This window comes from Paracoccus sp. P2, from assembly GCF_046335115.1.
Lineage (GTDB): Bacteria > Pseudomonadota > Alphaproteobacteria > Rhodobacterales > Rhodobacteraceae > Paracoccus > Paracoccus pantotrophus.
In genome coordinates, this window is record NZ_JBGOSN010000005.1 from 1 (window position 1) to 108,169 (window position 108,169).

At 69.0% G+C, this 108,169-nt stretch carries 110 protein-coding genes, 1 tRNA gene, 1 pseudogene and 2 riboswitches (1 of these 114 cut by a window edge); of the genes and pseudogenes, 38 read left to right on the forward strand and 74 right to left on the reverse strand.

Annotation, left to right across the window (positions count from 1 at the left end; genetic code table 11):
* From ACDP63_RS04625 to ACDP63_RS04640, 4 genes and pseudogenes are all read right to left on the reverse strand, one after another.
* Window positions 1–364, reverse strand: a pseudogene (locus ACDP63_RS04625) (electron transfer flavoprotein subunit beta/FixA family protein); the annotation flags it as partial.
* 120 nt (window positions 365–484) lie between these two features.
* Window positions 485–1,057, reverse strand: coding sequence for a cob(I)yrinic acid a,c-diamide adenosyltransferase (locus ACDP63_RS04630; RefSeq protein WP_024843071.1), 573 nt, complete (start codon window positions 1,055–1,057; stop codon window positions 485–487).
* Window positions 1,058–1,060: 3 nt separating this feature from the next.
* Window positions 1,061–1,258 (reverse strand): twin transmembrane helix small protein, encoded by a 198-nt coding sequence (locus ACDP63_RS04635; protein WP_024843070.1) that lies wholly within the window; start codon window positions 1,256–1,258, stop codon window positions 1,061–1,063.
* A 24-nt stretch (window positions 1,259–1,282) separates the two neighbouring features.
* Window positions 1,283–2,101 carry an SDR family NAD(P)-dependent oxidoreductase gene (locus ACDP63_RS04640; RefSeq protein WP_028709887.1) on the reverse strand — a complete coding sequence of 273 codons (819 nt, stop codon included), beginning with the start codon at window positions 2,099–2,101 and terminating at the stop codon, window positions 1,283–1,285.
* A gap of 100 nt (window positions 2,102–2,201) precedes the next feature.
* Here ACDP63_RS04640 and parC point away from each other — a divergent pair, with 100 nt between their 5' ends.
* Window positions 2,202–4,445: a DNA topoisomerase IV subunit A gene (gene parC / locus ACDP63_RS04645; protein WP_024843068.1), complete on the forward strand. Its 2,244-nt coding sequence runs from the start codon at window positions 2,202–2,204 to the stop codon at window positions 4,443–4,445.
* Window positions 4,446–4,475: 30 nt separating this feature from the next.
* Here parC and ACDP63_RS04650 read toward each other — a convergent pair whose 3' ends face one another.
* The 9 genes from ACDP63_RS04650 to cbiE form a co-directional block, all read right to left on the reverse strand.
* The gene (locus tag ACDP63_RS04650; protein ID WP_170160870.1) at window positions 4,476–4,631 is read right to left on the reverse strand and encodes a hypothetical protein; all 156 of its coding nucleotides are present in this window, start codon (window positions 4,629–4,631) and stop codon (window positions 4,476–4,478) included.
* A gap of 101 nt (window positions 4,632–4,732) precedes the next feature.
* Entirely contained in the window at window positions 4,733–5,314 is a 582-nt protein-coding gene (locus tag ACDP63_RS04655) for a cytochrome b/b6 domain-containing protein (protein ID WP_024843067.1), read from the reverse strand.
* Window positions 5,314–5,769 carry a c-type cytochrome gene (locus ACDP63_RS04660; protein WP_024843066.1) on the reverse strand — a complete coding sequence of 152 codons (456 nt, stop codon included), beginning with the start codon at window positions 5,767–5,769 and terminating at the stop codon, window positions 5,314–5,316. The genes ACDP63_RS04655 and ACDP63_RS04660 overlap by 1 nt, the downstream gene beginning before the upstream one ends.
* Before the next feature lie 367 nt (window positions 5,770–6,136).
* Window positions 6,137–6,457 carry a DUF1636 family protein gene (locus tag ACDP63_RS04665; RefSeq protein WP_024843065.1) on the reverse strand — a complete coding sequence of 107 codons (321 nt, stop codon included), beginning with the start codon at window positions 6,455–6,457 and terminating at the stop codon, window positions 6,137–6,139.
* Window positions 6,442–7,191: a precorrin-6A synthase (deacetylating) gene (cobF, locus tag ACDP63_RS04670; RefSeq protein ID WP_024843064.1), complete on the reverse strand. Its 750-nt coding sequence runs from the start codon at window positions 7,189–7,191 to the stop codon at window positions 6,442–6,444. Before cobF ends, ACDP63_RS04665 begins: the two co-directional genes overlap by 16 nt.
* Window positions 7,188–8,477 carry a cobyrinate a,c-diamide synthase gene (locus ACDP63_RS04675; RefSeq protein WP_024843063.1) on the reverse strand — a complete coding sequence of 430 codons (1,290 nt, stop codon included), beginning with the start codon at window positions 8,475–8,477 and terminating at the stop codon, window positions 7,188–7,190. The genes cobF and ACDP63_RS04675 overlap by 4 nt, the downstream gene beginning before the upstream one ends.
* On the reverse strand, window positions 8,474–9,247 hold the full coding sequence (cobM, locus tag ACDP63_RS04680) for a precorrin-4 C(11)-methyltransferase (protein WP_024843062.1): 774 nt from the start codon (window positions 9,245–9,247) through the stop codon (window positions 8,474–8,476). Before cobM ends, ACDP63_RS04675 begins: the two co-directional genes overlap by 4 nt.
* Entirely contained in the window at window positions 9,244–9,594 is a 351-nt protein-coding gene (locus ACDP63_RS04685) for a cobalamin biosynthesis protein (RefSeq protein WP_024843061.1), read from the reverse strand. Before ACDP63_RS04685 ends, cobM begins: the two co-directional genes overlap by 4 nt.
* Window positions 9,591–10,763, reverse strand: a complete 1,173-nt coding sequence (gene cbiE, locus ACDP63_RS04690) for a precorrin-6y C5,15-methyltransferase (decarboxylating) subunit CbiE (protein ID WP_024843060.1) — start codon at window positions 10,761–10,763, stop codon at window positions 9,591–9,593. Before cbiE ends, ACDP63_RS04685 begins: the two co-directional genes overlap by 4 nt.
* Before the next feature lies 1 nt (window position 10,764).
* On the opposite strand from cbiE, the gene ACDP63_RS04695 reads away from it, so the two are divergent.
* The gene (locus ACDP63_RS04695) at window positions 10,765–11,499 is read left to right on the forward strand and encodes a cobalt-precorrin-6A reductase (RefSeq protein ID WP_028709888.1); all 735 of its coding nucleotides are present in this window, start codon (window positions 10,765–10,767) and stop codon (window positions 11,497–11,499) included.
* Here the strand turns inward: ACDP63_RS04695 and cobJ are convergent.
* From cobJ to ACDP63_RS04730, 7 genes are read right to left on the reverse strand one after another with little or no spacing between them, the layout of a single operon-like run.
* A complete protein-coding gene (gene cobJ / locus ACDP63_RS04700) occupies window positions 11,475–12,203 on the reverse strand; it encodes a precorrin-3B C(17)-methyltransferase (RefSeq protein ID WP_024843058.1) in 729 nt (242 codons plus the stop codon). The genes ACDP63_RS04695 and cobJ overlap by 25 nt on opposite strands.
* On the reverse strand, window positions 12,200–12,961 hold the full coding sequence (locus ACDP63_RS04705) for a precorrin-2 C(20)-methyltransferase (RefSeq protein ID WP_024843057.1): 762 nt from the start codon (window positions 12,959–12,961) through the stop codon (window positions 12,200–12,202). The genes cobJ and ACDP63_RS04705 overlap by 4 nt, the downstream gene beginning before the upstream one ends.
* A gap of 2 nt (window positions 12,962–12,963) precedes the next feature.
* A complete protein-coding gene (locus ACDP63_RS04710) occupies window positions 12,964–13,593 on the reverse strand; it encodes a precorrin-8X methylmutase (protein ID WP_028709889.1) in 630 nt (209 codons plus the stop codon).
* Window positions 13,594–13,647: 54 nt separating this feature from the next.
* The gene (locus tag ACDP63_RS04715; RefSeq protein WP_024843055.1) at window positions 13,648–14,811 is read right to left on the reverse strand and encodes a precorrin-3B synthase; all 1,164 of its coding nucleotides are present in this window, start codon (window positions 14,809–14,811) and stop codon (window positions 13,648–13,650) included.
* Window positions 14,808–17,960, reverse strand: a complete 3,153-nt coding sequence (gene cobN / locus ACDP63_RS04720) for a cobaltochelatase subunit CobN (protein ID WP_024843054.1) — start codon at window positions 17,958–17,960, stop codon at window positions 14,808–14,810. Before cobN ends, ACDP63_RS04715 begins: the two co-directional genes overlap by 4 nt.
* A gap of 3 nt (window positions 17,961–17,963) precedes the next feature.
* Entirely contained in the window at window positions 17,964–18,998 is a 1,035-nt protein-coding gene (cobW, locus tag ACDP63_RS04725; protein WP_024843053.1) for a cobalamin biosynthesis protein CobW, read from the reverse strand.
* 3 nt (window positions 18,999–19,001) lie between these two features.
* Complete coding sequence (locus tag ACDP63_RS04730; protein ID WP_024843052.1) at window positions 19,002–19,355, reverse strand: DUF1636 family protein; 354 nt, start codon at window positions 19,353–19,355, stop codon at window positions 19,002–19,004.
* Window positions 19,356–19,430: 75 nt separating this feature from the next.
* A riboswitch (cobalamin riboswitch) is annotated at window positions 19,431–19,632 on the reverse strand.
* Window positions 19,633–19,669: 37 nt separating this feature from the next.
* Here ACDP63_RS04730 and cobO point away from each other — a divergent pair.
* Both cobO and ACDP63_RS04740 read left to right on the forward strand, forming a co-directional pair.
* On the forward strand, window positions 19,670–20,281 hold the full coding sequence (gene cobO / locus ACDP63_RS04735; RefSeq protein WP_024843051.1) for a cob(I)yrinic acid a,c-diamide adenosyltransferase: 612 nt from the start codon (window positions 19,670–19,672) through the stop codon (window positions 20,279–20,281).
* A 61-nt stretch (window positions 20,282–20,342) separates the two neighbouring features.
* Window positions 20,343–21,842 carry a hypothetical protein gene (locus ACDP63_RS04740; protein WP_024843050.1) on the forward strand — a complete coding sequence of 500 codons (1,500 nt, stop codon included), beginning with the start codon at window positions 20,343–20,345 and terminating at the stop codon, window positions 21,840–21,842.
* 33 nt (window positions 21,843–21,875) lie between these two features.
* Here ACDP63_RS04740 and bluB read toward each other — a convergent pair whose 3' ends face one another.
* From bluB to leuD, 6 genes are all read right to left on the reverse strand, one after another.
* Window positions 21,876–22,499 carry a 5,6-dimethylbenzimidazole synthase gene (gene bluB / locus ACDP63_RS04745; protein ID WP_024843049.1) on the reverse strand — a complete coding sequence of 208 codons (624 nt, stop codon included), beginning with the start codon at window positions 22,497–22,499 and terminating at the stop codon, window positions 21,876–21,878.
* Window positions 22,499–23,032, reverse strand: coding sequence for a hypothetical protein (locus ACDP63_RS04750; RefSeq protein ID WP_024843048.1), 534 nt, complete (start codon window positions 23,030–23,032; stop codon window positions 22,499–22,501). The genes bluB and ACDP63_RS04750 overlap by 1 nt, the downstream gene beginning before the upstream one ends.
* Window positions 23,033–23,101: 69 nt before the next feature.
* Window positions 23,102–23,800 carry a CbtA family protein gene (locus ACDP63_RS04755; RefSeq protein WP_024843047.1) on the reverse strand — a complete coding sequence of 233 codons (699 nt, stop codon included), beginning with the start codon at window positions 23,798–23,800 and terminating at the stop codon, window positions 23,102–23,104.
* Window positions 23,800–23,976, reverse strand: coding sequence for a CbtB domain-containing protein (locus tag ACDP63_RS04760; RefSeq protein WP_024843046.1), 177 nt, complete (start codon window positions 23,974–23,976; stop codon window positions 23,800–23,802). The genes ACDP63_RS04755 and ACDP63_RS04760 overlap by 1 nt, the downstream gene beginning before the upstream one ends.
* A gap of 36 nt (window positions 23,977–24,012) precedes the next feature.
* Window positions 24,013–24,217: riboswitch (cobalamin riboswitch) on the reverse strand.
* Between the two features lie 167 nt (window positions 24,218–24,384).
* Window positions 24,385–25,437 (reverse strand): endonuclease/exonuclease/phosphatase family protein, encoded by a 1,053-nt coding sequence (locus ACDP63_RS04765; RefSeq protein WP_024843045.1) that lies wholly within the window; start codon window positions 25,435–25,437, stop codon window positions 24,385–24,387.
* Window positions 25,428–26,033, reverse strand: a complete 606-nt coding sequence (gene leuD / locus ACDP63_RS04770; RefSeq protein ID WP_024843044.1) for a 3-isopropylmalate dehydratase small subunit — start codon at window positions 26,031–26,033, stop codon at window positions 25,428–25,430. The genes ACDP63_RS04765 and leuD overlap by 10 nt, the downstream gene beginning before the upstream one ends.
* A gap of 89 nt (window positions 26,034–26,122) precedes the next feature.
* On the opposite strand from leuD, the gene ACDP63_RS04775 reads away from it, so the two are divergent.
* A complete protein-coding gene (locus tag ACDP63_RS04775; RefSeq protein ID WP_409927842.1) occupies window positions 26,123–26,704 on the forward strand; it encodes a hypothetical protein in 582 nt (193 codons plus the stop codon).
* A gap of 17 nt (window positions 26,705–26,721) precedes the next feature.
* On the opposite strand, the gene leuC is transcribed toward ACDP63_RS04775, so the two are convergent.
* Window positions 26,722–28,158 (reverse strand): 3-isopropylmalate dehydratase large subunit, encoded by a 1,437-nt coding sequence (gene leuC / locus ACDP63_RS04780; RefSeq protein WP_024843042.1) that lies wholly within the window; start codon window positions 28,156–28,158, stop codon window positions 26,722–26,724.
* Between the two features lie 296 nt (window positions 28,159–28,454).
* Between leuC and ACDP63_RS04785 the strand changes: the two genes are divergently transcribed.
* The 4 genes from ACDP63_RS04785 (at window position 28,455) to ACDP63_RS04800 (ending at window position 30,333) form a co-directional block, all read left to right on the forward strand.
* Window positions 28,455–28,688: a hypothetical protein gene (locus ACDP63_RS04785; protein ID WP_024843041.1), complete on the forward strand. Its 234-nt coding sequence runs from the start codon at window positions 28,455–28,457 to the stop codon at window positions 28,686–28,688.
* A gap of 132 nt (window positions 28,689–28,820) precedes the next feature.
* On the forward strand, window positions 28,821–29,219 hold the full coding sequence (rsfS, locus tag ACDP63_RS04790; RefSeq protein WP_028709891.1) for a ribosome silencing factor: 399 nt from the start codon (window positions 28,821–28,823) through the stop codon (window positions 29,217–29,219).
* Between the two features lie 3 nt (window positions 29,220–29,222).
* Window positions 29,223–29,690, forward strand: a complete 468-nt coding sequence (gene rlmH / locus ACDP63_RS04795; protein ID WP_024843039.1) for a 23S rRNA (pseudouridine(1915)-N(3))-methyltransferase RlmH — start codon at window positions 29,223–29,225, stop codon at window positions 29,688–29,690.
* A gap of 112 nt (window positions 29,691–29,802) precedes the next feature.
* Window positions 29,803–30,333, forward strand: a complete 531-nt coding sequence (locus ACDP63_RS04800) for a hypothetical protein (protein ID WP_024843038.1) — start codon at window positions 29,803–29,805, stop codon at window positions 30,331–30,333.
* Between the two features lie 428 nt (window positions 30,334–30,761).
* Here ACDP63_RS04800 and ACDP63_RS04805 read toward each other — a convergent pair whose 3' ends face one another.
* The gene (locus ACDP63_RS04805) at window positions 30,762–31,589 is read right to left on the reverse strand and encodes an LOG family protein (protein ID WP_024843037.1); all 828 of its coding nucleotides are present in this window, start codon (window positions 31,587–31,589) and stop codon (window positions 30,762–30,764) included.
* A gap of 92 nt (window positions 31,590–31,681) precedes the next feature.
* Here ACDP63_RS04805 and dapD point away from each other — a divergent pair, with 92 nt between their 5' ends.
* Together dapD and ACDP63_RS04815 are read left to right on the forward strand one after the other, a co-directional pair.
* Window positions 31,682–32,506 carry a 2,3,4,5-tetrahydropyridine-2,6-dicarboxylate N-succinyltransferase gene (gene dapD / locus ACDP63_RS04810; protein WP_024843036.1) on the forward strand — a complete coding sequence of 275 codons (825 nt, stop codon included), beginning with the start codon at window positions 31,682–31,684 and terminating at the stop codon, window positions 32,504–32,506.
* Between the two features lie 106 nt (window positions 32,507–32,612).
* On the forward strand, window positions 32,613–32,864 hold the full coding sequence (locus ACDP63_RS04815) for a GlsB/YeaQ/YmgE family stress response membrane protein (protein WP_024843035.1): 252 nt from the start codon (window positions 32,613–32,615) through the stop codon (window positions 32,862–32,864).
* Between the two features lie 36 nt (window positions 32,865–32,900).
* On the opposite strand, the gene ACDP63_RS04820 is transcribed toward ACDP63_RS04815, so the two are convergent.
* A complete protein-coding gene (locus ACDP63_RS04820) occupies window positions 32,901–33,371 on the reverse strand; it encodes a YbaK/EbsC family protein (RefSeq protein ID WP_024843034.1) in 471 nt (156 codons plus the stop codon).
* 56 nt (window positions 33,372–33,427) lie between these two features.
* Here ACDP63_RS04820 and ACDP63_RS04825 point away from each other — a divergent pair, with 56 nt between their 5' ends.
* Both ACDP63_RS04825 and ACDP63_RS04830 read left to right on the forward strand, forming a co-directional pair.
* Window positions 33,428–33,742 carry a hypothetical protein gene (locus ACDP63_RS04825; RefSeq protein ID WP_081750452.1) on the forward strand — a complete coding sequence of 105 codons (315 nt, stop codon included), beginning with the start codon at window positions 33,428–33,430 and terminating at the stop codon, window positions 33,740–33,742.
* An 85-nt stretch (window positions 33,743–33,827) separates the two neighbouring features.
* Window positions 33,828–35,081: a lytic murein transglycosylase gene (locus ACDP63_RS04830; protein ID WP_024843032.1), complete on the forward strand. Its 1,254-nt coding sequence runs from the start codon at window positions 33,828–33,830 to the stop codon at window positions 35,079–35,081.
* Window positions 35,082–35,173: 92 nt separating this feature from the next.
* Here the strand turns inward: ACDP63_RS04830 and ACDP63_RS04835 are convergent, their stop codons facing one another.
* From ACDP63_RS04835 to ACDP63_RS04860, 6 genes are all read right to left on the reverse strand, one after another.
* Entirely contained in the window at window positions 35,174–35,665 is a 492-nt protein-coding gene (locus tag ACDP63_RS04835) for an RNA pyrophosphohydrolase (protein ID WP_024843031.1), read from the reverse strand.
* Window positions 35,662–37,077, reverse strand: coding sequence for a S41 family peptidase (locus ACDP63_RS04840; RefSeq protein ID WP_024843030.1), 1,416 nt, complete (start codon window positions 37,075–37,077; stop codon window positions 35,662–35,664). The genes ACDP63_RS04835 and ACDP63_RS04840 overlap by 4 nt, the downstream gene beginning before the upstream one ends.
* Window positions 37,074–38,309 carry a murein hydrolase activator EnvC family protein gene (locus ACDP63_RS04845; protein ID WP_028709893.1) on the reverse strand — a complete coding sequence of 412 codons (1,236 nt, stop codon included), beginning with the start codon at window positions 38,307–38,309 and terminating at the stop codon, window positions 37,074–37,076. The genes ACDP63_RS04840 and ACDP63_RS04845 overlap by 4 nt, the downstream gene beginning before the upstream one ends.
* On the reverse strand, window positions 38,306–39,829 hold the full coding sequence (gene gpmI, locus ACDP63_RS04850) for a 2,3-bisphosphoglycerate-independent phosphoglycerate mutase (protein WP_024843028.1): 1,524 nt from the start codon (window positions 39,827–39,829) through the stop codon (window positions 38,306–38,308). Before gpmI ends, ACDP63_RS04845 begins: the two co-directional genes overlap by 4 nt.
* A 211-nt stretch (window positions 39,830–40,040) precedes the next feature.
* A complete protein-coding gene (gene rlmN / locus ACDP63_RS04855; protein WP_024843027.1) occupies window positions 40,041–41,237 on the reverse strand; it encodes a 23S rRNA (adenine(2503)-C(2))-methyltransferase RlmN in 1,197 nt (398 codons plus the stop codon).
* Between the two features lie 109 nt (window positions 41,238–41,346).
* The gene (locus tag ACDP63_RS04860; RefSeq protein WP_024843026.1) at window positions 41,347–41,874 is read right to left on the reverse strand and encodes an invasion associated locus B family protein; all 528 of its coding nucleotides are present in this window, start codon (window positions 41,872–41,874) and stop codon (window positions 41,347–41,349) included.
* A gap of 151 nt (window positions 41,875–42,025) precedes the next feature.
* Here ACDP63_RS04860 and ACDP63_RS04865 point away from each other — a divergent pair, with 151 nt between their 5' ends.
* Window positions 42,026–43,012, forward strand: coding sequence for an asparaginase (locus ACDP63_RS04865; protein ID WP_024843025.1), 987 nt, complete (start codon window positions 42,026–42,028; stop codon window positions 43,010–43,012).
* Window positions 43,013–43,193: 181 nt separating this feature from the next.
* Here the strand turns inward: ACDP63_RS04865 and ACDP63_RS04870 are convergent, their stop codons facing one another.
* The 4 genes from ACDP63_RS04870 to fsa form a co-directional block, all read right to left on the reverse strand.
* A complete protein-coding gene (locus tag ACDP63_RS04870; protein WP_024843024.1) occupies window positions 43,194–43,952 on the reverse strand; it encodes a TSUP family transporter in 759 nt (252 codons plus the stop codon).
* Window positions 43,953–44,107: 155 nt separating this feature from the next.
* Window positions 44,108–45,046 carry a tyrosine recombinase XerC gene (locus ACDP63_RS04875; RefSeq protein WP_024843023.1) on the reverse strand — a complete coding sequence of 313 codons (939 nt, stop codon included), beginning with the start codon at window positions 45,044–45,046 and terminating at the stop codon, window positions 44,108–44,110.
* Entirely contained in the window at window positions 45,043–45,753 is a 711-nt protein-coding gene (locus ACDP63_RS04880; RefSeq protein ID WP_024843022.1) for a DUF484 family protein, read from the reverse strand. Before ACDP63_RS04880 ends, ACDP63_RS04875 begins: the two co-directional genes overlap by 4 nt.
* Window positions 45,753–46,406 carry a fructose-6-phosphate aldolase gene (fsa, locus tag ACDP63_RS04885; RefSeq protein WP_024843021.1) on the reverse strand — a complete coding sequence of 218 codons (654 nt, stop codon included), beginning with the start codon at window positions 46,404–46,406 and terminating at the stop codon, window positions 45,753–45,755. Before fsa ends, ACDP63_RS04880 begins: the two co-directional genes overlap by 1 nt.
* 289 nt (window positions 46,407–46,695) lie before the next feature.
* On the opposite strand from fsa, the gene ACDP63_RS04890 reads away from it, so the two are divergent.
* On the forward strand, window positions 46,696–48,897 hold the full coding sequence (locus ACDP63_RS04890) for a primosomal protein N' (protein ID WP_024843020.1): 2,202 nt from the start codon (window positions 46,696–46,698) through the stop codon (window positions 48,895–48,897).
* Between the two features lie 336 nt (window positions 48,898–49,233).
* Here ACDP63_RS04890 and katG read toward each other — a convergent pair whose 3' ends face one another.
* From katG to ACDP63_RS04945, 11 genes are all read right to left on the reverse strand, one after another.
* Window positions 49,234–51,408, reverse strand: coding sequence for a catalase/peroxidase HPI (katG, locus tag ACDP63_RS04895; protein WP_024843019.1), 2,175 nt, complete (start codon window positions 51,406–51,408; stop codon window positions 49,234–49,236).
* A gap of 254 nt (window positions 51,409–51,662) precedes the next feature.
* On the reverse strand, window positions 51,663–51,929 hold the full coding sequence (locus ACDP63_RS04900; RefSeq protein WP_024843018.1) for a hypothetical protein: 267 nt from the start codon (window positions 51,927–51,929) through the stop codon (window positions 51,663–51,665).
* On the reverse strand, window positions 51,886–53,340 hold the full coding sequence (locus ACDP63_RS04905) for a nitrite reductase (RefSeq protein ID WP_024843017.1): 1,455 nt from the start codon (window positions 53,338–53,340) through the stop codon (window positions 51,886–51,888). Before ACDP63_RS04905 ends, ACDP63_RS04900 begins: the two co-directional genes overlap by 44 nt.
* A complete protein-coding gene (gene nirJ / locus ACDP63_RS04910; protein WP_024843016.1) occupies window positions 53,315–54,538 on the reverse strand; it encodes a heme d1 biosynthesis radical SAM protein NirJ in 1,224 nt (407 codons plus the stop codon). Before nirJ ends, ACDP63_RS04905 begins: the two co-directional genes overlap by 26 nt.
* Before the next feature lie 13 nt (window positions 54,539–54,551).
* On the reverse strand, window positions 54,552–55,034 hold the full coding sequence (locus ACDP63_RS04915) for an AsnC family transcriptional regulator (RefSeq protein ID WP_024843015.1): 483 nt from the start codon (window positions 55,032–55,034) through the stop codon (window positions 54,552–54,554).
* Window positions 55,031–55,504, reverse strand: a complete 474-nt coding sequence (locus tag ACDP63_RS04920) for an Lrp/AsnC family transcriptional regulator (protein WP_024843014.1) — start codon at window positions 55,502–55,504, stop codon at window positions 55,031–55,033. The genes ACDP63_RS04915 and ACDP63_RS04920 overlap by 4 nt, the downstream gene beginning before the upstream one ends.
* Window positions 55,501–56,475, reverse strand: coding sequence for an AsnC family transcriptional regulator (locus ACDP63_RS04925; RefSeq protein WP_024843013.1), 975 nt, complete (start codon window positions 56,473–56,475; stop codon window positions 55,501–55,503). The genes ACDP63_RS04920 and ACDP63_RS04925 overlap by 4 nt, the downstream gene beginning before the upstream one ends.
* Window position 56,476: 1 nt before the next feature.
* Window positions 56,477–57,631 (reverse strand): cytochrome D1 domain-containing protein, encoded by a 1,155-nt coding sequence (locus ACDP63_RS04930; protein WP_024843012.1) that lies wholly within the window; start codon window positions 57,629–57,631, stop codon window positions 56,477–56,479.
* The gene (locus ACDP63_RS04935; protein ID WP_024843011.1) at window positions 57,628–57,939 is read right to left on the reverse strand and encodes a c-type cytochrome; all 312 of its coding nucleotides are present in this window, start codon (window positions 57,937–57,939) and stop codon (window positions 57,628–57,630) included. The genes ACDP63_RS04930 and ACDP63_RS04935 overlap by 4 nt, the downstream gene beginning before the upstream one ends.
* On the reverse strand, window positions 57,932–58,792 hold the full coding sequence (gene cobA, locus ACDP63_RS04940; protein ID WP_024843010.1) for a uroporphyrinogen-III C-methyltransferase: 861 nt from the start codon (window positions 58,790–58,792) through the stop codon (window positions 57,932–57,934). The genes ACDP63_RS04935 and cobA overlap by 8 nt, the downstream gene beginning before the upstream one ends.
* 64 nt (window positions 58,793–58,856) lie before the next feature.
* Complete coding sequence (locus ACDP63_RS04945; RefSeq protein WP_024843009.1) at window positions 58,857–60,647, reverse strand: nitrite reductase; 1,791 nt, start codon at window positions 60,645–60,647, stop codon at window positions 58,857–58,859.
* A 126-nt stretch (window positions 60,648–60,773) separates the two neighbouring features.
* Here ACDP63_RS04945 and ACDP63_RS04950 point away from each other — a divergent pair, with 126 nt between their 5' ends.
* The 8 genes from ACDP63_RS04950 to ACDP63_RS04985 all read left to right on the forward strand — a co-directional run bounded on the left by ACDP63_RS04950 (window position 60,774) and on the right by ACDP63_RS04985 (window position 69,182).
* The gene (locus ACDP63_RS04950) at window positions 60,774–62,822 is read left to right on the forward strand and encodes a NosR/NirI family protein (RefSeq protein WP_024843008.1); all 2,049 of its coding nucleotides are present in this window, start codon (window positions 60,774–60,776) and stop codon (window positions 62,820–62,822) included.
* Window positions 62,819–63,736: an FAD:protein FMN transferase gene (locus tag ACDP63_RS04955; RefSeq protein WP_024843007.1), complete on the forward strand. Its 918-nt coding sequence runs from the start codon at window positions 62,819–62,821 to the stop codon at window positions 63,734–63,736. The genes ACDP63_RS04950 and ACDP63_RS04955 overlap by 4 nt, the downstream gene beginning before the upstream one ends.
* Window positions 63,737–63,810: 74 nt before the next feature.
* Entirely contained in the window at window positions 63,811–64,263 is a 453-nt protein-coding gene (locus ACDP63_RS04960) for a c-type cytochrome (protein WP_024843006.1), read from the forward strand.
* A 13-nt stretch (window positions 64,264–64,276) separates the two neighbouring features.
* A complete protein-coding gene (locus ACDP63_RS04965) occupies window positions 64,277–65,665 on the forward strand; it encodes a cbb3-type cytochrome c oxidase subunit I (protein WP_024843005.1) in 1,389 nt (462 codons plus the stop codon).
* A gap of 3 nt (window positions 65,666–65,668) precedes the next feature.
* Window positions 65,669–66,481: a CbbQ/NirQ/NorQ/GpvN family protein gene (locus ACDP63_RS04970; protein ID WP_024843004.1), complete on the forward strand. Its 813-nt coding sequence runs from the start codon at window positions 65,669–65,671 to the stop codon at window positions 66,479–66,481.
* An 11-nt stretch (window positions 66,482–66,492) separates the two neighbouring features.
* Window positions 66,493–68,409 (forward strand): nitric oxide reductase activation protein NorD, encoded by a 1,917-nt coding sequence (locus ACDP63_RS04975; RefSeq protein ID WP_024843003.1) that lies wholly within the window; start codon window positions 66,493–66,495, stop codon window positions 68,407–68,409.
* The gene (locus ACDP63_RS04980; RefSeq protein ID WP_024843002.1) at window positions 68,409–68,945 is read left to right on the forward strand and encodes a cytochrome c oxidase subunit 3; all 537 of its coding nucleotides are present in this window, start codon (window positions 68,409–68,411) and stop codon (window positions 68,943–68,945) included. The genes ACDP63_RS04975 and ACDP63_RS04980 overlap by 1 nt, the downstream gene beginning before the upstream one ends.
* A gap of 3 nt (window positions 68,946–68,948) precedes the next feature.
* Entirely contained in the window at window positions 68,949–69,182 is a 234-nt protein-coding gene (locus ACDP63_RS04985) for a cytochrome C oxidase subunit IV family protein (RefSeq protein ID WP_024843001.1), read from the forward strand.
* 12 nt (window positions 69,183–69,194) lie between these two features.
* Here ACDP63_RS04985 and ACDP63_RS04990 read toward each other — a convergent pair whose 3' ends face one another.
* The 7 genes from ACDP63_RS04990 to ACDP63_RS05020 all read right to left on the reverse strand — a co-directional run bounded on the left by ACDP63_RS04990 (window position 69,195) and on the right by ACDP63_RS05020 (window position 75,861).
* A complete protein-coding gene (locus ACDP63_RS04990; RefSeq protein ID WP_024843000.1) occupies window positions 69,195–70,322 on the reverse strand; it encodes a helix-turn-helix transcriptional regulator in 1,128 nt (375 codons plus the stop codon).
* 133 nt (window positions 70,323–70,455) lie between these two features.
* On the reverse strand, window positions 70,456–71,115 hold the full coding sequence (locus ACDP63_RS04995) for a hypothetical protein (RefSeq protein ID WP_409927843.1): 660 nt from the start codon (window positions 71,113–71,115) through the stop codon (window positions 70,456–70,458).
* 33 nt (window positions 71,116–71,148) lie between these two features.
* Entirely contained in the window at window positions 71,149–72,018 is an 870-nt protein-coding gene (locus tag ACDP63_RS05000) for a Crp/Fnr family transcriptional regulator (RefSeq protein WP_409927844.1), read from the reverse strand.
* A 93-nt stretch (window positions 72,019–72,111) separates the two neighbouring features.
* Window positions 72,112–73,236 (reverse strand): N-acetylglucosamine-6-phosphate deacetylase, encoded by a 1,125-nt coding sequence (nagA, locus tag ACDP63_RS05005; protein WP_024842997.1) that lies wholly within the window; start codon window positions 73,234–73,236, stop codon window positions 72,112–72,114.
* Window positions 73,236–74,261, reverse strand: coding sequence for an SIS domain-containing protein (locus ACDP63_RS05010; RefSeq protein WP_024842996.1), 1,026 nt, complete (start codon window positions 74,259–74,261; stop codon window positions 73,236–73,238). The genes nagA and ACDP63_RS05010 overlap by 1 nt, the downstream gene beginning before the upstream one ends.
* Window positions 74,261–75,028, reverse strand: a complete 768-nt coding sequence (locus ACDP63_RS05015; RefSeq protein WP_024842995.1) for a GntR family transcriptional regulator — start codon at window positions 75,026–75,028, stop codon at window positions 74,261–74,263. The genes ACDP63_RS05010 and ACDP63_RS05015 overlap by 1 nt, the downstream gene beginning before the upstream one ends.
* Window positions 75,028–75,861, reverse strand: a complete 834-nt coding sequence (locus ACDP63_RS05020) for a BadF/BadG/BcrA/BcrD ATPase family protein (RefSeq protein ID WP_024842994.1) — start codon at window positions 75,859–75,861, stop codon at window positions 75,028–75,030. The genes ACDP63_RS05015 and ACDP63_RS05020 overlap by 1 nt, the downstream gene beginning before the upstream one ends.
* A gap of 153 nt (window positions 75,862–76,014) precedes the next feature.
* Between ACDP63_RS05020 and ACDP63_RS05025 the strand changes: the two genes are divergently transcribed.
* The 5 genes from ACDP63_RS05025 to ACDP63_RS05045 all read left to right on the forward strand — a co-directional run bounded on the left by ACDP63_RS05025 (window position 76,015) and on the right by ACDP63_RS05045 (window position 81,080).
* Window positions 76,015–76,893, forward strand: coding sequence for an N-acetylmuramic acid 6-phosphate etherase (locus ACDP63_RS05025; RefSeq protein ID WP_024842993.1), 879 nt, complete (start codon window positions 76,015–76,017; stop codon window positions 76,891–76,893).
* A 48-nt stretch (window positions 76,894–76,941) separates the two neighbouring features.
* Window positions 76,942–78,201, forward strand: a complete 1,260-nt coding sequence (locus ACDP63_RS05030) for an ABC transporter substrate-binding protein (RefSeq protein WP_024842992.1) — start codon at window positions 76,942–76,944, stop codon at window positions 78,199–78,201.
* Window positions 78,202–78,294: 93 nt separating this feature from the next.
* Entirely contained in the window at window positions 78,295–79,212 is a 918-nt protein-coding gene (locus ACDP63_RS05035) for a carbohydrate ABC transporter permease (RefSeq protein WP_024842991.1), read from the forward strand.
* Window positions 79,213–79,222: 10 nt separating this feature from the next.
* Complete coding sequence (locus ACDP63_RS05040) at window positions 79,223–80,062, forward strand: carbohydrate ABC transporter permease (RefSeq protein ID WP_024842990.1); 840 nt, start codon at window positions 79,223–79,225, stop codon at window positions 80,060–80,062.
* A gap of 25 nt (window positions 80,063–80,087) precedes the next feature.
* Window positions 80,088–81,080, forward strand: a complete 993-nt coding sequence (locus ACDP63_RS05045) for an ABC transporter ATP-binding protein (protein ID WP_024842989.1) — start codon at window positions 80,088–80,090, stop codon at window positions 81,078–81,080.
* Here the strand turns inward: ACDP63_RS05045 and ACDP63_RS05050 are convergent.
* From ACDP63_RS05050 to ACDP63_RS05080, 7 genes are all read right to left on the reverse strand, one after another.
* Window positions 81,077–81,964: a cation diffusion facilitator family transporter gene (locus ACDP63_RS05050; RefSeq protein ID WP_024842988.1), complete on the reverse strand. Its 888-nt coding sequence runs from the start codon at window positions 81,962–81,964 to the stop codon at window positions 81,077–81,079. The genes ACDP63_RS05045 and ACDP63_RS05050 overlap by 4 nt on opposite strands.
* Before the next feature lie 116 nt (window positions 81,965–82,080).
* Window positions 82,081–82,338 (reverse strand): hypothetical protein, encoded by a 258-nt coding sequence (locus tag ACDP63_RS05055; protein ID WP_028709896.1) that lies wholly within the window; start codon window positions 82,336–82,338, stop codon window positions 82,081–82,083.
* Window positions 82,339–82,513: 175 nt separating this feature from the next.
* Window positions 82,514–87,046 (reverse strand): glutamate synthase large subunit, encoded by a 4,533-nt coding sequence (gene gltB, locus ACDP63_RS05060; protein WP_036747162.1) that lies wholly within the window; start codon window positions 87,044–87,046, stop codon window positions 82,514–82,516.
* Between the two features lie 14 nt (window positions 87,047–87,060).
* Window positions 87,061–87,843, reverse strand: a complete 783-nt coding sequence (locus ACDP63_RS05065) for a hypothetical protein (protein ID WP_051419469.1) — start codon at window positions 87,841–87,843, stop codon at window positions 87,061–87,063.
* A gap of 9 nt (window positions 87,844–87,852) precedes the next feature.
* Window positions 87,853–89,346, reverse strand: a complete 1,494-nt coding sequence (locus ACDP63_RS05070) for an NAD(P)-dependent oxidoreductase (protein ID WP_024842984.1) — start codon at window positions 89,344–89,346, stop codon at window positions 87,853–87,855.
* A gap of 150 nt (window positions 89,347–89,496) precedes the next feature.
* Window positions 89,497–90,303 carry an undecaprenyl-diphosphate phosphatase gene (locus tag ACDP63_RS05075; RefSeq protein WP_024842983.1) on the reverse strand — a complete coding sequence of 269 codons (807 nt, stop codon included), beginning with the start codon at window positions 90,301–90,303 and terminating at the stop codon, window positions 89,497–89,499.
* Entirely contained in the window at window positions 90,300–91,292 is a 993-nt protein-coding gene (locus tag ACDP63_RS05080; RefSeq protein WP_024842982.1) for a complex I NDUFA9 subunit family protein, read from the reverse strand. The genes ACDP63_RS05075 and ACDP63_RS05080 overlap by 4 nt, the downstream gene beginning before the upstream one ends.
* A gap of 574 nt (window positions 91,293–91,866) precedes the next feature.
* Here ACDP63_RS05080 and ACDP63_RS05085 point away from each other — a divergent pair.
* Window positions 91,867–91,951 (forward strand) — tRNA-Leu (locus ACDP63_RS05085).
* A 207-nt stretch (window positions 91,952–92,158) separates the two neighbouring features.
* Complete coding sequence (locus ACDP63_RS05090) at window positions 92,159–92,599, forward strand: NUDIX domain-containing protein (protein WP_024842981.1); 441 nt, start codon at window positions 92,159–92,161, stop codon at window positions 92,597–92,599.
* Between the two features lie 8 nt (window positions 92,600–92,607).
* Here ACDP63_RS05090 and ACDP63_RS05095 read toward each other — a convergent pair whose 3' ends face one another.
* Complete coding sequence (locus tag ACDP63_RS05095) at window positions 92,608–93,879, reverse strand: PP2C family protein-serine/threonine phosphatase (RefSeq protein WP_074990374.1); 1,272 nt, start codon at window positions 93,877–93,879, stop codon at window positions 92,608–92,610.
* Window positions 93,880–93,998: 119 nt separating this feature from the next.
* On the opposite strand from ACDP63_RS05095, the gene ACDP63_RS05100 reads away from it, so the two are divergent.
* Entirely contained in the window at window positions 93,999–94,349 is a 351-nt protein-coding gene (locus ACDP63_RS05100; RefSeq protein WP_024842979.1) for an Hpt domain-containing protein, read from the forward strand.
* A 7-nt stretch (window positions 94,350–94,356) separates the two neighbouring features.
* On the opposite strand, the gene ilvA is transcribed toward ACDP63_RS05100, so the two are convergent.
* Both ilvA and ACDP63_RS05110 read right to left on the reverse strand, forming a co-directional pair.
* A complete protein-coding gene (gene ilvA, locus ACDP63_RS05105; RefSeq protein ID WP_024842978.1) occupies window positions 94,357–95,595 on the reverse strand; it encodes a threonine ammonia-lyase IlvA in 1,239 nt (412 codons plus the stop codon).
* Between the two features lie 81 nt (window positions 95,596–95,676).
* Window positions 95,677–96,519: a hypothetical protein gene (locus ACDP63_RS05110; RefSeq protein WP_024842977.1), complete on the reverse strand. Its 843-nt coding sequence runs from the start codon at window positions 96,517–96,519 to the stop codon at window positions 95,677–95,679.
* A 52-nt stretch (window positions 96,520–96,571) separates the two neighbouring features.
* On the opposite strand from ACDP63_RS05110, the gene ACDP63_RS05115 reads away from it, so the two are divergent.
* Both ACDP63_RS05115 and mog read left to right on the forward strand, forming a co-directional pair.
* Window positions 96,572–97,798, forward strand: a complete 1,227-nt coding sequence (locus ACDP63_RS05115; protein ID WP_409927845.1) for an argininosuccinate synthase — start codon at window positions 96,572–96,574, stop codon at window positions 97,796–97,798.
* Window positions 97,799–97,846: 48 nt separating this feature from the next.
* Window positions 97,847–98,380, forward strand: a complete 534-nt coding sequence (mog, locus tag ACDP63_RS05120; protein ID WP_036747156.1) for a molybdopterin adenylyltransferase — start codon at window positions 97,847–97,849, stop codon at window positions 98,378–98,380.
* Here mog and ACDP63_RS05125 read toward each other — a convergent pair.
* The 4 genes from ACDP63_RS05125 to ACDP63_RS05140 form a co-directional block, all read right to left on the reverse strand.
* The gene (locus ACDP63_RS05125; RefSeq protein ID WP_024842974.1) at window positions 98,355–98,969 is read right to left on the reverse strand and encodes a nucleoside triphosphate hydrolase; all 615 of its coding nucleotides are present in this window, start codon (window positions 98,967–98,969) and stop codon (window positions 98,355–98,357) included. The two genes, mog and ACDP63_RS05125, sit on opposite strands and share 26 nt — an antisense overlap.
* A 61-nt stretch (window positions 98,970–99,030) precedes the next feature.
* A complete protein-coding gene (locus tag ACDP63_RS05130; protein ID WP_028709901.1) occupies window positions 99,031–99,825 on the reverse strand; it encodes an ATP-binding cassette domain-containing protein in 795 nt (264 codons plus the stop codon).
* Window positions 99,822–100,895: an ABC transporter permease gene (locus ACDP63_RS05135; protein WP_024842972.1), complete on the reverse strand. Its 1,074-nt coding sequence runs from the start codon at window positions 100,893–100,895 to the stop codon at window positions 99,822–99,824. Before ACDP63_RS05135 ends, ACDP63_RS05130 begins: the two co-directional genes overlap by 4 nt.
* 88 nt (window positions 100,896–100,983) lie before the next feature.
* Window positions 100,984–102,003 (reverse strand): sugar ABC transporter substrate-binding protein, encoded by a 1,020-nt coding sequence (locus ACDP63_RS05140; RefSeq protein WP_024842971.1) that lies wholly within the window; start codon window positions 102,001–102,003, stop codon window positions 100,984–100,986.
* 121 nt (window positions 102,004–102,124) lie between these two features.
* Here ACDP63_RS05140 and ACDP63_RS05145 point away from each other — a divergent pair, with 121 nt between their 5' ends.
* The 3 genes from ACDP63_RS05145 to ACDP63_RS05155 are packed head-to-tail and all read left to right on the forward strand — an operon-like array spanning window position 102,125 to window position 104,587.
* Window positions 102,125–103,306 (forward strand): ROK family transcriptional regulator, encoded by a 1,182-nt coding sequence (locus ACDP63_RS05145; RefSeq protein ID WP_036747153.1) that lies wholly within the window; start codon window positions 102,125–102,127, stop codon window positions 103,304–103,306.
* A gap of 28 nt (window positions 103,307–103,334) precedes the next feature.
* Window positions 103,335–104,243 carry a DnaJ C-terminal domain-containing protein gene (locus tag ACDP63_RS05150; protein ID WP_024842970.1) on the forward strand — a complete coding sequence of 303 codons (909 nt, stop codon included), beginning with the start codon at window positions 103,335–103,337 and terminating at the stop codon, window positions 104,241–104,243.
* Window positions 104,240–104,587 (forward strand): hypothetical protein, encoded by a 348-nt coding sequence (locus tag ACDP63_RS05155; RefSeq protein ID WP_024842969.1) that lies wholly within the window; start codon window positions 104,240–104,242, stop codon window positions 104,585–104,587. Before ACDP63_RS05150 ends, ACDP63_RS05155 begins: the two co-directional genes overlap by 4 nt.
* Here the strand turns inward: ACDP63_RS05155 and ACDP63_RS05160 are convergent.
* The 3 genes from ACDP63_RS05160 to ccmI are packed head-to-tail and all read right to left on the reverse strand — an operon-like array spanning window position 104,584 to window position 106,468.
* Entirely contained in the window at window positions 104,584–104,751 is a 168-nt protein-coding gene (locus ACDP63_RS05160; RefSeq protein WP_024842968.1) for a DUF1289 domain-containing protein, read from the reverse strand. The two genes, ACDP63_RS05155 and ACDP63_RS05160, sit on opposite strands and share 4 nt — an antisense overlap.
* Window positions 104,748–105,224 (reverse strand): Holliday junction resolvase RuvX, encoded by a 477-nt coding sequence (gene ruvX / locus ACDP63_RS05165; RefSeq protein WP_024842967.1) that lies wholly within the window; start codon window positions 105,222–105,224, stop codon window positions 104,748–104,750. The genes ACDP63_RS05160 and ruvX overlap by 4 nt, the downstream gene beginning before the upstream one ends.
* A complete protein-coding gene (gene ccmI / locus ACDP63_RS05170) occupies window positions 105,221–106,468 on the reverse strand; it encodes a c-type cytochrome biogenesis protein CcmI (protein WP_024842966.1) in 1,248 nt (415 codons plus the stop codon). Before ccmI ends, ruvX begins: the two co-directional genes overlap by 4 nt.
* Window positions 106,469–106,670: 202 nt before the next feature.
* Here ccmI and ACDP63_RS05175 point away from each other — a divergent pair, with 202 nt between their 5' ends.
* A complete protein-coding gene (locus tag ACDP63_RS05175; protein WP_024842965.1) occupies window positions 106,671–107,942 on the forward strand; it encodes a sarcosine oxidase subunit beta family protein in 1,272 nt (423 codons plus the stop codon).
* A 157-nt stretch (window positions 107,943–108,099) separates the two neighbouring features.
* A protein-coding gene (locus tag ACDP63_RS05180; RefSeq protein WP_024842964.1) for a hypothetical protein crosses the window boundary here: on the forward strand, window positions 108,100–108,169 show its 5' end (the start). It continues 185 nt past the right edge of the window; 70 of the gene's 255 nt are visible here — the first part of the coding sequence; it begins with the start codon at window positions 108,100–108,102; the stop codon falls past the right edge of the window.

Sequence of the window (108,169 nt, forward strand, 5' to 3'; positions counted from 1 at the left end):
GCTTGCCGGCGATGACCAGCTCGGTGCCCTCGGCTTCGGCGACCTTGGCCAGGATCTTCGCCACCGCCAAGGGCTCGATGTCCTGATGCACGTCATCGGCGGCCACCACCAGGATCGCCCGGTCGGCGCCCATGGCCAGCGCGGTGCGCAGCGTCTCGGCCGCCTGCTTGACGCCGATGCTGACCGCGATCACCTCCTCGGCCTTGCCGGCTTCCTTCAGACGGATCGCCTCCTCCACCGCGATCTCGTCGAACGGGTTCATCGACATCTTCACATTCGCCAGATCGACACCCGTGCCATCCGCGCGAACCCGCGCCTTCACGTTGTAGTCGATCACCCGCTTCACTGGCACGAGGATCTTCATCGGCCTCTCCCCTTTGGTTGCGTCACCTGTTCGGAGGGTTTGTTAGCGGGCCGTCGGCGGCAATGACAGGGAAAAAACGACCGTAACGCGTCGTAACATTTCCATTCCGCCATGTTGTCGCTAACGGCTGGCTCCTGGCACCCACAGGATATCCTGCGCGCCGTTTTCATTGGCGACGCGCCCCGCCACGAACAGCCAGTCCGACAGGCGGTTGAGATATTTCACCGCGGCGGGATTCGCATCCTCGGTCGCTGCCAGCGCCACGGCGGCGCGCTCGGCCCGCCGCGCCACGGTGCGCGACAGGTGCAGATGCGCCGCGAGCGCCGAGCCGCCCGGCAGGATGAAGCTGCGCAGGGCCGAAAGCCCGGCATTCATCGCGTCGATCTCGGATTCCAGCCGCTCGACCTGGGCGTCGATGATGCGCAGCACCGGATAGGGCGCCTCAGCATCCTCGTCCATGCGCGGGCGCGACAGGTCGGCGCCGAGGTCGAAAAGGTCGTTCTGGATCACCGCGATGCGCGCCGCGATCTCGCCCGTGGCATGCAGGCGGGCAAGGCCCAGCGTGGCGTTGAGCTCGTCCACCGTGCCGTAAGCCTCGACCCGCTGGGAGTGCTTGGGCACGCGCTCGCCATTGGACAGCGCGGTTTCGCCCTTGTCGCCGGTGCGGGTGTAGATCTTGTTCAGCACGACCATCGGCTAGCTCCTGACCCAGAGATAAAGCAGGAAGACCGCGATGGCGATGGCCTGGGCGATGATGCGCCAGCGCATCATGCGGTTGCCGTGCTTGCGGTTGAATTCGCCGCCGCGCGCGAAGCCGCCGATGCCGGTGGCCAGGATCACCACCACCGCAAGGCAGCAGATCGCGAGCAGGTAGAACAGCGGTTTGTCATGCATGGGCGGGCCCTTTCGGCGCGAAGCCTAGCTGCGGCGCGCGAACCAGTCCAGAGCGCGCGTGGAAAGAAGCCGTCGCCCGATGCCCGAGACATGGGTCGGCGTGGTGACGTAATAGCGCGGGCGGGGCCTCGGGCTTTCCAGCGCCTGGGCGATGCGGGCGCTGACCGCCGCGGGCGGCAGTTCGAAGCGGTCCTTCTTCGCGGCCGGTTCGTAGAGGCGCTTCAGCAGCGTGCGGCGGTATTGCTCGGCGCGCGGGCTCGACTGCCAGTCGATCCAGCGTTCGAAATGCGGGATCGAGTTCAGCCGGATCTTCGTGCCGATGGGACCGGGCTCGATCAGGATGACCTTGACCCCGGTATCGGCCATCTCGACGCGCAGCACGTCGGTCAGCCCCTCCAGCGCGAATTTCGTCGCCACATAGGCGCCGCGCCAGGGGATGCCGACCAGGCCCAGGACCGAGCTGATGTTGACCACCCGCCCGCCATGCGCGCGGAAATGCGGCAGCAGCCGGCGCGTCAGGTCATGGGTGCCGAACAGGTTCGCCTCGAAGATCGCGCGGAGCGCGCCGCGCGGCAGGTCCTCGGCGGCGCCGGGGATGGCGAAGGCGGCGTTGTTGACCAGCGCGTCGATGCGCCCCAGCGCCAGCGCGGCTTCGGCGCAGCGGGCCACGCTGTCCTCGCAGCCCAGTTCCAGCGGCAGGGTGTCGAAGCCCTCGGCGCGGCGGGCCTCGATATCCTCGGGCTTGCGGCAGGTGGCGATGACGCGCCAGCCGCGCCCGCGCATGTGGCGCGCCGCGTCCAGCCCGATGCCCGAGGAACAGCCGGTGATCAGAACGGTCTTCATGCGCGCCTCCTTGCCGGCGGTTTTGCGCCAAGGCCGGGCCTTGCGCAAGCCGCGCATTTCCGGCTGGACCGGGGCGACGCGCGGGCCTATTCAATCGGCCATGTCCGACGATCCGAACCTTCCAGATCCGACCCCGCCCGATCCCAGCGCGGATCAGACCACGTCCGAGCCGCTGTCGCGCGCCATCGGCGAGCGCTACCTGACCTATGCGCTGTCGACGATCATGAACCGGGCGCTGCCCGATGCCCGCGACGGGCTGAAGCCGGTGCATCGCCGCATCCTGTTCGCCATGCGCGAACTCAGGCTTTCGCCCAGCGGCGCGTTCCGCAAATCGGCCAAGATCAGCGGCGACGTGATGGGCAATTATCACCCGCATGGCGATGCCGCGATCTATGACGCGATGGCGCGCTTGGCCCAGCCCTTTGCCATGCGCTATCCGCTGGTGGACGGGCAGGGCAATTTCGGCAATATCGACGGCGACAACCCTGCCGCCAGCCGCTATACCGAGGCCCGCCTGACCGCTGCTGCCGAGGCGCTGATGGAGGGGCTGGCCGAGGACGCGGTCGATTTCCGCCCCAACTACGACGGCACGCTGGAAGAGCCCATCGTGCTGCCCGCCGCCTTTCCGAACCTGCTGTGCAACGGCGCCTCGGGCATCGCGGTGGGCATGGCGACCAACGTGCCGCCGCACAACCTGCACGAGGTGATCGACGCCTGCCTGCATCTGATCAAGGCGCCGGATGCCCGCGACGACACGCTGGTCAGCATCATCCCCGGCCCGGATTTCCCGACCGGCGGCGTGCTGGTCGAATCGCGCGAAACCATCGCCGAGGCCTACCGGACCGGCCGCGGCAGCCTGCGGCTGCGGGCGCGCTGGTCGGTCGAGGATCTGGGCCGCGGCCAGTGGCAGGTGGTCGTCACCGAGATCCCCTATCAGGTGCAGAAATCCAAGCTGATCGAGCGGCTGGCCGAGGTGATCCAGCTGAAGAAGGTGCCGATCCTGGCCGATGTCCGCGACGAATCGGCCGAGGACATCCGCATCGTGCTGGAGCCGCGCACCCGCGCCGTGGACCCCGAACAGCTGATGGCGGCGCTGTTCCGGGTCAGCGACCTGGAGGTGCGATTCGGGTTGAACATGAACGTGCTGATCGACGGCCGCGTGCCCAAGGTCTGCTCGCTGAAAGAGGTGCTGCGCGCCTTCCTCGACCACCGGCGCGAGGTGCTGGTGCGGCGCTCGAATCACCGGCTGGACAAGATCGCGGCGCGGTTGGAGGTGCTCGAAGGCTACATGATCGCCTTCCTGAACCTCGACCGGGTGATCGAGATCATCCGGCACGAGGACGATCCGAAGGCGGTGATGATCGCCGAATTCAGGCTGTCCGAGGTGCAGGTCGAGGCGATCCTGAACATGCGCCTGCGCGCGCTGCGCCGGCTTGAGGAAATGGAGCTGCGCGCCGAGCACGAGAACCTGACCCGCGAGCGCGAGGGCCTGGCGGCCATGCTGGCCGACGAGGGCGCGCAATGGGCCAGGATCGCCGAGGAGCTGCGCGAAACGCGGGCCAAGTTCGGCAAGTCCGCCCCCGGCGGCCAGCGCCGAACCGAGATCGGCGAGGCTGGCGAGGTGGCCGAGATCGACATGGATGCGATGATCGAGCGCGAGCCGATCACCGTCATCCTGTCGAAGATGGGCTGGATCCGCGCCATGAAGGGCCATCAGCCGCTGGACGCCGAGGTCAAGTTCAAGGATGGGGACGGTCCCTTCATGGCGATCCATGCCGAGACCACCGACAAGCTGATGGTCTTTGCCGCCAATGGCCGCTTCTACACCCTGCCGGCGAACAGCCTGCCCGGCGGGCGCGGCATGGGCGAGCCCTTGCGGCTGATGATCGACCTGCCCAACGATGCCGCGGTGATCGATCTCTTTCCCTGGCGCGAGGGCGAGCGTTACCTGGTCGCCTCGAAGGCCGGGGACGGGTTCATCGTCGCCGCGACCGACATCCTGGCGCAGACCCGCGCCGGCAAGCAGGTGCTGAACGGCGCGGCGGCGCTGTGCCGGCGCGTGACCGGCGACCACGTGGCGGTGGTCGGCCAGAACCGCAAGCTCTTGGTCTTCCCGCTGTCGGAACTGCCGGAAATGGCGCGCGGCAAGGGCGTGCGGCTGCAGAAATACAAGGATGGCGGCCTGTCCGATGCGATCTGCATCACCCTGGCCGAGGGGCTGCGCTGGCAGGAAACCGGCGGCCGGACGCGCAGCGAACCCGACCTTGCCGCTTGGCTCGGCAAGCGGGCGGGCGCAGGCTACATGGCGCCGCGCGGCTTTCCGCGCGACAACAGGTTCAACTGAGAAAGGGCGGGTCTGGTCCCGCCCTTTTCGCTAGCTGTTCACGCTCGGCGCGGGGGCCGGGCTTTCGGTCGGCGTGGTCGCCGCCGTTTGGTCGCTGGAGACCTTCTTGTGGCCGGGGCAGTCTGCAAGCGCGGGAATGGCGACCATCGAGAAAGCCAGCGCGAGGGCGACGGTCTTGCTGATCATCATCGGCTCCTTCGTGCGGTTCAGGCATGCCGGACAGGCCAGGGCACGGGCCCGGCATGCCCCAGCCTGACATGCGCGGGCGATTCGATCAATTCCGCCGCCTATTCCTCACGAACCTGTTTGCGGCCGGTAATCATCGGCCGCACCAGATCCTCGCGTTTCCAGTAGCGATAGAACAGGATCACCGCGACATGCAGCAGCACCAGGACCAGAACCAGATTGGCGCCCAGGTTGTGCCAGCCCACCGCCTTGGAGCGCGTCGTGCCGCTGACATAGGAGGCCAGCGGGCCGACATTGATATAGTCGTCGGGATCCGAGATCAGCCCGCTGCTGACCTGCGCCGCCAGCACCGCCAGCATGGCGAGCACCGACAGCGCGCCCAGCGGGTTGTGGCCGGGCCAATAGCTGGGCTCGCGCAGCAGCAGGCCGCGCATATAGCCGGCGATGGCCCCCGGTCCCCGGATGAAATGCGAGAACCGCGCCGGGGCCGGACCGACGAAGCCCCAGACCAGGCGAAAGACCAGCAGGCCCGCCACGACATAGCCGCACCAGAAATGCAGCGTCATCTTGGCCGGGCCGAACTGGCCCAGGCACCAGGCCGCGATGACGAAAAAGGCCAGCAGCCAATGGAACCCGCGCAGCAGCGGATCCCATAGCCGGACCTCGCGCACCGGGCCTTTCATCAGCTCTTTTCGCGGTAATTGTCGTGACAGGCCTTGCAGGCGCCGCCCAGTTTCTGCACCACGGCACCGACCTCTCCGGCGCCGCCCTTGACCGCATCCGAGGCGCCGGTCGCCGCCTCGCCCAGCCCGGCGAATTTCGTGCGGAAATCCTCGGGATTGGACCAGATGTCGGGCTTGGCCGCGCTGTCCTGGGCCTCGGCCGAACTGCTGCCCTCGACGAACAGGCTGGGCAGGTCGTATTGTGTCAGCGCCTCGATATTGGCGGCGGCGCGGCTGGCCGCGGCCTCGTCATAGGCTAGCTCGCCCTTGGCCATGCCCGAAAGCGTGCCCATGTTGATGGCCAGCATCTGATAGAAGCCGTGCCGGGCCTCGATGGCTTGCGTGACCGGATCGTCCTGGGCCAGGCTGGCCAGCGGAACCGCAGCAAGGGCGGCGGCAGTGAGAATCAGGCGCATGTCGTCGTTCCTTTCTTGTGGCATAGGGCTGCAATCGGGTTCGCGCCGCGTCAGAGTTGCACAGCCTGCTGCGCCTGCCAACGCATGCGCCGATGCCATTTTCGTGAAAACCCATGGCCGGGCGGGGTTTACCGTTCGCCGAACCGTGGTTTTTTCACCGCCGGCCCGCCGCGATGGTCAGGATTTGGGCAAAGCCGCTCCTATCCCGGTTGCGCAGTGCTGCGGGGCTTGCGCCCGGCCGCGCCGTGGGTGCAATCTGAACTGGACGGGGCAGTATCCCGTTACCCCGCGCCGCACGGGGTGCTTCATGAGCGACCGCCGTCCATGCCGCGTCTCCTCCCTCCGCGTGGGCATGGGCGGCGGCTTTTCAGCCTGCCGGGATGCGCAGCTTCAGGCAAAGGCGCAGCCGGCCGCAGGGCCGGGCGTCCGTGATCCAGCCATCCGCCGCCGCCAGATAGGCGCGGATCGTGGCCGCGATGTCGCCGGCATCCGCGGGGCGCAGGCCGTGGAACAGATAGGCGCCGCGCCCCGGCGCCTGCAGGGCCATCAGCACCGGCCGGGCGTCGCGGGCGTGCAGGGCGGCGCGGCGCAGGGCGATGTCCGGGCCAAGCCTGCGCAGCGTGTCGGCCAGGGCATCGGCCAGCGCGTCGGCCTCGGGGCCCGGCGGCAGGGTCAGCGTGACCGGCATCGGTCCAGCAGATAGATGTCCATGATCCAGCCATGCTCGGCCCGTGCCCGCGCGCGGGTCTCCAGGATGCGCCCGGCGACCTCGGGCAGCGGTCCGCGGATCAGGATCTGCTCGCGCATGCCCAGGAAGGCACCCCACCAGATATGCAGCCCCTGGGCGTCCAGGTTTTGGAACGAGCATTCGCCGTCCAGCATGACCACCAGCCGGTCCACCGTCTCGGGCCAGCCATGGTCGCGGATCTGCCGGCCGGTGGTGATCAGCACCGGCGCCGCTACCGCGTTCAGCGGTATGGCATGGGCGGCGCAAAGCGCCTGGATGGCGGTGATGCCGGGGATCACCCGCAGGTTCAGCGGCAGGCGCCGCGCCACCCGTTCCGCGATGCGCAGCGTGCTGTCGTAAAGCGAGGGGTCGCCCCAGACCAGCAGCGCCGGGCGGATGGCGCCATGGGCGCGGATCACCTGTTCCCAGCGGGCGGCGATGGCGTCGTGCCAGGCCTCGACGCCCTGGCGGTAGCCGTCCGAGACGTCGCGCGTGGGCATGTCGAACACCGCCAGCGGCGGCGGGCTGGCCAGAACCTGCCGGCAAAGCGCGCGGCGCAGCTCGGCCAGGTCGGCCTTGTCCCCGCCCTTCGAGGGGATCAGGATCAGGTCGGCATCGGCCATGGCGGCGATGGCCTCGCGCGTCAGGTGGCCGGGGCTGCCGGTGCCGATGCCGATCAGCGCAAGCTCGATCATGGCGCCGCTCCGATCAGGTGGAAGAAGCTGCCGGTGGCCTGGCCGCGGCACGAGCCGGTCTCGGGTACCGCATCGCCATTGGCGTCGGTGACGCAGGCCAGCGGTTCGTCGGGCTGGGCCAGGATGGTGGCATAGTGGAACTCGTGCCCGGCCAGCGGCTGGCGATAAAGCCCGGTCAGGGGCTCGGCCCGGCGATAGCCCAGGTGCATCCGGCGCTGCGCGTAGCTGGTCTCCAGCCCCAGCAGCCCGGCCATCTGATGCCGTGTGCCCTGGGCATCGACCAGCCCGGCGCCCATGGCCATGTAGCCGCCGCATTCGCCATGCACCGGCCGCGTTTCCGCAAAGCGCCGCAGCCCGTCGTGGAAGCGGCCGGCCGCGGCCAGCCGGCCCGCATGCAGTTCGGGATAGCCGCCGGGCAGCCAGCAGGCCCCGGCGCTGTTGTCCGGCGCCTGATCGGCCAGCGGCGAAAACGGCAGGAGCGTGGCCCCCGCCGCCCGCCAGCCGGCAATGAGATGCGGATAGACGAAGGAAAAGGCGTCATCCTGCGCCAGCGCGATGCGCTCGGCCGGCGGCGGCAGCGGGCGAAAGGGTTCCGCCGCGATCCCGCCCGCGGCGGCAGCGACGATGGCGTCAAGGTCCAGGTGCCGCGCCGCCGCCTCGCCCGCCGCCGTCAGCAGCGCCTCCAGCGCGGCGTGCTCCTGTGCCTGGACCAGGCCCAGGTGCCGCTCGGGCAGTTCGATCCCGGCCTCGCGCGGCAGCACGCCCAGCACCGGGATCGAAAGCTGGTCCAGCGCGTGCCGCATCAAGGCTTCGTGGCGGGGCGAGGCGACGCGGTTCAGCACCACCCCTGCCAGATGCACGTCGCGGCGCATCTCGCGGAATCCCAGCGCCACGGCACCGGCGGATTGCGCCTGGCCCTTGCAATCCATGACCAGCAGCACCGGCCAGCCGGTCAGCGCGGCGATATCGGCGCTGGCGCCGTTGCCGCAGCCGCCGGCGCGCGCCACGCCGTCGAACAGCCCCATCGAGCCCTCGGCCAGCGCGATATCGGCGTCCGCGGCCGTGCCGATCAGATGCGCGATCTGCGCCCGGTCCATGGCCCAGCTGTCGAGGTTATGGGATTCGCGTCCCGCCGCGGCGCGGTGAAAGGCGGGGTCGATATAGTCCGGCCCGCTCTTGAAGGGCTGCACCACCAGACCGCGCGCCCGCAAGGCCGCGATCAGCCCCAGCGTGACCGTGGTCTTGCCGCTGCCCGAGGCGGGGGCGCTGATGACCAGCCCCTTCATTCGGGAAACCGCGGTGCGGTGCCCACGGGGCGGAAGCGGCGGTCGTAATCGCCGGCATAGAGGCGGCTTTCGTCGAAGCCCTCGGCCGCCAGTGCTGGGCCGACCAGGATCAGCGCCGTGCGCTCGCCTGCGCCGATGCCGGGGTCCAGCGTGGCCAGCGTGGCGCGGATGATGCGCTGGTCGGGCCAGCTGGCGCGGAACACCACCGCGACCGGGCAATCCTCGCCGTAATGCGGCACCAGCTCCGCCTGCACGCGGTCCAGCACATGCACCGACAGGTGGATGGCCAGCGTGGCGCCGGTGGCGGCGAAATTGGCCAAGGTCTCGCCCTCGGGCATCGAGGAGGCGCGGCCCGAGGTCCGGGTCAGCACCACCGATTGCGCGATGCCCGGCAGGGTCAGCTCCGCCCCCAGCGCCGCGGCGGCGGCGGCAAAGGACGGCACGCCCGGCGTCACGTCATAGGGGATGCCGAGGTGGCGCAGCCGCCGCAACTGCTCGCCCATGGCCGACCAGACCGACAGGTCGCCCGAATGCAGCCGCGCCACGTCCTGGCCGGCCTGATGCGCGGCGGCGATCTCGGCGATGATCTGGTCGAGGTCCATCGGCGCGGTGTTCACGATCCGCGCGCCGGGCGGGCAATGGCTCAGCAGCGCCTGGGGCACCAGCGAACCGGCATAAAGGCAGACCGGCGAGGCGGCGATCAGGTCGCGGCCGCGCAGGGTGATCAGGTCGGCCGCACCGGGGCCGGCGCCGATGAAATGGACGGTCATGCGGGGTCTCCTTCTGCGATGGCGGCGGTGGCCATGCCGTCTTGCGAGATGACGCGCGGCGCGGTGATGCGCGCGCCGGGGCCGAGGGCGGCCAAGGCGGCGGCCTCGGCCAGCGAGCCGGTGCCGTGGCGCGCCAGGATGCGCGGCGATCGGGTGGGGGTGGCGATGCCGGCGACCTCGACGGCGATCAGCGGCAGGCCGGTCCGGGCGGCCAGCGCCCGCATCACCGGCGCATCCGCCTTGGCCGGGCTGGTCGCCAGCGCATCCGCCGAACCGGCGCGGGCCAGCGCGTCGGCCAGCGAGGCGAGGCTTGCCGCCCGGCGAAAGCCGATGCCCGCGACCCTCATGGCCAGCTCCATTGCGTGACGCTGCGCGCCGGGGTCCAGCCGCGCATCCGGCCCAGCGGCGCGGCCTCCTCCAGCGCGATGCGGGTCAGGCTGCCGCCGCGCGCGGCGTGGAGCGCGATCAGCAGCGCCTCGGTCTCCAGCGTCACCGCGTTCACCGCCAGCCGGGCCGGGGGCAGGGCGTCGATCAGCGTGGCCGAAGCGCCGCCGCCGATGAAGATTGCGTCGGGCGGCGGCAGGCCGGCCAGCGCCTCGGGTGCGGTGCCATGGATGGCGCGCATCCGGCCGGCCAGCCCGAACGCCTCGATATTCGCGGCGATATTGGCGATGCGGTCGGCGCGGGGCTCGATGGTCACGGCATGGCCGCCGTTCAGGCACCATTCGACGCTGACCGAGCCCGAGCCGCCGCCGATGTCCCACAGCATCTCGCTCCCCCGCGGCCCCAGCGCCGCCAGCGTCATCGCCCGGATGGCGCGGCGGGTGATCTGGCCGTCATGGGCGAAGCTGTCGTCGGGCAGGCCGAAGCCGCGCGGCAGGCCCGCGCCCGGTGGCAGGTCCGCGCCATCCAGCGCCACCGCCACCGGGGCTGCGCAGCCCAGCGCGAAGCCCTGTGCCCGCGCGGCGCGGATGCGCTCGCGCGGGCCGCCAAGCGCCTCCAGCACCACCATGCGGGTCGCGCCCAGTCCCTGCGCCACCAGCCACTCCGCCAGGGCGGCCGGGGCGCCGCCGTCGCGCAAGAGGCAGATCGCCCGCGCGCCGCGCGCCATCACCGGGCGCAGCCGGGCAAGGGGCGCGGCATGCAGGCCCAGGCAGGCGATCTCCTCCAGCCGCCAGCCCAGCCTTGCGGCGGCCAGCGAAAACGTGCCGGGCGCGGGAAAGGCCCGCCATTCGCCCGCTTGCAGAACGGCGGCGATGCTGCCGCCGGCGCCGTGCCAGAACGGATCGCCCGAGACCAGCGCCGCCACCGCCCGCCCGCGCAGGGCCAGCAGCGGCTCCAGGCCGAAGGGCACCGGCCATTCCCGGCCCCGCGGCCCCGCGATGCCCGCTAGTTCCAGGTGCCGGGGAGCGCCGAAGACGATTTCCGCCCGATCCAGCGCATCGCGGCTTGCAGGCGGTAGACCGGCCGGTCCATCTTCGCCGATACCGATGATGGAAAGCCAGGGATCAGGCATGATGCGCATCCTTTTGCTGGGCGGCACCACCGAGGCGGGGGCCATGGCCCATGCGCTGGCCGAGGCCGGGATGGACGCGGTCTATTCCTATGCCGGCCGCACCAGGAAGCCGGTGGTGCAGCCCTTGCCCACGCGCATCGGCGGCTTCGGCGGCCCCGAAGGGCTGGCCGACTACCTGCGGGCCGAGCGAATCAGCCATGTCATCGACGCCACCCACCCCTTTGCCGAGGGCATGAGCCGCAATGCCGTCGCCGCCTGCTGCGCCACCGGCACGGCGCTGATCGCGCTGGAGCGGCCGCCATGGGCCGCAGAGCCGGGCGATCGCTGGACCCGCGTCGCCGATTACCAGGCGGCTGCCCGCGCGCTGCCGGGCGACGGTTCTGCGGTGTTCCTGGCCATCGGCCGGCAGAACCTGCAACCTTTCGTGGGGCTGAACCATGTCTGGATGCTGCGTTTCGCCGAGGTGGCGGCGCATCCCCTGCGCGATGCCACGCTGATCGTCTCGCGCGGGCCCTTCACCGTCGCGGGCGACATGGCGCTGATGCGGCGCCACGCCATCGCCCATGTCGTCGCCAAGAATGCCGGGGGCCAGGCAGCCCAGGCCAAGCTGGCTGCCGCACGCGCGCTGGGCCTGCCGGTGGTGATGATCGACCGGCCCGTGCTGCCACTGCGCCGCGTCGTCGCCACGCCGGCCGAGGTCATGGCTTGGCTTCATGGCGCGGATCGCGGGGTATAGACCCATTTGCCCACCCGCCGCGTGGCGCTGTTGCCCAGGATGATGACGCTGCGCATGTCGGCCATCTCGGGCCGCGCATCGGCCAGGGTGACGGTGCGGATCGCCTCGTCCGGGGTCGAGACGGCGCGGGCGAAGGAGATCAGCCGGTCGGGGCCGCAGCATTCGCGCAGGATCTGCAGGGCGCGGGCGAAACCCTCGGGCCGGGATTTCGAGCGCGGGTTGTAGAAGGCCATGGCGAAATCCGCCTCGGCCGCCAGGCGCAGGCGCTTTTCGATCAGCGGCCAGGGTTTCAGATTGTCCGACAGGTTGATGGCGCAGAAATCATGCCCCAGCGGCGCGCCGATCCGGGCGGCGGCGGCCAGCATGGCGGTGATGCCGGGCAGGATGCGGATATCGGGGGCCTCGCCACGCCCCTCCAGCGCCTCGAACAGCGCCGAGGCCATGGCGAAGACCCCCGGATCGCCCGAGGAGACCACCACGACCCGCTTGCCGTCCGCCGCCAGGTCCAGCGCGAGGCGGGCGCGGTCCAGCTCGACCCGGTTGTCCGAGGGGTGCAGCGCCAGCCCGTCGCGCGGGGCGACGCGGGCGACATAGGGGATGTAGCCCACGACATCGGTGGCCTCGGCCAGCGCCGCCCGGACCTCGGGCGTGACCAGCGCATCCGCGCCCGGCCCGAGGCCAGCCACCGCGACCCAGCCCGTCATTCGGCGGCATCCGCGGCGGAATCGGACAGCGGCCGGCGGCCGTTGCCATGCACCAGCACGGTGGCGAAATAGGGGCAGGCCTCCAGGTCGGCCTGCGCCAGGGGGGTCACGCGCTGGCTGGGCATGGTGCCGCGCTCGACCAGCCAGGCGTCGGCCATGCGCCCGGCCGAGGCCAGCGCGCGGGCGATCTTGGGCAGGTTGCGGCCGGTCTTCATCACCACCACCGCGTCGGCGGCGCGCATGTGGCGGGCCAGCTCGGCCTCGGGCAGGGTGCCCATCAGCACGGTCATGGCGTCGTCGCCCCAGGTCATCGGCTGGCCGATGGCGTTCCAGCAGCCGGTCATGCCGGGAATGCCGGGGATGATCTCGACCGGGACGATGCCTTGCAGCCGCGCGTGCAGATGCATGAACGAGCCGTAGAACAGCGGGTCGCCCTCGCACAGCACCACCACGTCGCTGTCGGTGGCCAGCCGCGCCAGCCGCGCGGTCCAGTCGTCGTAGAAGGCCGAGAGCAGGCGATTGTATTCCGGGCTGTCGAAGGGGATCTCGGTCGTGACCGGATATTCCATCGCATGTTCGATCACGTCCTGGGCCAGCAGTTCGGCCACGATGCGGCGGGCCTGGCCGGCGCGGCCCTTCTTGCGGAAATAGGCGATCTGCCGCGCGCCGCGGATGGCCCGGTCGGCGCGGACCGAGATCAGGTCGGGATCGCCGGGGCCGAGCCCGGCGCAGATGATCTTTCCGGTTTGGGGGCCCATGGTCATTCCTTCCGGCTGGCCAGCGCGTTGACGGCGGCGACGGTGATGGCCGAGCCGCCCAGCCGCCCGCGCACCACCAGCGCCGGTGCGGGCAGGTCGTCGATCAGCGCCGCCTTGGATTCCGCCGCGCCGACAAAGCCCACCGGGCAGCCGATGATCGCGGCCGGGCGCGGGCAGGCCGGGTCGCGGAGCATGTTGAGCAGGTGGAACAGAGCCGTCGGCGCATTGCCGATGGCGACCACGGCGCCATCCAGGTCGTCGCGCCACAGCTCCAGCGCCGCGGCGCTGCGGGTATTGCCCATCTGCGCCGCAAGGTCCGGCACGCGCGGGTCGTTCAGCGTGCAGATGACCCGGTTCGCGGCGGGCAGGCGGGCGCGGGTGATGCCCTCGCTGACCATGCGCGCATCGCAGAGGATCGGCGCGCCGTCCTCCAGCGCCTGACGCGCCGCCGCGGCCATGCCGGCCGAGAAGACCACGTCGCGTTCCAGCCCCACCAGCCCGGCGGCATGGATCATGCGCACCACCACCGGCTCTTCCTCGGCGGAGAAGCGGGCGAGGTCGGCCTCGGCGCGGATGGTGGCGAATGACTGCGCGTAGATCCGGGCGCCGTCGGTTTCGTATTGGTGCAGCATCGGGGTTCCCTGGGATTTTCGCGGCTATCTCATGCAAGCGGGCATTGGGCAAGGTCAGAGCGGGATGCGGTCGGGCGCCAGCCCGCCTTGCGCGGCGGGATCGCGGGTACCGCCGCCCCGGATCAGGTCGAAGCGGTCGGGCGCGGTGGCGACCAGCGTGATCGCGGCCGGCCCCCGATGCGCGCAGCCCTTGGCGCAGCCGCTGACATGCAGGCTTTGGCCGGGTTCGAGCCGCGGGGCGAGGCTGCGGGCCAGGGCGCGGACATCGGCCAGCGCCTGCGGGCAGCCGGGCGCGCCGGTGCAGGCATGGATGCGCAGCAGCGGATCGTCGGGGTCGAGGATGGCGCCCCGGATCCGCGGGCGGGTGGCGCCCTCGATCAGGAGCGCGCGCCAGGGGGTCAGCCGCAGCGGGCCGATGGCGGCGGCGGCGGCCAGCTGCCGGGGCGTGACCTGGCCGAAGGCGAAGCCCAGCAGCCAGCCGTTCGGTGCCGGGCCGGGGCCGGGCGGATGGGCGCCGGCGGTTCCGGTGGCGCTGTCGCAGGGGTATTTGGAAAACGGAAAGGATGCCAGCGGGGTCGCGCCATGGGGCAGGGCGGGGCTGCGGCGCAGGTGGCCGCGCATCCGTCCGCGGCCGTCCTGAACGCCGCCTTGCATGAACCAATGCGCCAGGGCGATGGCGCGGGTGGCGGCCTGGGCGGTGTTATCGGCCTTGAGCGCCCAATCGCCGCCGTCCGGCACGATCAGCCATCCCGGACCCTGCGGGCGCAGCCTGATGTCCGCGGGCGTGTCGGTCAGCACCGGCGGGTCGGCATCGACGGCAAAGCCGAACTTGCCGGGCACCTGCGGCGCATCGGGCGCGGTCATCGCCTGGGCGATGGCCTCGGCCAGTTGCCAGGCCGGGCCGCCCACCGGGGCGAAGGGCGACAGGATCACGTTGCGCCGCGCTTCGGATTCCGGGTCGTCGTCGATCAGGCCGATGCCGGCCAGGGCGGCGACGGTCGCGGCATGGCCGGAAGGGTCCAGTCCGCGCAATTGCAGGTTGGCGCGGCTGGTCAGGTCCATCAGCCCGTTGCCGTGCCGCGCCGATAGTGCCGCGATCAGCCGTGCCTGGCCCGGTTCCAGCCGACCGTTCCGTGCCCGGATGCGCAGGACCAGCCCGTCGCCCGATTGCATCGGCCGCAGGGCGCCGGGGCACCAGCCCTTGACCGTGAAGCTCATGGCGCCAGCTCCGCCAGCACCGAGTTGCGGCGGCTGACCCAGAGGCCCGATTCGAGCAGCCGCGCAAACAGCGCGCGCATGGCGGCGAGCGCGGCGGGGTTTTCGCGTTCCATGAAGGCCACGACCTCGGGCCGGCCCAGCGTCGCGTCGTGATAGAGGTCGAAGAGATGGCTGGGCACCACGCCGGCCAGATTGGCGAAGGCGGCCATGTGATCGAGCGTCGCCGCGATCTCGGCCGCGCCGCGAAAGCCGTGCCGCATCATGCCGTCGGCCCAGGCCGGGTTGGCGGCGCGGGCGCGGGTGACGCGGGCGATTTCCTCGGTCAGGGTCCGGGCGCGGGGCTGGCCGGGGCGGGTGGCGTCGAGGTGGTAGAGCGCGGGCGCCGGTGCGCCGATCCGGGCCATGGCGGCGGCGAAGCCCGCCTCATGCGCGGCATAGTCGCCGGCCAGAAGCAGGTCGGATTCCGGCAGATCCTGCGCGTGGACGAAGGCATCGGCCTGGGCCAGGCGGTCGCGGATCGCCTGCGGCTGGTGGGTGATCCGGCCATCGGCGCCGATGGCGTGGGAGGCGGCGGCCAGCCATGCCTCGCCCGCCGCCTGCCGGGCCTGATCGGTGAAGCTTTCGGCCAGGTTGGCGAGGCCGAGGCCGTAGAGCCCCGGTTTCGGGCCGAAGACGCGGGGGGCGCGGCTGCAGTAGGGATTGTCCGCCGGGGCTTCGTCGCGGGTGGAGAGCGCCTCGGCCCCGATCTCGAAAAGCTGCGCGAGGCCGGGGAAGATGTCGCGGAACAGGCCCGAGACCCGCAGCGTCACGTCGATGCGCGGCCGGCCGAGTTCGGCCAGCGGCAGGATCTCGATGCCCGCGACCCGCCCCGAGGCGCCGTCCCAGCGCGGGCTGAGGCCGGCGAGATGCAGCGCCATGGCAAATTCCTCGCCCGCCGTGCGCATGGTGGCGCTGCCCCACAGGTCGACGACCAGCCCCTTGGGCCAGTCGCCATGGTCCTGCAGGTGGCGGCGCAGCAGCTCCTCGGCCAGCTTCACCCCTTGCGCATGGGCATTGCGCGAGGGCACGGCGCGCGGATCGACGGCGAAGAGGTTGCGCCCGGTCGGCAGCACGTCCAGCCGTCCCCGCGCCGGCGAGCCGGAGGGGCCGGGCGCCACGCGATGGCCCGAGAGCGCCCGGGCCAGCCCCTCGGTTTCGCCAGGGGCGGTGCCATAGATGTGCAGCCCGTCGCCGAACCGGCTGTCCTTGAGATCGCAGAGGAAGCGGTCGATCAGCGGGATCGCCTCGGCGGCCGCGGCATCGGGAGGCAGGCCCAGGTCGGATTCCACCCCTGCCGCGCGGGCCTCGTCGCGGATGGCCGCGATCAGCCGGTCGCGGCGGCGCGGGTCCAGCCCGTCGGCGGTGGAATATTCGTCCAGCAGCCGCTCCAGATGCGCCAGGTTCTCGGGGATGGCGGAGTCGACCAGCGGCGGCGGCATATGGCCCAGCGTCACCGCGGACAGCCGGCGCTTGGCCTGCGCGGCCTCGCCCGGATCGTTGACGATGAAGGGATAGACCACGGGCAGGTCGGCCAGCAGCGCCTCGGGCCAGCATTCATCGGACAGCGCCACGGATTTCCCCGGCAGCCATTCCAGCGTGCCATGCGCGCCCATGTGGATCAGCACCTCCGCCTGCGTCCGCAACCAGAGGTAGAAGGCAACGTAGTCGTGGCGCGGGGTGCGCGTCAGGTCGTGGTAATCGTCGGCGCGGGTCTTCACCTCGCCGCGCTCGGGCTGCAGGGCGATCAGGTCTGCGCCGTGGCGGAGGGCGGCGAAACGGAAGCCCTGGGCCGGCGGCTCGCCCCATGCCGCCTGCAGGTCGTCCTGCAGGCGTCGGGGCAGGCGGGCCAGCGCCTGCCGGTAGTCCGAAAGCGGCCAATGGATGCGCTCGGCCATCAGCCGGTGGCCGAGGTCGTCATGCGGGATGCCAAGGATCGTGCCGCATGATGCCAGCGCGTCTAACCCCACGGCATGGGCAAGCTGATGCGCCTTGCCGGGATAGGTGGAGAGCACCACCGCCCGGCGTGTCGCCTGCCGCAGCCGGTGCCAGGCCGTGACCCGCGCCACCGCAGCCTCGATGCGGTCCGTGTCCGGGGCGTGGATCACGCGGGCGAATTGCAGGTCGGGGTCGCGCTCTTGCGGTTGCTTGAAGCTGATCGCGCCCAGGAAGATGCGGCCATCGACCTCGGGCAGCACGACATGCATGGCCAGATCGGCGGCGGACAGGCCGCGCTCCTCGGCTGCCCAGAGCGCGCGGGGGGCGGTGGACAGCGCCACCTGGAAGACCGGGCAATCCGCACCGTCGAAGGGCGTGGCGCCGGCATCGTCGCGGGCGGAAAAGGCGGTCAGGTTCACCACCGCGATAAGGCCGGGCAGGTGCGGCGCCAGCCACTCGGCAAAGCCCGGCGCCTTGAGCGAGGGCGCAAAGACCCCGGTCGCCGCCAGCCCCGCCGCGCGCAGGGCGCGGATCATCGCATCCACCGGCGCAAGGTCGGCGGCGGTCAGGTAGCTGCGATAGAAGCTGACCAGCAGGCCGGGCTCGGGGCGGTCGATCACGCCGCGGTCGGGGTCGTAGAAGCCGAAATCCGGGATCGCGGCCTCGCCACGGACCGGGGCGGCGGGCAGTCCTGCCGCCTGCGCCAGTTCCGCCAGTGCCATCTGCGCCGCGACCGCGCCGCCCTGGTCGCAGAGCGCCGAAAGCCGGCGCAGCAGCGGCACCGGCAGGGTCGAGAAACGGTCCAGCGTGGGATCAGGGCGCCCGTCCGCCGGCAGGAAGGCCAGCGCGATGCCGCAGCGATGGGCGAGGTCTTGAAGGCTGGCCACGCCATAGGGCCAATAGGGCTCGCCGCCGATCAGCCGGACCAGCACGGCGCGGGCGCCCGAAAGCGTCGCCTCGACATATTGATCGACCGAGACCGGGTGCCGCAGCGCCGCGAGGTTGCACAGCCGCAGCGTGGGCAGGCCGCCGGCCGCCCGGTGCCAGCCCGCCGCGAAAGCGCCGAGGTCGCTGTCGGAATAGGACAGCACCACCAGGTCGGCGGGGCTTTGGCCGGGGTCGGTCGGGACCTCGGTTTCCTCAAGCCCACGGCTTTCGCGGAAGACGACGTGCATGGCTTACGCGGCCAGGACCGCCCGGATCGCGGCCTCGTCGATATCGTCATGCTCGGCGATGACGACAAGGCGCGAGGCGCGGGGCCCGTCGCCCCAGGGCCGGTCGTATTGGTGCCGCACCCGTTCGCCCACGGCCTGGACCAGCAGGCGCATGGGCTTGCCGGCGACGGCGACATGGCCCTTGACGCGCAGGATGTTCTGCTCGCGCGCCAGCCGCTCGATGCGGGTGGCAAGCTCGCCGGGGTCGGCGATCTCGGCCAGCTCGATCACCACCGAGTCGAAATCGTCATGTTCGTGGTCGTCGGCGCCGTCGTGATGGCTGGGGCGGGCGGCAAGGTCGTCCTCGGCCGCCGCGCCCAGCCCAAGGATCACCCGCGGGTCGATCACCCCATCGGTCAACGGCAGGATCGGCAGCTTGCGCGGCGCCTCGGCCTCGATCACCGCGCGGGCGGCGGCCAGCCCGTCCTCGCCGGCCAGGTCGGCCTTGGACAGCAGCACGATGTCGGCGCAGGCGATCTGGTCCTCGAACACCTCGGACAGGGGCGTTTCGTGGTCGAGGCTGTCGTCGGCGGCGCGCTGCGCCTCGACGGCGGCCTCGTCCGGGGCGAAGCGGCCGGCAGCGACGGCTTCGGCATCGGCCAGCGCGATCACCCCGTCCACGGTGATGCGCGAGCGGATGGCGGGCCAGTCGAAGGCTTTCAGCAAGGGCTTGGGCAGGGCAAGGCCCGAGGTCTCGATCAGGATGTGGTCGGGTTTCACCGGCATCGCCATCAGCCGCTCCAGCGTCGGGATGAAATCGTCGGCCACCGTGCAGCAGATGCAGCCGTTCGACAGCTCCATGATGTTCTCGGCCGGGCAGTTCTCGTCGGCGCAGGATTTCAGGATCTCGCCGTCGACGCCCATGGTGCCGAATTCGTTGACCAGCACCGCCAGCCGCTTGCCCTGCGGGTTCAGCATCAGGTGGCGGATCAGCGTGGTCTTGCCGGCGCCGAGAAAGCCGGTGATGACGGTCACGGGGGTCTTGGTCAGGTCGCTCATTTCTTATCCGATCGGGGGAATGCGCGCGAGGCTGCGCTTGCGGAAAATCGTGACGCGCTCGCGCCAGGGCACGATGCCGTCGGGGGCCTGGGCATAGGCGGCGGCGCCTAGCAGGATCTCGGGGGCGTCCTCGGCCGACATGCGGCCATAGACATAGGTCCAGCGGCCCGGCGCCGACAGCGCGATGGCGGCGCCGCTGGCGCAGGCGGACAGGCATTCGACCGGGACGATGCGCACGCCATCCGGTGCGCCTTCGGCTGCCAGCGCGTCATGCAGCCGCGCGCCGGGCACCGGCTCGCCCTCAAGCACCGGCTGGCCGGCGCGGCAGGTGATGCAGACATGCAGCGTGACTGTCATGCGCCCTTCATCCCTCAAGGCGGCACGAGGCAGGGGACCAGCGCCCAAGCCCCAGCGGGAACACCCCGTCCGCCGGTCAATCCTTCGCGCGCTGGCAGGTCTCCCGGCTTGCGGATTCGGGCTTTGGCCCACGGCCGCCCCGCCTTCCCGGCTTTCGCCAGTGGCCATGGGGCGACCTTTCCGGTCACGGTCGCGGGGGCGGCTGCTTCCAGGCGGTTGCCTGTCGCATTCCCTCTTCGCCTGTCGTAGGACAGGAACCAGCGCCCCCTGTCTGTGCGCGCCCGGTCCCGACTTGTCAAGCGAAGGAGTGCCCGATGCAGACCGACGACAACGCCCGCCATGCCGAGAAGATGGCGAAGATCAAGGCTGCCCGCGACCGGATGATGGCCGAGAAGCAGGGCGAGAAGGGCCTGGTCATCGTCCATACCGGCAAGGGCAAGGGCAAGTCCTCGTCCGGCTTTGGCATGATCCTGCGCTGCATCGCCCATGGCATGCCCTGCGCGGTGGTGCAGTTCATCAAGGGCGCCTGGGACACGGGCGAGCGGCGGCTGCTGACCGCGCATTTCGCCGGTCTGTGCCAGTTTCACGCCATGGGCGAGGGCTTCACCTGGGAGACGCAGGACAAGGCGCGCGACATCGCCGCCGCCCGCGCCGGTTGGGAAAAGGCCAAGGAACTGATCCGCGATCCGCAGATCCGCATGGTCCTGCTGGACGAGATCAACATCGCCCTGCGCTATGACTACCTGGACCTGGACGAGGTGCTGGACTTCCTGCGCAGCGAAAAGCCGCCGATGACCCATGTCGTGCTGACCGGGCGCAATGCCAAGCCGGAACTTGTCGCGCTGGCCGATCTTGTGACCGAGATGGAGCAGGTCAAGCACCCCTTCCGCGACGGCATCAAGGCCCAGCCTGGGGTGGAGTTCTAGCCCGTTTCCTGTCATCTGCCGCTGGTGCAGAACGAGTGATTTTTCGAAAGGATGTTCGAACATGTTTGCGAGACAAGGCCTTGTGGCACTGCTGGCGATCTGCCCCGTCTCGGCGGCCTGGGCGGTGCCCGCCACCGATGAGGGGGCCCAAAGGCTGCGCGGCGTTTTCCAGACCTATTTCGGCGGCACCGAGGGCGTGGTCGCCGTCACCCCGCAGGGCGAAAGCTATGAGCTGCGCATCGATCCGGCGCCGCTTCTGGCGCAGGTTCCGGCCGATCAGGCCCAGGTCAGCGTCTCGGCCCTGACCTATCGGCTGACCGACAATGGCGACGGCAGCTGGGGCGTCAGCGAGGACCAGGTGCTGAGCTGGTCGGTGGTGGTGCCGAAGATGTTCGAGCAGAAGGGCTCGACCAGGGTCGAATCGACCGGCATCTGGGACGAATCGCTGATGAGCTTTCGCGAACAGAAGGCGGTGATGACGGATTACGTCATCGAATCGGTGCAATATGCGCCGCCGCTGCCTGCTGCCGAAACCGCGCCCGACCAGCCCTCGGCCGAGCCGCAGGTGGTTTCGCGCGATCACCAGCGCACGGCGCGAATGGAATGGTCGGTGAACGGCGCGCCCGGCAAGGCCGGCGGCGTCGATCAGGCCATGAGCTTCACCGCCGAGGGGCTGGAGCAGTCGCAGGAGATCCTGATGGGTCCGGGCGGCCAGCCGATGACCTTCCAGATCACCGCGCCGGGCTACGAGGGCAGCGGCCAGATCACCGGCATGCGCAGCGAAGGCGTGCTGTCCCTGCTTTCCTGGTTCGTCGCCCATCCGTCCGAGGAACTGATCAAGGGCGCGCAGGACGGGCTGCGCGACAAGCTGGCCGCGGCCATGCCGCTATGGGAAGACCTGTCGATGGATGCGGTGCTGCACGACCTGAAGATCGGCTCTCCGCTGGGCGAGTTCGGCCTTGCCTCGACCAAGGTGGCGATCGGCCTGTCCGGTGCCACCGCCGACGGCCGGCTGCACGAACGGGTGGCGCTGTCGGGCCTGACCGTGCCCGAAGGCGTGCTGCCGCCCTGGGCCGTGCCGATCCTGCCGCAAGAGATGACGCTGGACTTCACCGCTTCGGGCTTCGATCTGGCGGCACCGGCGAAGATGCTGATCGAGGGGTTCGACCTGGCCGCCGACGAGCCTTTTGCCCGGCTGGTACCCGAACAGTTGCAGGCGGCGCTGCTGCCCAGGGGCACGGCCGACCTGACGCTTGCGCCCTCGCAGATCAAGGGCGACGGCTACCGGATCGACTATCGCGCCGATATCGCGGCGGGTCCGGGGGCTGCGCCCACCGGCGCGGTGCTGATCTCGGCCATGGGGCTCGACAAGGTCGAGGCGGCGCTGGCCGCCGCCCCGCAGGAAGAGGCCGGCCAGCCGCTGATGATGCTGCGCATGGCCCGCGCCATGGCCAAGCCCGGCGCGAGCGGCGAGCATCTCTGGGACATCCAGATGCCCGAGGGCGGCGGGCCCTTTACCGTCAACGGCCAGCCCATGGGCCCGGCCACCTCGCAGCCCTGAACCAGGCGGCCCCGCCGGATGCGGTGGGGCCTTTCAGCGCCGCTGCCAGCCGGGGGCGGTGTTTTCCTGCCAGCCGGTGCGGTGCAGCAGCGGCGTGTCGTCGGTGAACTCGGGCCAGCCCAGGCAGAGCAGCGCCGAGAACTCCCAGCTTTCGGGCACCGCGAGCAGCGGGCCGATCCGCGCCGGATCGAGGATCGAGACCATGCCAAGCCCCAGGTTGCGCACCCGTGCCGCCAGCCACAGCGCATGGATCGCCATGGCCGTCGATTGCCGCAGGGTCTGCGGCATGGTGGCGCGGCCAAGACCGTGGCCCTCGGAGGGGTCGATCTCGGTAAAGACGGCCAGCCAGACCGGGGCGCGGTCCAGCCCGGCCAGCTTCAGCGCATCGTATGCCTGCCGCTGCCGGCCCTGGTAGCGGGTGGCGGCCTGGGCATTGCAGCGCAGGAAATCGGCGCGGATCGCGGCGCGCAGATCGGGGCTTTCGACGCGGATCACCCGCCAGGGCCGGGCATTGCCGACCGAGGGCGACAGTTCCATCGCCGCGCGCAATTCCTCCAGCAGCGGTTCGGGGACCGGGGCGTCGCGGAAATGCCGCACGTCGCGGCGCCAGCGCAGGATGCGCTGCAAGGCGGCCTTGTCCTCGGCGCCGAACTCCATCACGGCGCCGCGCAGATCGCGCTGTCGGGCAGGCCCGCGGCCCCGGCGCGGATGCCCACCGGCCGGTCGGGCACGGTCAGCTCGACGGCAAGCGGCCAGCCGGAGACGGTCAGCGGGCGGTGGTCGTTCGAGTTCAGCTCGACCCGCAGCCGGTCTCCGGGCCCCAGCGCGTCGAGGTGATGGGCCGGGCCGTAGAGCCGGGCGATCTTGGCGCCGTTGAGGTAAAGATGCGCATGGCCCTCGCCCCGGCGGTCGGCCAGCCCGGCATGTTCGGGGGCAAAGCAGAAGCCCTCGGCCTTGATGAACAGGTTCCAGCCCGCGGTGCTGTCGGGCTCCAGCCGGGCCGCGGCGGTGGCGCTGCCGGCGGGCAGGTCGATGGGCGCGCCGTGGTCATGCGCCGCGGCTTGGGCGCCATGGCCATGCGCGCCGTGGTCGTGGCCGTCCAGCGTGATGCCGTTGGCGGCGGCGATGACGAAGCCCATGCCGCCGCCGAAGACCAGACCGATCAGCAGCATCGGGATCGAGCGATCCATGTCTTTTCCCCGTTTCATGGAACAGCCGGGCGCGGCAGGCACGCCCGGCCGGAAGGGTTGCGGCGCCGATCAGGCGGCCTGCGGCACCGGTGCGCCTTGGCCTTCGCGCTGCCAGAACCAGCCGGCCAGCAGGCCGAGCAGGGCCCAGGCCATCGCGCCCGCCCCCAGCGCCCGGCCGGCGAATTCCGCCGAAAGCTCGGGCGGGACCGGGCCGGCATAGCTGTCGGGCTGCGGCGCGCCGATCAGATGCGGCGCCAGGATCAGCACGATGGCCGCGCCCCAGGCCGCCCAGCCCTTGCCGAAGGCGACCAGCCACAGCGCGAGCCCGGTGGTGGCGGCGGTGCCCAGCCACCAGATCGCGCGGAGCTGCACATCGGCGGCGGCGACGCCCGGCACTTCCGGGGCCAGGCCGAAGGCGGGGGCGAGCTGCATGGTCAGATAGCCGGCCAGGCCCCAAAGCAGCCCCTGCCGCGCCGTGACCGCGTTGCCCCGCGATTCGGAAACCGCCATCAGCGCCACCAGCATCAGCCCGTAGCCGGCATAGACCATCATGGTGAACAGGACCGAAAGCAGGTTGCGGGTCCATTCGAAGGATCCCAGATCCTGATGCGCGCTGACGGCTTCGGCGCCGAAATGCGCCAGTTGGCCGGATTCATACAGTTCGGCATGCAGCAGCACGGGCTGCACGAACCAAAGCTGCAACAGGGCGGCAATCAGCCCCGTTGCAGCGCCAGCGATCAATCCGCTGGTCAGAATGCGCGAGAACATCAGTGGCAGGGGAAGCCGGTGGCGTGACGCACGTCATGGGCGGCGTCATGCAGGGTCTCGGCCTGCACCAGCCCGGACATGAAGATCAGCCCGAAGCCGATCGCGAAGGCGGCGATGGCGGGAAACAGCACCGAGGCGCGGCTGGCCCCTGCGGCGGTCATGGGTTTTGCGGTCATCTGCGACCCTTTCCTTATGTCGTCCAACCCGACGACGTTGCGGTTCCATGCATCGGCAGGTCTCCTGGCTTGCGGGTCACGGCAGACGCCCGCCTTCCCGGCCGGATGGCCAGTGGCGCGATGGGCGTCCGCTCTCCGCTTACAGTCGCGGGGGCGGCTGCGGATTTGGTCCTGGATGCCCAGGGCTGCACCGCATTCCCTTTTGGCCCCGGAAAGGGGCACCGATACACGCGCATGTTACCTGCGATGGCGCGGCGGCGGCAAGCGGAATCGGGGGGAAGCTGCGGCGGGGTCGGAGAGCGGGCGACGGGTCGGCGGGCGGCGCTGCCGCATGGGTATTTGGAGAACGAAGAAGATGGCGGGGGATCGGGCTGGCGGAATCGCCGGGTGGCGGGTAGGCCGTGCCAATCAGGGTTCCGGCGGCCAGTCCAGGTCGACCCAGACCAGCCGGTGCGCGGAAGCCGCCAGCGCGGCCTCGGCCAGCGGGCCCTCGGCCGGCCAGAACACGCCCGAGCCCAGCACGGCCAGCCCTTTCGCGGGCAGGACGTAATCCACGCGCAGGTTGCCCGGCGGCTTGTCGTCCGGCCAGTCGCCGGTGTCCAGCGCCGGGTCGCCCTTGTGGCCGTCGTTGACGCCGCCTTTGGCCGCGGTGCCGCCGGCGCTGCGAGGCAGGGGGTCGGTGACATGCGCCATGATCCGGGCCAGCGCCTCGGGCCGGCCCTCGCTGTCCAGGGGGTCGAGGTTCAGGTTGCCGGCCAGTACGAAGGGGCCGTCGGGCAGGTGATGCAGCCAGAAGGCCAGCTCGTCATGGTTGCGCCGGCCGTTCAGATCCTCGGGTCCGTCGAAGACCGGCGGCGTCGCGGACATGGCGAGCAGGTGCAGCGGCCGGCCGGCGACCGTGACCACCGCGTCCCAATGCGCGGTCGAGGACAGGCGGCGGATCGCCGCCGCTTCCTCGGGCAGCGGCGGCATCAGGTGGCCGGGCAGGTCGCGCCACAGGAAGGCCGTGTAATCCGTCACCGGCCCGATCGGGTGGCGCGACAGGATCGCCATGCCGCCCTGGCCGGAGAAGGTGCCGAAGCCCTGCGCATCGTCGGCGCTGCCCAGCCGCCCGTCTGCGTTCAGGTCCAGCCCTGTCGCCATGCCGGAATTCGGCCGGGTGGCGAAGCGGTGCGGATAGTCCAGCCCGGCCTCGGCCAGCCTTGCGGCAAAGGCGTCCAGCGCCCGGCCGTCGTGGTCCCAGTCGAAATGCGTCAGCAGCAGGATGTCGGGGCGGGTTTCCGCCAGCACCTGCACCACCGCCTCGATCTGAGCGTCCTTGCGGCCCAGGTCGCGCAACAAAAGCCCCGGCCCGTCGCGCGACAGGTCGGGGCTGTAGGTCGCGATCCGCAGCGGATCGGCATGGGCGGCCAGGCCCAGGATGGCAAGCAGGGCCGCCCCGGCCAGCGGCCTTACACCCAAGGCCGGCTCTGGGCCATCTGCGCCTCGTAGGCGTCGATGGCGGGGGCCTTTTCCATGGTCAGGCCGATGTCGTCCAGCCCGTTCAGCAGGCAATGGCGGCGGAACGGGTCCAGTTCGAAGGGGAAGCTCTGCCCGTCCGAGGTGGTCACGGTCAGGTTTTCCAGGTCCACGGTCATGCGGGCATTGGCGCCCTTTTTCGCGTCCTCCATCAGCACATCCACCACCTCTTGCGGCATGACGATAGGCAGGATGCCGTTCTTGAAGCAGTTGTTGTAGAAGATGTCGGCGAAGCTGGTGGAGATCACGCAGCGGATGCCGAAATCCAGCAGCGCCCAGGGCGCATGCTCGCGCGAGGAGCCGCAGCCGAAATTGTCGCCGGCGACGATGATCTGTGCCTCGCGGTAAGCCGGCTGGTTCAGCACGAAATCCGGGATCTCGTTGCCCTCGGCGTCATAGCGCATCTCGTCGAACAGGTTCTTGCCCAGACCCGAGCGGTGGATCGTCTTCAGGAACTGTTTCGGGATGATCATGTCGGTGTCGATATTGACCAGCGGCATGGGCGCCGCGATGCCGGTCAGGGTGGTGAACTTGTCCATGTCGTGATCCTCGCAGAATTGACTTGGGCCGCCGTGGCCCGTTAACCGAGACCCGTCCGGCGCCTTGCGGCATGGAAAGGGCTTCGCTGATGTTTTTCGGGTTTTCCAGCTTTGCGGCCCTGCGCGCCTGCATCGCGCGCGACTGGAGGCCGCAGATCGGAGACCCCGAGATCACCGGCTGGCTGACGGTGCTCTCGTATCTGATATGCTTCGTGCTGGCCGTCATGGTGCTGCGCCGCCGTCCGGCCGGCGCTGCGCGCGGGCTGTGGCTGACGACCGCCGGGCTGATGGCCTTCCTGGGGCTGAACAAGCAGCTTGACCTGCAGACCGCGCTGACGGCTGCCGGGCGCTGCATGGCGCGGGCGCAGGGCTGGTACGACGACCGCCATCTGGTGCAGCTGGCCTTCATCGCCGGGCTGGTGCTGGGCGTGGCGATCGCGCTGGCCTGGGCGACGAACACCCTGCGCGGGCGCATGCGCCGCAACGGCCTTGCCCTGGCGGGGCTGGCTTTGCTGTGCGGCTTCGTGCTGGTGCGCGCGGTGGGCTTTCATCATGTGGACAGGCTCCTCAGCCTGGACTTCGCGAAGCTCGGGCTCAATTTCTGGTTCGAGAACGCCGGGCTGGTGCTGATCGCGAACAACGCCCTGATGCTTCTGCGGCGGGGCCGCTAGGGGCCCCACCCGAAGCATCAGACGGTTTCCGCCAGCAGTTCGCGCACATCGGTCAGGTGGCCCTTGATGCCCGCCGCCGCCGCCATGACCGGCGACATCAGGTGGGTGCGGCCGCCGCGGCCCATGCGGCCCTCGAAATTGCGGTTCGAGGTCGCGGCGCAGCGTTCGCCGGGCGCCAGCTGGTCGGGGTTCATGCCCAGGCACATCGAGCAGCCGGCCAGCCGCCATTCGAAGCCGGCGTCGATGAAGATCTTGTCCAGACCCTCCTCCTCGGCCTGCATCCTGACCAGGCCCGAGCCCGGCACGACCATGCCGCGCACGCCCGGCGCCAGCCTGTGGCCCTTGAGGATGCCGGCGGCGGCGCGCAGGTCCTCGATCCGGCCATTGGTGCAGGAACCGATGAAGACCGCGTCGATCTTGATCTGGTTCAGCGGCGTGCCCGGCTTCAGGCCCATGTAGTCGAGGCTGCGGCGCGCGGCCTCGACCTTGCCGCCCTCGAAATCCTCGGGGGCGGGGACCGTGCCGGTGATTGGCAGCACGTCCTCGGGCGAGGTGCCCCAGGTCACGACCGGGGCGATGTCCTCGCCGCGTATGGTGACGACCTTGTCCCAATGCGCGCCTTCGTCGCTGAACAGCGTCTTCCACCAGCTGACCGCGGCCTCCCAGGCGGCGCCTTTCGGGGCGTGCGGGCGGCCCTTGCAATAGTCGAAGGTCTTTTCGTCCGGGGCGATCAGGCCGGCGCGGGCGCCACCCTCGATGGCCATGTTGCAGACGGTCATGCGGCCTTCCATCGACAACTCGCGGATCGCCTCGCCGCAATATTCGATGACATAGCCCGTGCCGCCCGCGGTGCCGGTCTTGCCGATCACCGCCAGCGTGATGTCCTTGGCGGTGACGCCGGGACGGAGCTTGCCGGTGATTTCCACCTTCATGTTCTTGGATTTCTTCTGGATCAGCGTCTGGGTGGCCAGGACGTGTTCCACTTCCGAGGTGCCGATGCCATGCGCCAGCGCGCCGAAGGCGCCGTGGGTCGCAGTATGGCTGTCGCCGCAGACCACCGTCATGCCGGGCAGGGTCCAGCCCTGTTCCGGCCCGACGATATGCACGATGCCCTGGCGGATGTCGTTCATCGGATAATAGTTCAGCCCGAATTCGCGGGCGTTCTTGTCCAGTTCGGCGACCTGGATGCGACCCTCGGGGTTCTCGATCCCGTCCACGCGGTCGGCGGTGGTCGGCACGTTGTGGTCCGGCACGGCGATGGTCTGGTCGGGGCGGCGCACCTTGCGCCCGGCCATGCGCAGCCCTTCGAAGGCCTGGGGCGAGGTCACCTCATGCACCAGGTGGCGGTCGATATAGAGGATGCAGGTGCCGTCTTCGGAACGCTCGACCACATGGGCGTCGAAGATCTTGTCATAGAGGGTGCGGGGCGCGCCCGCATTGGTGTTGCCGGTCATGGCTGTCTCTTTTCTGGAAGACTAGCTGGGAAAGGGCGGAGGGGGCGCCGCAGCCTGCGGCAGGGCGCGCGCAGGCGCCCGCTCCCGTCAAAGTCGGGCGGTGACGGACAGGCTTTCGCCGTAGAACCGGCCGGGCAGGCGGGCGCGGTCGTGAATGTCGAAATAGACGAATCCTCGCATAGGGGGATTAATAGGGCGATTTCACTTCATATTCAATATCGCCACACGGCTCTGTTAATTCCAAGTTGAGAAATCGTCCCTATCTTGGTGCCAAAAGTCACGGAAGGGGACCGATCATGCTGATTCGCATCATCCTGCGGGCGATCCCGCTGATCTGCGTGGCCGTTTTCGCGCTGGCGGTACATTGGGCGGATACACCGCTCAAGCAGGCGCGGGCGGCGGCGGGCGTCGAAAGCCGGCACCTGGCCTGGGGTCCGGGGCAGGTCAGATGCGCCGATCCCTGGGGAAATCTGCCGGTTTCGGCCTGTCCGGCGGGCGATGCCTCCAGAAATCCGCCGCGCCTGCATTGAGCGGGCGCGATTCCGTGCTACATTGGTAAGGCCCCGGCGCCGGGGGAGATCGGCGTGATGACCGGAGGATGAACCCTGTCCAATACCGTCTCGCCGGCTGCTGCGCCGGCTGCGACCACCGCGGAATCCGGGCTGACGAGCGATCAGCTACTGGACCGCATTCTTGCCTCTCTTGACGACGACAAGGCCGAAGATGTCGTGACCATCGACCTGCGCGGCCGCTCGGCCATGGCCGATCACATGGTGATCGCCTCGGGCCGGAACGCGCGGCAGGTGGCCTCGATCGCCGAAAAGCTGATCGAGCGCCTGAAGGAGCAGACCGGCCGCTCGGCCCGCATCGAGGGCAAGGAAACCGGCGATTGGGTGCTGATCGACACCGACGACGTGATCGTCCATGTCTTCCGCCCCGAGGTCCGCGAGTTCTATCAGCTGGAAAAGATGTGGATGCCCGCCGACGCCCTGCGCTCGGCCACGCTGGAGCGGCTGCGCGCCGAACACGCCGCCGCCGAGGCCGGCAAGCCCCGCATCTGATCCATGCGCATGGTCATTGCCGCGGTCGGGCGGCTGCGGCAGGGCCCCGAGGCGAAGCTGATCGCCGAATATCTGGACCGTCACGCCAAGGCGGGCCGCGCCTTGGGCCTGCCGCCCGTGACCCTGGCCGAGGTCGAGGACAGGCGCAGCGGCGGCATGGCGGCCGAGGCCGCGCTGCTGGCCAGGGCCGTTCCTGACGGTGCCGCCCTGGTGGTGCTGGACGAGCGCGGCCAGATGCTGAGTTCCCCCGAATTTGCCGGCCGCATTGCCGGCTGGCGCGACCAGGCGCGCGATGTCGCCTTCGTGATCGGCGGCGCCGATGGCATCGACCCCGGCCTGCGCGACCGCGCCGATCTGGCCATCAGCTTCGGCCGCATGGTCTGGCCGCATATGCTGGCCCGCGTCATGCTGGCCGAGCAGATCTATCGCGCCACCACCATCCTGGCCGGCAGCCCCTATCACCGGGAATGACAAGCCCTTCAGATCGCTAGGATTTTAAGAAAACATCCGGCAAAGAACGGGTGAAATCCGCCGGGAAACGGCTAGGATAAGCCTGTCCAGATCACGTATCCGCGGGTGTGTCATGATTCCAGTCGTTCATCAGATCCAAAGCCGGGCCGGTCCCGCCGCCACGCCGGCGGCGCGAGAAGTCGAAATCATCGGCCCCACCCTTGCCCGCGCCCAGCCCGAGGTGCCGCCGGTCGAGGAATCGGGCGGGGTGGCCCAGGACACGCAGCTTGGCCGCCAGGGCGTCGGCCGCGCGCGGCAGGCCGCATCGGCCCGGGCGCCGCAAGGCAATGCGCCGGCCGGGGCCGCGGCCGAGGATGCCGACGGACCGCAGGATCGCGCCGTGTTCCGTGCCAAGGTGATCCGCTTCCTGACCGCGATCTATGGCGACGACGAATCCTTCCAGCGCGCATTGAAGCTGGGCACCATCGTGATTCGCGCGGTCGAGGACCAGCCGGAACCCGAGTTGCGGCCGGAACTGTCGCATGCGACCTATCGCCACGGTGCGACCCAGGCCCAGCAGGCGCCGGCAGCGGCGGAACGTCGGGGCGGCGACCAGCCAGCAACCGTCGCGGCGGGCGATTTCATTGCCTGGTGGCCGAAATAGCCCTTGCGCGAGCGGCGGATCGGTCGGCCGGAACGGCGCGGTGCTGATGGTCCGAAAGGGCTCGCGGCACAGGTTTTTCCCCGGCCTCTGGGAACGCCCGCCGATCAACGCCGCTGTACGACAGGATCCGCGACGACGCCTTGCCAATCCGCGACCGCGGCGGCGCGGCAGTTGACCGGGAAAGGTGCGGCGGGCGGCGGCGAAATGCGACGGCCTGCCGCGATCCGGGATGATGCCTTGCCGGCCATGGGCCTCAGGGTGCTGCTACCGGCCGGAAAGGCGCCGAGGAGCGTGCGGCAGCCGGCCGGAAAAGGCGCCGAGGCGAAGGGCCGCGGCGATATGCGGACCGCGGCCGCGGGTGATCGGCCAATGGGCCGGAGCCGCGAATTGGGGCCCAGGTGCGGAGGGTCCGGGCGGTGCTGCCCGTTTCAGGCGCAGGGCACGACCCAGTTGTCGATGATCTCGACCGCCTCGTCGGCGCTTTCCACGAAGCTGATCAGTTCCAGATCCTCGGGGCTGATGGTGCCGGCCTCGGCCAGGGCCTGCCAGTTGATGACCTTGTGCCAGAATTCCGGTCCGAACAGGATGAAGGGCACGCGCCGCATGCGGCCGGTCTGGATCAGGGTCAGGGCCTCGAACATCTCATCCATGGTGCCGAAGCCGCCGGGAAAGATGGTCACCGCCTTGGCCCGCATCAGGAAATGCATCTTGCGGATGGCGAAATAGTGGAAGTTGAAGCACAGGTCCGGCGTCACATAGGCGTTCGGCGTCTGCTCGTGCGGCAGCACGATGGACAGGCCGATCGAGGCGCCGCCCGCCTCATGCGCGCCCAGGTTGCCCGCCTCCATCACCCCCGGCCCGCCGCCGGTGCAGATCACGTTCTCGGCGCCATAGCTTTTCAGGCTGCGTTCGGTCATCAGCCGGGCAAAGCGCCGCGCCTCGTCATAGTAATGCGACAGGGCGGCCAGCGCCGGGGTGCGCGCGCCCTCGCGCCGCTCGGGGGCGGGGATGCGGGCGCCGCCGAACATCACCACGGTCGAGCGGATGCCGCGCGCATCCATGATCATCTGTGGCTTGAGCAGTTCAAGCTGCAACCGCACCGGGCGCAGTTCCTCGCGCAGCAGGAATTCGGTATCGGTAAAAGCCAGCCGATAGGCCGGCGCGCGGGTCTGTGCCGTGTCGGGCGTGGTCTGCGCCACGGCCACGTCCTGATGGCTGTCGCGGAACGGGTGGCTGCGCTCGTCAAGTTCTGTCATCCAAACCTCTGGCCGAAACCGCCGCATTGCGCGGCCGCAGCCCTCGGCTTATAGCCCTCGGGCAAGAGTTTCCACCGTTGAGAGGCCAGACCATGTCGAATGACGCCCTTGAAGCCGCCATCGAATCCGCCTGGGAGATCCGCGACCAGATCACCCCCGCCACCAGGGGCGAGGTCCGCGACGCCGTCGAGGCCACGCTGGAGGCGCTGGACAAGGGCGTTCTGCGCGTCGCCGAAAAGCGCGGCCAGGACTGGCACGTCAACCAGTGGGCGAAAAAGGCCGTGCTGCTGGGCTTTCGCCTGAAGGACATGGAGGTCCAGATGGGCGGCCCGCAGGGCGGCACCTGGTGGGACAAGGTGGACAGCAAGTTCGCCCATTGGGGCGAGGCGCAATGGCAGGTTGCCGGCTTCCGCGCCGTGCCGAACTGTGTCGTGCGCCGCTCGGCCTATATCGCCAAGGGCGTGGTGCTGATGCCCAGTTTCGTGAACCTGGGCGCCTATGTCGACGAGGGCACCATGGTCGATACCTGGGCCACCGTCGGCTCCTGCGCGCAGATCGGCAAGAACGTGCACCTGTCGGGCGGCGTCGGCATCGGCGGCGTGCTGGAGCCGATGCAGGCCGGCCCCACCATCATCGAGGACAATTGCTTCATCGGCGCGCGTTCCGAGGTGGTCGAGGGCTGCATCGTGCGCGAGGGCTCGGTCCTAGGCATGGGCGTCTTTATCGGCAAATCGACCAAGATCGTCGACCGCGAGACCGGCGAGGTCATGTATGGCGAGGTTCCGGCCGGTTCGGTGGTGGTCGCCGGCTCGATGCCCTCGAAGAACGGCGTGAACCTTTATTGCGCGGTGATCGTGAAGCGCGTCGATGCGCAGACCCGCTCCAAGACCTCGATCAACGAGTTGCTGCGCGACTGAGCCGCTGCGCCCCTGCACCGGGCTCGCCCTTGCGTGAGCCCGGCGTGAAACCCAAGCGCCGCCGCTGCGTTCAACCCTGACAGGCATCCTGAAAGCGGAGTTTCACATGCAGGGTTTGGGTTGGCTGGCCGCGATCATCGTCGGCGGTCTTGCGGGCTGGATCGCCAGCAGCATCATGAAGGCGGACACGGGGATCATCCTCAACGTCATCCTGGGCATCGTCGGCGCCATCGTCGGCAATGCGCTTCTGGGCCTGGTCGGGCTGAACGCCCAGGCCGGCAGCTGGCTGGCGCAGGGCGTGGCCGGGCTGATCGGCGCGGTGATCCTGATCTGGCTTTACCGCGCCGTGGCCGGATAGCGATCGGGGCGGGGTCATTCCCGCCCCCTTCCCATCTCAGGCGGTGAAATCCGCCGCCTTCGCGCCGGTAATGCGGAGCAGATCCGCGGGCGCGATGGCAAAGACATGGCGCGGCGTGCCCGCCGCCGCCCAGACCAGGTCGAAATCCAGCAGGCGCGGGTCCAGCCAGGCCTCGATCCGGCGCAGATGCCCGACCGGGGCGACGCCGCCGATGGCAAAGCCGGTCTCGGCCCGGATCAATTCGGCATCGGCCTTGTCCAGGCGCTGCCCGGCCACCCCGGTCGCCTTGGCCGGATCGACGCGATTGCCGCCGGCGGTCAGGAACAGCACCACATGACCGCTTTCCTCGCCGCGAAAGATGACCGACTTGGCGATCTGGTCCACGGCGCAGCCGACCGCCGCCGCGGCGCCCTGGGCGGTGCGGGCGCTGTCGTCGGTCTCGCGGATCCGGGCGGCAAGGCCGGCCGCCTCCAGCGCCGATTGCACGCGGCGCAAGCTCTTGCTCATTGTCTCCTCCATCCGTTTCGGGCGATATGACGGCAGATCGCGACAAAGGGAAAGCCATGCAACAGGTCTATACGCTTCTGGTCCAGGTCGGCCGCGCCGCGGATGACGGCCTGCCCGCAGAGGCCAGCGGCGCGGCGCTGGTCTGCTATGCTTCGGGCGTGACCGAGGAGGAGGCGGTGCGCGAGACGGTCGCCATCCTCAAGCAGGCCGGTCTTGCGCCGCTGGAAGTCACCGGCCACGGCAGCATCGACGAGCGCCTGGCCGAGGGTCACGAGATCCCCGAGGAGGAGCGCGCCCTGATGGACCGCGCGCTGGCCGAGAACGCGGTGATCGTGGCGCAGATGGAGCCGCTCTGGGACGAGCAGGGCTGATCCGCCCCTATCCAGCCGTGCCCGGCTGGGCTAGACTGGCCCGAAGCAGAGCAGGCAGAACAAGAATACGGAACGGACAGGCAGAATGACCAGACGCATCTCGCGCATCGCGACCATGGCCGTGCTGACCCTTGCCCTGGCAGGCTGCGGCGTGTCGCTGAACCAGGGACCGGGCGCCGTCGGCGGCGGCCATTTCGGCGGGCTGCCCACGGCCGGCGGGCAGGGCTCCGAGGCGGGCTTCCGCAACTGGGTGCAAAGCTTCCGCCCGCGCGCGTTGGCGGCCGGCATCTCGCCCGCGACCTTCGACAGCGCCATGGCCGGGGCGCATTACCAGCCCGGCATCGTGGCGCTCGACCGCAAGCAAAGCGAGTTCACCAAGCCGGTCTGGGAATACCTCGACGGCGCCATCGGCACGCGCGGCGCGACCGGCCGCGCCAAGGCCGCGCAATATGCCGGCACGCTTTCGGCCATTGAGGCGCGCTACGGCGTCCCGCGCGAGATCGTGCTGGCGGTCTGGGGCATGGAATCCAACTTCGGCGCCAATCGCGGCAATACCCGGATCGTGCCGGCCTTGGCGACGCTGGCCTATGACGGAAGGCGCGGCGAATTTTTCGCCGGCGAGCTGGTGGCGGCGCTGCGCATCATCCAGTCGGGCGACGTGGACAGCGCCCATATGGTCGGCAGCTGGGCCGGGGCCATGGGGCATACGCAGTTCATGCCCTCGTCCTTCCTCGGCCATGCGGTCGATTTCAACGGCGACGGCCGCCGCGACATCTGGTCGGACGACCCGACCGACGCGCTGGCCTCGACCGCCAGCTATCTGCGCCAGAACGGCTGGCGCCCCGGCCAGAGCTGGGGGACCGAGGTGATCCTGCCGCCGGGCTTCGACTTCAACCAGGCCGGCAAGTCGGTGCAGCATTCCGGCAGCCAATGGGCGGCGATGGGGGTGCGCACGGTCAGCGGTGCGCCGGTGCCCTCGGGCTCGATCCTGGCGCCGGCAGGTGCCCGCGGCCCGGCCTTCCTGATCACGGAAAACTTCCGCGCCATCCTGAAATACAACGCCTCGGACAGCTACGCCCTCGGCGTGGCCTATCTGGGCGAGGCCATCGCCGGCCGCCGCGGCATCCAGGGCAGCTGGCCGCGCGGCGACCGCACGCTGTCGAACAGCGAAAAGGCCGAGATCCAGCGGTTGCTGATGGCCCGCGGCTTCGACACCGGCGGGGTGGACGGCAAGCTCGGCAGCCAGTCGACCGAGGCGATCAAGGCCTTCCAGCGTTCCCGCGGCGTGACGCCCGACGGCTATGCCGATACCCGCCTGCTGGCCATGCTGCGCGGCTAGGATAAAGGGCGGCTCCGAAGGCCGCCCGCGCGCATTTCACCGTTTCCCCAATACCCATCCCGCCCGTGCCATGAGGCGCGGTGCGAGCCCATTCAGGCCAGGATGTCGCGAAACTCGCCCAGCACTTGGGCATAGACCTGGCGCTTGAAGGGCACGATGCTGTCCACCACATCCGCCGCCCGCATCCATTGCCAGCGGTCGAACTCGGGATGGTCGGTGGCGATCCGTACCGCCGAATCATCGCCCAGGAAGCGCATGGCGAACCATTTCTGCTTCTGGCCGCCGTATTTGCCCTTCCAGACCTTGCCCAGCAGTTCCGGCGGCAGGTCATAGGTCACCCAGCCCGGCGTTTCCGCCAGCACATCGACCAGGTCGGTGGTCACCCCGGTTTCCTCGACCAGCTCGCGCAGCGCCGCCTGGCGCGGGGTCTCGCCCCGGTCGATGCCGCCCTGCGGCATCTGCCAGGCCGGGCCGGGATTGTCGATGCGCTGCCCGGCAAAGACCAGCCCCGCCGGGTTGATCAGCACCACGCCCGCACAGGGGCGATAGGGCAGGCCCGAGGGACCAAGCAGGTCCGCGCTCATTCCGCCTGCGCCCCCTGGGCCGCATCCTCGCCGGTGACGGCGGGCTTTGCGGCATCGGGCACGGCCTGGGCATGATAGTCCACCGCCGCCAGGCCCTTGAGGATATCCACGGCATAGGCCAGCTGGTAATCCTCCTCGCGCAGCTTGGCGGTGGCCTCGACCTGCTTGGCCTCTTCCTCGATCTGCTTGCGTTCCTCGTCGCTGATCGAATCGTTGTTCAGCGCCCCGCGCAGATCCGCTTCCGAGTTCAGGAATTTCGATTCGGTCCGCGGCTTGCCGGCCTCGTCCTCCTCCTGCGGTTTCGGCGCGGGCTGTTCGACGATGATGTCGGGCTGGATGCCCAGCGACTGGATCGACCGGCCCGAGGGTGTGTAATAGCGCGCCGTGGTCAGCCGGATGGCGCTGTCCGAGGTCACTGGCATCACCGTCTGCACCGAGCCCTTGCCGAAGCTTTTGGTGCCCACGACGATGGCGCGGCGATGGTCCTGCAGCGCGCCGGTGACGATCTCCGAGGCCGAGGCGGAGCCGCCGTTGATCAGCGTCACCATGGGCTTGCCCTGCGCCAGGTCGCCGGGCTTGGCGTTCCAGCGCTCGCTTTCCTCGGGCTTGCGGCCGCGGGTCGAGACGATCTCGCCCTTGTCGAGGAAGGCGTCCGAGACCTCGATGGCCTGGTTCAGCAGCCCGCCCGGATTGTTGCGCAGGTCCAGAACGAAACCCGTCACCTTGTCGATGCCGCCCGCTTCCTTGATCGCCTTGTCCATCTCGGTCTTCAGGGTCGAGAAGGTCTCGTCGTTGAAGGTGGTGACGCGCAGCACCACGGCATGGCCCTCGATGCGGGTCTTGACCACGGTCAGCTTGATCGTGTCGCGGGTGATGGTCAGGTCGAAGGGCTCCTTCTCGCCCTCGCGCAGGATGGTGATCTTGATCTCGGACCCGACGGGGCCGCGCATCTTCTCGACCGCTTCGTCCAGGTTCATGCCCATCAGCGATTCGCCGTTCACATGGGTGATGTAGTCGCCGGCCCTGACCCCGGCCTCGGCCGCCGGCGTGTCGTCGATGGGCGAGATCACCTTGACCAGCCCGTCCTCCTGCCCGACCTCGATCCCCAGCCCGCCGAAGCTGCCGCGGGTCTGGGTCTGCATGTCGTCGTAATCCTTGGCCGACAGGAACGAGCTGTGCGGGTCGAGCGAGGTCAGCATGCCGTTGATCGCCGCCTCGATCAGCTTCTTGTCGTCCACCTGCTCGACATAGTCGGCGCGCACCCGCTCGAACACGTTGCCGAACAGGTCCAGCTGCTCATAGACCGAGGCGTTCCTGCCCGATTCCTGCGCGACCAGCGGGCCGGCGAATTGGGTGGCGACGGTGATGCCCGCAAGCGTGCCGATCGCCCCTGCCAGAAGATAATGTTTCATTCAGTTCCGTCCTGCCCGGTTGCGTTGCGGCCTGTCCCGTCCGCGGCCTCTCCGACAATGGGATTCATCACGAACCACTCTGCCGGGTCTAGTGTTTCCTTGCCCTTGCGAAGTTCAACATACAGTGTCTCGGTCTGTCCAGCACCGCCTCCGGCGGCGGCATTGGCGACGAATTCGGCGCCGAACTCCTGCGCGGGCGGTTCCTGCCCGCCCATCAGCCCCACCGGCTCGCCCGCCGCCAGCACGTCGCCCGTCTCGCCGAAGACCTGCGCCAGACCGGCGAATATCATCAGATACCCGCGCGCGGGCTCAACGATCATCACATTGCCGTAATCAAGCAGCGGACCGCGATAGCGGATCGTCGCAGGCCAGGGCAGCGTGACCAGCGCGGCGGGTGCGGTGGCGATGACCATGCCGGGCCGGCGCACCCCCGCGGCGTCGGGCTCGTCATAGCGGTGCAGCACCCGGCCCAGGACCGGCAAGGGCAGGCTGCCCTGCGCGCCCTCGAAATCGGCCATGGGGGCGCCCACGTCCTGCTCCATCCCGGCGATGCCCGATGCAAGCGCGTCCAGCGTATCGGCCGATTCCACCAGCGCGGTCAGTTCCCTGGGATCCTCGCCGAAGCGCACCGGCAGGCTGGAGCGGTCCGTCACCGCCGAGGCCAGCAGCCGCCGCGCCTCCTGCACCTGCCCGAGCCCCTGCGCCAGCGTGTTCGCGGCGTTCAGCTGGATCGTGCGCACGGCGCGGATCTCCTCCAGCTTCTGCTGCATCTCGCGGGCCTCGGCTTCCAGCCCCGGCGCGACCGAGGACAGGATCATCCCGGCGCGGGCCGAGGATTGCGGCCCCGAGGGATGCAGAAGCAGCACGGTCTCGGGCGATTTCTGCATCGAGGTCATCACCCCCAGCGCCCGGCCCAGCCGCTCGCGCCGGGCGTCGAACTCGGCGCGGATCTCCTGCTCGCGGATGCCGGCACGGCGCAAACCCTCGCGCAGCGCGGCCATGCCCTGCTCATAGGCGCGGATCATCCGGGTCAGCGAGGCGACCTGATCGTCCTCGGTCAGCGCCTCGTCCAGCTGGCCCACGGCGGCGCGCAGCAGGTCGGCCGCCTCGGCCGCCTCCTGCGCGGCCAGGTCCAGTTGCGAATCGCCCTGCGCGGGCGTCGCCGGCTGGGCCGGGGCTATCGAGCCGAGCCCGAAGGCCAGCAGAATGGGCAGCAGCAGCCTGGGTTTCATGCCCGCTCGATCAGCGAGGTGCCGGTCATCTCGGGCGGCAGGTCCAGGCCCATCAGGTCCAGCACCGTCGGCGCCACGTCGGCCAGCCGGCCGTTGCGCAGCGTCGCGCCCTCGGGCCCGCCGAAGACGATCACCGGCACCGGGTTGGTGGTATGGGCGGTATGCGGCCCGCCGGTCTCGGGGTCGATGGTGGTCTCGCAATTGCCGTGATCGGCAATGACCACCGCGGCACCGCCGGATTTTTCCAGGGCTGCCAGCATCATGCCCAGCCCCTTGTCCACCGCTTCGCAGGCGCGGATGGCGGCGGGCAGGCTGCCGGTATGCCCGACCATGTCGGGATTGGCATAGTTCACCACGATCAGATCGTAGCCTGCCTCGATGGCCTCGACGAGCTTGGCGCTGACCTCGGGCGCGGCCATTTCGGGCGCCAGGTCATAGGTCGCGACCTTGGGGCTGGCCGGCATGAAGCGGTCCTCGCCCGGCTCGGGGGTTTCCTTGCCGCCGTTCAGGAAGAAGGTGACATGCGGATATTTCTCGGTCTCGGCCAGGCGGAACTGGCGCAGGCCCTTGGCCGCGACCCAGGCGCCCAGCGTGTTCACCACCTGCCGCTTGGGATAGGCGGCCTGCATGTATTCGTCATGGCTGGCCGAATAGTCGACCATGCCCAGCAGCGCCGCCCATTGCGGCCGCCGGCCGGTGTCGAAGGCGGCGAAGTCCGGCTGGCCGATGGCGGCCAGGATCTCGCGCGCCCGGTCGGCGCGGAAATTGAGGCAGAAGAAGCCGTCGCCGTCCCCGGCGCCCGCATAGCCGTCGATCACCGTGGGCTGGATGAACTCGTCGGTTTCGTCGCGGGCATAGGCCTCGGCCACGGCCTGCGCGGCATCGGGGGCGGGCAATCCCTCGGCGCGGACCATGGCGGCATAGGCCCGGGCGACGCGTTCCCAGCGGTTGTCGCGGTCCATGGCGTAATAACGGCCGATGACGGTGCCGATGCGGGCGGCCTCGGGCAGGGCGCGCTGAAGCTCGGTGACGAAGCCCGCGGCCGATGCCGGCGGCACGTCGCGGCCATCGGTGATGGCATGGACCACCACCGGCACGCCCTTGTCGGCCACGGCGCGGGCGGCGGCGATGACATGCTGGACATGGCCATGCACGCCGCCGTCCGAAACGACGCCCATCAGATGCGCGGTGCCGCCGCTGGCCTTGAGCTTGCGGATGAACTCACCCAGCGCGGCATTCTCGTAGAAGCTGCCGTCCTCGATCGCCAGGTCGATCTGGCCCAGGTCCATGGCCACGACGCGGCCGGCGCCGATATTGGTGTGCCCGACCTCGGAATTGCCCATCTGTCCCCTGGGCAGGCCGACATCGGGGCCGAAGGTCACCAGCGTCCCATGCGGACAGCCGCGCATCAGCCGGTCGAAATGCGGCGTCCTGGCCTGGTCGGGTGCGCTCTGCTCGGGTCGCGAGGAAATGCCCCAGCCATCGAGGATGCAAAGGACGACGGGTTTCGGACGGGTCATGCGGCACCTCTTTCGCGGGTCGCGACGCTTCTACGACTGCGGGGCGCGCGGGGCAAGGTCGCCGCGGATCTTGCCGGATTCGTGAAGCGCCCCGCCCCTTCGGTACTGTTGCAGGGGTATTTATGGAACGAAGAAGCCCGGAGTCGGGCCAGGACTTCTTCGTTCTTCAAATACCCATGCGGCCGGGCCGCAGGCGCAAGGCATGATGCCGTTAGGCGCGGGCCTCGGCCGCGATCTGGGCGGCGGATTTGCGGCCGCGCTCGGTCGCGGATTTCAGCTGGCCGCAGGCGGCCATGATGTCCTCGCCCCTGGGCGTGCGGATGGGCGAGGCATAGCCGGCCTTGTGGACGATGTCGGCGAAGGCCTCGATCCGCTCCCAGCTGGAACGGCGATAGGGCGAGCCGGGCCATTCGTTGAAGGGGATCAGGTTCACCTTGGCCGGGATGCCGCGGATCAGCCGGACCAGCCGGCGCGCATCCTCGTCGCTGTCGTTCACCCCGTCCAGCATCACGTATTCGAAGGTGATGCGTTCCGAGTTCGACAGCCGCGGATAGTCGCGCAGCGCATTCAGCAGCGTTTCGATGTTCCACTTCTTGTTCACCGGCACCAGCCTGTCGCGGGTCTCGTCGGTGGTGGCATGGAAGCTGACCGCCAGCAGGCAGCCGATCTCCTCGGCGGTCCTGGCGATTTCCGGGACGATGCCGCTGGTCGACAGCGTGACGCGGCGGCGCGACAGGCTGATGCCTTCGCCATCCATCACCACCTTCATCGCGTCGCGGACATTGTCGAAATTGTAGAGCGGCTCGCCCATGCCCATCAGCACCACGTTCGAGACCAGCCGCGTCTCGTCCTTGGGCGCGCCGGGCTTCGGCCATTCGTCCAGGTCGTCGCGGGCCACCAGCACCTGGCCGACGATCTCGCCCGCGGTCAGGTTGCGCACCAGCTTCTGCGTGCCGGTGTGGCAGAAGGAACAGGTCAGCGTGCAGCCCACCTGGCTAGAGATGCAAAGCGTGCCGCGGTTTTCCTCGGGGATATAGACGGTCTCAACCTCATGGCCGCCATTGATGCGCAGCAGGTACTTGCGGGTGCCGTCGGCGCTGATCTGGCGCGTGACGATCTCGGGCAGGGCGATCTCGAACTTCTCGGCCAGGAGCGCGCGGTAATCCTTGGCCAGGTTGGTCATCTGCGCGAAATCACGCACGCCCCAGTGATAGATCCATTGCCAGATCTGGCCGACGCGCATCCTGGCCTGCCGTTCCGGCGTGCCGGCCTCGACCAGCGCCTCGTGCAGCTGCTCGCGGGTCAGGCCGACCAGGTTGCGGCGCGCCGTCTCGGGCAGCTTGCGCGGGATGGTCAGCAGATCCTGGGTGATCGGGGCAGAGGGCGTGACGGGCGACGGGGCGTTCATGGCTGGCTTGTCCGGGCGGCAAGGGGGCAATGGGCCTATATAGAACAAGGCGGCCCAAAAGAAAACAGGGGCTCGCGCCCCTGTCCGCTGCGGTTCCGGCAGTTGCGGATTATTTGCAGGCGGCCTGGGCCTTGTTCGTCGCGGCGGTGATGCCCGACAGGCTGAAGGTGTCCTTGGTCACGGTGCCCCGCGCCGAGCGCCCGGTCACCACCGCAGTCGAGCCCGCCCGCAGCGCCGAGACCAGCTTGGCATCATCGGCCGGAGAGCCGGTCCAGGCGCTTTCGCCCTCGGTGAACAGCTTGAAGACATTGCCGCCGACATTCACCTCGACCGCCGAATCGGGGGCGAAGGGATAGCCGCCCGAGAACGAGACCTCGCCCGACTGGCCGGGCCGATAGGCGACGTAAAGCCGGATGTCGCCACGCGTCACTTCCTTGGGCTTGCCGTTCGTGTCCAGGTTCTGGGTGGATTTCGGGGCCGACACTGCCCAGCATTCCTTGGGGCTGGTCGCCGAGAAGACGGTCCAGTCGCCCTCGGTCCCGATCACATTCGTCGAGTCCTGGGCCAGGACCGGCGAAGACGCGGCGATCGCAATTGCGGCGGCTGCCGCTGCGGCGCGCGGCGCGAATTTCAACATGCTCTGGCCTCCTGCCATGGTCCGGTTTGTTCCGGCTTGTTGCCGATGACGGTGGTGTTTTCAACCATCTGGCGGCAAGATAATGCGAAAAGGAAGCCGTGAAAAACCCCCGTTCGCGGAAAATCGCGCGATTGTCAGAGGAAAAGCAACCATGACCGCAGCCAGACTCATCGAATTGTGGCGGGGCGGCATGCGCGAAAGCACCCATCTGGGCCATGTGGTGATATCGGACGCGAATGGCATCGTCGAAGCCTGGGGCAATCCGGGTGCGGTGATCTATCCGCGCTCGTCCTGCAAGATGATCCAGGCGCTGCCGCTGGTCGAAAGCGGGGCGGCCGATGCGGCGGGGCTGGGAAGCGAGCATCTGGCCCTGGCCTGCGCCAGCCATAGCGGCGGGCGCATTCATACCGAGCGGGTCGCGGCCTGGCTGTCCGGCCTGGGGCTCGACGACGGCGACCTGCGCTGCGGCGCGCATCTGCCAGGCGATCCGGCCGAGCGCAAGCGGCTGATCTGCTCGGACGAAAGCCCCTGCCAGGTCCACAACAACTGCTCGGGCAAGCATGCCGGTTTCCTGACGCTGAAACGGCACATGAATGCCGGCCCGGAATATGTCGAGATCGACCATCCCGTGCAGCGCGCCGTGCGCCGCGCCTTCGAGGAGGTGACGGGCGAGACCGCGACCGGCTGGGGCATCGACGGCTGCTCAGCACCGAATTTCGCCTGCACGGTCGAGGGGCTGGCCCATGCCATGGCCGGTTTCGCCCGGCCGGGCGCCGGCGCGCGGGGCTGGGCGCAGCGGCGCCTGGTCGAGGCGATGCTGGCCCATCCGGAGCTGGTCGCCGGCGAAGGCCGGGCCTGCACCGAGTTGATGCGGGCCATGCAGGGCCGCGCCGCGGTCAAGACCGGGGCCGAGGCGGTTTTCGTCGGCATCGTCCCCGAACGCGGGCTGGGCATCGCGCTGAAGATCGCGGATGGCGGCACCCGCGGCGCCGAGGCCGCGATTACCGCGCTGATGGTGCATCTGGGCCTGCTGGAGGAAGCCCATCCGGTGGTGCAGAAATACCTGACCGGGCCCATGCGCAACTGGCGCGGCCTGGCGACGGGCGAATTGCGCCGGGCCGAGGGGTTCCCGAGCTGATCCGGGCGCGCAGCCTTCCCGATCAGATCGGGGGCTTTGCCCCCGCGCGTTCCGCGCTCCCCCAGGATATTTGGACAAGAAAGAACCCCAGGCCCCGGCCGCTTCTTCCTTGGGCAAATATCCTGCGGGGGAAGCCCGTCGGGCTTGCCCGGCGGGCGTGGGGGCGCAAAGCCCCCAACCTTCAGAGAATCTGCCAGATCAGCCGCAGCGCCAGCGCGGTCGAGGTTGCGACCAGCAAGGGCTTGATGACCCGCGCACCGATCCGTATCGCCAGCCTCGCGCCGAGCAGGGCGCCGGCAATCTGCGCCAGCGCCATGACGGTGCCGACCAGCCAGAGCGGCTTGCCTACCGCCGCAAAGGCGACCAGCCCGCCCAGGTTCGAAGCGAAGTTCAGCAGTTTCGTATACGCCGTCGCCTTGAGGATGCCGTAGCCGGCCAGCATGACGAAGCCCAGCATGAAAAAGGATCCCGTGCCCGGCCCGACCAGCCCGTCATAGAAGGCGACGAGGGGCACGACCGAGGCGGTGAAGGCGGCCGGGGCGATGCGGCGCATGCGGTCGGTATCGTTCAGCCCCGGCTTCAACGCGAAGAAGGCGGCGATGCCGATCAGCAGCAGCGGCAGGCCGTAGCGCAGCGCCTGCGCCGGGATCCAGCTGACCAGCAGCGCGCCGCAAAGCCCGGCCGCGAAGGCGACCGCCGCCGCGCCGCTCTGCCCGCGCAGGTCCACGAGCCCGCTGCGGGCATAGGAGATCGCCGCCGTCCCTGCGCCGAAGACGCCCTGGACCTTGTTCGTGGCCAGCGCCTGTGCCGGCGGCAGGCCGGCCAGCATCAGGGCGGGGACGGTGATCAGCCCGCCCCCGCCGGCGATGGCATCGACGAAGCCGGCGGCGAATGCGGCGCCGGCCAGGAGCAGCACGAGATCGAGGGAGAGTTCGAACATGCCGCCCCTTTGGGATGCCGCGCGGGAAATGTAAAGCCGGCGCGGGCGGCGGGGTCGCATGGGTATTTGCGGAACGAAGAAGTTCTGGCGAAAGGCCGGGCGCGGCCTCTGCCGGTCGCCCGGCCGGTTGGGTATTTGGGAAAGGGCGAAACCGCTCAGGCGCGGGGATGGGCGGCGCGATAGACCGCCATCAGGTGGGCGTCGTCCACGCCGGTATAGACCTGGGTCGTGGACAGGCTGGCATGGCCCAGCAGCTCCTGGATCGTGCGCAGGTCGCCCCCCGCCGCCAGCAGATGCGTGGCGAAGGAGTGGCGCAGCGCATGCGGCGTTGCCGTCGGCGGCAGGCCCAGCACCTGGCGCGCCTGGCGCATCGCGGACGCGACCAGCGTGGGGCTGAGCCGGCCGCCGCGGGCGCCGCGAAACAGCGGCGCCTTGGCCTCCAGCGGATAAGGGCACAGGCGCAGGTAATCGGCGATGGCCTTGCGCGCGATGGGCAGGACCGGCACCTGGCGTTCCTTGCCGCCCTTGCCGCGGAGTGTCAGCACCTCGCGCAGCGGCCAGTCGGCGCCGTCGAGCCCCAGCGCCTCGGAGATGCGCAGCCCGCAGCCCCAGAGCAGCGTCAGCACCGCCGCGTCGCGGGCGGCGATCCAGGCCTCGGGATGGGCGCTGGCGGCGATGTCCAGCACCGCCTGCGCCTGGTCCGGCGCCAGCGGCCGCGGCAGCGAGCGGGTGAATTTCGGGCTGCGCGAGGCCAGCGCCCTGGAGGCGTCGAAGCCGTGGCGGTCCGACATCCAGCGGATGAAGCTGCGCGTCGCCGAAAGCCTGCGCGCCAGCGAGCGGGGCGAAAGCCCGCGGCCGCGCTCGGCGGCGGCAAAGGCCCGCATGTCGGATTGCGTCAGCCCGGCCAGCGTCGCCGGCAGGGCGGGCGTGCCGTGATAGCCGCCGAGGAAGGCCAGGAAGGCCAGAAGGTCGGCCTGATAGGCGCGGATGGTGTGGTCGGAACGGTCGCGGGTCGCGCGCTCGCTGTCGAGCCAGCGCGCGAGGTTCTCGGCCATGGCCGGGGCCAGCGCCAGGGGCTTGGCCCCGCCGGTCATGTCCTGAGCCAGGAGATCAGCACCAGCCGGAATGCCTGGCCGAAGAAGCGCAGAAGATCCGTGCCCTGGGCCGGGTTGAAGCGCCCCAGATCGGCCGAGCCCATCAGCAAGAGCGCCGGGAAGCGGCCGGGGCCGAGATCGATGGGCAGCAGCGCCTCGGAGCGGATCGGCGCGCGGGCCTCGCCATGGAAGGGCAAGGTCTCGCGCGCCACGCGGCGCAGCACGATGTCGTCGCCGCGCGGCATCCGCCGCCCGCCCGAGATCAGCCGGGCCACCGTGCCGGAGGGCGCGATCACCAGCGGGCCGCTGGCCTCGGGCGCCGGGATCTCGCCGCCCGATTCCATCACCAGCCGCAGGGTTTCCACCCGCAGGATCGGCGCCACGGCGATGTCGAGGTTTTCCAGGAACTCCTCGAAATCCGTCGGTTCCAGCAGCGACAGCACGGCGCGGTGGATGGTGTTCATCCCCGACTGGTTGTCATAGGCGGCCGAGATCACCGATTCATGCGCCGCCTCGAGCCGGTCGAGCCGCGATTCCAGCGCCTGCATGGCGCGGCCGCGGATGTCGATGACGTTCTCGCCCACCTCGGCCTCGCGCGCGCCGATTAGCGCGCGCATCAGGTCGCGATCCGCGAGGATCAGCTCGGGCTGTGCCAGCAGCCGGGCGCGGATCTCCTCGGTCAGTTCGGCCGCGGTCTGCTCGGTCATCAGACGATCTTCTGCCCGGTCTTGGCCCAGTCGGCGGTGAACTGCTCCAGCCCCTTGTCGGTCAGCACGTGATTCGCCATCGCCTTGATGACCGCGGGCGGGGCGGTGATGACGTCGGCGCCGATGCGGGCGGCGTCGGTGATGTGGTTCACCGAGCGGATCGAGGCGGCCAGGATCTGGGTCTGGAAGTCGTAATTGTCATAGATCTCGCGGATCTGGGCGATCAGTTCCATGCCGTCGAAGTTGATGTCGTCGAGCCGGCCGATGAAGGGGCTGATGAAGGTGGCGCCGGCCTTGGCGGCCAGGATCGCCTGCGCGGCCGAGAAGCACAGCGTCACGTTCACCTTGTGGCCCTGCGAGGACAGCGCCTTGCAGGCTTTCAGCCCGTCCCAGGTCAGCGGCACCTTGACGGTGATGTTCGGGGCGATCTTCACCAGGTGCTCGCCCTCGCGGATCATGTCCTCGGCCTTCAGGGCGACGACCTCGGCGCTGACCGGGCCCTCGACGATGTCGCAGATCTCCTTGGTGACTTCCAGGATGTCGCGGCCCGATTTCAGGATCAGCGACGGGTTGGTGGTGACGCCGTCCACCATGCCAAGGTCGTTCAATTCGCGGATCGCGGCGACGTCGGCGGTATCGACAAAGAATTTCATGGGAGGGAGCCCTTCTTGCGGTTTTGCCGTGGGTTTAGCGCATAACAGCCGGCGCGTGAAGTCCGGCCTGCGCGGCTTGCGGGCCCGGCTTGCGGGGCAGGGCGCCGACATGCCACTAGTGGCGGACCTTTTGGATCACGCTTATCCGCCGCTGCCGCAGGAGGAATGCACTTGGAAGCCCTTCAGCCCGATCTCGTCGCCCTGTTGCCGGCCCTGGCCGCCGGTCCGTTCCTGGTCGGAAACTGGCCGCTGCTGCTGCTGATCGGCTGGGCGGCGCTGCCGGCCTGAGATGTCCCCGCCGCTCTTCTATCCCCATGGCGCGCGCATCGCGGTGCTGACGCAGGAGGTGGTCGGCATCCTCGACTATCTCGCGCCCGAGGGCGGCGTGCGGCTGGGCCAGCTGGTCGTGGTGCCGCTGGGCCCGCGCCGGGTGATGGGCGCGGTCTGGGGGCCGGGGATCGGCGATTTCGACGCGGCCAAGCTGCGGCCGGTAGCGCGGCTGATCGACGCGCCGCCGCTGGCGCCGGGGATGATCGAATTCCTGGCCCGCATGGGCGAATACACGCTGACGCCGCTGCCCTCGCTTTTGCGCATGGCGACGCGGGCGCCGGACCTGGACCAGCCGCCCTCGGCCCGGCGCATCATCCATCGCGCCGGGCCGGAGCCCGCGCGCATGACCGATGCCCGCGCCGCCGTGCTGCGGGTGATCGAGGATCACGGCGGCGCCGGCTTCGCGCCGGGCGAGCTGGCGCAGTTGGCCGGGGTCAGCGCGTCGGTGGTGCAGGGGCTGGTCAAGGCCGGCGCGCTGGCCGAGGTGCTGGCGCCGCGCGACGTGCCCTATCCGAAGCTGGATCCCGGCCTGCCGGGCAAGCCGCTGGCCGAGGACCAGGCCGAGGCCGCCGAGACCCTGCGCGCGGCGCTGAAGACCCGCGGCTATGGCACCACGCTGCTGCGCGGCGTCACCGGCTCGGGCAAGACCGAGGTTTACCTCGAGGCGGTCGCGGAATGCCTGCGCCAGGGCCGGCAGGCGCTGGTGCTGCTGCCCGAGATCGCGCTTTCGGCCGAGTTCCTCGACCGGGTCGAGGCGCGCTTCGGCGCCCGGCCCGGGGAATGGCATTCGGGCATCACCCGCAGCGAGCGGCGGCGGCTGTGGACCATGGCGGCCACGCATCATGTCGGGCTGGTGGTGGGCGCGCGTTCGGCGCTGTTCCTGCCCTTTGCCGATCTGGGTCTGATCGTCGTCGATGAGGAACACGATTCCAGCTACAAGCAGGAGGATGCGGTCTATTACAGCGCCCGCGACATGGCGGTGCTGCGCGCCAGCATCGAGGCCGCGCAGGTGGTGCTGGCCTCGGCCACGCCTTCGGTCGAAAGCTGGGTGAACGCGGCCTCGGGGAAATATCGCCGCCTCGACCTGCGCGCCCGCTATGGCACGGCGGACCTGCCCGAGATGGGCACCATCGACCTGCGCCAGCAGGAGATGGAGAAGGGCCGCTGGATCAGCCCCCGGCTTGCCGCCGAGATCGCGCTGCGCAAGGAACGCGGCGAGCAGTCGCTGCTGTTTTTGAACCGGCGCGGCTATGCGCCGATCACCGCCTGCCGCGCCTGCGGCCAGCAGATCGGCTGCGACCATTGCGACGCCCGCATGGTCGAGCATCGCTTCCAGAACCGCCTGGTCTGCCACCAATGCGGCGCGACCAGGCCGATCCCGACTGCCTGTCCCGCCTGCGGCGTCGAGGGCAAGATGACCGCCATCGGGCCGGGGGTGGAACGGCTGGCCGAGGAAGTGGCCGAGCGTTTCCCCGAGGCGAAGGCGACGGTGCTGTCCTCGGACCTGTTCCATTCGGCCCGGGCGCTGAAGGAGGCGATCGCCGAGATCGGCGCCGGCGGCACCGATATCATCATCGGCACGCAGATCGTCGCCAAGGGCCACAACTTCCCGCGCCTGACGCTGGTCGGCGTGATCGACGCCGACCTGGGCCTGCAGGGCGCCGACCTGCGCGCGGCCGAGCGCAGCTTCCAGCTGATGCGGCAGGTCGCCGGCCGGGCCGGGCGCGAGGGTGGCGATGCGCGGGGGCTGGCGCTTCTGCAGACCCATCAGCCCGAGCATCCGGTGATCCGCGCCATCCTGTCGGGCGAGGACGAGGCGTTCTGGGATGCCGAGGCGGCGGCGCGGCAGGCGGCGGGGATGCCGCCCTTCGGCCGGCTGGCCGGGATCATCCTGTCGCATCCCGACCAGCCGGTGGTCGAGGACTATGCCCGCGAACTGGCCCGCCGCGCCGAGCCGCTGCGCGCCATCGGCGCCGAGCTGTTCGGCCCGGCGCCGGCACCCATCGCCCGCATCCGCGCGCGCTACCGGGTGCGGATGCTGATCCGGGCGCCGCGGCAGGCGCCGGTGCAGGGCGCGATTTCGCAATGGTTGCAGGCGGCGCCCAAGCCGCCGACCAATCTGCGGCTGGCGGTGGACATCGACCCGCAGAGCTTTCTCTAGGCGCAAGCCGCGCTCCGCGCCCTGCGACGGTATGCATGGCCAGCGCAAGCGGCGGGCCGATGAAGCCGCCCGGCCCGCGTCTTCTTCGTTCTGCAAATACCCCCCGCAAGCTTTCCGGCAGCGCCGAGATCGCAGAGTCAGGCCCGACAGTGAAGGGCCGGCCGGCCAGCCCGCATGATCCCCGGCTCCGGGTGGACCGGGTCGGGCGGGCGTGGGGGCCGCACCGATCGCGGCATGAAAAACCCCCAGGAACCGATGGCTCCTGGGGCTGCAATCGTTACCACTACCAATCCCCCGGGCAAGCGTCGCCGGGCGCCGTCCAGGGGCAGGAACGGATTACGACCGCAGATCGAAGCGGTCGGCCTCCATCACCTTCGCCCAGGCGGCGACGAAATCCGCGACGAACTTGCCGCCATTGTCGTCCTGGGCATAGACCTCGGCATAGGAGCGCAGGATCGAGTTCGAGCCGAACACCAGATCCAGCCGGGTCGCCGTCCATTTCACCGCGCCGGTCTTGCGGTCGCGGATCTCGTAATGGTCGCCGGCCTTGGCCCAGGTATTGGCCATGTCGGTCAGGTTCACGAAGAAATCCGTGGTCAGCGCGCCCTCGCGGTCGGTGAAGACGCCGTGCTTGCTGCCGCCATGGTTGGTGCCCATCGCCCGCATGCCGCCGACCAGGACCACCATCTCGGGTGCGGTCAGGCCCATCAGCTGAGTGCGGTCCAGCATCAGTTCCTCGGGGGCGACGGCATAGTCCTTTTTCAGCCAGTTGCGATAGCCGTCATGGATCGGCTCCAGCACCGCGAAGCTGTCGGCATCGGTAATCGCGTCCGTGGCGTCGCCGCGGCCGGGCGAGAAGGGCACCTCGACGTCATAGCCCGCCGCCTTGGCCGCCAGTTCCACGCCGACATTGCCGGCCAGGACGATGGTGTCGGCGACGCTGGCGCCGAACTCGGCTGCCAGCGGCTCCAGCACCGAAAGCACCTTTTGCAGCCGGGCGGGTTCATTGCCTTCCCAGTCCTTTTGCGGGGCCAGGCGGATGCGCGCGCCATTGGCGCCGCCGCGCATGTCCGAGCCGCGGAAGGTGCGCGCCGAATCCCAGGCGGTCGCCACCATCTCGGCTACCGTCAGCCCGCTTTCGGCGATGCGCGCCTTGAGCCCGGCGATGTTCCAGTCGCGGTTGCCGGCCGGAACCGGATCCTGCCAGATCAGGTCTTCGGTCGGGGCTTCGGGGCCGATATAGCGCGCCTTCGGCCCCATGTCGCGATGGGTCAGCTTGAACCAGGCGCGGGCGAAGGCGTCGCTGAACGCCTCGAAATCGTTCATGAAGCGCAGCGAGATCTCGCGATAGATCGGGTCCACTTTCAGCGCCATGTCGGCATCGGTCATCATCGGCATGTGGCGGATCGAGGGATCCTCGACATCGACCGGCTTGTCCTCGTCGGCAATGCTGATCGGTTCCCATTGCGAGGCGCCCGCCGGGCTGTGGGTCAGCGTCCATTCATGCTTGAACAGCATCTGGAAGAAGCCGTTGTCCCATTGCGTCGGGTTGGTCGTCCAGGCGCCTTCCAGGCCCGAGACCATGGTGTTGCGCCCGATGCCACGGCCCTTGGTGTTCATCCAGCCCAGGCCCTGGAACTCCGGCTCGGCGGCCTCGGGATCGGGGCTGAGGTCGGCGACATTGCCGTTGCCGTGGCACTTTCCGATGGTGTGGCCGCCGGCGGTCAGCGCCACGGTTTCCTCATCGTTCATGCCCATGCGGGCGAAGGTCTCGCGCATCTGGTAGGCGGTGGCCTGCGGGTCCGACCGGCCGTTCACCCCCTCGGGGTTGACGTAGATCAGGCCCATCTGCACGGCGGCCAGCGGGTTGGCCAGCGTCTCGGCCTTGGTCACGTCGTCATAACGGCTGTCGCTGGGGGCCAGCCATTCCTTTTCCTCGCCCCAATAAGTGTCCTTTTCGGGGTGCCAGATATCTTCGCGGCCGAAGGCGAAGCCATAGGTCTTGAGGCCCGCGACCTCATAGGCGACGGTGCCGGCCAGCACGATCAGGTCGGCCCAGGAGACCTTGTTGCCGTATTTCTTCTTGATCGGCCACAGCAGGCGGCGGCCCTTGTCGGTGTTGACGTTGTCCGGCCAGCTGTTCAGCGGCGCAAATCGCTGGTTGCCGGTATTGGCGCCGCCACGGCCGTCGCTGGTCCGGTAGGAACCGGCCATGTGCCAGGCGGTGCGGGCGAACATGCCGACATAGCTGCCCCAGTCGGCCGGCCACCAGTCCTGGCTGTCGGTCATCAGCGCGCGCAGGTCGGCCTTCAGCGCCTCGACATCCAGCTTTTTCAGTTCTTCGCGATAGTTGAAGTCCTTGCCCAGCGGGTTGGTCTTGCTGTCGTGCTGGTGCAGGATGTCGAGGTTCAGCGCATTGGGCCACCAGGCCGTGACCGAGCTGCCCATCGCGGTGTTCCCGCCATGCATCACCGGGCATTTGCCGGTGGTCTTGATGTCGTTTCCGTCCATGATAGCTCTCCTTTTGCTGGGTCGCGTCACCGGGGCGACGCAGGTACCGGGTGCGGAATATGGCTGTCATGCAACCGCAGCATGCGTCTCCTGCGAATCTGCATATCCTCTTGAGACAGGTTCTAGCAGCTTTCGGAATTATTGTAATTTATAAGTTTTAATTTACATGATAATTTCTGATTATGACATGGAGCGACCTGTCCGTGGCCCTTGCGCCGGTGGCGTGGACGGGCCTTCGTGGTCGGCGAAAGGGGTCAGCCGCGCGGCCGGGCGCGGTCCATCAGGCTGCGGATCCAGCGGCCCGAGGCCCAGGCCGCCGGGACGCCCAGCACCACCGCCGCGCCGGCGGCCTGCATGGGCGGCAGCACCGGCAGGCCGGTCCAACTGGCCAGCAGCGACAGCATGAACAGGTTGATCCAGACCGCCGCTGCCGCGAAGGGATAGAACAGCAGCGCCAGTTTCCAGGCCGGCCAGCCGTCAGTGGCTGGTTCCGTCCTCGAAGGTGATCTTGTTCCAGACATTGTATTTCCCCGAAGGCTTGCGCATCGGCAGCCGTTTCACCTCGTCCAGCGTCCTGGCATCATAGACCACGACCGCGCCCTCGTCCTCCCACAGCGAGACCAGCACGTGACTGCCGTCGCGGGTGAACTCGCTATGGGCGAAGGTCTGGCCCGGAAAGGGCGCCAGCGTCTTGACGATCTCCAGCGTGTTCTTGTCGATCACATGCATCTCGTCCTTGTGCGGGCCGAAGAACACGTCGGCCCAGACATAGGGGCTGGCGGCATGGCCACGCAGGAAGAAGCCGGGACCATCGGTCTTGATCTGCTTGACCAGGCTCCAGTCCTGCATGTCGATGACCGAAAGCACGCCCTCGCCCAGATGCGGGGTGGCCATGACGCGGCGGCCGTCCCGTTCCCAGGTGATGCCCGAGCCCAGATGCGGCATGCCGGGCAGGGGCAGTTCCGCCACCTTGTGCCCGTCGTCCAGGTCGATCACCACGCCCTTGTCGCCGTCGCGGTTGGCCCCGATCAGCTGGCGATAGTCGGGCGAGAAGAAGAAATCGTCCAGCGGCTCGTCGATGGGGATGCGGCGGACGGACAGGTCGGCGGTCGCGACCTCCCAGATCTCGGGCGCGTCCTTCAGCGCCAGCACGAAGCTTTCGCGCTGCGGCGCCTGATAGACGGCACTGACCCGGCTGGGGGTGCCGTCCACCTCGGTCTCGATCAGCCGCAGCGGGTTCAGGTCGGCATCCAGGATGGTCAGGCTTTCCGGCAGGTAGTTCGCCACCGCGATGCGCTGGCCGTCCGGGCTGATAGCGATGTTGCGGCTGTTCAGCGCGGCGCGAATGCGGCCGACCTCGGCCAGCGTCCAGATGTCGTATTTCTGCACCCAGCCGTCGCGCGACATGATGTAGACGAAGCGCCCGTCGGGGCTGAATTTCGGCCCGCCATGCACGGCGAAGGGGGTGGCGAAGCGGTCCAGCACCTCGAACGTGTCGCCGTCCAGCACGCTGACGTGATGGTCGCCGGTCTCGACCACCAGGGTGATGTTCAGCGGATCGGCGGCAAAGACCGGCTTTTCCGCGGGCTGGTAGTCGGCATTCATCTCGCGGCTGGCGGCGATCTGGTCGGTGCCCCAGTCGGGGCGGTCTTCCAGCGGCGTGGTGACGTAACCCACCAGCGCGGCGATGTCCTCGGGCGACAGCCGGTCGGCGAAACCCTCCATCTGGGTCGAGACCCGGCCCTGGGCGATCACCGCGTCGATGCCGCGCAGCCGGCCCAGGGTTTCGGGGATCAGCGCCGGGCCGGTGCCGCCCAGCCGGTCCTCGCCATGGCACGACGCGCAATGCTCGGCATAGTCGGCGGCCGGGTCGGCATGGACCGCCAGCGGCAGGGCGAGCAGCAGGCTAAAGAAAGCGATGGGCCGGATCATGGCTTTTTCCCCGGAAAGGCGTGACGGCAAGGCGGTCCAGGTCGGCGCCCTCGGCGCCGATCTCGGAGCCCGAGAGATAGCAGGCCGGATCCTCGGCCCAGGGGTCGCCGGTCAGTTGCAGCGCCCGGATGCGGGTATTGCCGCCGCAGACCGCCTGATAGGCGCAGGCACCGCAGCGCCCCTTCAGCGGCCGCGGCCGGGTGCGCAGCGTGGCCAGGATCGGGTCGTCCCCGGTCCAGATCGCCGAGAACGGCCGTTCCTTGACCGAGCCCAAGGTATAGTCCGACCAATAGGTGTCGGGATGGACGCGGCCCTGCGGGTCGATATTGCCGACGCCGAGCCCCGAGGAATTGCCGCCCCAGGCCTGCAGATGCGCGCGCAGATGCGCGACGGCGGCGGGCGCAAAGCGCGTCTCGGCCCAACGCAGGAAATAGACCGCATCGGCATCGTTGTTGCCGGTGACGACCTCCAGCGGCTCGCCCCGCTCGACCGCCTGCCAGGCGCGGGCGATCAGCAGGTCCATGGCGCGGCGGGTGCGGGCATGTTCGGTATCCTCGCCCCGGTGCTTGTCGCCGCGCCCGGCATAGACCAGATGCGACAGGTAGAACTTGTCCACGCCCTCGTCGCGGCACAGGTCCAGCATGGCGGGCAGGTGATGGGCATTGCCCTCGGTGATGGTGAAGCGCAGGCCCACCTTGACGCCCTGCGCCTTGCAGGCCCGCACCCCGGCCAGCGCCTGGTCGAAGGCCCCCTCGACGCCGCGGAACCAGTCGTTCACCGCCCCGATCCCGTCGAGCGAGATGCCGACATAGTCGAAGCCCAGCCCGGCCAGCCGCTCCACGTTGCCGGCGTCGATCTTGGTGCCGTTGGTGGACAGCGACAGGTGGCGGAAGTCCAGCCGCCGTGCCTCCTCGGCCAGTTCCCAGAAGTCGAAGCGCGACATCGGCTCGCCCCCCGACAGGATCAGCGCCGGGATGCGGAAATCCGACAGGTCGCGCAGCACCGCCATGGCCTGGTCATGCGAAAGCTCGCCCGGAAAGGGCCGGTCGGCCGAGACGGTATAGCAATGGCGGCATTTCAGGTTGCAGCTGCGGGTCAGGTTCCAGATCACCACCGGGCGGACCGCATCCGGCCGGCTGCGGCGGCGCGGCGGCGAGGGGTCCAGAAGCTGGTGCATATATTGGGTCAGGCGGAACATGGCTTTGCCTTTCTTAGCCGTCCTTCAGGCGCAGGCCGGTCTTTTTCAGGATCCGGGTGGAATAGAGGATGTCGTCGGCCCGGCAGGCGGCGCCCAGCAGCGCGCGGACCTGGGCGCGCTTTTGCTCGACCTCGGCGCGGCTCTGGCCGTGCAGCATGGCGAACAGGTTGTAGCGCCAGACCGGCGCGCGCGGGCGCAGGTAGCAATGCGTCACGAAATCCAGCGCGCCGATCCTTTCGCCCAGGGCCTCGGCCTGCGCGTCGTCCACGTCCCAGACGCTCATGCCGTTGGCGATCATTCCCAGCGCATAGTGGTTGGGCGCGATGGCGATGCGGCGGATCACGCCCTGCGCATGCAGGATCGACAGCCGGGTGATGACCTGCGTCTCGGTCAAGCCCAGCTCGGCGGCGATCCGGGCATAGGGCGCCTCGTCCAGCGGCAGGCCGGCCTGCGTGGCGGCGATCAGCCGGCGGTCGGTATCGTCCAGGACCGTCATGCCGCCACCCGAAAGCCGATGAAGAACTCCCGCAGCTTGGGAAAGCGCCAGACGGTCAGCCCGGTTTCGGCCTCGATGCGCCCGGCGGTCTCGGCGATGCCTTCGGGCGTGGCGGTGGCCAGCACGAACCACATGTTCAGCGCATGATCGCGGGCATAGTTATGCGCCACCTCGGGATGGGCGTTGACCAGCGCGGCGATGCGGTCGAAATCCGCCTGCGGCGCGGAAAGCGCGCAAAGGCAGAAGGCCCCGCCCATCGCCGCGGCGTCGTAGAACGGGCCGAAGCGGGTGATGGCGCCGATCGCGCGCAGGCGTTCCAGCCGCTCGATCAGCTGGGCGCCGGTCAGGCCAAGCGCCGCGCCGGCATCGTCGAAGGGGCGGGGGGTCAGGGGAAACCCCTCTTGCAGGCGGTTCAGGATGGCGCGGTCGGTATCGTCCAGCGCCTCGGGCGGCAGGGTCTGGCGGCTCATGCGGCAACCTCGGCGATGACGGCGCCCCGCTGGCGAAAGCAGCGGGTCGAGAACAGGATACGATGCGGCACGCCTTGCAGTTCGGGCAGGGCGCGGGCCTGGACCAGCACCTCCATCGCCTCGGCGCGCGAGCGGGCGTGGATCATGCAGAACAGCGGCCAGTTCCACAGCCCCGGCACCGTGCGGCGCTGATAGCACAGCGTCACGCCGGGCACTGCGGCCAGCGCCGTTCCGGCCGCCTCGACCGCCGGTTCGGGCAGGCGCCAGACCACCATGGCGTTTTCGCACCAGCCAAGCGCACGATGCCGCACGATCACGCCCACGCGGGTCAGGATGCGCGCCGCCGCAAGCGCCCGGATGCGCGAGATCACCTCGGCCTCGCTGCGGCCGAGCGCCTGCCCCAGCGCCACGAAGGGGCGCGGCACCAACGCCAGCCCGGTGGTCAAGGCCTGCATCAGCGCCTTGTCGCGCGGGCGCAGGACGTCCAGGTCGGCGGGCCGGTCCAGCGCCATGGCGCGGCGCGGGCCGATCAGCGGAAAGCCCAGGTCGATGTTGAAGGCCCGCACCAGCGGCAGCGACAGGGGCACCAGCCCCGTTGCCGTCTCGATCCGGACCAGGCTTTCCTCCAGCGCCTCGGCATCGGGAGCGGTGGCGACGAACCACAGGTTCCAGTCGCTGCCCTCGCGCAGATAGGAATGGTTGACGCCGGGCTCGGCCCCGACCAGCGCCGCGACCTTGTCGATGCGCCGCACCGGCACGCGCAGCGCGGCCAGCGTCGAGGCGCCGGCGGTGTTCGGCCGGCAGGTGGCGCCGATGCGGGCGATCAGCCCCTCGTCGCGCAGGCGGGCCAGGCGGGCGATCACCTCGGCCTCGCTGGTGTTGAGGCGGTTGGCGATGGCGGCGAAAGGCCGGGTTTCCAGCGGCAGGTCGCGCTGGAAACCGTCAAGCAGGCGCAGGTCCAGATCATCCATGTCATAACCCCGTGCGATGCGCGCGATCGGTGAAGAAGATGCCCGAGGGCGCGCGGGCCTCGATCTCGCCCAGCACCTCGCGGGTGCGGGTGTCGCGGATCTCGACCCGGTCCTCGTCGCGGACCGACAGCCAGACCTCGCGCCCGCGCGGGGCGAATTCCATGTGCAAGACGCCCTTGCCGGGGGTCAGCGTGTCCAGAACCTCGTGGGTCAGCACATCGACCACTTGCAGCTTGTCGTTGTCGGGCGGGGCGAAGTTCACCCAGACCTCGCGCTTGTCGGGGCGGGCCAGGGCAAAGACCGGCTGGCCGGCCAGGTCGGTGCGGGCGATCTCGGTCAGGTCCGCGGCATCGACCCAAAGCAGTTGGTGCAGCCCCACGGCGGGCAGGGCGAAAAGCCCCTCGGCCAGCGTCCAGCCTTGCAGATGCGGCATCTTGTAGACCGGCAGGTCCGGCAGGTCCTTGCCGTAATCGGGCAGGAAGCGCGTGACTTTGGGCGGATCCTGCCACAGATCGACCTGCACCAGCCCCTTTTCGCCGAACAGCCCGACGATATAGTGCCGCCCGTCGCCGGTCAGCAGCGCGTCATAGGGATTGGCGCCGATGCCCTCCAGCTTGGTGACTGCCGGCTGCGCGGCATCGGTGGAATGGTCGAGGATCCAGACCTCACCCGTGTCCCAGGTCGCGACGACGAAGCGCGAGCCCGGCGCATCGGCGATGCCCACGGTCTTGGAGCCCATCGGCACATCCGCCACCAGTTCCAGCGTCTCGGCGTCGAAGACCTTGACGCCGCCCGGCTCGTAATTCGCCACCGCCACCAGCCGGCCGTCGTCCGAGATGGCGCCGCCGATGGAATTGCCGGCCTGCACCACGCGGCGGACCATCTGCCGGGTCAGGATGTCGACCTTGGTCAAGCCGCCGTCGCGGCCGAAGACATAGGCGAAGCGTTCGTCGGGGGAATAGACCAGGCTGGCATGGGACAGATCGCCCAGCCCCTCGATCCGGCCGAGCGCGGCGCGTTCGCTGCGATCCACGACCAGCAGCGAGCCGGCCTCGCGCTCGACGATCAGGCCCAGATCGCCGGTGCCGCGCAACTCGTCGGCCAGCGCCGGGCTGGCGATCAGCAGGAGGGCGGCGAGAGTTGCCTTGAGCATCATTCCGTCTCCGTCGTCAGAAGGTAATCGGCGATCCAGCGCGCCTCGTCCTCGGTCAGCAGCGGGCGCCAGCCGGGCATGGCGGTGCCGGGCATGCCGTCCAGGATCACGCCGCTCAGGTCGTCGACGTCGCGCCCGGCCAGCGCCCCGGCGGTGATCGGCCGGCCCAGCCCGCCGGTCAGCCGCAAGCCGTGGCAGGAACCGCAATCCTGCCGCACCAGATGGCGCAACTGGTCCTGCCGCGCGGCATCGGGCGGTCCCGCAACCGCGGTCCCGGCCAAAAGCGCCAGCAGGAGCGCCAGCCTAGCCATGCGCCACCAGCCGCCATTCCGGGCGGTAAAGCCCCTGCGGCAGGGCGCCATCCTCGGCCAAGGCCGCGACATGGCCGACGATGAACAGCACCGGCGCCGGCAGCGGCTCGGCCGCCAGGGCGGCGGCGATGCCCGACAGCGTGGCGCGCAGTCGCCGTTCCTGCGGCGTGCTGGCCTGCGACACGGCCAGCACCGGCAGGTCGGCGGGCATGCCGTGGGCGATCAGCTCGGCCGCGATCTCGGCCATGTTCGCCGCGCCCATATAGACGGCCAGCGTGGTCTGCGGATCGGCCAGCGAGGCCCAGTCGAGGTCCAGCGCCGCGTCCCGCGCCCGGTGGCCGGTGACATGGCGCAGCCCGGTCGCGAGCCCGCGATGCGTCAGCGGAAACCGGGCCGAGGCGGCCGCCCCCTGCGCCGCGGTGATACCGGGCACATAGTCGCAGGGGATGCCGGCGCGGATCACGGCCTCGAACTCCTCGCCGCCGCGGCCGAAGATGGTCGGATCGCCGCCCTTGAGCCGCGCCACGGTCAGGCCGGCGAGGCCCAGTTCGACCAGCAGGGCGTTGATCTCATCCTGCGGCACCGGGTGGAAGCCCGCCGCCTTGCCCACCGGGATGCGCCGGACATGGGCGGGGACGCAGGCCATCACCTCGTCCGAGACCAGCCGGTCATGCACCACCACATCCGCCTGCTGCAAAAGCCGCAGCGCCCGCAGCGTCAGCAATTCCGGGTCGCCCGGACCGGCGCCGATCAGATCGACCCTGCCCAGTCCCGCCTTGCCCGCTGCCGCGTCGTTCAAGTTGCGCGCGGCCATGCCTGGCGCCGCGCCGCCCGTCACCGTCTTGCCGGCCATGTCGAACCCCATTGAAATACTGCCGGAGCGGGGGCGCGAACGCCCCCGCCTGGGTCGTGACCGCTCAATAGGTGTCGGTCATGGTGTTGTAGACGTTGAACTTGCCGGTGGGCGTCACCAGCCGCTCGTCCTTGATGACGTGCTTAAGTTCCAGCGTCTTGTCGTCCACCACGACCAGCGCCGATTCCTGGTCCTTGCCGTTCCAGACGCTGAACCAGACCTCGGTGCCGTCCTTGTTGAACTCGCCCTGCACGACGCGGGGCTGGCCTTCGGTGATGCCGGCCCATTCGGCGATGGGCAGGGTCTTGAACTCGGGGTCCGAACCGTCGCCCGTCATCGCCTTGATGTCGAAGACCGCGACCGAGCCGGAAATCTCGGCCTCGGGGTTCAGGGTCGCATCGACATAGAGATATTGCGAGTTCGGGTGCGTCTTGATGAACAGCGAGCCGCCCCCCAGCGCCGGGAAGCTGTCGAGGATCTTCCAGGCATTGTCGGGATGGCCCTCGGGATCGGTGCCGATCAGCGCCACCGAATCGTCGCCCATATGCGAGGTCGCCCAGACCGGCCCGAAGGTCGGGTGGACGAAGTTCGCGCCGCGGCCCGGATGCGGGGTCTGGCCGCCGGTATCCTCGATCGCGACCAGCTTGCCTTCCTTGGTGTCGATCACCACCAGCTTGTTGCGGGCGTTCGCCGCGGTGATGAAATAGCGGTGCGAGCCGTCCAGGCCGCCGTCGTGCAGGAAGCGTTCGGCGCTGATCTCGGTGGTCTTGAGGTTGTCGAGGTCGGTATAGTCCACCAGCAGGATCTTGCCCGTTTCCTTGACGTTCACGATGAACTCGGGCCGGTAATGGCTGGCGAGGATCGCGGCGACGCGCGGCTCGGGGTGATATTCCTGCTCGTCATAGGTCATGCCGCGCGTGGACTGGATCTTTTTCGGCTCCAGCGTCTCGCCGTCCATGATGACGTATTGCGGCGGCCAATAGGCCCCGGCGATGGCGTATTTGTCCTCCCAGCCCTCCATCTTCGAGGTCTCGATGGAACGCGCCTCCGAGCCGATCTTGATCTCGGCAACGGTGGTGGGCTCCTTCATCCACAGGTCGATCATGTTGACCTTGCCGTCGCGGCCGATCACGAACAGGTAGCGGCCCGATGCGGACAGCCGGCTGATATGGACGGCATAGCCGGTGTCGAGGACCGACTTGATCTCGTAGGTGGCGCCGTCGATCAGCGCGATCTGGCCGGCGTCGCGCAGGGTGACGCTGAACAGGTTTTCCAGATCCCAGTCGTTTTCCTGCTGGGTCGGCCGGTCTTCCGGCGCGACATGCACCTTCCAGGATTCGCGCATCTCCTTCATGCCGAATTCCGGCGGCGCGGCCGGGTCCAGAAGCAGGTAGTTGGCCATCAGGTCGACCTGCTCGGCCGACAACTCGCCCGAGGTGCCCCAGTTCGGCATCCCCGCCGGCGAGCCGTAGGTGATGAAGCTTTGCAGATAGTCAAAGCCCAGATCGCGGGTCAGGTCAGGGGTCAGCGCCTTGCCGGTCGCGCCTTTGCGCAACACGCCGTGGCAGCCGGCGCAGCGTTCGAAATAGATCTTGTTGGCCTCGTTGTATTGGGCATCGGACAGCGCCGAAACGCCCTCGGGCGCGCCGGGCGCCGCGACATCCTGCTGCGCAAGGTTGTCCAGCGAGGGCTCATAGCGATTGTCGGTGCGCGTCTTGTGGTCCTCCAGCGCGGCGGCTGGATCCTTTGGCGGTGCGACCTGTTCCTGTGCCGAGGCCGCAAGCGGTCCAAGGACAAGGGCCAGGGCTGCCGAGGCCAGGAGGCCGGGTCTGGCGAATGGAGTCCTTTGTCTCATCTGGCTTTCCTATTTGCTGGCGCGCGTTCACGCCGTTCCTGTGCGGAATTTGCGCGCAAGGCTTTGACCATTGTTAAGGCCGGGGTGCGGCATTCGCGCCATCTGCAGGGAAACCCTGGGATGCGGATGGCGATGCCGGTCAAATTTCCTCTTGCCCCCTGGCGCCTGCTGCCGGCGTTGCTGGCGCTGGTGCTGCTGATTCTGCCGGCGGGGGCCGAGCCGCCGGCCGCCCCCGACGCGATGCTGGCCCAGGCGCTGTTCGACGCCGAGGGGCCGGTGGTGCTGGACCGCCGCGAAACCCCGGCGCCGGGCTGGCGCGTCAGCCGCGACGGCCAGGCGTTGGGCATGATCGGCTCGACCTGGGAGATCGCGGCGACCACCGGCTATTCCGGCAAGCCGCTGGACGTGCTGGTCGCCGTCACGCCGCAAGGGGTCATCGCCGGGGCCAGGCTGGTGCGCCAGACCGAGCCGGTGCTGAGCCTGGGCATTTCCGAGGCGCATATCGCCGCCTATGTGGACGGCTTTCGCGGCGTCGATCTGTCGCAGGGCGAAGCACGGGGCCGGGCGCTGCCGGACGCGATCTCCCGCGCCACGGTCTCGACCGGGGTGATTCGCGACGGCATCCTGCGCAGCGGCCGGGTGCTGGCCCAGGCGCAGGGGCTGGGCGGCGGCGGCATCGACCGCGTCGGCTACCGCCCCGCGACCTGGGCCGAACTGCTGGCCGAGGGGGCCTTCGGCCATGCCTCGATCTCGATGGCCGAGGCGGCGCGGGCCTTTGCCGACGCCAAGGTGGCCATCGAGCCCTCGGATGCGCCCTTCCTGGACCTTTATGCCGGGCTGATCGACCCGCCAACCGTCGGGCGCAACCTGCTGGGCGCGCGGGACTTCACCGCCGTCGCGGGCGCCCTGCAACCCGGCCAGGCGCTGGTCGCGGTGCTGTCGCGCGGGCTTTACAGTCCGCGCGGCGCGGATTGGCGCCGCTCGGGCCGCTTCGAGCGCATCGGTTTCGAACAGGGCGCGCTGCGGATCGAGCCGCAGGACGGCGATTTCGTCATGGTCGAGAAGCTGGCGCTGCCCGACGCGCCGGCCTTCAGGGAAATAAGCCTGTTCCGGCTGAACATCGACCCGGCTGCTGGCGGCATCGATCCGCGCCGGCCCTTCGACCTGGTGGTGACGGCAACCCGGCCGCTGGCGGCGGGGGGCGCGGGGGCGTTGCCCATCCGCGCCACCATCCGCCTGCCCGCGGCCTATACCGTCGCCGACGCCCCCGCCGTCCCGCTGTGGCAGGAGTTCTGGCTGAAAAAGATCCCCGGCATCGCCGTGGTCGGCGCCATGCTGTTCGTGCTGGCGCTGATCCTGTTCGGGCAAGAGGCGCTGGTGCGCCGGCCGCGGCTGTGGCGCCGTGTGCGGCTGGGCTTTCTGGCCACGACGCTGGTGGTGCTGGGCTGGGGGCTGAACGGCCAGCTTTCGGTGGTGCAGGTGGTGGCCTTCCTGAACGCGCTGCTGTCCGGCTTTCGCTGGGAAACCTTTCTGATCGAGCCGATCATCTTCCTGATCTGGTCCGCCGTGGCGCTGGGGCTGCTGTTCTGGGGCCGCGGCGTGTTCTGCGGCTGGCTGTGCCCCTTCGGCGCGCTGCAAGAGCTGATGAACGCTGCCGCCCAGCGGCTGGGGGTGCGGCAGATCGCCGTGCCGCAGGCCCTGCACGAACGGCTTTGGGTGATCAAGTACACGCTGTTCGTCGCCATCGTGGCGCTGAGCTTTTACAGCATGGAGCAGGCGCTGATCCTGGCAGAGGCCGAGCCGTTCAAGACCGCGATCTCGATGCGCTTCCTGCGTGCCTGGCCCTTCGTGCTCTTCGCGCTTGCGGTGCTGGCGGGCGGGCTGTTCATCGAGCGGTTCTATTGCCGCTATCTCTGCCCGCTGGGGGCGGGGCTGGCGATCCCGGCCAAGCTGAAGATCTTCGACTGGCTCAAGCGCCGCCCGCAATGCGGCCGCGAATGCCGGCTGTGCGAGACGAAATGCACCGTCGGCGCCATCGACCCGCTGGGCCGGATCAACCCGAACGAATGCGTGCTGTGCCTGCGCTGCCAGGTGGTGATGAACGACCCCGGCACCTGCCCGGTGCTGAAACGCCGCGCCCGCAGCGCCGCCGCCCCGACCGGAGAAGCGCCATGAACCGCCGCCGTTTCCTGCTGCTGACCGCCTGCGCCGCGCTGCCCGGCATGGCGAAGGCCGCGCCCGAGGAATGGCAGGGCCGCGCCATGGGTGCCGATGTCGCCCTGCGGCTGCACGGGGCAAGCCCGGCGCAGGCCCGCGGCTTCTTCGCCGAGGCGGCGCGGCTGCTGGCCCATGTCGAAAACCTGTTCTCGCTGCATCGCGATTCCGATTTGGCGCGGCTGAACCGCGACGGGCGGCTGCGCTTTCCCGCTGCCGGGATGGTGGAACTGCTGGCCCTGTCAGACCGGCTGCACCGTGCCACCGGCGGCGCCTTCGACCCGACCGTGCAGCCGCTGTGGCTGGCGCGGGCGCGGGGCGGGGACGAGGCCGCGGCCCGCGCCCTGGCCGGCTGGGATGCGGTCGCCTGGTCGCGGTCCGAGGTGCGGCTGGCCCGCCCCGGCATGGCGCTGACCTTCAACGGCCTTGCCCAGGGCTGGGCCGCCGACCGGCTGGCCGAGGCGGCCGCGCGCCACGACCTGACCGACCTTCTGATCGACGCGGGCGAGATCCGGGCGCTGGGACCGCGGGGCTGGCGCGTGGGACTGGCCGATGCCGCGGGGCACGAGCATCGCCGCATCCGGCTGGACGGTCGGGCGCTGGCGACCTCGTCGCCCGGCGCCACGCTGATCGGGCCGCGCGGCCTGCCGCATATCCTGTCGCCGGATGGCGGGGCGGCACCGCTTTGGGACACGATCTCGGTCAGCGCAGACAGCGCGGCCATGGCCGACGGGCTTTCCACCGCGCTTTGCCTGATGCCGCCCCAGGCCGCCTGCGCCGCGCTGGCGCGTTTGCCGGGCTGCCGGATCGAGCTGGCGATCGCCGCGCCGGGGGCGGAATTTCCCGGTAAAACCCCAAGCTTTTGCCTCGCTTGACTTTCATCAATGAGCGACTCGCGCTTGCCGGACAGTGAGGTCACATCGGAAACAACAAATAGGGGACCCGCGTCATGAGCGACATCATGACCAAGAACATGGCCCGGAACGTCTTCTACGGCGGGTCCATATTCTTCATCCTGATCTTTGGCGCATTAACCGTACACAGCCATATCTATGCCCGCACCAAGGCCGTGGATGAAAGCCAGCTTACCCCTTCGGTCGTCGAGGGCAAGCATGTCTGGGAACGCAACGCCTGCATCGACTGCCATACCCTGCTGGGCGAGGGCGCCTATTTCGCCCCCGAACTGGGCAATGTCATGAAACGCTGGGGCGTGCAGGACGATCCCGAAACCGCCGTCGAGACGCTGAAGGGCTGGATGGAATCCATGCCCACCGGCATCGAGGGCCGCCGCCAGATGCCCCGCTTCGAACTGACGGACGAGGAATTCCGGGCGCTGAGCGATTTCCTGCTGTGGACAGGCACGATCAACACCCAGAACTGGCCGCCGAACGACGCGGGCTGAGGGGGAAACAGAGATGAGATACCATTCACAACGCATCGCCTATGCCTATTTCCTGGTGGCCATGGTGCTTTTCGCCGTGCAGGTCACGCTCGGCCTGATCATGGGCTGGATTTATGTCAGCCCGAATTTCCTGTCCGAGCTCTTGCCCTTCAACATCGCCCGGATGCTGCATACCAACAGCCTGGTGGTCTGGCTGCTCCTGGGCTTTTTCGGCGCCACCTATTACATCCTGCCCGAGGAGGCCGAGCGCGAGATCCATTCGCCGCTCTTGGCCTGGATCCAGCTGGGCATTTTCGTGCTCGGCACGGCGGGCGTGGTCGTGACCTATCTGTTCGACCTGTTCCACGGCCACTGGCTGCTGGGCAAGGAGGGGCGCGAGTTCCTGGAACAGCCGAAATGGGTCAAGCTCGGCATCGCCGTCGCCGCGGTGATCTTCATGTACAATGTCAGCATGACCGCGCTGAAGGGCCGGCGCACGGCGGTCACGAACGTGCTGCTGATGGGCCTGTGGGGGCTGGTGCTGCTGTGGCTCTTTGCCTTCTACAACCCGGCGAACCTGGTGCTGGACAAGCAATACTGGTGGTGGGTCATCCACCTGTGGGTCGAGGGCGTGTGGGAGCTGATCATGGCCGCCATCCTCGCCTTCCTGATGCTCAAGCTGACCGGCGTGGACCGCGAGGTGGTCGAGAAATGGCTTTACGTCATCGTCGCCACGGCGCTGTTCTCGGGCATCCTGGGCACCGGGCACCACTACTATTGGATCGGCCTGCCGGCTTACTGGCAGTGGATCGGCTCGATCTTCTCGAGCTTCGAGATCGTGCCCTTCTTCGCCATGATGTCATTCGCCTTCGTCATGGTCTGGAAGGGCCGGCGCGACCATCCCAACAAGGCCGCGCTGGTCTGGAGCCTGGGCTGCACCGTGCTGGCCTTCTTCGGCGCCGGGGTCTGGGGTTTCCTGCACACGCTGCACGGGGTGAACTACTATACCCACGGCACGCAGATCACCGCCGCGCATGGCCACCTGGCCTTCTATGGCGCCTATGTCTGCCTGGTGCTGGCGCTGGTGACCTATTGCATGCCGCTGATGAAGAACCGCGACCCCTACAACCAGGTGCTGAACATGGCCTCGTTCTGGCTGATGTCCTCGGGCATGGTGTTCATGACGGTGACGCTGACCTTTGCCGGCACGGTGCAGACCCATCTGCAGCGCGTCGAGGGCGGGTTCTTCATGGACGTGCAGGACGGGCTGGCGCTGTTCTACTGGATGCGTTTCGGCTCGGGCGTCGCCGTGGTGCTGGGGGCGCTGCTGTTCATCTATGCGGTGCTGTTCCCGCGCCGCGAGGTGGTCACAGCCGGCCCGGTGCAGGCGCACAAGGACGGCCATCTGGAGGCTGCGGAGTAAGCCATGAACGCGCATGTGAAAACCGAACGGAACGGGGCGGCCAACGCCCCCTTCTACCTGCCGCAGGGCGACGAGGTCGCGGTCTTCGAGGCCGCCGCCGCGAACGACCTGCCGGTGCTGCTGAAAGGCCCGACGGGCTGCGGCAAGACCCGCTTCGTCGCCCATATGGCGGCGCGGCTGGGCCGGCCGCTTTATACCGTGGCCTGCCATGACGACCTGTCGGCGGCCGACCTGATCGGGCGCTACCTGCTCAAGGGCGGCGAGACGGTCTGGACCGACGGCCCGCTGACCCGCGCCGTGCGCGAGGGCGCGATCTGCTATCTCGACGAGGTGGTCGAGGCGCGCAAGGATGTGACCGTGGTGCTGCACCCGCTGACCGACGACCGCCGCATCCTGCCCATCGACCGCACCGGCGAGGAAATCGAGGCGGCGCCCGGCTTCATGCTGGTCGCCTCCTACAACCCCGGCTATCAGAACATCCTGAAAACGCTGAAGCCTTCGACGCGGCAGCGTTTCGTGGCCATGGAGTTCGACTTTCCCGAACCCCGGCACGAGACCGAGATCGTTTCCCGCGAAAGCGGGCTCGACCGCGACCGCACCCTGGGGCTGGTGCGGCTGGCGGGCAAGATCCGCGGCCTCAAGGGCCAGGATCTGGAGGAGGGGGTCTCGACCCGGCTGGTGGTCTATGCCGCCAGCCTGGTCGCGCGGGGCATGTCCATCGACCGCGCCATCGAGGCGGCGATGATCGAACCCCTGACCGACGATGCCGAGGTCAAGCGCGGCTTGCGCGACCTGGCCGCGGCGATCTTCGGTTAAGGGAGGACGCCATGGGCCTGGATCTGGAACCCTGGGAGCCCGAGGAAACCGTCGGCAAGATCTGGCACGCCTGGGCCAGCAGCTTCGGCGCGCCGCAGGAATTCGAGGATCAGGCGGTGGCGCTGTCCGAGGTCTCGGGGCGGCTCGCGGTGCTGTTCCGGGCCCTGGGCGGCGGCGCGGGGGTCGAGATCCGGCCCGCCGCCGCCCAGGCATCGCATCATCGCATCGGCTGGCTGCGCCGGCTGGGCACCCCGGCCGAGATGGTGCCGCGCGCCAGTTTCGACGGCGAGATCCTGCGTCTGCCCGAACGGCTGGCGGCCTTGCCTTCGCGTCAGGCGAACGGGGCACTTTACCTGTGGCTGGCGGCCTGCGCGGCGCATGGCGCCCTGGCTGCGCCGCAGGACGATCCGCTGCGTTGCGACCTGATGCGGCTGGGCGCCGCCCGCCGCGCCGTGGCCGCGACGCTGGAGGATGCGCCGGGCCTGGCCGGGCTTTACGGCGACCTGGCGGCGCTGGTGCTGTCCCTGCGCCCCATCGCGCCGCTGCCCCCGGCCGAGGCGGTGGTCGAGACGCTGGCGCGGCACCTGCTGGGCGATCCGGCCCCCCTGCCGCCCCTGGCCCGCGACTGGCTGCCGATGCTGGACGATCCGCAGGTCAAGGCGCCGCGCGATTATTGCCCGATGCGGCCGGTGCCGCTTTGGCCCGACCTGGCCCTGCCCGAGACGACGCTGGCCGCCGCGCCGGGCGACGCGCCCGACGGCATCGCCGCCGACCCGGCCAGCGCGCGCATGTTCCGCGCCCGCCGCCGGCAGAGCGACCAGCCGCAGCGCCGCGACAGCCTGATCCTGCACAAGTTCGAGGCCCTGCTGAGCTGGGCCGACCTGATGAACCTCAACCGGCATGTCGACGATGACGATCAGGACGATGCGAAGAAGGCGGCCGAGGACCAGGAAGAACTGGGCCTTGGCCAGGTGTCCAAGGCACCGGCGACGCGCCTGCGCCTGCATCTCGATCTTGCGCCCGAGGATGCGGATCTTGAGGCGGTCGCCGGCATTCGCACCTATCCCGAATGGGATGCGCGGCGCGGCCGCTATCTTGCCCATCATGTGCGCGTGCTGGAAAACCGTGCGCCCGAGCATGACGAGGCGCTGACCCCGGATCCCCGCGCGCAAACCCGCATTCGCGCCGTGCGCCGCCAGTTCGAGGCGCTGCGCCCCGGTCGCCTCATCACCACCGGCCACCGCGACGGGGACGAGCTGGATGCCGAACTGACCGTCCGCGCCGCCGCCGACCTGCGCGCCACCGGCCAGGGCAGCGACCGCATCTGGCGCCAGTCCCGGCCCTTGGCGCGCAACCTTGCGGTGTCGATCCTGCTCGACGTGTCGCGTTCGACCGAAAGCGCGGTGACGGGCCGCGCGGTGATTGAGATCGAGCGCGAGGCGCTGGCGGCGCTGGCCTGGGGGCTGGACGCCTGCGGGGACCGCTTCGCGATCAACGCCTTTTCCTCGCTGAAACGCGACCGGGTGTTCCTCAGCGCCTGCAAGGATTTCGACGAGCCGATGGGCACGGCGATCGAGCAGCGCATCGCCGGGCTGCGGCCGCGCTTCTATACAAGGCTGGGCGCCGGCATCCGCCATGCCTCGGCCGGGCTGGCAGAGCAGGCCAGCAGCCGGCGGCTTTTGCTGGTCATCACCGACGGCAAGCCCAACGATCTCGACCATTACGAGGGCCGCCACGGCATCGAGGACAGCGCCATGGCGGTGCGCGAGGCGCGCCGCGCCGGCCATGCCGTGCATGGCATCACCGTGGACCGCGACGCGAAAAGCTGGTTTCCCCGCATTTTCGGCCAGGGCGGCTTTTCGCTGATCCCGCATCCCGACCGGCTGCTGGCGGCGCTGCCGGTGATCTATCGGCAACTGGTGGCGTGATGCGGGTCCAGGATCTGCCGGGCGAGCCGATCATGTGGGTGCTGATCGCATCCGAATTGCTGGTCTTTGCCGCCGGCATCACCGCCATGGCCGCGGTGCGGCTGACCGACCCGGCCGGCTTTGCCGCGGCGCAGGCGCAGCTGCACGGCTGGATGGCGGCGCTGAACACGGCGATCCTGGTTACTTCCGGCTTCTGCGCCGCCCTGGCCGAGCGCGCCTGCCACCGCGGCGACGGCCGCCGCGCCCGCATCGGGCTGGCGCTGGCGGCGCTGGGGGGCGCGGGTTTCCTGGCGGTGAAGGCGGTGGAATATGCCGGCGACCTGCGCGCGGGCCTGGGGATGGAAAGCCACCCGTTCTTCACCTTCTATTACCTGCTGACCGGCTTTCACGCGGCGCATGTGCTGTTCGGCATCGGCGTGCTGGCGCTGGTGGCGATCCGGCTGCGTGCCGAGGAGGTGCAGGCCGGCGCCGCCTTCTGGCACATGGTCGACCTGGTCTGGGTGCTGATCCTGCCGCCGGTCTATCTGCTGGGCTAGGGGATGGAATTGACCCGCATCTGGCTGATCCTGCTGGCGCTGACCGTCGCCACCACGGCGCTGGCCTTCGTGCCAGGCCCCGCCGCGGCTGTGGCGCTGCTGGCGGTGGCCTTTCTCAAGGCCCGCGCGATCCTGGGCGGCTTCCTGCATCTCGGCCGGGGCTCGGGCTGGCGCGCGGCCTTTACCGTGCCGCTGGCAATCTGGCTGGCGCTGATCTGGGGGCTGCACGTCATATGACGGCCCCGCCGGTCAGCGACCCGGTTCGTCCCGGTCCTGCGGCGGATGGCCATGCGCCAGGTTGACCAGCTGGGTCTGGCTGTTGACCCCGGTCTTGACGAACAGCGCCTTTTGCTGGGTTCGCACCGTCTCGTGCGACAGGCCGGCCGCCGCGGCGATCTGCCTGAGGTTGAAGCCGCGCAGCAAGCCGCCCAACACCCTGCCTTCCGCGGCGGTCAGGTCATGGGCAAGGCGCAGCCGGTCGCGCTTTTGTTCAAGGTCGAACCCGTGCAGCCCCGGATCGACGACCAGCATGACGCAGGGGCCAAGCAGCAGTTCCGACAATTCGTCGCGGTTGATCCGCACCATGGTGATCGTGGCCTGGGCCGTCCTGAACTCGGCCCGCTTCCGCGCGGCGGAGTTGCGCGACAGCATCTCTCCCAGGCAGTCGTCGGCGGTCTGATCGACCAGCCCGACCGTGCCAAAGGGCGATTGCCGGACCGCCCGCCAGATCCGATCCGAGAGCTGCGCGGCCGGCGAAACCGGCAGCATCCTGCGGTTCGCGTCGACGATCAGCACGCCAAGATCCAGCGACCGCGACAGCGCCGCCGGCAGTTCGGCCAGCGCGCCCAGCCCCGAGCCGCGGCGGCACCAGGCTACCGCCCGCTGCAGATGCCCGGAAATCCTGTTGAAGCTCTGCGACCAGGCTTCGATTAGCGCGGACTGGCCCAGCGGGGCCATGATGGTCAGCGTCGTCGCGCAGGAGCCGCGCATGTCGATCAGCAGCCCTGCCGCCGTGTCGAGCCTCAGGGGCCGCAGGAAGCCGTCATGGAACTCGGTGCGCAGCAGCTCTTCATGCGGAACCAGGTGATGTGCCGGCATGGATTGACGCGTGGGCGCGCGCATCGCCCGTTCCATCCACGGATTGCGCAGCGCATAATAGTCGCCGTAATCCGCGATGGCCCGCTCGGGCATATGGTTGTGGATGAAGGCGCAACCGCCTTCCATGCCCTGATGGAACAGCCCCGCGATTCCGCCCGGCGTTTCGCGCTCGATCTCGGCCAGGAAGTCCTGCCAGCTCCGCTCGCCCAGCAGGATCGCATAGATCAGGTCGATCAGCCGTTCCTCATGCCGTTCATGGATCGCCCGAATACCGCTCATACTGATAACCCCTCGGTTCGAGGTTATTTTCGGATCCCAGCGTGTCAAGCGCCGATACGGGGCAAGGCTATGGTTGTGGCTGCATTTTCGACGACGGCGCGCCGCGGCGGGCAGGCGCGCCGCGCCCCGCAGGCTACGCGGGGCAGCTGCTCATCCAGCCGTCCGGCGCATAGGCATAGGACTGGTTGGCGGTCTGCCGCGCCTCGGCGGCAAGGTGGCGGGTATTCTGCAAGGCGGTCTGGATGTCGGCGCTGCATTCGGCGTCCCCGGCCGCCCTTGCCTCGGCCAGGCAGGTCTCCAGCGTGGCGATTCCCCTGTTCGCGCCGCACCACGCCATCTTGGCCGAGACATGGACCGAGCTTCCGCCTTGCGCGCCCAGGGCGATCAGCCGGTCGGAATAGTCGCTGAGCCGGCCGCTTGCCGCGCGGCATTGCGGCCGCTGTTCGCATTTCCCGGTGCCGGGCCTGGGCGCCCCCGCCGAGGCCGCGCCCGGGGACGATGCGGGCGCCTTCAGCGTGGCGGTCGCGCCTTGGATCGGCGATCCCGTGGCGGCAGGCGCGGCTTCGGCCGCCGAACGCCGCATGGCGGCGTCGTTCAGGCTGGCGGTCGCGACCTGGAGCCCGGCGTCGCGATAGGCGTCCCCGCCGAAGGCCGCCGCCAGCAGGCCCACGGCCGCGGTCATCTCGCTCTGGTTCACCTGGTCGGCGGTCGCGGGGTCCAGCCCGGACGTGTCGCAGGCCGACAGCAGCATCAATGGCAACAAGGCGCTGGCAAAAACTAGGCTGCGGTGCATTTCAACCTCTCCATGAAAAGCAATGCAGCATGGCTATCGCGCAACCGCCCGCGCCGGCTTCACCCGATCGGGTGAAGCCGGCGCGGGCGGTTGCGCGATAGCCATGCTGCATTGCTTTTCATGGAGAGGTTGAAATGCACCGCAGCCTAGTTTTTGCCAGCGCCTTGTTGCCATTGATGCTGCTGTCGGCCTGCGACACGTCCGGGCTGGACCCCGCGACCGCCGACCAGGTGAACCAGAGCGAGATGACCGCGGCCGTGGGCCTGCTGGCGGCGGCCNGTCGGCCTCGACCTCGACGCCATGCTGGCGCAGCCGGGCGAAGGCGCGCGACAGGCTTTCGGGCTGCATGCCCAGATGTCCGGCGATAAGGCGCTTGTTATAGGGCAGCCGGACCTCGGTCGGGCCGGCCACGGCATCGGACAGGTCGGCCAGGAACTGCGCCACCCGCTGCACCCCGGTATGGGCCTTGAGCTTTTCGATCTGGTCCACCAGCCCCTGCAGATGCACGAAGGTCGAGGCAAGCAGGCCGATGGCGAATTCCTGGTTCTCCAGCAAAAGCTGGCGCAGCCGGGCCCCGTCGATTTGCAGCACCGTGCAGTCCGACACCGCCTCGGCCGAGACGGGATAGGGCGTGCCGCGCAGCGCCATCGCCTCGGCAAAGCTGCGGTTGCGGCCCAGGATCGCCACCACCGCCTCGGACCCGCCGGGGGTCAGCCGCGACAGCTTGATGAAGCCGTTCAGCACGATGAACACCGCCCGCGCCGGATCGCCTTGCAGGAAGATGGTCTCGCCCTCGCGATAGCTGCGCCGCTGGGCGTCCTTCAGCAGCTTGTCGCGCACTTCGGGGGCCAGCCCGTTCAGCAGAACGGATTTCTTCACCGCCTCGGGCAGGGGGGCGTTCATCGCAGCCTCATCCTTGGTTTCGCGCGGGTCCGAGTGTGGCACGAGCGGCGGGCGAGGGAAAGACCGTGCGTTCCACTCGGCATTCCGGGGCCATCAGGGCGACAGCCAATGCGCGCGCAAGGCGAAATCGTGGTCCAGCAGCACCAGGTCGGCCGGGCGGCCGGGGGCCAGCGTGCCATGGCGGTCCTGCAAGCCCAGCAAAGCGGCGGGGATGGCCGAGGCCATGCGCAAGGCCCGTTCGGGCGCGATGCCGACCTGGCCGACCAGCACGGCGATGGCCTGCGGCAGGGTCAGGTCGGCCCCGGCCAGCGTGCCGTCCGCCAGCGTCAGCCGCCCGTCATGGCGCAGCACCTTGCGGCCGCCCAGTTCCATCTCGGTCAGTCCGGTGCCGGCGAAGGCCATGCAGTCGCTGACCAGGAAGATGCCATCGAGCCGCGCCCCCAGCGCCAGCCGCATCACCGCCGGATGCACGTGGATGCCGTCGGCGATCAGACCCGCCGCCGCCTCGCCGGCCAGCACCGCGCCCACCAGCCCCGGCGCGCGGTTGCCGATCTGGCTCATGGCGTTGAACAGATGCGTGGCGCAGCGGGCGCCGGCGGCAAAGGCGGCCTGCGCCTGTTCGAAACTGCAATCGCTGTGGCCCAGGCTGACCACGGCGCCGGCCCCGGCAAGGGCGGCGATCTGCTGCGGGCTGGCCGCCTCGGGGGCCAGCGTCACCATCAGCGCCGGCAGTCGGCGGGCGGCGTCGCAAAGCCGCGCCAGATCCTCGTCCGTCATCGGCCGGATCAAAGCCGGATCATGCGCGCCCTTGCGACGCGGGTCCAGATGCGGCCCCTCCAGATGCAGGCCCAGAAAGCCCGGCACCCCTGCCTCGGCCGCGGCGATCCCCAGCGCGATGACATGGGCGGTGGCCGCTGGCGTATCGGTGATCAGCGTCGGCAGCACGCCCGCCGTGCCAAGCGCGCGATGCGCGGCGCAGATCCGGCGCAGCCCGTCCAGATCGGTCGTGCCGTCCAGCATCAGCCCGCCGCCGCCGTTCACCTGCAGGTCCAGGAAGGCCGGAGCCAGGATGCCCGACACCGCCCGCCGCCCCTCGGCCGGGGCCTCGGGCTCGGGCAGGATGGCGGCGATCTTGCCCGCCTCGATCACCAGCGCATGGCCGTCGAGGAAATGCGCGCCGTCGAAGATCCGCGCGCCGGTCAGAACCTCGCGCGCCATCACACCGTCTCCGTCACCTTGCGCAGATGCGGCGGCGTGTCGGGGTCGAAGCCGCGCCGCCGCGCCAGCCCCTCGATGAAGGCGTAGAAGCCGGCGATGGTCACCAGCGGCGCCACCAGCGGATGCAGGCCGGGGACCGAGGGCAGGGTGACGGCGCCCCCGACCTCGGTGCCGGTGACGAACACATCCGCGCCCTGCGCCGCCAGCCGCTCGGCCGTGGCCTTGAGCTGGGGCAGGGCGGCGTCCTCGATCCCCAGCGCCAGCACCGGGAAGCCGGCCTGCACGATGGCGGCCGGGCCGTGCAGCACCTCGGCGGCCGAATAGGCTTCGGCATGGATGCCCGAGGTTTCCTTGAACTTCAGCGCCGATTCGCAGGCGATGGCGAAGCTGGGGCCGCGGCCCAGCACGAAGGCCGAGCTGGCCCGCGCCAGCCGCGCCGACAAGGGCGACCAGTCCAGCCCCACGGCCTGCCCGAACGCCTCGGGCAGGGCGGCGACGGCATCCTGCAAGGCGTGATCCTCGCGCCATTCCGCCAAGAGCGACAGGCCGGCCAGCACCGAGCAGACGAAGGTCTTGGTGGCGGCGACACTTTTCTCCTCGCCCGCCTGAAGGGGCAGGCAATGGGCCGAGACCTGCGCCATCGGGCTGTCCTCGACATTGGTGATGGCGATGGACAGCGCCCCCCCTTGCCCCGAGGCGCGCATCATCTCGACCCCGTCTGGGCTGCGGCCGGATTGCGAGATGCCGATGCAGGCCGCCTTGCCCAGCCGCAGGGGCCGGCGATAGATCGAGGCGATGGAGGGGCCGACCGAGGCGACCGGCACCCCGGCCTCCAGCTCGATGGCGTATTTCAGATAGGTCGCGGCATGGTCCGAGGATCCCCGCGCCACCGTCACCACCAGGTCGGGATCCTTGCGGCGCAGGGCGCTGGCGGCGTCCGCCACCGCATCGCGCGAGCGTTCCAGGAATCGGGCGGCGGCTTCGGGGATCTCGGCCACTTCGCGCGCCATATGCGTCTGGCTCATCACGGGTTCCTTTCGCCTTCCGGGGCAAGTTTCAGTTCCACGGCGAAGTCATAGGCATCGCCGCGATAGAGCGAGCGGGTGAACTCGACCACCTTGCCCGAGGGCAGGTAGGAGATGCGTTCGATCCTGAGCCCGGCCACGCCGGGGCTGACGCCCAAGAGTTCGGCGTCCTTGGCGTTCAGGTTCGCGGCCGAGATGCGCTGCACCGCCCGCACCGGCCGCAGCCCGCGATCCTGCAGCACCGCGTAAAGCGAATCGGTGACGCCTTCGGGATCGGGCAGGATCGCCTGCGACAGCGAGGCGCGCTCGATGGCCAGCGGCACCCCGTCCGAGCTGCGCACCCGTTCCAGCCGCGCCACCTTCTCGCCGACGCCCAGTCCCAGCGCCATCACCTCTTCGGGCGCCGGGGCGTGCAACCCGCGGGCGATCCAGCGGCTTTCGACGCTGCGGCCGCGCCGGGCCATGTCCTCGGTGAAGGAGGTCAGAAGCGACAGCGCCTGCTCCAGCTTCTCGACTTTCGGCGCCACGAAGGTGCCCGAGCCGCGCTTCTGCACCAGCTGCCCCGAGGCGACCAGCTCCGCCACCCCCTTGCGCACGGTGACGCGCGACAGGCCGGTCATCGCCGCCAGCTCGCGCTCGGACGGCAGGCTGTCGCCGGGTTGCAGCCGCCCCGAGGCGATGGCCTCGGCGATCAGCCGGTGCAGTTGCAGGTAAAGCGGCCCGCCGCCGGTTTCCTCGAAGGCCTCGGGGGTGAACAGCTCGCCCATCACGCCTCCTGCCGGGCCAGATGCAGTGCCCCGTCGAGGCCCGAGCCCCTGGGCGGCTGGATGGGCCACAGCCCCTGCAGCCGGGCGGCGTAATGCGGGCCGAGCCCGCCCAGGAACACCACCGGCAGGTCGCGGCCGGCTTGCAGCCTGTCGATCATGGCGCGGATCTCGGCCACGGCCGCGGCAAAGATGCGCTCGCCCGCCGGGTCGGTGCCGGCAATGATGCGCGGCGCGAATTGCGCGAATTCGGCCGGCCGGGCGCGGAAGCCGAAGGAGATCACCCCCTCGATCCCGCCCAGCTCGTCCAGCACGGCTTGCAGCAGCGGGGTCATCGGCGCGAAGCCGTCCTCGGCGCGCAGGGCCTCGGCCAGCAGCGCCCGGCCCAGCACCGCGCCGCTGCCCTCGTCGCCCAGGACGAAGCCGCGCCCGCCATATTGCCGCATCGCGCCGCCGATCTGCACCGCGAAGACCGAGCCGGTGCCCATGGCGGCGACGATGCCGTCCCCGCCCCCCAGCGCGCCGGTGGCGGCGGTCACCGCATCGGTGACGATGCGCGTGCGGCGAAAGGGCAGCATGGCCTGCAGGCTGCGGGCGGCGGCGGTGACATTGGCGCCGGCCAGGCCAAGCACGGCGGTCAGCTCGTCCAGATGGCCCTGTCCGGCGTCCTGAAGCGCGGCGCGGGCGGCGGCGAGGATGTTGGCGCAGGCCCCCTCGGTCTCGACCGAGATATTGGCCGGCCCGGCCGCGCCCTGGCCGATGATCCGGCCCGCGCCGTCCGCGATGGCAGCGCGGCAGCCGGTTCCCCCTCCGTCTATGCCCAGGAAATATGACATGGCGACTCCCTTTGGCTGCACGATACCAAAACAATACCAAAACGGAAGAGCTATTTTCGCAATCGCCACAAAATGCCAATTCTGGCGAATATTGAAGAAGGGTCTTTACAAGTGGTATTGTTTTGGCATTATCGATGGGACAGGGGGAATCACATGACCGCATCCGGCACCGAGGCAAGGCATCCGGCATCCGCAGGGCTTCACGCCCGTCCGGGCGGCGAGGTGCTGCGCGTCCTTCTGGAGGCGCAGGTCGCGGCGCTGGCTGCGTTGCAGCCCGCCTTGCCGGCGCTGGAACGCGCGGCCGAGGCCGCAGCAGGGGCGCTGCGCCGGGGCGGCAAGCTCGGCTATGCCGGGGCCGGTTCCTCGGGGCTGATGGCGCTGGCGGATTGCCTGGAACTGGCCGGCACCTTCGGCATCGCGCCGGAGCGCACGCCGATGATGTTCGCCGGCGGTACCGAGGCGCTTTTGCACCTGCAAGGCAGCGTCGAGGACGACCCGCGGCTTGCGCTGGCCGATCTGGACCGTTCGGGGCTAGCGGCGGGGGACGTGCTTCTGTGCCTCTCGGCCTCGGGGCGGACGCCCTATGCGCTGGCGATCTGCGCGGCGGCGCAGGAGCGGGGCGTGACCGTCGCCGGCCTTGCCAATGTGGCGGGCTCGGCCCTGCTGGAACGCGCCGATATCCCGGTGCTGATCGAGACCGGGGCCGAGGTGGTTTCGGGCTCGACCCGCATGGGGGCGGCCACGGCGCAGAAGGTGGCGCTGAACATGCTGTCGGTGCTGGTGGCGATCCGGCTGGGCCATGTCCATGACGGCTACATGGTCAATCTGGTGGCCGACAATATCAAGCTGGTGGACCGCGCCGCCCGCATCGTCGCCGCCGTGGCCGGGGTCGGGCGCGACGCGGCCGAGGCGGCGCTGTCGCATACCGGCGGCGCGGTCAAGCCCGCCATCCTGGTCGCGCGCGGCACGGCGCCCGACGCGGCCCGGGCGCGGCTGGCCGAAACCGGGGGCCTGCTGGCCCCGCTGATCTGATTGCAACCGGAGGGTCCGCGAGAGACCCGATGCCGAAGGGAGAAGACCATGACCAAGACCATCCGCCTGGCGCTGCTGGCCAGCACCCTGCTGGGCAGCGCCGCCTGGGCCCAGGACGTGACGCTGACCATCGAAAGCTGGCGCAACGACGACCTTGCCATCTGGCAGGAAAAGATCATCCCGGCCTTCGAGGCGGCCAATCCCGGCATCAAGATCAATTTCGCGCCCTCGGCGCCGCCGGAATACAACGCGGTGCTGAATTCCAAGCTGGATGCGGGCTCGGCGGGCGATCTGATCACCTGCCGGCCCTTCGACGCCTCGCTGGAGCTGTTCAAGAAGGGCAAGCTGGCCGATCTGAGCGACCTGGCGGCGATGGCGAATTTCTCGGACGTGGCGAAATCGGCCTGGCAGACCGATGACGGCGCCCAGACCTTCTGCGTGCCGATGGCCTCGGTCATCCATGGCTTCATCTACAACAAGACCGCCTTCGAGGAACTGGGCCTGGTGCCGCCCAAGACCGAGGCGGAGTTCTTTGCCCTGCTCGACAAGATCAAGGAGGATGGCAGCTATATCCCGATGGCCATGGGCACGGCGGACCAGTGGGAGGCCGCGACCATGGGCTACCAGAATATCGGCCCGAACTACTGGCAGGGCGAGGAAGGCCGCAAGGCGCTGATCGAGGGCACGCAAAAGCTGACCGACGAGCCTTGGGTCGCGCCCTTCCGCCAGCTGGCGAAATGGAAGGACTACCTGGGCGACGGGTTCGAGGCGCAGACCTATCCCGACAGCCAGAACCTGTTCACCCTGGGCCGCGCCGCCATCTATCCGGCCGGATCCTGGGAGATCGGCGTCTTCGGCCCGCAGATCGGCGGCGCCTTCGAGATGGGTGCGTTTCCGCCGCCGGTCCCGGCCGAGGGCGATACCTGCCATATCAGCGACCATACCGATATCGCCCTGGGGATGAATGCCGCGACGAAGCACCCGGAAGAAGCGCGGAAATTCCTGGAATGGGTCGGCTCGTCGGAATTCGCCTCGCTTTATGCCAATGCGCTGCCGGGCTTCTTCTCGCTGAATTCGGCGCCGGTCGAGATGGAAGACCCGCTGGCGAAGGAATTCGTCGGCTGGCGCGAAAGCTGCGAGCCGACCATCCGCTCGACCTACCAGATCCTGTCGCGGGGCACGCCGAACCTGGAGAACGAGACCTGGACCGCCTCGGCCAATGTCATCACCGGCGCCGAGACGCCCGAGGCCGCGGCCGAGCGGCAGCAGCAGGGCCTGGCCGCGTGGTACGCGCCGCAGCAGAAGTGACGGCCTGCCGGGCCTGACGGCCCGGCGGCGGCGGGGGGCCTTCTGCCCCCCGCACCCCCCGAGGGTATTTTTCAAACGGAGAAGGAGGGCGTCATGGCGCAGCGGAAAGCGTTTCGCTGGCATATCGCGGTGTTTCTTGCCCCCGCGGTGCTGGTCTATACCGCCATCATGATCGTGCCGCTGTTCGGGACGCTGAACCTGTCGCTGTTCAATACCGGCGAGGAGGGGCGGGTCTTCGTGGGCCTGCGGAACTTTGCCACGCTGTTCGGCGATCCGCGCTGGTCGGCGAGCTTCTGGAACGCGCTGGGCAACAATGCCTGGTTCTTCCTGGTGCACATGCTGGTGCAGAACCCGGTCGGCGTGGCGCTGGCGGCGCTGCTGAGCTCGCCGCGGCTGCGGGGGGCGGCGTTTTATCGCACCGCCATCTTCATCCCGACCATCCTGAGCTTCGTCATCGTCGGCTTCGTCTGGAAGCTGATCCTGTCGCCGATCTGGGGCATCGCGCCCGGCATGCTGGACGCCGTCGGGCTGAAGTCGCTGTTCGCGCCCTGGCTGGGCCGCGAGGGTACGGCGCTGACCACGCTGGCGCTGATCTCGGTCTGGCAGTTCGTCGGCATCCCGATGATGCTGATCTATGCCGCGCTGCTCGCGATCCCCGACGAGGTGATCGAGGCGGCCGAGATGGACGGCGTCACCGGCTGGTCGCAGTTCTGGAAGATCAAGCTGCCGCTGATCCTGCCTTCGATCGGCATCATCTCGATCCTGACCTTCGTCGGCAATTTCAACGCCTTCGACCTGATCTATGTGACGCAAGGCGCGCTGGCGGGGCCGAATTTCTCGACCGATATCCTGGGGACGTTCCTTTACCGCACTTTCTTCGGTTTCCAGTTGCAGATCGGCGATCCGCATATGGGCGCGACCATCGCCACCGCCATGTTCGGCATCATCCTGCTGGGCGTCAGCTTCTACCTGTTCGCCATCCAGCGCCGGCTGCGCCGCTATCAGTTCTGAGGGGAGAGCCATGAGCCAAGCCCGCCATTCCACCGCCCGCAGCCTGGCCGCCCATGCCGTGCTGATCCTTTACACGGTGATCGCGCTGTTCCCGGTCTTCGTCGTGGTCATCAACAGCTTCAAGACCCGCCGGGCGATATTCGCCGATCCGCTGGCCGTGCCGGGGCCGGAAAGCTTCGACCTGGTCGGCTATCGCACGGTGCTGGCGCAGGGGGATTTCGTCCTCTACTTCCAGAACTCGCTGATCGTGACCGTGGCCAGCCTGTTCTTCGTGCTGCTGTTCGGCGCCATGGCAGCCTTTGCCCTGTCGGAATACCGCTTTCGCGGCAATATGCTGATGGGGCTGTATCTGGCGCTGGGGATCATGATCCCGATCCGGCTGGGCACCGTCGCCATATTGCAGATGATGGTGGCCTCGGGGCTGGTCAACACGCTGACGGCGTTGGTGCTGGTCTATACCGCGCAGGGGCTGCCGCTGGCGGTGTTCATCCTGTCCGAGTTCATGCGCGGCGTCTCGGACGATCTGAAGAATGCCGGGCGCATCGACGGGCTGTCGGAATACACCATCTTCTTCCGGCTGGTGCTGCCGCTGGTGCGGCCGGCCATGGCCACCGTCGCCGTCTTCACCATGATCCCGATCTGGAACGACCTGTGGTTCCCGCTGATTCTGGCGCCGAGCGAGGCGACCAAGACCGTCACCCTGGGCAGCCAGGTCTTCATCGGCCAGTTCGTCACCAACTGGAACGCCGTGCTGGCGGCGCTGAGCCTCGCCATCCTGCCGGTGCTGGTGCTTTACCTGATCTTCTCGCGCCAGCTGATCCGCGGCATCACCGCCGGCGCCGTCAAATGATCCGTCTTGCAGCAAGGAGATCCCGATGGGAGCCCTGACCCTTACCCAAGTCACCAAGTCCTTCGGCGCCACCCAGGTCATCAAGGGCGTGGACCTGAATGTCGAGGATGGCGAGTTCTGCGTCTTCGTCGGCCCCTCGGGCTGCGGCAAGTCCACGCTGCTGCGCATGATCGCCGGGCTCGAGGATGTGACCTCGGGCGACGTGGTGATCGACGGCGCGCGCGTCAACGACCTGGCCCCGGCCCGGCGCGAGATCGCCATGGTGTTCCAGAGCTATGCGCTTTACCCGCACCTGACCGTGCGCGACAATATGGGGCTGGCGCTGAAACAGGCCGGCACGCCCCGCGCGCAGATCGAGGCGGCGACCGAGAAGGCGGCCGAGATGCTGGCCCTGACGCCCCTGCTGGAGCGGCGCCCGGCCGAGCTGTCGGGCGGGCAGCGCCAGCGCGTCGCCATCGGCCGCGCCATCGTGCGGCGGCCGAAGCTGTTTTTGTTCGACGAGCCGCTGTCGAACCTCGACGCCGCGCTGCGCGTGCAGACCCGGATCGAGATCGCCCGGCTGCATCGCGAGCTGGGCGCGACGATGATCTATGTCACCCATGACCAGGTCGAGGCGATGACGCTGGCCGACAAGATCGTCGTGCTGCGCGGCGGCGTGGTCGAGCAGGTGGGCCGGCCGATGGACCTTTACAATGATCCCGACAACACCTTCGTCGCCGGCTTCATCGGCAGCCCGCAGATGAATTTCCTGGATGCCGGCAAGCTGGGCCTGCGCTCGCATCGGCTGGGCATCCGTCCCGAGCATCTGACGCCCGGCGGCGGGCAGATCAGCGGCCGCGTCAGCCATGTCGAGAAGCTGGGCGGTGAGACGCTGGTCTATCTTTCCTCGGAGGACCACGGCCTCTTGACCGTGCGGCTGTTCGGCGAGCAGGACTATGCCGTGGACGAGGTGGTGGGCCTGGGCTTCGAGCCGAACCGCGCCTTTCACTTCGATGCCGAGGGAAGGCGGCTGCGCTAGATCACCACGACGCCCGAATGCTTGGCCTTGTGCTCGGGCTCGACATGGATGGTGATCAGCGCGCCGGGCAGCTTGCGCCGGAGCGCCTGTTCGATGCGGTCGCAGATGTCGTGGGCGGCATCGACCGTGGTCTGGCCGTCCACCACCAGGTGGAAGTCGATGAAGGTGCGCGGCCCGGCGTGGCGGGTGCGCAGGTCATGCGCCTCGATGGCGCCGGCTGCGGCGCCCGAGATGGTGGCGCGGATCTCGGCCAGCGTGTCCTCGGACACCGCCTCGTCCATCAGCCCCGAGAGCGAGCTGGCCATGACCTTCCAGCCCGACCACAGGATGTTCAGCGCGACCAGTGCCGCCAGCGCCGGGTCCAGCACCGCCCAGCCGGTGGCGACCGCCAGCGCCACGCCGGCCACCACGCCCACGGACGAGACCACGTCCGACAGCAGGTGCCGCCCGTCCGCGACCAGCGCCGGCGATTTCAACCGCCGGCCGCGGCTGATCAGCAGCCAGCACCACAGCCCGTTGATGAGGCTGGCCAGGCCGTTGACCAGCAACCCCTCGACCGGGGCGTCCAGCATGCGCGGATTCTGGAAACCGTGCCAGGCCTCGCGCAGGATCAGCAACGCGGCAACGATGATCATCACCCCCTCCAGCACGGCGCTGAAGAACTCGGCCTTGTGATGGCCATAGGGATGGCCGCGGTCGGCGGGCTTGGCCGCGACCCGGATCGCGATTAGCGCGGCGACGGCGGTGGCCACGTTCACCGTGCTTTCCAGCGCATCCGACAGCAGCGCGACCGAGCCGGTCAGCCACCAGGCCAGGGCCTTGAGCGCCAGAACGACCAGCCCGACGAGGATGCTGCCAAGGGCGATCTTTTCGGTCGCGGACATGGGCGCTTCCTTTTCCGAATCCGTCGCGCCGGGGTTTTAGCCGGGATGGCGTCCATGGCCAACCGGCCTTGCGGGAAAGTTGCGTGTCGCGGGAAAGGGGTAAGCGAGGGCCCCGGTCAGGCCCGGAAGGATCGCGCGGCGGGATTTCCCGGACGCGGAGAGACCGTCCCGGCATAGAGATCGGAGGATTTTTCCAGCTGGCCGCGCTGGATCTCGTGCGGTTCGGCCGGGATCTTTCTGGCCGCCCATGCCTCGGCGGCGAAAAGGGCGCAGACGCCCGCGCCAAGGAAGCCGAGGGCCGAGACCCACCAGGGCAGGCCCAGGATCACCGTCAGGATTGCGGCACCCAGGCTGGCCGGCACGCTTATGAACATGATCCCCGCCGGCTCCGACAACTGAACAGTGCAGTTCACATACCATGACCGAAGCGCGATTCAACGAAAGTGTTTTCGGCGCATGCGCATTTTGTCGGGGTTGTCGGCGTGCCGGTGGCTGGTCTGGTCCTTGGCGCGGCAAATGAAAAGGGGGCCCGCAGGCCCCCGATCCGTCCTATTCCGCCGGCACCGCCGCCAGATCCTCGACCGGGGCGATGGGATGCTTCAGATGCGGCAGCATCTCCCTGGGGCAGACTTGCAGGAAGTTGGCCTTCTCGTCCTCCCAGTTCTGCAGGATCTCCTCGGCCCGGCGCGAGCGGGTTTCCTGGTAGTGCCGCTCGATCAGGCCCTTGAGCTCCCCTTCCCAATGCGCCTGCGTCACCGGGCACAGGACCAGCGTTTCGGCGTTGATGTAATCGCGCGCCAGGCCCTCGGGGTCGTAGAGATAAGCCATGCCCCCGGTCATGCCGGCGCCGAAGTTCGCGCCGATCCGACCCAGGATCACGGCGACGCCGCCGGTCATGTATTCGCAGCCGTTGCTGCCGCAGCCCTCGATCACCACCTTGGCGCCCGAATTGCGGACCGCGAAGCGTTCGCCCGCCCGGCCGGCGGCGAACAGATAGCCGTCGGTGGCGCCGTAAAGCACGGTATTGCCGATGATGGTGTTCTCGGCCGCCTTCAGCGGGCTGCCCATGGGCGGGCGCACGACGATGGTGCCGCCCGACAGCCCCTTGCCGACATAGTCGTTGGCATCGCCCGAGACCTCGATCTTCAGCCCCGGCGCCGCAAAGGCGCCCAGAGACTGCCCGGCGCTGCCGGTCAGCCGCACGGTCAGGTGGTCCGGTTGCAGCTTGTTGCGCATGCCGAAGGTCTGCACGATCATCGAGGACGTGCGCGTGCCCACCGTCCGCTGGGTGTTCCTGACCGCATAGGACAGCTGCATCTTCTCGCCATCCGAGAAGAAGCGGCCGGCATCGCGGATGATCTCGGCGTCCAGCGTGTCGGGCACCGCGTTGCGCGGCTTCGAGCGGTCGTAGACGATTTTCTCCGAGCCATCGACGGTGATCAGCAGCGGGTTCAGGTCCAGGTCGTCCAGCGACTTGTCGCCCCGGCTGACCTGGGTCAGCAGGTCGGCGCGGCCGATCACCTCGTCAAGGCTGCGCGCGCCGATGCTGGCCAGGATCTCGCGCACCTCGGTGGCGTAGAAGGTGATCAGGTTCACCACCTTGTCGGCCGAGCCGTTGAACATGGCCCGCAGCTTTTCGTCCTGGGTGCAGACGCCCACCGGACAGGTGTTCGACTGGCACTGGCGCACCATGATGCAGCCCATGGCGATCAGGGCGGCGGTGCCGATGCCGTATTCCTCGGCCCCCATCATCGCCGCCATGACGATGTCGCGCCCGGTGCGCAGCCCGCCGTCGGTGCGCAGCGTCACCCGGTCGCGCAGGCGGTTCATTGCCAGCACCTGATGCGCCTCGGTCAGGCCCATTTCCCAGGGCAGGCCGGCGAACTTGATGGACGTGGCCGGCGAGGCCCCGGTGCCGCCATTGTGCCCCGAGATCAGGATCACGTCGGCCTTGGCCTTGGCCACGCCCGCCGCGATGGTGCCGACGCCCGAGCTTGCCACCAGCTTCACCGTGATCTTGGCGCGCGGGTTGATCTGTTTCAGGTCATAGATCAGCTGCGCCAGATCCTCGATCGAATAGATGTCGTGATGCGGCGGCGGCGAGATCAGCGTCACGCCCTTGGTCGAATGCCGCAGCCGGGCGATCAGGTCCGTCACCTTCATGCCGGGCAGCTGGCCGCCCTCACCGGGCTTGGCGCCCTGGGCGACCTTGATCTCCAGTTCCTCGCAGGCGTTCAGGTATTCCGCGGTGACGCCGAACCGCCCCGAGGCGACCTGCTTGATCTTGGCGCAGGGGTTGTCGCCATTGGGCAGCGGGTGGCTATGCGCCGGATCCTCGCCGCCCTCGCCGCTGTCGGATTTCGCACCGATGCGGTTCATGGCGATGTTCAGCGTCATATGCGCCTCGGGCGACAGCGCGCCCAAGCTCATGCCCGGCGTCACGAAACGCTTGCGGATCGAGGTGATCGATTCCACCTCTTCCAGCGGCACCGGCTTGCCCAGGGGCTTGATGTCCAGCAGGTCGCGGATATGGATCGGCGGGTTCGCCCGCATGGTGGCGGTGAACTGCTTCCACACATCATAGGACGCCTTTTCGCAGGCCAGCTGCAACAGCCGCATGGTATTGGCTTCCCAGGCGTGCTTTTCGCCCGAGCGACGCGCCTTGTAGAAGCCGCCCACCGGCAGCAGGTCGACCAGCGGCGCGCGGAAGCCCTTGGCATGGGCTTCCTCCAGCTTGGCCTGCAGCCCGTGCAGGCCGATGCCCGAGATGCGCGACTGCATGCCGGGGAAATATTCCGCCACCATGGCGCGGGAAAGCCCCACCGCCTCGAAGTTCAGCCCGCCGCGATAGGAGGACAGGACCGAGATCCCCATCTTGGCCATGATCTTCAGCAGCCCGGCGTCGATGGCCTCGCGATAGCGGGTCATGATGTCGATCAGGTTGCCGTCCAGCAGCCCGCGCTCGATGCGCTCGGCCAGGGTGTCCTGCGCCAGATAGGGGTTCACCGTGGTCGCGCCGCAGCCGATCAGCACCGCGAAATCATGCGGGTCCACGCATTCCGAGGCGCGCACGTTCAGCGAGCAGAAGGTCCGCAGCCCCTTGCGCGTCAGCCAGCTATGCACCGCGCTGGTCGCCAGGATCATCGGCACGCCGACGCGGTTGGCCGAGATGCCCTCGTCGGTCAGGATGATATGGCCGTTGCCGGACCGCACGGCATCCTCGGCCTCGGCGCGGATGCGCGCCAGGGCCTCGGCCAGGGCGTCCGGGCCGCCATTGGCCGGGAAGGTGCAGTCGATCTGCGTCGCCTGGCCCTGGAACATGCGGGTCAGTTCCTCGAACTCGCCATTGGCGAGGAAGGGGCTTTCCAGCATGGTGATCTCGGCATGGGTCGAGCTTTCCTCAAGCACGTTCTTGAGGTTGCCGAAGCGGGTGCGCAGGCTCATCACCCGGCTTTCGCGCAAGCTGTCGATGGGCGGGTTCGTCACCTGGCTGAAGTTCTGCCGGAAGTAATGCGACAGCGGCCGGAACTGGCGCGACAGCACCGCGGGCGGCGTGTCGTCGCCCATCGAGGCCAGCGCCTCCTTGGCGTCCTCGGCCATCGGCACCAGCATCTGCTCGACCAGCTCGACGGTATAGCCGACCGCGATCTGGCGGCGGTGCAGCTCCTCGCCGCTGTGCAGCGCGGTCTCGGGCAGCTTGGCCATCAGTTCCGAGGGCTGCACCACCTTTTCCACCCAATCGCCGAAGGGCTGGCTGGCGGCCAGATGGTCCTTGATCTCGCGGTCGTGGTAAAGCTTGCCCTCGGCCATGTCGACGGCGATCATCTGGCCCGGCCCCAGCGCGCCCTTTTCGCGCACGGCGGTTTCGTTGACCGGGACCATGCCGGCTTCGGACCCGGCGATCAGCAGGTTGTCGCCGGTCACGACATAGCGCAGCGGCCGCAAGCCGTTGCGGTCCAGCCCGCCGCAGACCCAGCGCCCGTCGGTCATGGCCAGCGCGGCGGGACCGTCCCAGGGCTCCATGATCGAGTTGCAATAGGCATACATGTCCGCCCAGGCCTTGGGCATGTCGGTGGTGGCCTTGGACCAGGCTTCCGGCACCAGGATGGTCTTGGTCATCGGCGCATTGCGGCCGGACCGTACCAGCACCTCGAACACCGCGTCCAGCGCCGCCGAGTCGGACGAGCCGCCGGGGATGATCGGCTTGATGTCCTCGGCCATCTCGCCGAAGGTCCGCGAGGCCATGCGGATCTCGTGGCTCTTCATCCAGTTCGAGTTGCCCTTGAGCGTGTTGATCTCGCCGTTATGGGCCAGCATGCGGAAGGGCTGCGCCAGCCACCATTGCGGGAAGGTGTTGGTGGAATAACGCTGGTGATAGATGGCGAAGGCGCTCTCGAAACGCTCGTCCTTGAGGTCGGGATAGAACTCGGCCACCTGTTCGGCCAGCATCATGCCCTTGTAGATGATGCTGCGGCAGGACAGCGTGCAGATATACATGCCGGCGATCTGCGCCGCCACTGCCGCCTTCTCGATGCGGCGGCGGATGATGTAAAGCTCGCGCTCGAACTGCTCGTCGTCGATGTCCTTGTCGCAGCGGATCAGGATCTGCTCGATCTCGGGGCGGGTGGCATTGGCCTTTTCGCCCAGGACCGCGGTGTTCACCGGCACGTGCCGCCAGCCATAGATGTAATGGCCCATGCGCAGCACTTCGGATTCCACGATGGTCCGGCAGCGTTCCTGCGCGGCGAAATCGGTGCGCGGCAGGAAGACCTGGCCCACGGCGATCAGCTTGTCGTGGTCGGGCTCGTGCCCGGTGCGGCGCACCTGGTCGTAGAAGAAGGGCACCGGGATCTGCACATGGATGCCGGCGCCGTCGCCGGTCTTGCCGTCGGCGTCCACGGCGCCACGATGCCAGATCGCCTTCAGCGCGGTGATGCCGCTTTCCACCACCTTGCGGCTGGCCTTGCCGTCGATGCTGACGACCAGGCCGACGCCGCAGGACGAATGCTCGTCCTCGGCACGGTAGAGCGAATGTTCCGCCATCCAGTCGCGGCGGGCCTGTTCCTGCTGTTCCCAGCTCATCTGTTCACAGTCCTTCACGTCCGTGCCTCCTTCACAAGCTGCCACAGGATGTCGGCGCCCTGGCCGCCCACCATCTGCAGGTCGCAATCATATTCCGGCTTGGTCGAGCCGAAGCCGGGCTGCCCCGGAAACGAGAACGTCACCGGGCTGTCGTTGGTCTGGCGCACGGCGCCGGTCCAGTCCTCGGAGGTCTCGACGCCGCCATAGAACCGCCCCTGCGCGCGGCTGATGAATTGCTGGCCATGGCGCCGGATCAGCACCTGGCCGGATTCGCCATAGGTGGTCAGTTCGAACCGGGTGAGTTCCAGCGTCACGCCGTCGATCTGCACCGTTTCGCCGGTCAATTCGTCATGGCCGACATGGCGCAGCCGCTCGCCGTCGTTCGAGCGGGTCCAGAAATCGAAATCGTCCCGCCCTGTCTCCAGCAGGGTCGAGAACGAGGCGTGGTCCTGCGCCTCCTCCTCCAGCACATCGGTCAGGCCGCTGCGCAGGTCGGTGCTTTCCATCCAGCGCGTCTCGCGGTCGATGCGCGACTGGAAGGTCGGGCCTTCGGGGGTGAAATAGGTCACGCGCTGGTCGCCGGGCGCATCCGAGCCGCAGCGGTAATGCTGCGAGACGCTGCAACCGCGGTTCTGCACGGTGATTTCCAGCTTGCAGCCGGAAGGCGGGGTGAAATTGGCCGCCGCGGCGGGCAGGGCAGGAAGCGTCAGCATGGCTGCCGCTCCTGCCGCCAGCACCATGCCGCGCGCCGTCGGCGTGGCGCCGGCTGCGGGGCTGGGGCGTGGTTGTCGTGCCATGGCCGCCCCCTATTCGGCCGCGACGCGGGCGGCGCCGGAAAGATAGCCGGCGATGCTGTCCGCGGCCTCGCGGCCGTCGCGGATCGCCCAGACCACCAGGCTGGCGCCGCGCACGATGTCGCCCACGGCAAAGACGCCGGGCAGACTGGTCTGGTGCGTCTGGTAATCGGCCTTGATCGTGCCCCAGCGCGTCACCTCCAGCCCGTCCACGCCCCAAAGCCGCGGCAGTTCCTCGGGTTCGAAACCCAGCGCCTTGATGACCAGTTCCGCCGGCTCGTCGTAATCGGCGCCTTCGATCAGCTCGGGCGACTGCCGGCCCGAGACATCGGGCTGGCCCAGCCGCATCTTCTGCACGCGCACGGCGCTGATGGTCGGGATTTCGCCCGTATCATCCACGTCGCGTTCCTGCGCGACCATGGCCTCGCCGGTGACATGGCCGGTAAAGGCGCCAGGGGCGGACAACCAGACGAACTCGACGCCCTCCTCCTCGGCGTTCTGCACCTCGCGCTGGCTGCCGGGCATGTTGGCGCGGTCGCGGCGATACAGGCATTTCACCGATTGCGCGCCCTGGCGGATGGCGGTGCGCACGCAATCCATGGCGGTGTCGCCGCCGCCGATGACCACGACGCGCTTGCCCTTGGCGTTCAGCTCGCCATCCTCGTAATCGGGGATCTCGTCGCCCAGATCGACCCGGTTCGAGGCGGTCAGGTAGTCCAGCGCCCGTACCACGCCCTTGGCGGCGGCATTGTCGATGTCCAGGTCGCGGGTCTTGTAGACGCCGGTGGCGATCAGCACCGCGTCATGCTTGCCGCGGATGGCGTCGAAGCTGATGTCCTCGCCGACATTGACGTTCAGCACGAAGTCCACGCCGCCCTGGGCCAGCTGCTCGGTGCGCCGCTCGACCACCTGCTTTTCCAGCTTGAAGCCGGGGATGCCATAGATCATCAGCCCGCCGGCCCGGTCGTGGCGGTCATAGACCGTGACCTGGAAGCCCATGCGGCGCAGCCGGTCGGCGGCGGCCAGCCCGCCCGGCCCCGCGCCGATGATGCCGATGGATTCCGGCCGTTCCTGCATCGGCACGATCGGCGTGATCCAGCCCTGCTCCCAGGCGGTGTCGGTGATGTATTTCTCGATGGCGCCGATGGTGACGGTGCCGTGGCCGGACTGTTCGATGACGCAATTGCCCTCGCACAGCCGGTCCTGCGGGCAGATGCGGCCGCAGATCTCGGGGAAGGTGTTGGTCTCCTGGCTGCGCAGATAGGCTTCCTGCGTGCGCCCCTCGGCGGTCAGGCGCAGCCAGTCGGGGATGTTGTTGTGCAGCGGGCAATGGCTCTGGCAATAGGGCACGCCGCATTGGCTGCAGCGGCTGGCCTGTTCCTTGGCCTTGGCCTCGGCGAACTCGCGATAGATCTCGTGGAAATCTTCCGAGCGGGATGCCGCGTCACGTTTCTCGGGCATCTCGCGCCCGATGGTGACGAATTTGAGCATCTTTTGCGTGGCCATGGCTGCGCGTCCTTCGATGACGAGGGTGGTCCCAGCCTGATAAGTCAGGCCGCCGTCAAAGAAAAGTCAGCAGAGTTGACCTAATTAACGATTCTTCCGTCCGAACCCCTCTTTTTTACGCTGCGGGCGCGAAAAATAGGTCAGCACAGTTTACCATCCTGCCTGCAAAGCCAGCAAAACCACGACCCCGACTGCGATTCGCCACCAGGCGAAGAAGCCATAGCCATAGGTAGAGACATAGTTCAGCAGCCCACGCACCACGACCACGGCAGCCAGGAAGGCGCAGACAAAACCCAATACGATGTTCCCGGTCGCCGCTGCGTCCAGGATGTCGCGGTTCTTGTGGAGATCATAGACGAAAGCGCCCAGCATCGTCGGCATGGACAGGAAAAAGCTGAATTCCGCGGCAGAACGCTTGTCGGCGCCCAGAAGCAGGGCACCGACGATGGTCGCCCCCGAGCGCGAGACGCCGGGAATCATCGCCAGGCACTGGATGAAGCCGATCTTCAGCGCCATGGGCAGCGGGAAATCCTCGGCCGAGAAATGCCGCGGCCGGTTCGCCATCCGGTCCACGAACAGCAGCACCACGCCGCCGATGATCAGCATGGCGGCGATCAGGGCCGGGGTCTCGAACAGCACTTCCTTGATGATGCGATGCGCCAGCACGCCGATCACCACCGCGGGCAGGAAGGCCAGGGCCACCGCCAGGATGAAGCGCCTGGCGCGCGGATCATGCGGTGCGCCGGAAAAGATCCGCCACAGCCGCCCGGCATAGACGCCCAGGATGGCCATGATCGCGCCCAGCTGGATCAGCACCTCGAAGGCGCGGCCGGGGGAATCGAAGCCCAGGAAATGCCCGGCCAGCAGCACATGGCCGGTCGAGGACACGGGAATGAACTCGGTCAGCCCCTCCAGCAGACCAAGGGCGGCGGCAACGAGGGTGTTGTGGTCCATCAGCCGTTGCGCAGGTTCTTCGCCGAGGCGGTGATCGCTTCATATTGCCCCGAGGGCCGGAAGCGCCACAGGTATTGCGCGATGATGGCGGGGGCGGCGGTCGGTTCGATGCCCAGGTCGGCAAAGGTCTTGACCTGTCCCGAGACCCGGTTCGGCCGGCGCAGCAGCCGGGCCTGGTCGCGGGTCATGATGCGGTTGGTCAGCAGCCCGCCGCTGACGGTCTGCACCGTGTCCAGCACCGATCCCATCACCCGGCCCAGCCAATTCGGCAGGCCGATGATGGCGCGGCGCCGGTCGGTGGCAACCAGAACCTGCTGCGCCACCTCGCGCATGGTCAGGACGTCCGGCCCGCCAAGCTCGTAGATGCCCGGCTCGGCCTGTCCCGCGGCGGCCATGGCGGCGGCGCGGGCCACGTCCTCGACATAGACCGGCTGCATCTGGGTGTTCGCGCCCGGCACCAGCAGGATCGGCCCCAGCCGCGTCATCGAGGCGATGCGGTTGTAGAAATGGTCGTCCGGCCCGAACATGACCGAAGGCCGCAGGATCACCGCATCGGGGCGATGCGCCAGCACCGCCGCCTCGCCCCGGCCCTTGGTGGCGGCATAGCGGCTGTCCGAATCCGGATCCGCGCCGATGGCCGAGACATGCACGAAATGCCGGACCCCGGTTTCGGCGGCGATGCGGGCGACGCGGCCCGCGGCCTCCTCGTGGATGGCGTCGAAGGTGTTCCTGCCCTCGCGCACCATGATGCCGACGCAGTTGATGACCGCATCCGCATCGGCCATGCAGGCGGTCACGGAAAGGTCGTCGCGCACGTTGCAGGGCACCGGCTCGACCTGGCCGGGGGCGCCATAGGTGCGCACCACCCCGGCCTCGTTCGGGCGGCGGACGGCGACGCGGATGCGCCAGCCCTGGGCGGCCATGACCCGTGCGATCTGCCGGCCGAGGAATCCAGACCCGCCATAAATGGTGACAAGCTTGGCTGCGGACATGCGGCGCTCCCTTCGTGCGTGCTTGATCGTTCAATACCCAAGCCTTCCGCCAGCGGCAAGCCGTGGCCGCCGGCCTGCGACGATCGGGTCCGCCTTGCCGGCCCGTCCCGGCGTTGGCCGCGCCCTTTCAAGGCCGGGCAACGGCGGCAAATGGGCGAGGGATGAAAAGATCGTCCAGGCCGAGCCCCGGGGGGAGGCGCGGCACCGCCGCCGCGGCCGTTGGTGCCAGGCGTGCGGGGATCGCGGCCACCGGCTTGCGGCCTGCTCGCGGCCGCCTGGGGCGGCGGCATGCGGACGATCTCATGGAGCGCGGCAGGATCAGGCGGGTCCGTGCCGTGCGAAGGGGGCATGCCGGGCCGCGCTGATCCGGCCGAAGGGGCAGGGCTCTACCCGGCCGGGGCGCGGTTTTCCGGCGGCGCCGGCCGATGAAGCACGGCCCGGACACGGCCGGGCCGGCGGCTTCGAAGGCGGCGTGAACGGGGGCGCGAAAAAGATTTGCGGCCGGCGAAGATTTTTGTCGATCCCCCGTTGACACCCCCTGCGGCTGGGCTTAATCACCCGGCTCACGCGACCTGCCCAGGTGGCGGAATTGGTAGACGCGCACGGTTCAGGTCCGTGTGCCGCAAGGCGTGGAGGTTCGAGTCCTCTCCTGGGCACCATGAACAAAAGCCGCGCAAACCCTTGGGTTTGCGCGGCTTTTGCTTTGCGCGGCAGGGTGCTTTCGGGCAAGGCTTGCCGCCGGTGGCACGGTCGCTTGGGTATTTGGGAAACGGTGAAGCCATGCAGGCGCGGGCGGGGCGCAGCCATGGCCTTCCCGGCCGGGATGGGCACAGGCAGGGCGCCGTGGGGGGAAAGGAAGTGGCCGCATGATACCGCGTTTCGGAACGCCGCCGGGGCGCCGCGCCCATCGCCTGCGTCCGGGGGCCTATGGGCTGCTGATCCGCGACGGCGCGGCGCTGCTGACCTTCCAGCAGGCGCCGGCGCCCGAGTTCCAATTGCCCGGCGGCGGCATCGACCCCGGCGAATCGCCGTTGGCCGCCCTGCATCGCGAGGTGCGCGAGGAGACCGGCTGGAGCATCGGCAATCCGCGCCGCCTCGGCGCCTATCGGCGTTTTTGCCATATGCCGGATTACGGGTTCTGGGCGGAGAAGCTCTGCACCCTCTGGCTGGCCCGCCCGGTGGTGCGGCTGGGCGCTCCTTCCGAGCCGGGGCATGAAGCGCATTGGGTGCCCCTGCGGCAGGTCGCGGAACTGTTGCCCGATCCGGGCTCGCGCGCCCTGGTGCGGGCGGCGTTGCGCCGGATCTGAGCCGGGTCTCAGCCCCAGGGGCCGCCACCGTTCTTCTGCCGCTCGACCAGCACGGCCGAGATGTCGTCGCCGCGCCGGCCGCCGGCGTAATGCGCTGCCGACCAGCAGATCGATTCCAGCAGTGCATCGCCGCGCAGCGTGGCATTGGTGCGCAGGATGGCATTCAGCCCTTCTTCGCCCAGGGGTTCGCCGCGCGCATTCTCGCTTTCCGTGAGGCCGTCCGAGCTGATGAACAGCCGGTCGCCGGGTCCAAGCGCCAATTGCACCTCGTCATACGCGGCATCGGGAAACACCCCCACGGGCAGGCCGCCGCCGCCGATGCGCTCGATGCGGCCGTCGGCGCGTTGCAGCACCGGATGGGGGTGGCCCGCCTGCACCAGGCGCAGCTGGCCGGTCAGGAAATCCAGATCGGCATAGACCATGGTGAAATAGGATTCGGTACGCAATTCCTCGATCATCAGCGTGTTCAGGTGGCGCAGCACCTCGGTCGGCGGGCGGGCGTCGTAAAGGCCCAGGTCGGTGATGCGCAGCGCGATGTTCTGGTCCGTCCCACCGGAAAGCAGCGCCGCCAGCCGCGCGCAAAGCAGTGCCGAGGCGACGCCATGGCCCGCCACGTCCAGCGCGAACAGCCCGACGCGGCGGGCGTTGATCGGAAAGAAGCCGACCAGGTCGCCGCCGATATGGCCGGCCGGGCGCATCAGCAGCGAAAGGTCGAAATCGCCGTAGCGGCCATGGCGTTCCCGCACCAGCCCCTGCTGGAGGCGCTGCGCCTCGCGCAGGTCGCGGTCGATCGCGGCCTGGGTCTCGCGCAGCTGGGCCAGGGTGGCGCTGAGCTGGGTATTGGCGCTGCGCAGGCTTTCCTCCATGCGCAGGATGCGTTCGCTGGCGGAAAGCCGCGCCAGCAGTTCGGCGCCCGAGACCGGCTTGGTCAGGAATTCGTCGGCGCCGGCGCGCAGCCCCTGGGCGATGTCCTTCTTGTCGTTGCGCGAGGTCAGCAGGATGAAATAGCCATAGCGGTCCGACTGCATCTCGCGAAAGCGGCGGCAAAATTCCAGCCCGCTTTGGCCCGGCATCATCCAGTCCGAGATGACGATGTCGGGCCGCCGCTCCAGGCAGATGCGCATCGCCTCGTCGCCGCTGGCCGCCTCGACCACCTGGTAGCCGGCGCGGAGCAGCTGCACCGCCAGGGTCCGCCTTTGTGCCCGGCTGTCGTCGACAAGCAGCACCAGCCGCATGCTGTGCGGTATCGTCGTCGCGGCCTGGGGGTCGAGGATCATCATGCGCCAGGGTCTAGACCACGGGGTCTGAATGTTCCGTTAATCCAGACAATTTTCGCGATTAACACGTTATAGATGAAATTGCTGTTATGAAGGGTGGGTGATTCTTCCGAGGGTTGTCCATGCTGGATTGGAACCGTATCAACGAACTGCGCGGGGAGGTCGGCGATGACGAATTCCAGCTGATCCTGGAACTGTTTCTGGACGAGGTCGAAGGTGTCATCATGCGCCTGTCGCGCCGGGACGTGCTGCAGCTGGAAACCGACCTGCATTTCCTGAAAGGATGCGCCTGGAACCTGGGCTTTGTCGATTTCGGCAATCTTTGCGATGCAGGCGAACGCAAGGCGGCCGGGGGCCGGGCGGCCGAGGTCGATGCCGAATCGCTGCTGGCCAGTTATTCCGCGTCGAAACAGGCGCTGATGCGCCAGCTGGACGCGGCGCTGCGTCCCGACAAGCGGATGCGCCTTGCCTGAGCGCCGGTCAGATCAGGAATTCCGCCAGCACCGGATCGCGGGTGATGTCGCGATAGCCGATCCCCGCCGCTTCCAGCCTGTCGCACAGCCGGGCAAGGTTTTCCGGGGCGGTGGTCTCGATGCCGATCAGGACCGAGCCGAAGTTGCGCGCCGATTTCTTCAGGTATTCGAAGCGGGCGATATCGTCCTCGGGGCCCAGCAATTGCAGGAAATCGCGCAGGGCGCCGGGCCGCTGCGGCATGCGCAGGATGAAATAGCGCTTGAGCCCCGAGAAACGCTGGGCGCGCTCCTTGACCTCGGGCAGGCGCTCGAAGTCGAAATTCCCGCCCGAACAGATGCAGACCACCCGCTTGCCGGCCAGGTCGGGAATGTCGCGCAGCACGTCCACTGCCAGCGCCCCGGCCGGTTCCAGCACGATGCCCTCGATGTTCAGCATTTCGAGCATGGTGGCGCAGATGCGATCTTCGGGCGCGGTATGGACGCGCTCGGCGCCGAAGCCGCGAAGCGCGGCAAAGGGCAGGTCGCCGATCCGCGCCACGGCGGCGCCATCGACGAAATTGTCCACGGCGGGCAGGGTCACGGGGGCGCCCGCCAGCAGCGCCTCGCGCAGGCTGGCGCCACCTTCCGGTTCGGCGAACTCGGCGCGGGTGCCGGGGGCCAGTTCGGCCAGCAACCGGGTGACGCCGGCGGCCAGCCCCCCGCCGCCGACCGGCAGGACGACGACATCCGGCGCGGCATCCAGCTGGTCGAGCAGCTCCAGCCCGACCGTGGCCTGCCCCTCGATGATGTCCGGGTCGTCGAAGGGCGACAGGAAGGTGGCGCCCTGCGCGCGGGCGAAATCCTGCGCCGCGGCCAGCGTCTGGTCGAAATAATCGCCGGTCAGCACGATCTCGATGGCGCCGTTGCCGAAGATGCGGGTCTTGTCGATCTTTTGCCGGGGCGTGGTGACCGGCATGAAGATCGTGCCGCGGGTGCCGAAATGCCGGCAGGCATAGGCCATGCCCTGCGCGTGGTTGCCGGCGCTGGCGCAGACGAAATGCCCCTGCGGCCCGGCGCCGATCTTGCGCATGGCGTTGAAGGCGCCGCGCAGCTTGTAGCTGCGCACCGGCGTCAGGTCTTCGCGTTTCAGCCAGATCTCGGCACCGTATTTCGCCGAGAGGTGATCGTTCTTCTGCAAGGGCGTCGGCTCGAAAAGGTCGCGCAGCGCGATCCCGGCCTGGCGGACAGAGGCGGCAAAGTTTTCCATGACCGGCGCATGGCGCGAAAAACCGCGGTTGGCAAGTGGGGATGGCTTGCCGCCCTGGGCGGCGGCGCCCGGCCGCCCTGGCTAGCGGGTGGCGTCCATCTTGCAGGGCAGGACGACGGGCTGTGCCCTGTCGGGCAGCCAGGCAAGCACCTGGGTATCGGAAAGGAAGGTGACGGAAAGGGGCCGGGACGGCATGGCTGGGAAATCGCATCGGTAGTTTTCCTGCCCATCCAGCGCCCGGACGAGGCTGGGCAGGTCGGGCATGATCGTCAGCGATGACGCAAGCGGCATCGCGATCATCGCGCTGAGCGGCAGGACAAAGGCCATCGACCGCAGGGCAGCGCCTCCACGCCTCGTCAGCATTTGCAGGGTAAGCAACCCCAACTGCAGCAGCATGAGCAGCGCCCCAGCCCCCGCGAAGGTCAGCCACAAAGTCGTGACCGCTGTCAGTACGTCCAGGGTCATCGGAAAGGTATCGGGCGCAACGCCGAAGCTTTGTGCCAGGATGCTGCGCGCCTTCATGCGGGCAAGCACGGCCATGCCCAGGGGAATGGCGAGGGCCAGGCCAAGCCTGAGGCCAGGCCATCCTTGCAAGCTGCCCATGATCGCGATGGCCCAGCCCAGCACCGCGATGCCGAAGGCCAATGTCAGCACGGCAAGGGCGACGGGATCATGCCAGCCGGGCAGCGGTTCGACCTGCAGCGGCGGCAGGAAGAGGAGCGCGGCGATGATCGCGCTGAGCCACCAGCAGTCGCGAAAGACACGCCGCAACAGCGCGCCCGCCTGGTCCATGAAGGCATCGCGCCACTGCCGCAGCCTGCGCCGGCACAGGATGGCGCTGCACCGGGCCCCCCGCCGAATTCCACCCGGTTTGCCGGAAAAGCCCTGCCTGCGCCTGGGCGGCGCCCCGCTCTTGTCGGTCATCGGAAAACATCCTATTGCAACATCAACTCAAAAAAAACGGGGGCCATATCGCATGTCCGACGCGCCGAAGAAAGTCGTCCTTGCCTATTCGGGCGGGCTCGACACCTCGATCATCCTGAAATGGCTGCAGACCGAATATGGCTGCGAGGTCATCACCTTCACCGCCGACCTGGGCCAGGGCGAGGAACTCGAACCGGCGCGCCAGAAGGCCGAACTGCTGGGCATCAAGCCGGAAAACATTCATATCGTCGACGTGCGCGAGGAGTTCGTGCGCGACTTCGTCTTCCCGATGTTCCGCGCCAATGCGGTCTACGAGGGGCTTTACCTGCTGGGCACCTCGATCGCCCGGCCGCTGATCTCCAAGCACCTGGTGGACATCGCGCATCGCCACGGTGCCGATGCCGTGGCCCATGGCGCCACCGGCAAGGGCAATGACCAGGTCCGGTTCGAACTGTCGGCCTATGCGCTCGACCCCTCGATCAAGGTGATCGCGCCCTGGCGGGAATGGGATCTGACCTCGCGCACCCGGCTGATCGAATTCGCCGAAGAACACCAGATCCCGATCGCCAAGGACAAGCGCGGCGAGGCGCCCTTCTCGGTCGATGCCAACCTGCTGCACACCAGCAGCGAGGGCAAGGCGCTGGAAAATCCCGCCGAGGAAGCACCCGATTACGTCTACCAGCGCACCGTCAGCCCCGAGGACGCGCCCGACCAGCCCGAATATGTCGAGATCGGCTTCGAGCGTGGCGATGCGGTGTCGATCAACGGCGAGGCGCTGTCGCCTGCCACCATCCTGACGGCGCTGAACGAATATGGCCGCAGGCATGGTATCGGCCGGCTCGACTTCGTGGAAAACCGCTTTGTCGGCATGAAGTCGCGCGGCATCTACGAGACCCCCGGCGGCACCATCCTGCTGGAAGCGCATCGCGGCATCGAGCAGATCACGCTGGACAGCGGCGCCGGGCACCTCAAGGATTCGATTATGCCGCGCTATGCCGCGCTGATCTACAACGGCTTCTGGTTCAGCCCCGAGCGCGAGATGCTGCAGGCGCTGATCGACAAGAGCCAGGAACATGTGACCGGTACCGTGCGGCTGAAGCTCTACAAGGGCAGCGTCCACACGGTCGGCCGCTGGTCGGACCATTCGCTCTACAGCGAAAAGCACGTCACCTTCGAGGACGATGCCGGCGCCTATGACCAGAAGGACGCGGCGGGCTTCATCCGGCTCAACGCGCTGCGGCTGAAGCTGGTGGCCAATCGCAACGCCAGGTTCAAGTAGACCCACCGGCCGCGGGCAGCCCCCGCGGCCTTTTTCATGAGGCCCGCCATGTCCCGTCCCGCCCATATCGCCATCGTCACCGTCTCGGACCGTGCCGCCAGCGGCGAGTACGAGGACAAGGGCGGTCCGGGGGCCGAGGCCTGGCTGCGCGCCGCCATCACCTCGCCCCTGGACATCACCCGCCGCATCATTCCCGACGGGCGCGAGATCGTCGCGGATTGCCTGCGCGACCTGGCTGACGAACAGGGCGCCGACCTGATCCTGATTACCGGCGGCACCGGCCCGGCGCCGCGCGACCAGACGCCCGAGGCCATGGCCGAGGTGATCGAAAAGGAACTGCCCGGCTTTGGCGAGGAAATGCGCCGCGCCAGCCTGCGCGAGGTGCCGACCGCCATCCTGTCGCGCCAGACCGCGGGCATCCGCGGCGCCACGCTGATGATCACCCTGCCGGGCAAGCCCTCGGCCATTGCCACCTGCCTCGATGCGGTCTTTGCGGCGGTGCCCTATTGTCTCGACCTGATCGGCGCGGCTTATGTCGAAACCGATCCTGCCCGCATCAAGGCGTTCCGGCCGAAGACATAGCCGCCGGCCGGACCAGCAGGTCGGCGGGCAGCGATTCGCGCAGTACCAGGTCGGCATTGCCGAGGTCGTTCTCCAGATGCGCCGTCACTTCGGCGGGGGAACGCCCTAGTCCCTGCCAGCGCGCCGTCAGGCGGCGGCGCAGCTCCGGCATCGACACGTCCAGCATGACCGACAGATCCCAAAGCCCGGCCAGTTCGCGCCAGGGCGCGCGGTCCAGCAGCAGGTAATTGCCCTCGACCACCACCAGCCGATCATCCGCTCCGACCCGGCCGGCGCCGGCGATGGCCAGGTCCAGGCCCCGGTCGAAGACCGGATGGATCACCTCGCCCCCGGCCTTGAGCCGCCGCACCAGCGCGACGAACCCCGCCGCGTCGAAGGTCTCGGGCGCGCCCTTGCAGCCGCGCAGCCCGCCCGCCTCCAGCAGGCGGTTGTCCAGGTGGAACCCGTCCATCGGCACCAGGACCGCATCCGCAAGCCCGGCCACCAGCTGCGCGGCCAGGGTGGATTTTCCCGATCCGGGCGCCCCGACGATGGCCACGATGCGCCGTCCCGGGCCCAGCCGCGCCACAAGGTCCAGTATTTCTTCCATGCAAAAATATCCTGGGGGGAGTCCGAAGGACGGGGGGCAAAGCCCCCCGCAGCCGTGCCGTTCAGGCCGCCGTCGCCACCTCGTCCGGCACCTTCGCCCCGGTCATGAAGGCCACCGCGTCCGACATGGAATAATCGTCCGGCCGGATCACGCACAGCCGCCGGCCCAGCCGGTGGATATGGATGCGGTCGGCCACCTCGAAGACATGCGGCATGTTGTGGCTGATCAGGATGATCGGGATCCCGCGCGAGCGCACGTCGCGGATCAACTCCAGCACGCGGCGGCTTTCCTTGACGCCAAGTGCCGCCGTCGGTTCGTCCAGGATCACCACCTTGGAGCCGAAGGCGGCCGCCCGCGCCACCGCCACGCCCTGGCGCTGGCCGCCCGACAGCGTCTCCACCGCCTGGTTGATGTTCTGGATCGTCATCAGCCCAAGCTCGGTCAGCTTCTCGCGGGCGAATTTCTCCATCGCCGGGCGGTCGAGTTTGCGGAACCACTGGCCCATGATGCCGGGTTTGCGCAATTCGCGGCCCATGAACATGTTGTCGGCGATGGAGAGGGCAGGGGACATGGCCAGCGTCTGATAGACGCATTCGATGCCATGGCCGCGCGCATCCAGCGGGCTGGCAAAGCGCACCGGCCTGCCCTCCAGCGTGATTTCGCCCTCGTCGGGCTGGACCGCCCCGGACAGCGCCTTGATCAGCGAAGACTTGCCGGCGCCGTTGTCGCCGATGACCGCCAGGATCTCGCCCGGCATCAGGTCGAAGTCGCAATGGTCCAGCGCCGTCACCTTACCATAGCGCTTGACCAGGCCGCGGGCTTTCAGAAGCGGTTCTGCGGAAGTGTTCGCGTTCATGCCGATGCCTTTCTGATCCATTGATCCACCGCCACGGCGAGGATGATGAGCAGGCCGATGAGGAAGAAGGTCCATTGCGGATCGGTGCCGACCATCTTCAGCCCCATCTCGAACACGCCGACGATCAGCGCGCCGAAGAACATGCCGACGATCGAGCCGCGGCCGCCGAACAGGCTGATCCCGCCGATCACCACCGCGGTGATGGACTGGATGTTGCCCAGTTGCCCGGTCGAGGCCGAGGGCGAGACCGAGCCGAAGCGGCCGATCATCACCCAGCCCGCGATGGCGCAGAACAGGCCCGCCAGCGCATAGACCTGGATCAGCACCCGCCTGGTGCGCACCCCGGCCAGCTCCGCCGCCTCCGGGTCGTCGCCGACGGCATAGACATGCCGGCCCCAGGCAGTATGGCGCAGGACGTAGGCCAGGATCGCGACCAGCGCCACCATCAGGAAGACGGCATAGAGGATCTTCACCCCGCCGGGCTGGATGGAATAGCCCCAGAATTGCAGCGCCGGCGCCTCGGCGGCGATGGCCGAGGAGCGGATGGTCTCGTTTGCGGAATAGATGTAGTTCGCCGCCAGGATGATCTGCCAGGTGCCCAGCGTCACGATGAAGGGCGGCAGCTTGATGCGCGCGACCAGCCAGCCGTTGGCAAAACCCATGGCCGTGCCCGCCGCCAGCCCCAGCGCGATGGCCAGCGGCGCCGGGATGCCATAGCGAAAGGTGAACTGCCCCATCAGCACCGAGGAGAACACCGCGATGGCCCCGACCGAAAGGTCGATCCCCGCCGTCAGCACCACCAGCGACTGCGCGCAGCCCAGGATGCCGACGATGGCGATCTGCTGCAGGATGGTGGACAGTGTCACCGCCTTGAAGAAGTTCGGCGACAGCAGCCCGAAGACGATGATCGCCGCGACCAGGACGATCATCGGCACCGCCGAAGGCGTCATGTGCAGCCAGTGCTGCAGGCGCTTCAGGGCGGTTTTCTGTTCGTGGAACTCGGCAACCTTGTCCGAGGCGCCTTGCAGGCCTTCCTCGTAGCTGGTGGCCGTCTTGGTGTCGGATGACATGGACGGTCTCCCCCTTGCAAGACGCCGTGCAGGGCGCCGCTGCTTGTGGTCAGGGCGGGACGATCCCGCCCTGCTGTTCAGTCGGGCCTCAGCCCCAGCAAAGCTCGGCGCCGCGGGCCGAGTCGATGGATTCGACGCCCTCGGCCGGCTTGTCGGTGACCAGCTGCACGCCGGTATCGACGAAATCCTTGCCCTCGGTCGGCGCGGGCTTGGTGCCGTCCTTGGCGAAGGCGGCGATGGCCTCGATGCCGCGCGCCGCCATGTCCAGCGGATATTGCTGCGAGGTGGCGCCGATCACGCCCTCCGCGACGTTCTGCACGCCGGGGCAGCCGCCATCGACCGAGACGATCAGCACGTCGTTCTCGCGCCCGACGGCCTTCAGCGCCTCATAGGCGCCGGCGGCGGCGGGTTCGTTGATGGTATAGACTAGGTTGATGTCGGAATCCTTGGCCAGCAGCGTCTCCATCGCCTTCAGCCCGCCTTCCTCGTTGCCCGAGGTGACCTCGTGGCCGACGATGCGCGGATCGGTCTCGTCGCCCCATTTCTCGGGGTCGCCCAGCTCGACGCCGAAGCCTTGCAGGAAGCCCTGGTCGCGCAGCACGTCGACCGAGGGCTGCGAGATCGCTAGGTCCAGAAGCGCGATCCTGGCCTCGGCCGCCGCATCGCCCATGGTGGCCCTGGCCCATTGGCCGATCAGTTCGCCGGCCTTGAAATTGTCGGTGGCGAAGGTCGCATCCGCCGCGTCGACCGGGTCCAGCGGCGTGTCCAGCGCGATCACCAGCAGCCCGGCATCCCGCGCCGCCTGCACGGAATCGACGATGGCCTTGGTGTCCGAGGCGGTGATCAGGATGCCCTTGGCGCCGTCGGCGATGCAGGCCTCGATGGCCGAGACCTGGCTTTCATGGTCGCCGTCGATGCGGCCGGCATAGGATTTCAGCTCGATCCCCAGTTCGCTGGCCTTGGCCTGGGCGCCTTCCTTCATCTTCACGAAGAAGGGGTTGGTGTCGGTCTTGGTGATCAGACAGGCGCTGTCCGCCTGCGCCATGCCGGCGATCAGGGTCAGGGTCGAGCCCGCCAGCGCAGCGCGCAGCAGTTTGGTCTTGGTCATGATGTCCTTCCTCCTCTGGGCGGGTCTGACCGCCGCCTCCTTCCAAAAGGCTGCCGAAGAAACGGGGGCTTGTCAATAAATCAATTTCGTTGATTTAATAGGGGAGAGGGAGGAAGCGACCATGCCGAACACCAATCCGGGGGCGACGCCGCAGGGGGTCCGCAGCCAGAACGAGCGGCTGATCCTGTGGCTGATTCGCCGCAACGGGCCGATGCCGCGCGCCGCGCTGGCCCAGGCCACGGGCCTGTCCGCGCAGGCCGTCACCAACATCACGCGCGAGCTGATCGCCGCCGGCCTGCTGGACGCTGGGGGTGAGCGGCGGCGCGGCAAGGTGGGCCAGCCGTTGCTGCCCTTGGCCTTGGCGCCGGACGGGGCGCTGTTTCTGGGCCTCAAGGTCGGGCGCCGGGTGGCCGAGCTGGTGCTGGTCGATTTCGCCGGCGCGATCCGGCAGATCCGGGTGCTGCCCCATGCCTATCCGCAGCCCGACGCGATTCGCGATTTTGCCATCGCCGGCGTGGCCGAGATCCTCTCGGGCCTGACCGAGGCGCAACATGCGCGTCTGGCGGGCATGGGCATTGCCAGCCCTTTCTACCTGTGGGACTGGGCCGAGGAGATGCAGCCCTGGCGCGGCCGCGACCTGCGCGCCGAACTGGCCGAGGCGCTGGACCTGCCGGTCTGGCTGGAGAATGACGGCTCCTGCGCCTGCGGGGCCGAGATGATGTTCGGCACCGAGGAATTGCCGCAGGATTTCCTGTATTTCTATGTCGCGCATTTCGCCGGCGGCGGCGTGGTGCTGGACGGGCGGCTGCGGCTGGGGCCGTCGCGCAATGCGGGTGCCATGGGCTCCTGTCCGGTGCCGGGTGGCCGGCAGGTGCTGGACGTGGCCTCGATCTCGGTGCTGGAAACGGCCTTGGGGGACGATCTGCCGCTGGAGGATGCGGCCTGGGATCTGCCGCCCGGTATCGTGCGGGAATGGCTGGACGAATCGGCGCGGGTACTGTCCCATGCGGCGCTGGGGGCGGTGGCCGTGCTGGACCTGCCGCTGGTGGTGATCGACGGTGCCATGCCGGCCGCGCTGCGGGCCGGGCTGGTGCAGGCGACCGCGGCCGGCCTGGCCGGGATGCGCCATCACGGCGTCACCCTGCCCGAGGTGCGCGCCGGAACCCTGGGCCGCCGGGCCCGCACGCTGGGGGCGGCCGCGCTGCCGCTGGGGGCGGGCTTCCTGCCGGGCGGCAGTTTCTCGGTCCCGCGGCCGGGCCGGAACGGGCATGAAACCCGAGGAACGCGCCCCGCGTTCCCGTGACGACAGGTGAAGAAAGGAAGCCGCGGCCATGGCCGACGATCCATACAAGGCGCTGGGGCTGGGCAAGAATGCCAGCCAGGACGACATCAAGCGGGCCTATCGCCGGATCGCCAAGACCGACCACCCGGACCTCAATCCCGACCCCGCCGCGCATGAGCGTTTCAAGGCCGCCTCGACCGCCTATGACCTGCTGAAGGATCCCGAGCAGCGTGCGCGTTTCGACCGCGGCGAGATCGACGCCCAGGGGCAGGAGCGGCCGCAGCGGCATTACTATCGCGAATATGCCGAGCAGGGCGACAACCCCTATCGCCAGCCGCATGGTTTCGACGATCTGTCGGATGTGTTTTCGGACCTGTTCGGCGGTCGTGCCGGCGGCGGGCGGCGCGGCGGCGCGCGCAGCTTCGACATGCGCGGCCCAGACCAGCGATTCACGCTGGAGATCGACTTCATGACCGCGGCGCGCGGTGGCTCGACCCGGATCACCATGCCCGACGGGGCTGTGCTGGAGGTCAGGATCCCCGAGGGTGCGCATGACGGCCAGGTGATCCGGCTGCGCGGCAAGGGCGGCCCCGGCATGGGCAATGGCGAGCCGGGCGATGCGCTTTTGACCCTGATCGTGGCCGAGGATCCCGACTGGAAACGCGACGGCAACGATATCGAGACCACGCTGCCCATCACCATCGACGAGGCCGTGCTGGGCGGCAAGGTCGAGGCGCCGACCATCGACGGCCCGGTGATGCTGACCATTCCGCGCGGTGCCAGTTCCGGCCAGAAGCTGCGGCTGAAGGGCCGCGGCATCAAGGGCGCGGACGGGCGGCGCGGCGACCAGCATGTGGTGCTGAAGATCGTCATGCCGCCCAGAATCGATGATGAATTGGCGCGCTTCGTGGAGAACTGGCGCCAAAACCATGCCTATGATCCGAGGAGGGGAAGATGACCCAGCGCCATTACACCCTGACCGAGACGCTGGAGGCGGTCGGCGATCTGACGCCCGAGCAGCTGGACCGCTATATCCGTGCCGGCGTGGTCGTGCCGGTGCAATCCGAACAGGGGCCGCTGTTTCGCGAGATCGACCTGGCCCGGCTGAACCTGGTCGTCGACCTGGCCGAGGGCTATCACCTCGACGAGGAGGCATTGGCCCTGGTGCTGTCGCTGGTCGACCAGCTCCACGGGCTCAGGGGCGACATGCGGGCGATTCTGGATGCGGTGGCGCGCGAGCCGGTGGAAACCCGGGTGCGGCTCAAGGCCGCGATCCGCGAGGTGCGGGTGGTGACGCGCTAATCCGCCGGCCGGCGCGCGGGCAGCGCTGCCATGATGGCCAGCCGCTCGGCCTCGGTCATCCGGCCCCAGCGGGTGATCTCGTCGATGCTGCGCAGGCAGCCGGTGCAAAGCCGGCTTGCCGGGTCGATCTGGCAGATGTCGATGCAGGGGGTCGAGGGCTTCATCCGCCGGCCCCCAGAAAGCGCAGCCGGTCCAGCGCGCCTTGCAGGATATAGCCGGCCGCGACCTGGTCGATGACCTCGGCGCGGCGCTTGCGCGAGGTGTCGCCCTCCAGCAGCGCCCGTTCGGCGGCGACGGTCGACAGCCGCTCGTCCCAGAAGGTGATCGGCAGCGGCGTCAGCCGTTCCAGGTTGCGGGCAAAGGCGCGGGTCGATTGCGCCCGCGGCCCCTCGCTGCCGTCCATGTTGCGCGGCAGGCCCAGCACCAGCCCGACCAGCGCCCGCTCGGCCGCGATCTGCAGCAGCGCCTGCGCATCGGCGGTGAATTTCGTGCGCCGGATCACCGTCAGCGGCGAGGCGACGCCGCGCAGCCCGTCGCTGACCGCGACGCCGATGGTCTTGGTGCCCAGGTCCAGCCCGGCCACGGCGCCGGTGCGGGGCAGGGCTTCGGCAAAGCTTTCGATATCCTCGCAGATCATTCCAGGCTGGCCTGTTTCGCCGCCGCCTCGATGACCTCCAGCGCCTGCGCATTGCCGGCGAATTGCCTGCGCGCCTCGGCCAGGATGTCGGCGGCATGGTCCTTTTGCCCGATCACCGGCAGGGACGAGATCAGCCGCGCCCATTCCTCGGGCGTGCCGCCCTGGGTGGCCAGCCGGGTCTCCAGCCCCTTGACCATGCCCTCGACCATCTGCTGACGCTCTTCGGCGGTCATCTCCTCGGCCGCGGCCATGGCGTCGGCATCCGGGCCGGGCATGGCGGGCAGGCTGGGCATGCCCGGCGTGCCAACGGCGGCGGGTTCGGGCGGGGTATAGTCCGGGTGGCCGGCAAACCAGGCCAGATCCTGGATCGAGCCGCGGATCGGCGCGATCCAGGGCGCGTTCTCGGGGCCCTCGGCCAGCAGCCGGGCCCAGACCGGGAAGGCCTGGTCGGGCCGGCCGTTCTGCAGGTGCAGCAGCCCCGCCATGAAGCGCGCCTGCGGATTGCGGGCGTCCCGCGCCAGCGCCTGGGCCACCGCCTCCTCGCCGTCGCGGGTGATGATGCCGCCCGCCGCCTCGATCGTCAGCCCGGCCAGCCGCGCCAGATCCTCGGCGCTGGCCTTGTCGCCGCGCAGCGCGACCAGCCGGTGCTGCGCGTCCTTGGCCGCGACCAGGTTGCCCAGCCGTTCCTCGTGCTCGGCCAGCAGCTCCAGGCCGCGCGGATCGTTGGGGTTCTTCTGCACCGCCTCGCGCAGCCGCTCGATCAGGGCGACATATTCGGCATCGGGCTCGGGGCGGGCGGGCCTGGGGGCCTGCGCCTCGGCATCGGCCTGGCTGGGGCGGCTGTCGTAAAGCGCCTGCGCCTGGGCGATGCGCTGCGCGATGGGGGCGTCGGGGCTGTCGGGCTGGCCCAGGCGCTGATAGGTCAGGAAGGCCCCGCCCAGCAGCGCGGCCAAGAGCGCCAGCGCCGCCCAGCCGCCGGCGCTGCGCCGGGTGCTGCCGGCGCGTTCCAGCGCGCGGTCGGCGGCCAGCACCTTGCGGCCGATCTCGACCCGCAGCCGCTCGGCATCCGCCGCGTCGATCACGCCGCGTTCCAGATCGCGCTCGACCTCGCGCAGCTGGTCGCGATAGATTCGCAGGTCATAGGCGGCGGCGGGCTCGGCCGCCTCGCCCTGCCGGCGCAGAAGCGGCGCGGCGATGGCCAAGGCCACCACCCCTGCCAGCGCGGCGCAGATGATCCAGAACATCGGCTTCCTCTCTTTGGCTGGTCCGGTGATAGCGGTTTTCCGCCGGCCGAGAAAGTCAAAGCCCTGCGACAAATCGCGAAGCGGGCCGCGGGACATCTGCGCCGGGCCGTGACGCAATTCGACAATCGCCCCGTCGCAACCCGGCTTGCCCGAAAACCGCCCCCGCTTCACTCTGCACGGGTCGAGTCGCAAGAGGTTCCCCATGCCCGCATCTGCAAGTTCCAGCACCGGCCGCTATTCGGTCTTTGCCATCGCGCGCGAGGCGATGCGGCTGCATACCGGCTGGAAACGCGCCTGGGCCAGTCCCGAGCCGAAGAAGAAATACCAGGTCGTCATCGTCGGCGCCGGCGGCCATGGCCTTGCCACCGCCTATTACCTGGGCAAGAATTTCGGCATCACCGATGTCGCGGTGATCGAGAAAGGCTGGCTGGGCGGCGGCAATACCGGCCGCAACACCACCATCATCCGCTCGAATTACCTGCAGGATCCGTCGGCGGCGATCTATGACAAGGCGCTGAAACTCTACGAGAACCTGTCGCAGGATCTGAACTACAACATCATGTTCAGCCCGCGCGGCCTTCTGATGCTGGCGCAGACCGAGCATGAGGTGCGCGGCTACAAGCGCACCGTCTATGCCAACCAGCTACAGGGCGTGGCGACCGAATGGGTCAGCCCGAAGCGCATCAAGGACATGCTGCCGATCATCAATATCGACGGGCCGCGCTATCCGGTCCTGGGCGGGCTTTACCAGGAGCGCGGCGGCACCGCCCGCCACGACGCCGTGGCCTGGGGCTATGCCCGCGCCTGCTCGGCCATGGGCATGCACATCATCCAGAACTGCGAAGTGACCGGCATCGAGACCGCGAACGGCCAGGTCCGCGCGGTGAACACCGGCAAGGGCCGGATCGAATGCGACAAGCTGGCGCTGATCGCCGCCGGCCACAGCTCGGTCCTGGCCGAGATGGCCGGCTTCCGCCTGCCCATCGAATCGCTGGCGCTCCAGGCGCTGGTTTCCGAGCCGATCAAGCCCTGCTGCGACCTGGTCATCATGGCCAACACCGTCCACGGCTATCTGTCGCAATCCGACAAGGGCGAGATGGTGATCGGCGGCGGCACCGACGGTTTCAACAACTACACCCAGCGCGGCTCCTGGCACCATGTCGAAGAAACCGTGCGCGCGCTGATCGAGACCTTCCCGATGCTGTCGCGGCTCAAGATGCTGCGGCAATGGGGCGGCATCGTGGACATGACCGGCGACCGCTCGCCGATCCTGTCCACCACGCCGGTCGGCAACATCTTCGTCAACTGCGGCTGGGGCACCGGCGGCTTCAAGGCCATCCCCGGCTCGGGCTGGGCGATGGCAGAGTTGCTGGCCAAGGGCCGGCCCGGCCCGCTGGCCGCCGATTTCGGGCTGAACCGTTTCGCCGAGGGCCGCTTCATCGACGAAAGCGTCGCCGCGGGGGTGGCGCATTGATGCGCAGCGCGGGCATGATCCTGCCGGCGCATGCGGTTTTTGGGCCGATTTTTGCCCAAGTGCCGGTTGCGGTGGAAAATTTCGTGCAAGGGTTGGGAAACTGTTTCCTGTCTGGTGAATTGTTGAATCACGTCACCATGACCAAGGAGTTTTCTTCATGGCCGAACAGAACAAGAGCAACCTCTGGCTCATCGTCGGCGTCGTCGTCGTCGTGCTGGTCGTCATCT

Excerpts from the sequence above, each read along its gene's own strand:
- ACDP63_RS04630 (WP_024843071.1), bottom strand. The coding sequence starts at position 1,057 with ATGGTCGTGCTGAACAAGATCTACACCCGCACCGGCGACAAGGGCGAA.
- ACDP63_RS04635 (WP_024843070.1), bottom strand. The coding sequence starts at position 1,258 with ATGCATGACAAACCGCTGTTCTACCTGCTCGCGATCTGCTGCCTTGCG.
- ACDP63_RS04640 (WP_028709887.1), bottom strand. The coding sequence starts at position 2,101 with ATGAAGACCGTTCTGATCACCGGCTGTTCCTCGGGCATCGGGCTGGAC.
- parC (WP_024843068.1), top strand. The coding sequence starts at position 2,202 with ATGTCCGACGATCCGAACCTTCCAGATCCGACCCCGCCCGATCCCAGC.
- ACDP63_RS04650 (WP_170160870.1), bottom strand. The coding sequence starts at position 4,631 with ATGATCAGCAAGACCGTCGCCCTCGCGCTGGCTTTCTCGATGGTCGCC.
- ACDP63_RS04655 (WP_024843067.1), bottom strand. The coding sequence starts at position 5,314 with ATGAAAGGCCCGGTGCGCGAGGTCCGGCTATGGGATCCGCTGCTGCGC.
- ACDP63_RS04660 (WP_024843066.1), bottom strand. The coding sequence starts at position 5,769 with ATGCGCCTGATTCTCACTGCCGCCGCCCTTGCTGCGGTTCCGCTGGCC.
- ACDP63_RS04665 (WP_024843065.1), bottom strand. The coding sequence starts at position 6,457 with ATGCCGGTCACGCTGACCCTGCCGCCGGGCCCCGAGGCCGACGCGCTG.
- cobF (WP_024843064.1), bottom strand. The coding sequence starts at position 7,191 with ATGATCGAGCTTGCGCTGATCGGCATCGGCACCGGCAGCCCCGGCCAC.
- ACDP63_RS04675 (WP_024843063.1), bottom strand. The coding sequence starts at position 8,477 with ATGAAGGGGCTGGTCATCAGCGCCCCCGCCTCGGGCAGCGGCAAGACC.
- cobM (WP_024843062.1), bottom strand. The coding sequence starts at position 9,247 with ATGACCGTCCATTTCATCGGCGCCGGCCCCGGTGCGGCCGACCTGATC.
- ACDP63_RS04685 (WP_024843061.1), bottom strand. The coding sequence starts at position 9,594 with ATGAGGGTCGCGGGCATCGGCTTTCGCCGGGCGGCAAGCCTCGCCTCG.
- cbiE (WP_024843060.1), bottom strand. The coding sequence starts at position 10,763 with ATGCCTGATCCCTGGCTTTCCATCATCGGTATCGGCGAAGATGGACCG.
- ACDP63_RS04695 (WP_028709888.1), top strand. The coding sequence starts at position 10,765 with ATGCGCATCCTTTTGCTGGGCGGCACCACCGAGGCGGGGGCCATGGCC.
- cobJ (WP_024843058.1), bottom strand. The coding sequence starts at position 12,203 with ATGACGGGCTGGGTCGCGGTGGCTGGCCTCGGGCCGGGCGCGGATGCG.
- ACDP63_RS04705 (WP_024843057.1), bottom strand. The coding sequence starts at position 12,961 with ATGGGCCCCCAAACCGGAAAGATCATCTGCGCCGGGCTCGGCCCCGGC.
- ACDP63_RS04710 (WP_028709889.1), bottom strand. The coding sequence starts at position 13,593 with ATGCTGCACCAATACGAAACCGACGGCGCCCGGATCTACGCGCAGTCA.
- ACDP63_RS04715 (WP_024843055.1), bottom strand. The coding sequence starts at position 14,811 with ATGAGCTTCACGGTCAAGGGCTGGTGCCCCGGCGCCCTGCGGCCGATG.
- cobN (WP_024843054.1), bottom strand. The coding sequence starts at position 17,960 with ATGCACGTCGTCTTCCGCGAAAGCCGTGGGCTTGAGGAAACCGAGGTC.
- cobW (WP_024843053.1), bottom strand. The coding sequence starts at position 18,998 with ATGAGCGACCTGACCAAGACCCCCGTGACCGTCATCACCGGCTTTCTC.
- ACDP63_RS04730 (WP_024843052.1), bottom strand. The coding sequence starts at position 19,355 with ATGACAGTCACGCTGCATGTCTGCATCACCTGCCGCGCCGGCCAGCCG.
- cobO (WP_024843051.1), top strand. The coding sequence starts at position 19,670 with ATGCAGACCGACGACAACGCCCGCCATGCCGAGAAGATGGCGAAGATC.
- ACDP63_RS04740 (WP_024843050.1), top strand. The coding sequence starts at position 20,343 with ATGTTTGCGAGACAAGGCCTTGTGGCACTGCTGGCGATCTGCCCCGTC.
- bluB (WP_024843049.1), bottom strand. The coding sequence starts at position 22,499 with ATGGAGTTCGGCGCCGAGGACAAGGCCGCCTTGCAGCGCATCCTGCGC.
- ACDP63_RS04750 (WP_024843048.1), bottom strand. The coding sequence starts at position 23,032 with ATGGATCGCTCGATCCCGATGCTGCTGATCGGTCTGGTCTTCGGCGGC.
- ACDP63_RS04755 (WP_024843047.1), bottom strand. The coding sequence starts at position 23,800 with ATGTTCTCGCGCATTCTGACCAGCGGATTGATCGCTGGCGCTGCAACG.
- ACDP63_RS04760 (WP_024843046.1), bottom strand. The coding sequence starts at position 23,976 with ATGACCGCAAAACCCATGACCGCCGCAGGGGCCAGCCGCGCCTCGGTG.
- leuD (WP_024843044.1), bottom strand. The coding sequence starts at position 26,033 with ATGGACAAGTTCACCACCCTGACCGGCATCGCGGCGCCCATGCCGCTG.
- ACDP63_RS04775 (WP_409927842.1), top strand. The coding sequence starts at position 26,123 with ATGTTTTTCGGGTTTTCCAGCTTTGCGGCCCTGCGCGCCTGCATCGCG.
- leuC (WP_024843042.1), bottom strand. The coding sequence starts at position 28,158 with ATGACCGGCAACACCAATGCGGGCGCGCCCCGCACCCTCTATGACAAG.
- ACDP63_RS04785 (WP_024843041.1), top strand. The coding sequence starts at position 28,455 with ATGCTGATTCGCATCATCCTGCGGGCGATCCCGCTGATCTGCGTGGCC.
- rlmH (WP_024843039.1), top strand. The coding sequence starts at position 29,223 with ATGCGCATGGTCATTGCCGCGGTCGGGCGGCTGCGGCAGGGCCCCGAG.
- ACDP63_RS04800 (WP_024843038.1), top strand. The coding sequence starts at position 29,803 with ATGATTCCAGTCGTTCATCAGATCCAAAGCCGGGCCGGTCCCGCCGCC.
- ACDP63_RS04805 (WP_024843037.1), bottom strand. The coding sequence starts at position 31,589 with ATGACAGAACTTGACGAGCGCAGCCACCCGTTCCGCGACAGCCATCAG.
- dapD (WP_024843036.1), top strand. The coding sequence starts at position 31,682 with ATGTCGAATGACGCCCTTGAAGCCGCCATCGAATCCGCCTGGGAGATC.
- ACDP63_RS04815 (WP_024843035.1), top strand. The coding sequence starts at position 32,613 with ATGCAGGGTTTGGGTTGGCTGGCCGCGATCATCGTCGGCGGTCTTGCG.
- ACDP63_RS04820 (WP_024843034.1), bottom strand. The coding sequence starts at position 33,371 with ATGAGCAAGAGCTTGCGCCGCGTGCAATCGGCGCTGGAGGCGGCCGGC.
- ACDP63_RS04825 (WP_081750452.1), top strand. The coding sequence starts at position 33,428 with ATGCAACAGGTCTATACGCTTCTGGTCCAGGTCGGCCGCGCCGCGGAT.
- ACDP63_RS04830 (WP_024843032.1), top strand. The coding sequence starts at position 33,828 with ATGACCAGACGCATCTCGCGCATCGCGACCATGGCCGTGCTGACCCTT.
- ACDP63_RS04835 (WP_024843031.1), bottom strand. The coding sequence starts at position 35,665 with ATGAGCGCGGACCTGCTTGGTCCCTCGGGCCTGCCCTATCGCCCCTGT.
- ACDP63_RS04840 (WP_024843030.1), bottom strand. The coding sequence starts at position 37,077 with ATGAAACATTATCTTCTGGCAGGGGCGATCGGCACGCTTGCGGGCATC.
- ACDP63_RS04845 (WP_028709893.1), bottom strand. The coding sequence starts at position 38,309 with ATGAAACCCAGGCTGCTGCTGCCCATTCTGCTGGCCTTCGGGCTCGGC.
- gpmI (WP_024843028.1), bottom strand. The coding sequence starts at position 39,829 with ATGACCCGTCCGAAACCCGTCGTCCTTTGCATCCTCGATGGCTGGGGC.
- rlmN (WP_024843027.1), bottom strand. The coding sequence starts at position 41,237 with ATGAACGCCCCGTCGCCCGTCACGCCCTCTGCCCCGATCACCCAGGAT.
- ACDP63_RS04860 (WP_024843026.1), bottom strand. The coding sequence starts at position 41,874 with ATGTTGAAATTCGCGCCGCGCGCCGCAGCGGCAGCCGCCGCAATTGCG.
- ACDP63_RS04865 (WP_024843025.1), top strand. The coding sequence starts at position 42,026 with ATGACCGCAGCCAGACTCATCGAATTGTGGCGGGGCGGCATGCGCGAA.
- ACDP63_RS04870 (WP_024843024.1), bottom strand. The coding sequence starts at position 43,952 with ATGTTCGAACTCTCCCTCGATCTCGTGCTGCTCCTGGCCGGCGCCGCA.
- ACDP63_RS04875 (WP_024843023.1), bottom strand. The coding sequence starts at position 45,046 with ATGACCGGCGGGGCCAAGCCCCTGGCGCTGGCCCCGGCCATGGCCGAG.
- ACDP63_RS04880 (WP_024843022.1), bottom strand. The coding sequence starts at position 45,753 with ATGACCGAGCAGACCGCGGCCGAACTGACCGAGGAGATCCGCGCCCGG.
- fsa (WP_024843021.1), bottom strand. The coding sequence starts at position 46,406 with ATGAAATTCTTTGTCGATACCGCCGACGTCGCCGCGATCCGCGAATTG.
- ACDP63_RS04890 (WP_024843020.1), top strand. The coding sequence starts at position 46,696 with ATGTCCCCGCCGCTCTTCTATCCCCATGGCGCGCGCATCGCGGTGCTG.
- katG (WP_024843019.1), bottom strand. The coding sequence starts at position 51,408 with ATGGACGGAAACGACATCAAGACCACCGGCAAATGCCCGGTGATGCAT.
- ACDP63_RS04900 (WP_024843018.1), bottom strand. The coding sequence starts at position 51,929 with ATGTCTGGAACAAGATCACCTTCGAGGACGGAACCAGCCACTGACGGC.
- ACDP63_RS04905 (WP_024843017.1), bottom strand. The coding sequence starts at position 53,340 with ATGATCCGGCCCATCGCTTTCTTTAGCCTGCTGCTCGCCCTGCCGCTG.
- nirJ (WP_024843016.1), bottom strand. The coding sequence starts at position 54,538 with ATGTTCCGCCTGACCCAATATATGCACCAGCTTCTGGACCCCTCGCCG.
- ACDP63_RS04915 (WP_024843015.1), bottom strand. The coding sequence starts at position 55,034 with ATGACGGTCCTGGACGATACCGACCGCCGGCTGATCGCCGCCACGCAG.
- ACDP63_RS04920 (WP_024843014.1), bottom strand. The coding sequence starts at position 55,504 with ATGAGCCGCCAGACCCTGCCGCCCGAGGCGCTGGACGATACCGACCGC.
- ACDP63_RS04925 (WP_024843013.1), bottom strand. The coding sequence starts at position 56,475 with ATGGATGATCTGGACCTGCGCCTGCTTGACGGTTTCCAGCGCGACCTG.
- ACDP63_RS04930 (WP_024843012.1), bottom strand. The coding sequence starts at position 57,631 with ATGATGCTCAAGGCAACTCTCGCCGCCCTCCTGCTGATCGCCAGCCCG.
- ACDP63_RS04935 (WP_024843011.1), bottom strand. The coding sequence starts at position 57,939 with ATGGCTAGGCTGGCGCTCCTGCTGGCGCTTTTGGCCGGGACCGCGGTT.
- cobA (WP_024843010.1), bottom strand. The coding sequence starts at position 58,792 with ATGGCCGGCAAGACGGTGACGGGCGGCGCGGCGCCAGGCATGGCCGCG.
- ACDP63_RS04945 (WP_024843009.1), bottom strand. The coding sequence starts at position 60,647 with ATGAGACAAAGGACTCCATTCGCCAGACCCGGCCTCCTGGCCTCGGCA.
- ACDP63_RS04950 (WP_024843008.1), top strand. The coding sequence starts at position 60,774 with ATGGCGATGCCGGTCAAATTTCCTCTTGCCCCCTGGCGCCTGCTGCCG.
- ACDP63_RS04955 (WP_024843007.1), top strand. The coding sequence starts at position 62,819 with ATGAACCGCCGCCGTTTCCTGCTGCTGACCGCCTGCGCCGCGCTGCCC.
- ACDP63_RS04960 (WP_024843006.1), top strand. The coding sequence starts at position 63,811 with ATGAGCGACATCATGACCAAGAACATGGCCCGGAACGTCTTCTACGGC.
- ACDP63_RS04965 (WP_024843005.1), top strand. The coding sequence starts at position 64,277 with ATGAGATACCATTCACAACGCATCGCCTATGCCTATTTCCTGGTGGCC.
- ACDP63_RS04970 (WP_024843004.1), top strand. The coding sequence starts at position 65,669 with ATGAACGCGCATGTGAAAACCGAACGGAACGGGGCGGCCAACGCCCCC.
- ACDP63_RS04975 (WP_024843003.1), top strand. The coding sequence starts at position 66,493 with ATGGGCCTGGATCTGGAACCCTGGGAGCCCGAGGAAACCGTCGGCAAG.
- ACDP63_RS04980 (WP_024843002.1), top strand. The coding sequence starts at position 68,409 with ATGCGGGTCCAGGATCTGCCGGGCGAGCCGATCATGTGGGTGCTGATC.
- ACDP63_RS04985 (WP_024843001.1), top strand. The coding sequence starts at position 68,949 with ATGGAATTGACCCGCATCTGGCTGATCCTGCTGGCGCTGACCGTCGCC.
- ACDP63_RS04990 (WP_024843000.1), bottom strand. The coding sequence starts at position 70,322 with ATGAGCGGTATTCGGGCGATCCATGAACGGCATGAGGAACGGCTGATC.
- ACDP63_RS04995 (WP_409927843.1), bottom strand. The coding sequence starts at position 71,115 with ATGCACCGCAGCCTAGTTTTTGCCAGCGCCTTGTTGCCATTGATGCTG.
- nagA (WP_024842997.1), bottom strand. The coding sequence starts at position 73,236 with ATGGCGCGCGAGGTTCTGACCGGCGCGCGGATCTTCGACGGCGCGCAT.
- ACDP63_RS05010 (WP_024842996.1), bottom strand. The coding sequence starts at position 74,261 with ATGAGCCAGACGCATATGGCGCGCGAAGTGGCCGAGATCCCCGAAGCC.
- ACDP63_RS05015 (WP_024842995.1), bottom strand. The coding sequence starts at position 75,028 with ATGGGCGAGCTGTTCACCCCCGAGGCCTTCGAGGAAACCGGCGGCGGG.
- ACDP63_RS05020 (WP_024842994.1), bottom strand. The coding sequence starts at position 75,861 with ATGTCATATTTCCTGGGCATAGACGGAGGGGGAACCGGCTGCCGCGCT.
- ACDP63_RS05025 (WP_024842993.1), top strand. The coding sequence starts at position 76,015 with ATGACCGCATCCGGCACCGAGGCAAGGCATCCGGCATCCGCAGGGCTT.
- ACDP63_RS05030 (WP_024842992.1), top strand. The coding sequence starts at position 76,942 with ATGACCAAGACCATCCGCCTGGCGCTGCTGGCCAGCACCCTGCTGGGC.
- ACDP63_RS05035 (WP_024842991.1), top strand. The coding sequence starts at position 78,295 with ATGGCGCAGCGGAAAGCGTTTCGCTGGCATATCGCGGTGTTTCTTGCC.
- ACDP63_RS05040 (WP_024842990.1), top strand. The coding sequence starts at position 79,223 with ATGAGCCAAGCCCGCCATTCCACCGCCCGCAGCCTGGCCGCCCATGCC.
- ACDP63_RS05045 (WP_024842989.1), top strand. The coding sequence starts at position 80,088 with ATGGGAGCCCTGACCCTTACCCAAGTCACCAAGTCCTTCGGCGCCACC.
- ACDP63_RS05050 (WP_024842988.1), bottom strand. The coding sequence starts at position 81,964 with ATGTCCGCGACCGAAAAGATCGCCCTTGGCAGCATCCTCGTCGGGCTG.
- ACDP63_RS05055 (WP_028709896.1), bottom strand. The coding sequence starts at position 82,338 with ATGTTCATAAGCGTGCCGGCCAGCCTGGGTGCCGCAATCCTGACGGTG.
- gltB (WP_036747162.1), bottom strand. The coding sequence starts at position 87,046 with ATGAGCTGGGAACAGCAGGAACAGGCCCGCCGCGACTGGATGGCGGAA.
- ACDP63_RS05065 (WP_051419469.1), bottom strand. The coding sequence starts at position 87,843 with ATGGCACGACAACCACGCCCCAGCCCCGCAGCCGGCGCCACGCCGACG.
- ACDP63_RS05070 (WP_024842984.1), bottom strand. The coding sequence starts at position 89,346 with ATGGCCACGCAAAAGATGCTCAAATTCGTCACCATCGGGCGCGAGATG.
- ACDP63_RS05080 (WP_024842982.1), bottom strand. The coding sequence starts at position 91,292 with ATGTCCGCAGCCAAGCTTGTCACCATTTATGGCGGGTCTGGATTCCTC.
- ACDP63_RS05090 (WP_024842981.1), top strand. The coding sequence starts at position 92,159 with ATGATACCGCGTTTCGGAACGCCGCCGGGGCGCCGCGCCCATCGCCTG.
- ACDP63_RS05095 (WP_074990374.1), bottom strand. The coding sequence starts at position 93,879 with ATGATGATCCTCGACCCCCAGGCCGCGACGACGATACCGCACAGCATG.
- ACDP63_RS05100 (WP_024842979.1), top strand. The coding sequence starts at position 93,999 with ATGCTGGATTGGAACCGTATCAACGAACTGCGCGGGGAGGTCGGCGAT.
- ilvA (WP_024842978.1), bottom strand. The coding sequence starts at position 95,595 with ATGGAAAACTTTGCCGCCTCTGTCCGCCAGGCCGGGATCGCGCTGCGC.
- ACDP63_RS05110 (WP_024842977.1), bottom strand. The coding sequence starts at position 96,519 with ATGACCGACAAGAGCGGGGCGCCGCCCAGGCGCAGGCAGGGCTTTTCC.
- ACDP63_RS05115 (WP_409927845.1), top strand. The coding sequence starts at position 96,572 with ATGTCCGACGCGCCGAAGAAAGTCGTCCTTGCCTATTCGGGCGGGCTC.
- mog (WP_036747156.1), top strand. The coding sequence starts at position 97,847 with ATGTCCCGTCCCGCCCATATCGCCATCGTCACCGTCTCGGACCGTGCC.
- ACDP63_RS05125 (WP_024842974.1), bottom strand. The coding sequence starts at position 98,969 with ATGGAAGAAATACTGGACCTTGTGGCGCGGCTGGGCCCGGGACGGCGC.
- ACDP63_RS05130 (WP_028709901.1), bottom strand. The coding sequence starts at position 99,825 with ATGAACGCGAACACTTCCGCAGAACCGCTTCTGAAAGCCCGCGGCCTG.
- ACDP63_RS05135 (WP_024842972.1), bottom strand. The coding sequence starts at position 100,895 with ATGTCATCCGACACCAAGACGGCCACCAGCTACGAGGAAGGCCTGCAA.
- ACDP63_RS05140 (WP_024842971.1), bottom strand. The coding sequence starts at position 102,003 with ATGACCAAGACCAAACTGCTGCGCGCTGCGCTGGCGGGCTCGACCCTG.
- ACDP63_RS05145 (WP_036747153.1), top strand. The coding sequence starts at position 102,125 with ATGCCGAACACCAATCCGGGGGCGACGCCGCAGGGGGTCCGCAGCCAG.
- ACDP63_RS05150 (WP_024842970.1), top strand. The coding sequence starts at position 103,335 with ATGGCCGACGATCCATACAAGGCGCTGGGGCTGGGCAAGAATGCCAGC.
- ACDP63_RS05155 (WP_024842969.1), top strand. The coding sequence starts at position 104,240 with ATGACCCAGCGCCATTACACCCTGACCGAGACGCTGGAGGCGGTCGGC.
- ACDP63_RS05160 (WP_024842968.1), bottom strand. The coding sequence starts at position 104,751 with ATGAAGCCCTCGACCCCCTGCATCGACATCTGCCAGATCGACCCGGCA.
- ruvX (WP_024842967.1), bottom strand. The coding sequence starts at position 105,224 with ATGATCTGCGAGGATATCGAAAGCTTTGCCGAAGCCCTGCCCCGCACC.
- ccmI (WP_024842966.1), bottom strand. The coding sequence starts at position 106,468 with ATGTTCTGGATCATCTGCGCCGCGCTGGCAGGGGTGGTGGCCTTGGCC.
- ACDP63_RS05175 (WP_024842965.1), top strand. The coding sequence starts at position 106,671 with ATGCCCGCATCTGCAAGTTCCAGCACCGGCCGCTATTCGGTCTTTGCC.